Source organism: Pedobacter soli (genome assembly GCF_900101435.1).
GTDB lineage: Bacteria > Bacteroidota > Bacteroidia > Sphingobacteriales > Sphingobacteriaceae > Pedobacter > Pedobacter soli.
Genome location: NZ_FMZH01000003.1, coordinates 346,029 through 461,371 on the forward strand (window position 1 = coordinate 346,029; position 115,343 = coordinate 461,371).

The window sequence follows — 115,343 nt, forward strand, 5'->3', positions numbered from 1 at the left end:
TTTTAATGCTGTGCTTATCGTGTGTACAGGTTTGTTTATGGCAATTACATTTGGCCCAAAGGTTGATAAGCCATCGCTAAACAACAGGTATTCATCTGCCTGAAAAGCCTGTGTGTTTACTGCACTAAAATTGGTGCCTCCATCGTATATCAGGTTTTCGAGTTTATTTTTAAGCATCGCCCAGTTTCCATTCAAAATGTTGAAGGTTCCGGCCTGTTTAAAGCCGTTATTTAACAACCCAAGCTGTATAGTTAGATTTTGTTTTTGCTTAATGATCTTCTCTAAAAGTTCCAGTTCCTTTTTGGTATCGCGCTGTAAACCACTTAAAGAGGTATCCCAGATTAAACCAATCTGATTAGACCATTGGCGGGGCCGGCTTTGTGTTTTGGGGAACACATTAACCAAAAAGTAGTAGCCTGTAGAAGCTTTTTGCATCTGTACTTCGGGCAAATCGCTGCGTTTGGGCAAATTGATGGTTAAACCATGTTTAGGCCTGAAATTATTTTTATTGATTTCGCCTACATAAGTGTTGCCGTTGGCTTTTAAATTAAAGCTACCATCGGGCTGCTCGTTAAGCTCTGGTTTTAAAACACTTTCAAAAACAGTAGTTTTTAAGTTAAAGTTTTCTACTGCCTGGTTATAATCCAAAGGTAAATGGTAGCGCAGGGCGTTTCCATTATTAAAACCAAGCTCTTCTTCATAACCAACAATAATGGTTCGGCTGCCATTTGCTGGCAGGGGGTAAATTCTCGTCCTGAAATTATTGCCCTCTACTTTCTCCAAAAGTCCTGGGTCAACTCTCCGGCGCTCAATACTTTCGAAAACCTCGGTAGCCTTGGCTTTTTCAACGGGTACAGCTTCGCGCATTTTTCCGTTAATATCTAAAGCATAACGGCTAATGCTCACACCCTCAGGCATAGGGAAGGTTAGCTCCCCTTCCAATATGCGGTTGCTGTTGTTATAAAAGGTCATAGTCATTACCGTGGTGGCAATATTTCCGGTAATCTGTACATCAATATTCAATTTTTTAAGCTTTACAGCTTGTTTTTGCGCTTCATTTTCTGTTTGTTGAACTTTTAGTACCGGCATCTGGGCCTGCGCAAAAAATACAATCGAAAGGAAAAAGGAGAGGAGAAGGGGTTTGGCAAGTTTCATAATTATCAGTTTTTTATACTGATGCGAAACCGGATAAGATTACATAAATTTATTTTTCGAAATGCGGAAATCTCTTAAAGAAGGTCTTTAAAATTTTTGTAACATTTTAACGGAATGATGTTCTAATAATAAAAAACTGAAACTATGTTAGTAACCACAACGCCTACTGTTGAGGGCAGAAAAATTGTAAAATATATTGGTTTAGTTACCGGAGAAACTATTATTGGCGCAAATATTTTTAAAGATTTATTTGCAGGGATAACCGATATTGTAGGAGGCAGATCGAGCTCTTACGAACGTGTGTTAAGAGAAGGAAAAGATACGGCTGTTAACGAAATGCAACAATATGCAGCAGCACTTGGTGCGAATGCCATTGTTGGCGTAGATTTAGATTATGAAACAGTTGGTAGCGGCGGTAGTATGCTAATGGTAAGCGCCAACGGTACCGCAGTAATTTTAGAAGATTAAGATATTTGCTTATAGCGAAACTAAGCAAAAACAAGAAAGTCTTTCCGGTGCGGGAAAGACTTTTCTTTTTATGTCTTATTTGGTTAAAACGAAAGGATATCAATCATTTTTAACCATTTGGTACTTACTTTTTCGGCATCGATGTGCTTAATGGCATGCTCGAAAGGTGTAAAAACAATCTCGCGGTTTACCTGACCAATCATTACACCGTTTTCGCCTTTAATTAATGCTTCTACAGCCGCAACACCTAGCTGACTTGCTAAAACACGGTCCATACAGGTAGGCTTTCCTCCACGCTGGATATGACCTAAAATAGAAACTTTAGTATCATAATGCGGATATTTGGCCTGCAAAATTTCGCCTACCCTAAAAGCGCCTCCGGTATCATCACCTTCGGCAACAATAATAATTTTAGATGCTTTATCTCTGCGGCTATGCTCCAGTTTATGCAAAATATCATCGGCATTCATATTTGCCTCCGGAATCATGATGGCTTCGGCACCAACACCAATACCACTTCTTAAGGCAATTAAGCCCGAATCACGTCCCATCACTTCAACAATAAAAAGGCGATCGTGCGATTCTGCAGTATCCCTGATCCGGTCAACAGCATCAATAACGGTATTAATTGCCGAATCGTAACCGATCGTAAAATCAGTACCCGCAAGGTCGTTATCAATGGTACCTGGTAAGCCTACAACCGGAAAATCGAATTCTTTCGAAAAAACATTCGCTCCGGTAAAAGTACCATCACCACCAATTACAATCAGCGCATCAATTCCTTTAGCCTTTAGGTTTTCGTAAGCTGTTTTACGACCTTCAACTGTCCTGAAAGCTTCACTACGTGCGGTTTTGAGTATGGTACCACCACGTTGAATAATGTTGGCCACAGATTTCCGGTCCATGGGGATAAAATCATTGTTGATCAATCCTTCGTAACCACGGATAAATCCGGTTACTTCAATATCATAATAAATAGAAGCCCTTACTACGGCCCTGATTGCGGCGTTCATACCCGGCGAATCACCGCCCGAGGTTAAAACACCAATATTTTTAATTTTGCTCATTTGTTTATTTCTTAGCAAACTCTGATAACCCTTTATCCAGATATTGCAAATATTTGTCTATATCAAATTCAACACCAATTGGTGGAGAAACTAATTCCTTTTCATCGGTACCCAAAAGTACATAATATGGCTGCGAAATGGTATTAAATCTTTCAGCTTGCAGGTGTTTAAATTTCTTTCCAACCGTATTTACTTTGGTACCCAGTATTTTAGAATCAAATTGTTCTGCTACCGGCAAATCGGTTTTATCATCGGTATAAAGCGATACGACCACATAATCTTCTTTTAACCTTTTAAGCACCCTTGGATCAGACCAAACCCTTGCTTCCATTTCGCGGCAATTTACACAACCATGTCCGGTAAAATCTAGAAATAACGGTTTTTTTACTTCCCTCGCATAAGCAAGCGCTTCTTCATAATCAAAGAAACCATCAATGTTGTGTGGGATGTGTAAAAATTCGGCGTATTTTCTTTTGGGGTGACTTGAAGTAGCCTGACCAGCTCCCGATCCACTATCCTGACCAATAATAAAATCCTGTGTAGAGAGTGGTGGAACCAAAGCACTAACAGCTTTTAAAGGAGCTCCCCATAAGCCCGGAATAAGATAAATTGCAAATACAAAAGTAGCTGTAGCAATGAATAACCTTGGAACAGAAACATAAGCAAGATCGCTATCGTGCGAGAATTTGATTTTGCCCAACAGATACACCCCCAAAATCAAGGCCAAAACGATCCAGATGGCTAAGAAAATTTCACGGTCTAAAATACCCCAATGATAAGCCAAATCGGCTGTTGAAAGGAATTTTAATGATAGGCCCAGTTCAAGGAAACCCAGAAATACTTTAATCGAGTTTAGCCATCCGCCAGATTTTGGTAATCCCGTCATTAAGCTTGGAAAAATAGCAAACAATGTAAAAATTACGGCTAATGATAGCGAGAAGCCAAACATTACCACTACCGGAGTTAACAAATCGGTATTAATGGCAACCAACGATGTTCCAATTAGCGGACCGGTACAAGAGAAAGAAACAACAGCCAGTGTTGCTGCCATAAAAAAGATTCCGCTTAAACCTTTCGAGTCGGATTTGGCATCGAGCTTATTTACAAAAGAGCTTGGTAAGGTAATTTCGAAAGCACCCAAAAAGGAAACACCAAAAACGATCAGTATTAAAAAGATGAAAATATTAAAAAATCCATCAGTAGAAATCTCGTTTAATGCACTGGCGCCCCATATCAGGGTAATAATAACACCTAAACCAACGTAAATTACAATGATCGATAAGCCGTAAATAATGGCACTCCTGATTCCTTTTGCTCTGCTTTCTGCACGCTTGGTAAAAAAACCAACCGTAAGCGGAACCATAGGAAATATACATGGGAGGAAAAAGGCAGCAATACCGGCCAAAAGACCTAAGCCAAAAGTTACCCATAAAGATTGTTTTGGTGCTGCATCCTTTGTTACAGCAGGAGCTTTATCAGCTTTAACCGTATCCTTTTTTACTGAATCTTTTACCAGATTATTCGCAGCACTATCTTGTGCAGATCCAACTTCGGTAAAAACAATATCATCTGGTGGAGCGGTTGCAGTAGTATCTTGCGCTACAAGCGCATAACTTTTAACGGCTGGTAATGCAATAAACATTGCCGCCATTAATAACAATAATAGAACCTTTTTCATTTGTGCGCTTTGTGTGTGTTTTTTATGAAGGCGTGAAATTAAGCATAATTTTATTAACCCCTTTTTACCACACTGAGATTTTACTTTAAAAAGAAACAGTCCCGAGTTTGTCGGGACTGCTTATAATTATTTTGTTGTCAACTATTTAACCGGAACACTAAATTCAACCTCTTCTGGTGGAAGACACTGTTTATCGTTACAAACCATAAATTCTACTTTACCTTTTGCAACTGTTGTTCCTTTATTTAGCTTAATTTTTTGCTGAAAAATAACAGATTTTTCAAAATAGCTTACATTCATTTTAAAAGTACTCTCATACTTCACAACTGCTTTAGGCTCGATGGTTTTACCTACCAAACTGAAATCTTTAGAAGGAGCAAAGGTAAAGGTTGTTTTTACCGGACCTCCGTCTTTAACATTTTGAGAATAAATATGCCATCTGTCTTCGATAGTAGCCTTTAGGTATATTGTAGCTTCGTTATTTCCTGTTTTCTTTGCAGAATATGCCCAGGTAACCGGCTTTTCAATTTGCGCAAATGCGCCAGCAATGGTAAAAAGTACCATCGAAAGCACCAGTGAGATTTTTTTCATTGTGTGTTTATTTTGTGTGTGTAAATTCTATTTCCTTAAAGTTAAAGCTTTTTAAGCCTTCAATGGTATCAACCTCTAACCTGCCATTTTCTTCAACTCCACTTATCTTACCTTCAAAAATAGCTCCATTATTTTGATATAACGCGCTAATTCCGAAGTTATACAGTTTGCCAAGGTAATCATTTTGTAAAATACTGTACTTCCCGGCTCTCAAAATTAAGTAGTATTTTTCCATAAATATGAATATTTTCTCCATAATATCCATTAAAAACGTTTCAGTTTGTAAAATTTGAATGACCGAAGTGGCTCTTTGACTGATATTTTCGGCAAATTCGAGCTGATTTACATTTAAACCAATGCCAATTACAGCCGCTTTTATGGTACTACCTGTCAGTGTGTTTTCAATCAGGATTCCGCCCAGTTTTTTGTCGTGGTAATACACATCATTGGGCCATTTAATACTCAATCCCTCTGGAATAAAATGGCTTAAAGCTTCGTTAACGGCTAAACTAACGGCCATATTTAAATAAAACTGTTTATCAAGCGGTAAAAACGTGGGCTTTAGTAAAATACTGGTGCTGATATTTTTCCCGGCCTGGGTTTGCCAAACACTTTGCTGCTGCCCGCGTCCGGCAAACTGATTATCTGCCATAATTACAGTACCTTCGGCTAATGGCTCGGATTTTGACACCAATTCTTTTAAAAAGTTATTGGTAGAATCAACTTCTTTTAATTTGATTAAATTTTGACCAACAAATAGTGTCGAAAAAGTGTTATTTTGCAAGTGTTGAATTTATAATATTGTAATTCCAAAATTAAAGCATTTTAATGGTAAAAAAGAAAATAGTAGCCCTTTCTACATACCTTTCTGAGTTGGCTGTTCACGGCATACAAGAGAAAAAGGGGGAAGATATAGTGCGGTTAGATCTTAGAAATATCCATACATCGGTAGCTGATTATTTCATTATTGCCAGTGCCAACTCCGGCACGCAGGTAAAAGCTATTGCCGATAGTGTAGAAAAAGAAATATATAAAGCCACTCAGGTAGATCCAAGACACAAAGAAGGTTTCGAATCTGCCGATTGGATAATTCTGGATTATTTTGATGTGGTTGTGCACATTTTTAAGACGGAAAAACGCCATTTTTATGGCATTGAAGAACTTTGGGGGGATGCAGAAAGCACAAATTATCAAAGCGCATAACCTTATAGAACCATTTTGACAAAGACAAATGAACGATAATCAAAATACCAACGAAAACAACAAACAGGGAAAAAGATTACCTAATATCCCGAAGAAACCACAAAAAGGATCAAAATTTAATATTTTTTGGGTGTATGCAGCAATTATTATTGCCATTATTGCCGCTCAGTTCTTATTTACTACCGATAGTGGTAAAGAAGTAAAATACGATACTTTTGAAAGCCAGATGCTCTTAACCGGCGACGTTGACCGGATTGTGGCTTACCAAACAGAAGACCTGGTTAAGGCTGAAGTTTACATTAAAAAAGACAGTTTAGATAAAAAACCTCAATACAAAGCTTACAGAAGTACAAACTCTTTAGGCATGTCGAGCGGACCAACCGTATATTTTACTTACGGCGGAAAATTTGCCGATTTAAGAGCTGCTTTAGCCGAATCGCAAAAAGCATTACCTGCAGGCAGAAAAGCAATTACTTTCAGTTCTGAGAACAGAAGCAATCCTTTAGCGAGCTGGTTTTTAAGCATTATTTTACCTGTATTGCTTTTAATCGGTTTCTGGATTTTCATGATGCGCAGAATGGGTGGCGGTGCCGGCGGTGGCGGTCAGATTTTCAGCATCGGAAAATCAAAAGCAACCCTTTTTGATAAAGAAAGTCAGGTAAATATCACCTTTAACGATGTTGCAGGTTTAGAAGAAGCTAAAACCGAGGTGATGGAGATTGTAGATTTCCTTAAAAACCCTAAAAAATATACCGATCTGGGTGGAAAAATCCCGAAAGGAGCATTATTGGTAGGCTCACCAGGTACAGGTAAAACTTTATTGGCTAAAGCTGTTGCCGGCGAGGCGCAGGTGCCATTCTTTTCTTTATCGGGATCTGATTTTGTCGAAATGTTTGTAGGGGTAGGTGCATCACGTGTGCGCGACCTGTTTAAACAAGCTAAAGATAAATCACCATGTATCATTTTTATCGATGAGATTGATGCTATTGGCCGTGCCCGTGGTAAAAACGGTGTAATGGGCGGTAACGATGAGCGCGAGAACACCCTAAACCAGCTTTTGGTTGAAATGGATGGTTTTGGCACCAATACCCACGTTATTATTTTGGCTGCTACCAACCGTGCTGATGTTTTAGATAAAGCCCTATTAAGAGCTGGTCGTTTTGACAGACAGATTTATGTTGATTTACCAGATGTTATTGAGCGTAAACAGATTTTCGAGGTACACATTACACCTTTGAAAAAATCGGAAGAGTTAGATACCGAATTTTTAGCTAAACAAACACCTGGTTTCTCGGGTGCTGATATTGCCAATGTTTGTAACGAAGCCGCATTAATCGCAGCACGTAAAAATAAATCGGCAGTTGATAAACAGGATTTCTTAGATGCGGTTGACCGTATCGTGGGTGGTTTAGAAAAGAAAAACAAAATTATTACCCCAAGTGAAAAACGCGCTATTGCCATCCACGAAGCAGGTCACGCAACTGTGAGCTGGTTATTGGAGCACGCTGCGCCTTTGGTTAAAGTTACCATTGTTCCACGTGGACAAAGCTTAGGTGCTGCCTGGTACCTGCCAGAAGAACGCTTAATTGTTCGTCCGCACCAAATGCTTGATGAAATGTGTGCCACAATGGGAGGTAGAGCAGCCGAAAAGGTAATGTTCGATACCATTTCTACAGGTGCATTGAGCGATTTAGAGAAGGTAAATAAACAGGCCAGAGCCATGGTTACCATTTACGGTTTGAATGAGAAATTAGGAAACATTACCTATTACGATTCGTCAGGCCAGAACGAATATAACTTCTCTAAGCCTTATTCAGAAGACACCGCTTTAACCATCGATAAAGAAATTTCAGTGCTGATTGAAGGCCAATATCAAAGAGCAATCAACTTACTTGAAGAAAATAAAGACAAGCTGATCCAGCTGGCTGATATCTTAATCGAAAAAGAAGTTTTATTCAAAGACGATTTAGAAGAGATTTTTGGAAAACGTTTATTCGAAAATCAAGGAGAAAGCGGAAACCCGGGACATATTACTCCGGTAGAAGCATAAATAAATAATTTCAATGATTACATTTGCTACCCTGGTGCACTACACCAGGGTAGCTTTTTTTTATAATGAAGGATAATACAACAGCGAAGGAACAAATACTAAAAAAGATAAGGAAAGCACTTTTAGAGAAACGTGAAAACCCATATCCCAATTTAGAAGAAAGTCAACTGTACAAAAAAAATACAGAGGAGCTGGAGGTTTTGTTTGCCGAACAGCTTACAGCCATTTCTGGTAATTTTATCTTCTGCGAAGATGGAATTGATTTTTTTGAAAACATGCTCCAACTGGCAGATAAATTTAAATGGCGCAAAATTTATTGCTGGGAGCCCGAATTACAACAGTTTTTAAGCAAATACGAATTTCCTTTTTACCAAACCGATAAAGATTTTGAACAGGCAGAAGTGGGGATTACCCTTTGCGAAGCCCTTATTGCACGTAACGGAAGCGTAATGGTAACCAATCAAGGCGCGGCTGGCAGAAGGCTGAGCATTTTTCCGCACCACCACATTGTAATTGCCAAAACGAGTCAATTGGTATTGGATTTGAAAGATGCATTTCAGCTACTGAAAAATAAATACGGGAACCAGATTCCTTCCATGATCAGCAACATTACAGGCCCAAGCCGCACAGCCGACATTGAGAAAACGCTGGTTTTAGGCGCCCATGGCCCTAAAGAACTTTTTGTGTTTTTAATTGATGACTTTACCTAAATCACTGATATCATATCGGTTACGCTCAACAAAATAACTAGCAAATGGTGAGAATAATCGAATGATCATTCCCACCAAAAGCATTTTTGTTTGCTATTTTTTATGTTTTTAAACAAACTTGCTGTTTAAACTACCTGCCACTAGCAAATCTCTTAACAATCATTTCTCCTGCATCGTTTAAGCAATACACGTCTTCATCATAATTTGAATATCTACGCATAAGCATCGGCTTTAATCCCTGATCCTCTAATTTGCGATGATCAAAGGCTACATAAATTTCAACATTTCTCCGGTCCTTATCCAGCGTGATGGTTTTCTTCGTTTTAGTATTGTAAATGTCAACTTCCTGGATTCTTCTGTAATTATAGCCCCAACTAGAGTCCTCTCCAAAATCTTTACTTCTACCGATTACGAAATAATCATCTTTTAGGTGAAAAATTGTACTGATGCTATTATCATTAAAAAGCCGTTTTCCTTTAGCATCAACAAAATCAACTATTTTTCTTGTTTTCCCATTGGTCAGGGTATTTTCTTCATTGAAAACCACAATCCCAACATTTTTAGGGAAATTATATTTATTATCACTAAAAGCCCCGAATGTGCTGTAATAATCCTTGCTTTTCAAAACCGTGTCACCATTTTCATTCAGAAAGTAATTTAAACGATTGCCGCTCATCGACATTGAACCTGGGTAATTAGCAAAAAACAATACATCTTTTGTTGGTTTAGCTGGTGCTTTCTTTACAGGTGTTTCTGCTTTTTTTTCAGGCGCTACTCCTTTGGTTTTTCCCATGGTAACATACACCTCTGTTACTTTGTTCCTTTCCGCAATTTCAGCCTGCTTCTTTTTAAATGCAACCGCATTTTCAGCTTTGAGTTTTTCATTTTTGATCCTATTTGCATCATCCTGGGCCTTATCATCGGCTATTTTCTTCTTTCTGGTGTCTTCCCTTTCTTTTGCACAAGCAGGGCACATTAATTTTCCTTCGGCATTGTTTGATCCTTTAGGCGCAAACTTGCAGTTATATCTGGCATACTCGCTTTTAGAAATATGCGATTGGGCATTGGCTGTATAGACACAAAACAGCAATACCAGTAGGGACAATATTTTTTTCATTTTAGTTTCGTTTATCACCGTAAAAATACAGCGGGAATCACCTAAAGCTAAATACCCAGTATGTGGTATATTAGCTTACGTGAAGAAGCGATGTGGTTAACCATACTTCAATCTGTTTTTGCAAAAGTCTGCCCGTGAAAATAAAGCAGCTAAAAAATTAATTTATTTTAGATTATCGAATTTAATTGATAGTTTTATACTACATACCGTTTTAGTATGCGGTATTATAATTATGAGCAAAGTAATAAATACGGTAATTGCCGGCACTGGAAGTTATATTCCACAGAATATCATTTCCGGTAACGAATTCTTAAATTGTACGTTCTTTGAGAACGGGAACCGGTTAGAGAAGGAAACCTCAGAGATCATCGATAAATTCTCCGAGATTACGGAAATTGTAGAAAGACGCTATGCCTGTCCGGAACAATTGAGCAATCATATTGGCGCAAAGGCTGCAGAAAAAGCCATTGAAAATGCTGGTATTGATAAAGAAACCTTAGACTATATTATTTTTTGCCATAATTTCGGCGATATTCCTTTAGGGAGCAATCGAAGCGATATTTTACCTTCACTTGCTTCAAAAGTTAAGCAGCAACTGGGTATACAGAACCCTGACTGTGTAGCTTACGATATTATTTTTGGCTGCCCGGGTTGGGTACAAGGCTCGATACAAGCCGATTATTATATTAAAAGCGGCGATGCCAAACGTGTATTAGTCATTGGAGCGGAAACACTGAGCCGTATTATCGACCCACATGATCGTGATAGCATGATCTTTTCTGATGGTGCAGGAGCTGTAATCTTTGAAGCAGAAGAAGGCGAGGAGAAGAAAGGAATATTAGCCCACAAAACCGAAACCCATGCGGTAAATTATGCCAACCTCTTAACGATGGGTAAGGGCTCGCACCCTGATGAAACCAGCGGTAATTACTACCTTAAAATGAACGGCAGGAAACTTTATGAGTTTGCCGTAGTTCAAGTACCCCAGGTGATCAAAAAGGCAATAGATAAAGCCGGATTGAGCGTAGAGGACATTAATATTGTATTTGTACACCAGGCTAATGGTAAAATGGATACTGCTATTATGAAACGCCTGTTTAAATTATATGGTAAAGATACCGTGCCCGAAAATCTGGTACCGATGACTATTTCCTGGCTAGGAAATAGCTCTGTCGCTACCGTACCCACACTGTTAGACCTCGTTTTAAAAGGACAGGTTGAAGGTTATAAAGTAAAAGCGGGCGATGTTGCGGTTTTTGCTTCTGTTGGAGCAGGTATGCACATCAACGCATTTATACACCGTTTTTAATTCGATAACCGTTTTAATCCGGCTTTTGCCTGGCTTTCAATACTGTTCTCAAATTCGTGGTTTTTCATGGAAATGGCTGTATTGAAAGCCTCTTTTGCTTTTGCAGCATTCTTTTTCTTCTCGTATACCTTACCCATCTGCAGGGCAGCATTTGCCGCAAAATAGTATTTTAAGTTTTTACCCTGGTTAATGGTAGCCTGGTAAGCTGTTAATGCCTGATCGTCGCGACCTAAATCATCATAAATCCGGCCCAAACGGTAGTTAAATTCTGTCTTGTCCCTATCACTGGTGTAATCGGCTGTTTTTTTATCGTCCAATACCTGCAGCGCCTTAGTTAAATAACCACCATCATATAATAACCGGGCTTTAAGCAAATCAATAGCAGGTGCTACACCAGCCGCTTCATTCTTGGCCTGCTTATCTTTATCATGATACAAATAACCTGAATTAAGTGCTTTGTTTGCATAGGATGTATAACCCGTTTTATCGCCTTTTAAGAGCGCAATCCAACCCAGATGGATGTTGGTGTCGCGGATATAATTTACGCCCTTATTCGTTTGCAAAAAGCGGTTAAAATAAGTTGCAGCATTCAGGTCTAATTTATTCAGGTGAGCAACACCTTCCAGATAATCTAAATAAGGAAAAGGTTGGTAAACTCCTCCCTCAGGTTTTTTGGCTAAAATCTGAATGGCCTCTTCATTATGGCCGGTTTTAATGCTTACATAACTCTGCAAATAACTTTTTAATAAGCTCGTATCAGCAATACGTTCGGTATACTTCATCATTTTGGCATAAGCGGAGGGGCTATGCGCCACATCGGTGAGCACGTAAGTGTAATAAAAAACCACTTCTTCGTAAAAAGGCTCGTACGATGAACTCGACAAACTTTCGGCAAGCTTATCAAACATATTTAAACCATTCTGAAGGTTTCCTTTTATCCCAAATGTGGCCAGTGTGCTTTTCAACGCACCATCAGGCAAATTACCCAACACAGCATTAACCAAACCTAAACCTTTTGCGTTAAGCGGAAAATTCGGAAACTTTTTGCTGTTCTCCTGTAAAAGGCTGTTGGCCCTTTTAATTTCCATTGCAGCATTAAAGAACTCTCCAAAACGGCCATGAATTAAAGCCCATTGCAAATTAATTTCAGCCTGGGCATAAAGATAGTAGGGTGAGCTCTTGTCATCATCAGAGATCTGGTCTAAACGACTCGATTTATTTCCTTTTAAACGGTCGAAATCTGCTTTACTCTCTGAGGTAATGATGGTAAAATAATCAATATAGTTTTCCAGCAATGGAATGATGGCATTATTGGGTCTTTGTTTCTTTTCTGTAGCAATATAAGCCCGGGCATTACCCAGTTTTAGCTCGAAAATACTTTTGTAGGCCTTTAAACAATTGGCGTTATAATCAAAGTTTGCAAATAATATAGTTGGGAAAATCAGAAGAGGGGTAAGGAAGGCGAAACGTAAGCTTTTAATCATGCTGAAAATGGGATTTTCTTTTAAGTTAAGCTCGCCAGGGCAACAGCTTTCACATTTAAACAAATATCTACAATTAACGTTAAAATGCGCATGTTGTTTTGCCAGTAAACAAAAAACGTCCCGGTTTATTTACCGAGACGTTTTAAATATTTCACAATGCTGATTAAGCTTCTGCTACTTCGTGGGTTAATGCTTCGTCAACCAAAATACGTCCGCAGTGCTCACAAACGATGATTTTTTTACGTTGACGGATATCCAGCTGACGTTGAGGCGGAATCTGGTTGAAACAACCTGAACATGAATCACGATCAATAGTTACCACAGCTAAACCGTTAACCGCATTTTTGCGTAGACGTTTGTAAGCAACCAATAAACGGTCTTCAATTTGAGTTTCAGCTTTATCTGCTTTTTTCTGTAAATCCTGCTCTTCTTTTTCAGTTTCTGCAGTAATTACATCAAGTTCAGTTTTCTTAGCTTCTAAATCTTTCTTTCTGCCATCTAAATCAGCTTTAGCCGAATCGTAGATTTCAGTTTTTGAATTGATTTCGAAACCGTGCTCTTTAATTTTCTTTTCAGATACCTGAATATCTAAACCCTGAATCTCAATTTCTTTGGTTAAAGCATCGTATTCACGGTTGTTTTTAACTTCTTTTAATTGAGAATCATATCTTTTGATTGCAGCTTGTGCATCTTTGATGGTATTTTTACGGGTTACGATCGAATCCTCAAGATCATCAAGTTCGCCTTTGATTTTTGAAATTCTGGTTTCTAATCCTAAAACGTCATCCTCAAGATCTGCAACTTCCATTGGTAATTCGCCACGTACCTGACGGATCTTATCAATTTTTGTGTGGATATTTTGTAATTCGTATAAAGCCTTTAGCTTTTGTTCTACGGTTTGTTCCATTAAAACAAGTAATTTATGGGGTTTGTATTTTGCTCCGTTAAACGGATTGCAAAGTTAGTAAATTTTTTTTGAATAATTTCAAGCAATAAATTTGAGGTAAATTGTTCAGTTTCAAAGTGTCCGATGTCGGCAATGATCAGTTTTTCCTCTGCATCAAAAAACTCGTGATATTTAAAATCTGCAGTAATAAAGGCATCGGCACCTGCCGCAATTGCTTCTCTTAAAAGGAAGCTGCCAGAACCACCGCAAACCGCTACTTTTTTAATCCTTTTGTTAATTACCTCGGTATGCCTAACCACCCGCGCCTGCATCCTGTCTTTAACCAGGTGAAGAAAATCGTAGCCATCCATATCATACTCCAGCCAACCCACCATACCCGATCCTACCAGCTGGTGTTTGTTCTCCAGTTTATAAATATCGTAGGCTACTTCTTCGTAAGGGTGGTTTTCGAATAAGGCGACCAGTATTTTTCGCTCTGCCTGCGTTGGGTAAACCATTTCAATGCGCACTTCGGCTTCGCGGTGGCGAATACCTTTTTCGCCAACGAATGGATCAGACTCCTCATTGCCTTTAAAAGTACCAAAGCCCTCGGCATTAAAACTGCATTCGCTGTAATTGCCAATATTTCCTGCCCCCGCATAAAATAAAGCCGAACGTAATTGTTCTGCCTGTGCCTGTGGGCAATAGGTAACCAGTTTTTTTAACAAACCAGCTTTTGGCGAAAGCACTTTGGTGCCGGTTAAGCCCAAACGGTCGCAAATACGTGCATTTACACCTGTATGGATGCTATCTAAATTGGTATGAATAGCATAAAGTGCGATGTTATTTTTGATAGCTTTAAGCACAACCCGCTCTACATAGTTTTTGCCATTCAGCTTTTTTAAGCCTTTAAAAACGATGGGATGATGTGTAATGATCAGGTTGCAACCAGTAGAGATGGCCTCATCCACAATCTTTTCCACGCAATCCAACGCCACTAAAGCAGCCCTGACTTCCATATTCGGATCGCCTACAATTAAGCCCGAATTATCGTAATCTTCCTGATAATTGAGAGGAGCAATGGTTTCTAAATAATTGGTTATTTCGGCTAATTTCATGTGTTAAAGATATAAAAAAATTATAGCCCGGAATCGAAATCCCGGGCTATAATGTAGAAACTAATTTCAGTTTTCTATTAAACCTTTGGCGCGAATCCGCCACCCATCCTTACCATTTGTAAACTTTCGAATACCATTTTCTGGTTGTGTTCAAAGGCTAGGGTTTTGTGGTTTACCACATCGATAATTGAACCGATAAAACAAAGTCCGGCAGTTAAAAGATACAGGATTCCCATACCAATCTGACCGATGATGAACCTTTGCAATCCCGGAACAGCGAACAATCCGATCAAACAGAAGATCAACATATCCGAAGGATTTTTTCTTTTGCTGCTGTAAATCATTAAGAAGTTGCGTAACTGCTGCTCATCTAAGCCTGTAGTTGCCTGTTGTAAGTATGAGTATTCATCTGGTGTTATACCTGGTAACGACATCAGAGGTGATTGAAATATATCCATGGTGTTTATCTGTTTGAGGTTAAAATTTTAAATGTTTTTATCTTTTTTGTTAGTTTATAAATTCTGTAAAGTATAATCAAAAGTGCCGGAAACCCGAACCAATGTTCGGTAAAGCTCTCGGTAAACTCGCCATGAAAAATATGACTGATCGACCTGCCAATCCCACATCCCGGACACCAGCCCCCGTAGCCTAAATTAGCCAGCGGACAAAGTGTGAAGTGATGCTCATGGCTGTTTGCTGTTGCCAATAACACTAATGCTGTTACCCAGAAAACAAGTTCTAACGGAAAGCGCTTAATGTTGCTCATTGTTTCACTTTTTATATAAATTAGAGGCTATACCACTACCTTTGTTACATCAATTTGCCCTTAATCGACGAATGGGGGATATATTTCGACCAAACTTGCAATACAATCTAAGAATGAGTGGTTATTTATTTTCCAAAATTGTTTTTGTAGGCAAACCCGTCAAAAATAGTTAAAAAAACCTTTACACAAATTGCGGGTTAATATTAAAAGATAAGCTTATTTTTGTGACTTGAACATTCGCGATTTAATAAACAGATACAAAAACGACGATAGGGTAACTCAATTTACCAAAGCGTTGAACAGCACTAAAAACCCGAAGGTACAACTAAAGGGACTAGTGGGTTCGGCCGATGCTATTGTAGCCCTTTCTTCTTATTTTTTATTACACAAACCGCTGCTTTTCGTTTTACCCGATAGGGAAGAAGCCGCTTATTTTCAGTCTGATCTGGAAAGTGCGCTCGAAAAGCAGGTTTTGTTGTTCCCTTCGTCGTACCGCAAATCTTTCGATTTTACCCAGGTTGATACAGCAAATGTATTAGCCCGTGCAGAAGTTTTAAACGAACTGAACCACGATTCGGAATATGGGAAAATCGTGGTTTCTTACCCCGAAGCCATTGCCGAAAAGGTTATAGACCGCTCTGCACTCGAAAAAAACACACTCGAAATCAGCATTGGGGCTAAACTGGGGATTGATTTTATCAACGAGTTTTTAATTGATTACGATTTCGACCGAGCAGATTTTGTGTATGAACCCGGCCAGTTTTCTATCCGCGGTGGTATTGTAGATATTTTTTCTTTCTCATCTGATCTGCCTTACCGGATCGAGTTTTTTGGCGATGAGGTTGAAAGTATCCGCAGTTTTGAAATAGAAAGTCAGCTTTCGGTTGCTGATGTTAAATCGCTTACGATTGTACCTAATGTTCAGGCTAAATTTTTAACCGAAAGCAACATCAGTATTCTCGATTACATTGATCAGGATACCCAGCTTTGGTTTAAAGATGTAGAATTTACGCTCGATATTGTAAAAGCCGGTTTTAAGAAAGCTGTTGAGCTTTGGAAAGCCCTGCCTGCAGCGGATAAAAGTCAAAACCCCGAATGGATTGACCCGAAATTTGCCTTTACCGACGAAAAGCTACTCGGCGACCACCTGCACGATTTTCCATTTGTTGAATTTGGGAAGCAGTTTTTCTACAAAACCGATGAAAGGTTTGAATTTGAAACCAAACCACAGCCCTCGTTCAATAAAGACTTCAATCTGCTAATTCATAACCTTAAAGAAAACGAAAAAGCGGGCATTGTTAACTTCATTTTTACCGATTCGCCTAAGCAGGTAGAGCGTTTGTATGCCATTTTAGAAGATATTGATAAAACGGCCAAATTTACACCAATCAACAGCATGCTGCGCGAGGGTTTTGTCGATCCGCAAATCCAGACGGCATTTTATACTGATCACCAGATTTTTGATCGTTACTATAAATACAAGCTTAAAAAAGGCTATCAAAAAAGCCAGGCCATTACCCTGAAAGATTTGAGGGAACTTAAATCAGGCGATTATGTTACCCATATCGACCACGGAATAGGAAAATATGCCGGGCTGGAAAAGGTAGAAGTTAATGGCAAAACCCAGGAGATGATCCGTTTAATTTATGCCGATAACGATCTGCTTTATGTGAACATCAACTCCCTGAACCGCATTGCCAAGTATAGCGGTAAAGATAGTGGCGTACCCAAAATGAATAAACTGGGTACCGATGCCTGGGATAAGCTTAAAAAAACTACTAAAAAAAAAGTTAAAGATATTGCCCGAGACCTGATTAAGCTTTATGCAATGCGTAAAACACAGGCTGGAACAGCATTTTCTCCGGATAGTTACCTGCAAACCGAACTCGAAGCTTCCTTTATTTATGAAGATACCCCCGATCAGTTAAAGGCTACACAGGACGTGAAAAAAGATATGGAGGCTCCGCACCCGATGGACCGTTTGGTTTGTGGCGATGTGGGCTTTGGCAAGACCGAAATTGCTGTGCGTGCCGCATTCAAAGCTGTGGCCGAAGGCAAGCAGGCCGCAATTCTGGTACCTACCACTATTTTGGCCTTACAACATTACAAAACCTTCTCTTCGCGTTTAAAAGATTTTCCGGTTACGGTTGATTACATTAACCGTTTTAAAACCAATAAACAGATCAAAGACACACTGGCCGAAGCTGCAGCCGGTAAAGTTGATATTTTAATCGGCACACACCGTTTGCTTTCGAAGGATGTCAAATTCAAAGATCTGGGCATCATGATTATTGATGAAGAGCAAAAATTTGGGGTAAGTGCAAAAGAACGTTTAAAAGCAGTGCGTGTAAATGTTGATACGCTGACTTTAACGGCAACACCTATCCCCAGAACCCTGCATTTTTCGTTAATGGGCGCACGCGATTTATCGATTATCAGCACACCACCACCTAACCGCCAACCGGTAAGCACCGAATTGCATGTTTTTAACGATAAGTTGATTCAGGAAGCTGTCCAGTTTGAACTGGATCGCGGAGGACAGGTTTTCTTTATCCATAACCGGGTAAACGATTTGATGCAATTGGGTGGACTGATTCAAAAACTGGTGCCAAAGGCACGTATTGGTATAGCCCATGGTCAGTTAGATGGCGATGCGCTCGAAGATGTGATGCTCGATTTCATTAACGGCGAAAAAGATGTTTTAGTGGCTACGACTATTATCGAAGCTGGTTTGGACATCCCCAATGCCAATACCATTATCATTAACCACGCCCACATGTTTGGGTTGAGCGATCTGCACCAAATGCGCGGCAGGGTAGGCCGGAGCAATAAAAAAGCTTTTTGTTATTTATTATCGCCACCATTATCTACGCTAACTTCCGAGGCGCGGAAACGTTTAAGTGCTATTGAAGAGTTTTCTGATCTGGGTAGTGGCTTTAACGTGGCCATGCGCGATCTGGATATCAGGGGTAGCGGAAACTTACTGGGTGCAGAGCAAAGCGGTTTCATTGCCGAAATTGGTTTTGAAATGTACCATAAAATTTTAGACGAAGCCATTCAGGAACTAAAAGAAGCCGAGTTTAAAGGTTTATTTGAAAATGAACCAGAGCGGCCTTTTGTTGGTTTTACACAGGTTGATACTGATTTAGAGCTCTACATTCCGGATGCTTACATCACCAATATTACTGAGCGCTACAATTTATACACGGAGCTTTCGAAGCTTGATAATGAAAATGACCTGGCTACTTTTGAAAAACACCTGGCTGATCGTTTTGGTCCGGTTCCCCCTCAGGTAAAAACCATGCTCAGCGTGGTCCGTTTACAGTGGTTTGGCAAAAAACTGGGTTTCGAAAAAATCAGTTTCAAGAAAAACAGTTTGCGCGGTTATTTTTTAAGCGATAAGCAATCGAAATACTTCGATTCGAATACTTTCACTAAAATTTTAACCTTCGCCCAAAACCATCCCCGGATGTGCAATTTAAAGGAGGTTAAAAATACCTTGCGCATTGCTTTTGATAACATCAGCAATGTGGAAGAAGCCATACAGGTTTTAGAACTAATCGATTAAAAACGTTAATGTTAGACCCAACCCTTTTGCTTGATTTAGTGAAAATGCAGATGCCTTATGGAAAATATAAGGGATCCCTGATCTGTAACCTGCCAGAAAGTTATCTACTTTGGTATAAAGATAAAGGCTTTCCAAAAGGAAAACTGGGCGATTTAATGGCTACGATGTTCGAGATACGGGTTAACGGACTGGAATTTCTCTTAACTCCATTGAAAAACCAGCGGTAAATCTTTCGAATACTACTCTAAAATCGTCATTGCGAGAAGGCTTTTTCAGCCGACGAAGCAATCTTTCCAGAAAAAGTAATGACATAAAAGATTGCTTCGTCGTTCCTCCTCGCAATGACGAGAATTTTAATAGGTTTTTGTTAAGGGTGGCTGATCTGCTGACAACAACCTCATAGCTCACAACCATTCTCATCACAAACCGCATCATCATTTTTATTTAATGAGGTAAGTGTTGTTTTGGGCTGAGCTGCTTTCCACTCCTTAAAGCTTTGTGTTAAGGCATCGGTAAATGCCTGCACCGGCTGAGCTCCCGAAACTCCATATTTTCTATCCATTACGAAATACGGCACACCACGTATCCCGAGGTTTTGGCTTTCATAAATATCATAACGCACCGCTTCTGCAAACTCATCGCTGGCCAAAACGGCTTCCGCTTCTGTTTTAGCTAAACCGATTTCTACAGCAACATCAACCAAAACACTGGTTTCGCCAATATTTTTAGCTTTTACAAAATGAGCTTCGAATAGCTTTTCTTCTGCTAAATCCTGCAGGCCATGCTTAGCCGCCAAATGAATTAAACGGTGTGCATTAAAGGTATTTGCAGGGATGTTGGTATCAAAATTAATGCTTAAACCAGCATTTGCAGCCATATCAATCACTTGTTTCGTCATTTGTTTGGCTTGCTCAACTGCCATTCCCTTGCTACGCGACAAATAATCGTATACGGTTTCGTTGTTGGTATTATGATATTCGGGATTGAGCTGATAGCTCTTCCAGTCTATTTCAATTTCGTTTTTAAAGGGCAGTTTTTCAATGGCTTGCTCAAAATGCCTTTTTCCTATATAGCAAAACGGACACATTACATCCGACCAGATTTCTACTTTCATGACACAAAATTAGGGCGATTATACCTGACTAGCGTAAGCTGAAAGTAAAAACCCACTATCTTTTAGGATAGTGGGTTTTTTAAGCGGCTCAAACAAAAGATTATTGGTATAACTGATTAAAAATCAGTTTAAATGTACCATGTGTTTGTGCCCTGAATGCAATCTCCGGACCAAAGGCCAGTAGCTTACCTTTACCTACTTTTGCTTCGAAGGCTGTTACACCATCCTGAAGGTATGCTTGCCCCCAGGCCCAGCCGCTTCGTAAAGGCGTAGCATTTTCAAACCACATTAAAGGTTTAATTTTTCCGGTTGCAATAGCATCTCCAGTTAATTTAAAAACCGGACTGTTATCGAAATAAACATCAGCTTCCTTTTCCATGCCCCAGGCAGCTGGTAAACGCGTATCGACCCCTACATTCAAAACACTGCCCGGAACATAATATTTTTCGGCCGGCAGCCTTTTCTCTTCGCCGTTAACAATTTCTACCATCGCATTACGTACCGGTAATTTTAAATGATAAGCCAGATTGGTGCTGCTGCCAATGGTTACGATATTTCCACCGGCCTCTAAAAACTTTTTCAACTCTGGAATAGATTTTTCGGCGCTAATACGCCCTAAACGGTTTCTGTATTCCTGCGGAACTTCTTCTGTTTTTGGTGCGAAAGACCGTCCACCTGCCTGTAGCGAAGGAATAGCGCCACCAACAAAAATAATCACATCATACTTTGATTTTAAATTGCCTGCATCAATATCCTGCGGGTAAATAACGGTGGCATTATAATGATACTGTTCCATCATCCACCTCACCCAACCCGATGCCATAGAACCGCCATAGGTATCCCAAAGCCCAATGCGTGTCGCCGATACTTTAATTTTATCTTTAGGGGCTGCCGCTGTTTTTAGTTTTATATTGGCATTTTCCAAAACAGATTTACCCGCTGATGAGACATAGAAATCGCCATTTTCGGTAGAACGATAAACTTCTACCTTACGTTTTAATAAATCGTTTACTGCAGTGTAAGAGTCGTTTTGGGCAGCACTTAACACGTAGCTTGCTCCACTAGGAAGCTTATTTTCCGCTTTTAGTAATGCACCATATGGATTTTTCTCAAATGGTCCTGAAAAATCATCCAGAATGCGGTCAAACTTTACGTCCATCAAATAAGCCAAAGTCCATCCGGCTGCGTCATACGGCGGAATGGGTGCACCACCTTCATATTTAAAATCGTTAGGATGGTCTTGTGGTTCAAACATATCCAAAACGTGCGGACGGAAAGCCTGATCGGTTTTAACCACATAACTGCCTGCGGGATAATTTTTACCCGCTACTGTAAATGCTGCTGTTGCCTTTTGCACCACAATGCCGGTTCTGATCAAAGCATTTAAAAACTTAATTGCCGAGTTAAAATCAGGCTGATCGGCAGACAGGATATATCCTCTCGGATCGCGGTTTGCAGGAGCTTTCATTACCGTATCGAAAGCTTTTATGCTCAGCAATCTCGAGCCAAATTCGGCATCGCCGGCAGCAGCGCTTCCCTTATCTTTTTTAGCCGCATTATTTATAGCTTCAATTTTCTTTGGCGAAAACGACCAGGTATCTTTTTTACCCCGCTCAATGGAGTTTCTGCCCATTTGGTAAATATTGAATAGCAACTCATCACGATAACGTTGTGCGTAATTTAAAACGGCGTAATTTAAAGATACTGAATAATCGATCGAGTTTTTAAAGTACCATTTACGCGGAGTAACCGGATTTGGCGAATCGCTGTTTGGCAATAAACGCGATGGAACCAAAGGAATTTCTGAAGGGGTAGGGTTACCCACAATCTCAGTTAAAAGCCCGATCATATTATGAAAATAAGTCGTTGTTCTTAAACCGCCATTATACCAGGTAGAAAAAACTGAACCACCGCGCTGAGTATAGCCGGGCTTATTTTCTACATTCATCCGGGTGTGCATGGCCGCGCCAACAGCATCCAAACTGGTGAGTAAAGTAGGGTCGAATACGTAGTTGAAAGGATCGCGATAGGGAGGTCCGGCTACAACCGTTCCCGCCGGTCCGGCCTGGTGGTGGTTATACATAATCTGTGGCAGCCACTCTACAAAAAGCTGCCGGCCAATATTTTGGGTTTCTTTTAGGTTTAACATAAAAAAATCGCGGTTATTATCATGCCCGGCATACTTTTCATATAAAACCGGCAAACCAGAAGTTGTTCTTTTGGTCTGATCTTTCTCGCGCATGTACCAGTTACTAATTAGTTCCTGCCCATCGGGATTGGCATGTGTAAACAGAATGATCACATTATCAAGAATGCGTAGGGTTTCTGGATCAGTTTTCGAGGCAAATTCGTAGGCCGTTTGAATTAACTGATGTGCCCCAACCACCTCGTTGGCATGCAAGCCACCATCAATCCAAACCACAGCTTTTCCTTCAGCTGCCAATGCTTTAGCCTGTTCGGTAGTTATTTCGGCATGAGCCAGTTGTTGCGAAATTTCTTTATAGCGGTCTAATTTCTTCAGATTTTCGGGTGAAGAAACAATCAGCATATATTGGCTTCTGCCTTCCTCAGTCTGGCCAATATCAACCAGTTTAACCCGCTTAGAGGTTTCGGCCAGTTTTTTAAAATAGGCTGCTGTTTGGGTATAATTGGCCAGCTGATAATTATCGCCGATATCAAAACCAAAATGCGATTTCGGCGTTGGTACTTCCTGAGCCTGGGCAGCACAGTATGCAGTAATTAAAAAAGCTAAAGAAATCTTTTTCAGGTAGTTTTTTATCATAATCGGGTTAGTTTGATGGATAATCAAATATAATATAGAAAGCGGAGCGATTTTACATGCGCTAAATTTGTTACAGTGAGAAGTTTAGACAAATTTCTAATGCACTTTAAGGGTAATTGCTGTTCCTGGTGCCGAAACATTACCATTCTTCGGCAGTAATCTATACATTTGACCATCAATATACCTAAAAAATGACCTTAGCAGAAAGAATAGAAAACTCTAAAACCAGTATTTTCAAAGCCGTTTTCCCGAATACTACTAATCACTACGATACCCTGTTTGGCGGTACCGCCATGCACCTGATGGACGAGGTTGCTTTTATAACCGCTACCCGGTTTAGCCGGCAGATTATGGTTACCGTGAGCAGCGACAGGATTGATTTTAAAAAACCAATCCCGGCCGGCACCATTATAGAGCTTATTGGTAAAGTAAACCATGTGGGCAATACCAGTTTAAAAGTGAATGTCGAAATTTATATTGAACAAATGTATGCCGAAGGCCGCGAGTTAGCTGTACATGGCGATTTTACCTTTGTAGCGATTGATGAAAACAAAAAACCGGTTCAGGTGATTAAATAATCTTATAAGTTTTGTCCAAAAAGATATAAAAATCATCGATCCTAAATTTTTAAATTTGAGTATGGAACATCAACATACTGAAAAAGATTTAAAAGATATTGCCAGACAACTGGCTTGCCCCGAAGGCGAGCACGGCATTAAAACAGGCGAGATGATGCATGCCAGTAATATTGGCATGACCAGTGCTGCTATTGATGCGCTAAATCTCCAAAATGATGCAATTATTTTAGAAATCGGCCATGGTAATGGTGCACACATTGAAAATTTGCTTAAACAGGCCAATGATATCCAATATTTCGGCGCAGATATTTCTGAAACCATGATTGCAGCGGCAAAGAGAATCAATTCAGCATATATTGAATCCGGACAAGTTAGTTTCCAACATACCAATGGCCAGACTTTACCTTACGCCGATGCATCTTTTGATGGCACATTTACAGTAAATACGATTTATTTCTGGCAAAATCCGAATGCCTATCTTTTAGAAATTAAGCGTGTATTGAAACCAGGAGGTAAACTGGTGTTGTGCTTCGCAGATAAAACCTTTATGGAAAAGCTGCCCTTTACCCCTTACGGATTTACACTTTACGGACTAGAAAAGGTACAGCAACTATTGGCAGAAAGTGGCTTCACTATAAAAAATACGACTAAAAATTTAGAACAGGTACTAAGCAAAACAGGTGAGCAGGTAGAAAGAGAATACTATGTGGTAGTTGCTTCTGTTTAATAAATTTATTAGGATTTTAGTCCTCGTTTGTAACTAGGATTAGCGAGAATAGCGATTGCATTGCTAATAATACAAACCAGGATGATAGATCAGTTTAAACACAGTGATCAAATCCGTGTTTATCTGTGTAAATCTGTGGCTAAATTTTTCTTTAGTCTTAATACAAAATCAAATACAAATACGCATAAACTACTGGAGCCGCCAGTAACAAACCATCAAAACGGTCTAGCAAGCCTCCGTGGCCCGGCAATAAGCCTCCACTGTCTTTCGTATCCAAACTCCGTTTAAGCATCGATTCTACCAGATCACCCAATGTTCCGAAATTTGCAATCAATAAAGCCATACCAGCCCAAACCCATGCCGGACTTTCGGTAAACCAAAACGACAAACCAAAGGCAACCAACACACTGGTAAACATGCCGCCAAAAAAGCCTTCCCAGCTCTTTTTAGGTGAGTGGCGTTCAAATAATTTACGTTTACCAAATTTTACACCAAAAAGGTAGGCGCCTGTATCATTTGCCCACAACATTAGCAAAAAGGCCAGCGGGAAATGAAAATTATACTCATTCCAGCTTTTTAAAAAGCCAAGTGCATGAAAAAAACAAAAAGGAATGGTTACATAAACAAAGCCAACAAAAGTGTAGGAAATATTGGCAAATGGAATTTTATTTTTCTTGTACAGTTCGGTAATAAAAACCGAAAAGATTAATGGTATACAAAGCAACAGATATTTAACATCATATTTAAGGTAATGTAAGCCTGCAGCCATTAAAAAGATCAGTGCACCTGCAGCTAAACCAATATTCCGGTGCGGCCTGATTCCTGAATTTTTAATCAGTTTATAAAATTCAAACAACGATAAAACACTTAAAACGAGATAAAACGCGGTAAACGTATAAGTACCCAGCAAAATAGAGCCAAGCATTACAATGGTAAAAAAGAAAGCGGTTATTGCCCTGGTTTTCATTTAAGGTAGGAGGTAAAGGGTTTAAGGTTTAAGGTCATCATCATTACTCTATTTCGTTTTCGACGATATATTCGATGGCCTTATCGAAATCTACTTTATTAACGAGCACATTTATTTCGCCGATATAATAAGCGGAGAGCTGTTTATTCATCGTTACAGCCGGAATACCGGCTTCTGTTAAGCCCTGTTTTAATACCTCGGCGGCAAAAGCATCGCCGGTGGTATATACTTTAACCCAATTTTCGCTCACGTGTTGCGCTATCTTTAAAAAATTTAAACAAAGCTATGGTAATTATTGCACTAATTAAATAGCCATACCACGCAAATCCGATTGGCTCATCGGCTTTATCGAGCGGCATGTGGTGTTTTTGCATGTAAAAAGCTGCACAAACAGCATAAGCATTATTTAAAAAGTGTGCAAACATGGCGTACCAGATACTACCGCTAAAATAATACAGGTAGCCAAAGCCAGCTCCCAGCAGCATCCGCGGCACAAAGCCATAAAACTGAACGTGTATGGTGCTAAAAATAATGGCCGAAAGCCAGATTGCGAGATGGGGGTTGCCAAAGGCGCGCTCCAATGATCTCTGCACACCACCCCGGAACATCAGTTCTTCGCCAATGGCAGGTAAAACCGCAATCATCACCAGGTTTACCAGAAAATCGAAATTACTCCGAACTGTAATCAGCTGAATGGTCATTTTAGCAGCCAGTTCTTCTTTTTCTTTCATCCAGGCTTCAATTCCTTTTAAAAAGCCTGGCAAAGCCATTTTTTGGTTCCAGATTACGGTCCACTCCATAAAAGGCATGCTTACAATCATAATAACTACAACCAATACCAGCAACAAAACCCTGGGTTGTTTAAAACTATAAAAACGGGTAATTTTTGTTCTTTCGGTTAAAGCCAGGGCAAGCGGAGGTAAAACAAATGTACCTATCGAACTTAAAATCTGTATCACCTTAAAACCCGAAATATACCTGGCATCGCCCGATAAAAGCAGGTCGAAATTACTGATTAAACCCATCCCGTACATGGCAATGCAGATTACAACTGCAATGATGCCAAAAACAAAGGCCCCGGCAACTGCGTAAAATAAAAGTAAAAGTAATTGCAAGAAAGGATTGATTTCCTCGTGTTTAGGTGTTACAAAATTCATTATTTGTACCTTTGTATGTTTTATTAATCGTTGAAGATAGAAAATGTCTGTAAAGATAGGAAATATTGATTTAGGAGAATTCCCGTTATTGCTTGCCCCGATGGAAGATGTAAGCGATCCGCCATTCCGTTATGTATGCAAACAAAACGGAGCTGATATGATGTATACCGAGTTTATATCTTCGGAAGGATTGATCCGCGATGCAGCAAAAAGCAGACAGAAACTGGATATTTTTGAATATGAACGACCTATCGGCATCCAGATTTTTGGTGGCGATATCGATCACATGCGAGAAGCTTCTGAAATTGCCTCTGCCGCAGGGCCAGATCTGGTTGACATTAACTATGGCTGCCCAGTAAAAAATGTGGTATGCAAAGGTGCGGGTTCCAGCCTGCTTCAGGATATTGATAAAATGGTAAAAATGACAGATGCGGTTGTTAAGGCTTCGCACCTGCCTGTTACTGTTAAAACCCGCCTCGGCTGGGATGATAACACCAAAAATGTTCGTGAAGTAGCTGAGCGTCTGCAGGATGTGGGCATACAGGCCTTAACCATTCATGGCCGTACACGGGCACAACTATACAAAGGAGAAGCCGATTGGACGCTAATCAGGGAAATTAAACGTAACCCGAGAATCAAAATTCCAATTTTTGGCAATGGTGATGTGGACAGTCCGGAAAAAGCAGCCAACTGGCGCATGGAATATGAAGTAGATGGCATTATGATTGGCCGTGCGGCTATCGGCTATCCCTGGATTTTCCGCGAAGTAAAACATTTCTTCAAAACAGGAGAACACCTTCCGGGACCAACTATAGAAGAAAGAATTAACGTATGCCGTACACATTTAGATAAATCGCTGGAATGGAAAGGTCCTAAAACCGGAATTTTTGAAATGCGTCGTCATTATGCCAATTATTTTAAAGGACTGCCCGACTTTAAACCTTACCGTATGCGGTTGGTAGCTGAGCCGGATATCAATAACATTTACAGTATTTTAGCAGAAGTGGCAGAAAAATTTGCACATTACGATGCCACGAAAGTACTGGCTTGATTTTTGAACAGTTTTTTGTACATTCACAATCACCATGGTTACAGCTATTACAGATGGAGTTAAAGTTTCGGTAGAAACGGTTTACCAGCCCGAATATTCTAATCCGGCCAACGAGCATTATATGTTTGCTTACCGCGTAGAAATATCTAATCTTTCTGATTATGCTATACAGCTGATGCGTCGCCAGTGGTTTATTTTCGATTCGAACAGTAGCCGCCGCGAGGTGGAAGGAGAGGGAGTTGTGGGTTTACAACCCATTATCCAGCCAGGTGAAACTCATGTTTATGTATCTGGATGCAATTTAAAGACCGATATGGGCAGCATGAAAGGCACCTACCTGATGAGACGCGATATTGACGGTTCGGAATTTGATGTAGATATTCCCGAATTTCAGTTAATAGCACCTTATAAACTGAATTAATTTTTTTCTTATTGTCAATTGCCAAAGCTTAGTTGAAAAGCAATTCTAGCGTTTCATTTTAAGCATAGCGCTGCTTTCCGCTGTAATCCCTCTTTTCATCCGATAGCTATCGGATCAGGTTTAAAAAGCAATGCCACTCCACTTATTACCGTTTTTAATCATGTGTCGCAGATTTTATGCGTCTAGCAACCAAAAATAGTACAACCAGCCCTGCCGCCTAAACCTGATCGAAACGGGCACGAGTGCAATGAGTAAAGTGTAGAGCAGGATTGCTTTAACCGATAACAAATAAAACCTGCTTTCCTAAAAAAGAATTAATTATTTTAAAAATCATAAACAAAAATGGCAGGAAAATATCCCGGCAAGCCTCTGTTTTTAATAGGTTATTGCTTAATCTCTGCTTCTTCCAAAAAGCATTGAAGCATAGTACAATAAATTAGCTAAAGCACCAACTGCTGCTACAACGTAGGTCATTGCAGCCCACCACAAAGCATCTTTTGCCTGTGTATTTTCTTCCTGCGTTTGCATTACGCCGTAGTTATTTTTTAACCAGGCTAGCGCCCTATTACTGGCGTCAAACTCAACCGGAAGCGTGATAATGCTAAATATGGTTATTAAAGCCAAACCAACCACACCAATTGCTAATACAATTGGGTTACCGGTAAAACTGATTAAAAGTACGCCAACTAACAAAACCCATTGTAAAAGGTTAGATGAAATGCTCACTACTGGTACCATGCTGCTCCTTAAGTGCAACCAGTTATAAGATTTAGCTTGTTGTAAAGCGTGTCCACATTCGTGTGCAGCCACTGCCGCCGCCGCAACACTACGGCTATAGTAAACATCTGTACTTAAATTTACAGTCTTATCTGTAGGGTTATAATGATCCGTTAATTGTCCTTCGGTACTCATCACCTTCACATCGTATATCCCGTTATCATGCAGCATTCGCTCTGCCACCTCTTTGCCCGATAAACCTGAGCTCAATTGCATTTCGGCATATTTGGAAAACTTATTTCTAAAACGCCATTGTACAAACATGCTCAACAATAATACCGGGATGATTAATATTAAATAAACTCCCATTTTCTCATGTATGTTTTTCATTTCCCGTATATCAAAAAGCGTTCCCATATTATTTCGCTGTTAAAAAACAGTACATTTATAGTATGCCAAATACACTTTCATATTGGGAAAGAGAATCGTTTTTTAATTACGATGTAATTATTATTGGGAGTGGCATTGTGGGTTTAAATGCAGCTATCCACCTTAAGAAATCGGCTCCATCTTTAAAAATTGCCTTGCTCGAAAGCGGTTTTCTACCGGCAGGTGCGAGCACTAAAAATGCCGGTTTTGCATGCTTTGGGAGCATTTCTGAACTCATTGAACAAGAAGAAAAGGCTGGAGTAAATGGTTTGGCGGCACTTATAGAAAAACGATGGAAGGGCTTGCTTAAACTCCGAAATTTACTTGGCGATAACACTATTGATTACCAATGTTTGGGCGGATATGAATTATTTAAAAAAGGCGACTATGCATTGGCTACAAAATGTGTAGCCAAAATTGAACATTACAACCAGCTAACGCGCAATATCGTTGGTATCAATGCTTTTAGCATCAGCTCAAAAAAAGCAAGTGCTTTTGGTTTTGGCCCAATTGAAGCATTGATCGAAAATAAATACGAAGCGCAAATTGATACGGGTAAAATGATGTTTGCCCTAATTGGCTACGCACAAACATTGGGTGTAAGCATATTTAACAATTGCAGGGTTGATAATATTACGGAAGAGGAGCGAGGTTTACGCTTAATGACCAAAAACGGCATCTTTGCCTGCAAAAAAACGATTGTAGCTACCAATGCATTTATTAAAAATTTAATTCCTGGAGTAGATATCCTTCCCGGGAGAGGGCAGGTTTTAATTACCAAACCCATTAAAGACTTGAAAATTAAGGGTACTTTTCATTACGATAAGGGCTATTATTATTTCCGGAACATCAACAACCGGGTTTTACTGGGCGGAGGCAGGAACATAGATTTCAAAGCAGAAGAAACAACTGCTTTTGGGCAGACAGCTATTGTTCAGGATGCATTACAGGATTTATTAGATACGTTGATTTTACCCCAAATCCCTTACGAAATAGACCTTCAATGGAGTGGTATCATGGCATTTGGCCAAATGCTCGAACCGCTTATTGAAGAAGTTAAGCCCCGTGTATTTTGTGCTACACGCTGTAACGGCATGGGTATAGCTATTGGCTCGCAAACAGGAGCAGATGTTGCTGACCTGCTCCTGCAAAGTATGTAATTTATTTAAAGGCAGAAATAAAACTATTTGCTTAACATGGTCCTCATCTTATCTAATTTATCCGCATAACCATTATCCTTAACAATCCATCTTTTCACTTCATTACACCAGATGTCAAAATTTCTTATATCTGCTTTAATATAATACTGATAAGCAATGTTATAGGCCATATCAGCTTTTGCAGACTCATCCCCGCAAATTCGTATCGCTTCGATATAAGTAAGCTGGGCAGCTCTCATTTTATCGGCTTTTGCCAGCCTAAAAATTTCCTGCTGGTAGCTATCTGTATAATTTCCGTTCAAAACCTTTATTCTTGATTCTTCTTGAGGTTTTGGGATTGTTTCACTAATAAAATTTGTACCATCAAAACTGAAATAAGTATATGTACTTACAGCTAATGCCTTGTACCGTTCGGCCTGCTTAAACCTCCTCCATTTTTTGCATATCATAGCCAGTTTAAGGTACCGGTCTTGTTTATTGTTTTTCCCGATATAATCAAATTGGACAGGCTTTTTTTCAACCTGAAGATCTGCAAGTCTTTTGGATGGGATTACTGCAACTTTACGCTCGCTTGGTTCAATTCTGTTTTTAACTTCTGGGGTATGCTTAGGCAGGTAAATACCATTTTCGATTGTAAAAGATCCTTTGAGATTGAAGGTAAGTCCTGCAGAATTATCCAGATAAACATAACCGAAAGCATAACTGGCACCATCATCGAGCGATAGCGCAATCCATTTGTCTTCACAATCAATTAATAACTTGTCGAATTTTAGCCCGTCCTGGGCCCTGGCGCCGAAGGCGCATAGGAATAGTAAGATGAATACGCGTTTCATTTAAAATCATTTTGTGTGTACCTAAATATAAGGATTTATTTACATCAAAAAACGACAGGAAATTACTTCTGCTTACTTAAATACAATTGTTTTATTTCCGCTTACAAAAACGCGATCCTCAAAAATAAGCTCAAGTGCTTCTAACAATACCTTTTTCTCTATTTCTTTTCCGGCACGTACCATTTCCTTAACGCCAAAATTATGGTCAACATGATTGGTATGCTGGGTAATAATTGGTCCTTCGTCCAGGTTATCGGTTACAAAATGAGCTGTTGCACCAATAATTTTTACACCCCGCTCAAAAGCCTGACGGTAAGGATTAGCGCCAATAAAGGCGGGCAAAAATGAATGGTGGATATTGATGATTTTACCGGCATAATCCTTCACAAAATCGGCCGATAAAATGCGCATGAATTTGGCAAGCACCAGATAATCTACATCAAATTGATTTACAATTTCTTTTATCTCTGCCTCAAAAACATCTTTTTCCTTATTGTTATGATCGACATAAAAAAACGGAATGCCCAGTTTTTCGGTAAAATCACGCAAAGATTCATAGTTACCAATTACGCACTTTACATTAGCCCCCAAAGTTTTAAAGTGGTTTTTTATCAATATTTCGGCCAGGCAATGGTATTCTTTGGTTACCAAAACAGCAACCTGTTTTTCCTGCTGTGTAATTAAATTAACTTCAGCATTTTCAGGAAGATTTTCGAGCAGTTTTTCTTTTAGTGCTTTAGCATTTTCGAGTATTCCGGTACAGGCTATGCGGGTAAAAAAAGCCTTGTTGGCTTCGTCAACAAATTCGCGCATGGCAATTATGTTAAGCTGGTGTGCCGCCAACACACGCGTAATGTGGGTTACTAAACCAACCTGATCGGGGCAGGATATGAGTACTGTTAATTCGTTCATATGGATACGGAAAACCAATGATAAAAATTTTTCGCCTATTTTCCGGCTTTTTAATGCAATAGCTTTCTTTTAAATACACTATATGATTTAATATACACTATTTAGCCATTTGTTCAGCGGCAAAACAGTAAGCGAATTATTTTGGTAAATACACTTATTTTTTTGAATTTTACTAAAATTTTTATCATTATGGAAACTGTTGCCGTTGCATTATTAATTGTTGTTTTAATTGTTTTGGTCATTTTGTTGGTTAGAAAGCCTCAAACTCCAGTCGCACAATTTTCAATTGAAGATTTCGAAAGGATGAGGACTGAAAACGAATCGTTAAAAATTAACCTGGCCAAAGCTGATGAACGGGTAGCTAATCTATCGACAGAGAAAGAACACGTTACCATTTTGCTTAAACAGGAGCAGCAACGCCTGATTGATGAATTGCAATCGGAGCGTGATCGCCTGGCCGATGCCAACCGGGAGCTGGAAAGTACCCGCTCTTTTTACCTGGCTGAAAAAGAAAAACTCACTGAGCAAAAAATCAGTTTTGAGCAATCGCAACAAAAACTCAATAAGGATTTCGAATTGATCGCCAATAAAATACTGGAAGAAAAATCGACCAAATTTATTGAGCAGAACCGTACCAATCTGGATATCATCTTAAATCCGCTGAAAGAGAATATCAAGGCTTTCGAGGATAAAGTTGAAAAGGTTTACAAAGCTGAATCAGACGAAAGGAATACACTGAAAGGCGTAATTTCGTTATTGATGGATCAAAGCAAACAAATACAGGAAGATGCGAATAATTTAACCAAAGCCCTGAAAGGCGATAGCAAAAAGCAGGGAAACTGGGGTGAAGTAATTTTAGAAAAGGTTTTAGAACGCTCTGGTTTGGTACGCGACCAGGAATACCGTATACAAGCTACGCACACGTCTGCGGATGGCAGTCGTTTTCAACCTGATGTGGTGATCGATTTGCCCGATGATAAACATTTAATTGTAGACGCTAAGGTGAGTTTGGTGGCATACGAGCGTTCTGTGTCTGCCGAAACAGATGAGGAGCGTGACGGCTATGTAAAACAACATTTAGCCTCAATTAAAAATCACATACAGGAGCTGTCATCAAAAAATTATCAGGATTTGTATAAAATCAACTCGCCTGATTTTGTGTTGCTTTTCGTGCCCATTGAATCATCATTTAGTATTGCGGTACAGAAAGATGCCGAACTATTCAATTTTGCCTGGGACAGACGGGTGGTAATTGTAAGCCCATCTACTTTATTGGCTACTTTACGCACCATAGCCAGCATGTGGAAACAGGAACGTCAAAACCGCAATGTCATGGAAATTGCCCGTTTGAGCGGTAATATGTACGATAAGTTTGTCGGATTTATAGGTGATATGGAAAATATCGGCCGCTATGTTAAGCAGAGTCAGGATGCTTATGATAAAGCGCTGAACAAACTATCTGAAGGATCCGGCAATTTGGTTAATGCTTCAGAAAAAATTAAAAAACTGGGTGCAAAAGCCACGAAACAAATCGACTCGAAATATTTAGATATTACCGAATAAATTAAGGCGTTTTGCAACAAAAGGGGCGAAGCCCCTCGATTTTTTTTGGCTATTTTTCATAAAAACGAAAGCGAAAAACCTACTAAGTTAGTGATTTTTATTTAAAGCCCTATAGACGATTTTTTTTTATATTTTTTTGTTCTTCGGTATATAGTGTAATTATTTGGCTATCAGAACAGATTACAAGATTTTCCAAAACAAAAAAACGTCATTGCGAGAAGGAACGACGAAGCAATCTTTCATGCAGGTAATTCTTGCTACAAAGATTGCTTCGTCGGCTGAAAAAGCCTTCTCGCAATGACGAAATTCTTAGGTGTATGTCAATTTTATTTAAAAGCGTTCCAACCCTGGGCTTTTAACTCATGTACATTGTTAGATTTGGAAACCATTTTGCAACCCGAATTTTTATCAGTAACATGGCCAATTACGGTGATATCTACATCATGTTTCAGTTTTTTGTAATCATCCTGACTAATGGTAAATAATAACTCATAATCTTCGCCACCACTTAAAGCACAAACAGTTGGGTCGATTCCCAATTCACGTGCGGTTTCGTATGTCATCGGATCTAAAGGAATTTTTTCTTCGTAAATGGTAATGCCTTTATCGCTTTCAGTGGCCAGGTGCAAAATTTCTGAAGCCAAACCGTCCGAAATATCAATCATCGAAGTAGGTTTAATGTCCATTTCTTCCAAAAGTGCCACAATATCCATGCGTGCCTCAGGTTTTAACTGGCGCTCAATAATATAATCTTTACCTTCCAGATCGGGTTGGATTTGAGGGTTTTCCAAATAAATTAACTTTTCGCGCTCCAGTATCTGCAGCCCCATATAGGCACCACCCAAATCGCCAGAAACACAAAGCAAATCATTTTCTTGTGCACCATTCCGGTATACCACTTTATCGGCATCGGCATAGCCAATACTGGTAATGCTAATTACCAGACCTTGTTTACTCGATGAAGTATCGCCGCCAATTAAATCGATATTGTATTTATTGCAGGCCAGTTCAATACCTTTATAAATTTCTTCTACAGCTTCTAATGGAAACTTACTCGAAACACCGATAGAAACTGTAATCTGGCTGGCCTTTCCATTCATCGCATAAATATCGCTCAGGTTTACCTGTACTGCTTTGTAACCCAAGTGGATTAAAGGCACATAAGCCAGATCGAAATGTATGCCTTCCAGCAAAAGATCTGTAGATACCAGTGTTTGTTTTCCTTTCGAATCCAAAACGGCTGCGTCATCTCCAATACCCTTTACCGAATAATCATTTCTGATTTTAAAATTTGTGGTTAAGTGTTTGATTAAACCAAACTCTCCCAATTGATTAATATCTGTACGTTCTTTATTTTCAAACATATACTTGTTCTTTCTTTTTATAAAAACTCTATCTACCGTCATGCTGAACTTGTTTCAGCATCTCTCAATTAGGCTCTGAAACAAATCCGATAGCTATCGGAATCAGCTTGACGAATCACCTTTTTCAATCCAATTCTTTCCTTCTGTAAACCTGGCAATTAACATGGCGGCGACATTATCGCCGGTTGCATTGAGCAAAGTTGCCATCGGATCAACCAAAGTACCGATAATCATAGCGGGTGGCAAAGCTTCAGGTGGTAGTTGGTAAGCCGAAATCATCAATAACTCGCCAATATAACCACCATTTGGTATTCCCCCCTCAACAATACTGACCAAAACCGTAATGCCCAGTGCCAGAATTATGGTATCAACATGTGCCAAATCTTTTCCAAAAATGGCAAAAACCACAACAATTTTAACAATCGAACTGATACTCGATCCGTCTTTGTGCAGGGTAGAACCGAGCGGAATGGTTACATTGGTAATGTAAGCAGGTACGCCCATTTTCGTAGTTCCATCTAAATTTGCCGGAATAGTTGCAATGCTGCTACAGGTTCCAATTGCAGTTAAAGCGGGTACAATATTGTTTTTCCAAAATATTTTAATGGCTTTAAATCCCCCAGCTATAAAAGCATAAAGGGTAAAAAACACCACAAAATAAAATGCGCCAACTCCATAATACAAACCAAGGGCTTTGGCATAAGTACCAAAAAGTTGCGGACCAAAAACACCCACCTGATAGGCAAAATAGGCTCCCAAACCAATAGGCCCCAGTTTCATGATCAGGATGATTAATTTTTTCATCACCTCATTGCCCGATACCAGGAATTTTTTAAATCCCTCGCCAGATTCTTCGGCATATAAGGTTGAAAAGCCAACCAGAACCGAAAAAATAATCAGCGCAAGCATATTTTTCCGACTGCCAATTTCATAAAATTCGCCAACCGTAAAAAGCTGGGTCATTTGTTCGCCAACCGACTGTATTTTAGTGGTTTCTTCTGGTAAATTACCGGCAGCAAGTTGCTGATGAATAGGAAAAACCCAGCTGGCCACTAATGTTAAAATGGCAGAAATTAAAATGGTGCCCAGAAAAACCAAAACCATAATGGTTAATAGCTTTCCTAATTTTTTTGATCGGTCTATATTGGCAATGGCCGATGAAACCGCAAAAAATACCAACGGAATTACTGCAGTAAACAACAGGTTTAAAAATATATCGCCAAGGGGTTTTATACTTTCAACACTTTTCCCAAAAATTAAACCGACAATGCTCCCCACTGTAATACCAGCCAAAAGCCACAATAAACCCGAATAATTTTTAAGGATGTTGTTCTTTTCCATATTGCTTAAATAAACCTATCAGGTTTTAAAAACCTGATAGGTTTTTTATCTATTATAACCCCAGCTCTGCCGAAATATCCAGCATTCTTTGAATTGGTTTACGGGCCTGCTCAATAATATGCTCAGGTACTGTAACTTCCGGATAACCATTTTTAATACATAAATATAGTTTTTCCAGCGTATTTCTTTTCATATACGGACAATCGTTACAGGCACAACTGTTATTGGGTGGCGCCGGAATAAAAGTTTTATCCGGATTTGCCTTTTCCATCTGGTGAATAATACCACTTTCGGTAGCCACAATAAACTCAGTTGCCGGGTTGCTAATAGTATATTTTAACAAACCGGTAGTTGAACCTACATAATCAGCCATTTTTAAAATCACTTCTTCACATTCCGGATGCGCTATAAATTTAGCATTCGGATGGCGTTCTTTCAGTTTGGTAATTTTTTCCTGCGAAAAAATTTCGTGTACCATACAGGCACCATTCCACAGAACTAAATCCCTTCCGGTTTTTTTAGCTACATAAGCGCCCAGATTCCGATCAGGCCCGAAAATAATTTTCTGATCTTTAGGTAAACTTTGCACAATCTGCACCGCATTGGTACTGGTACATACAATATCACTTAAAGCTTTTAATTCGGCCGTACAGTTTACATAGGTGATTACCAGGTGATCGGGATATTTTTCCTTAAATTTCTTAAAGAGATGAGGTGGACAACTATCTGCTAAAGAGCAACCTGCCTTTACATCGGGTAATAAAACCTTTTTATCAGGCGATAAAATCTTTGCCGTTTCGGCCATAAAATGCACACCGGCAAATACAATTACATCAGCATCTGTTTTAGCAGCCTCTTGAGACAAACCTAAACTATCGCCAATATAATCAGCAATATCCTGAATATCAGGTTCTTGATAGTAGTGTGCCAGAATAATTGCATTCTTTTCTCTTTTTAAACGCTCAATCTCGGCGAAAAGATCGAGTGTAGGATCAATTTCTTCTTCTGCGAAACCTTTTTTATTGATTTCTTCTAAGACATCTATGTTCATTATTAAATTTTCCTTTTTTGAATTTTGACGTTGGTCAAAGATAAAGCTTTCCACGTCTCAATAATTAATAAGTATTTTTAAATAAATAATTCTTGTTTGTTTATTAGTGTGTTGATAATGTTGGCAAGTTCAGAAAATTCTTTCTTTAAGATAAGTTATTAATCGTTTACTAACATTTAGATTACATTTTTCTAATATCATAAGTTTGATTTTCAGGCTTATCGAAAATCGCTTCAATTTTTATCAATATCGGAATGTTAATTGTTTATAAGTGGGGAAAAAGTTAATTACTTGTAGAAAGCTGCTTAAAAATTGCGCAAAAGATTGTGGCAAATTGTGTTTTTAGAGTAGCTTTAAACATTCAAATTTATTTGTTAGGATAATTTAGACACAGAGTTAACAGTTATTCAATAGTTATTAACATCGTGGATAAAGTAAATGTTTTTATTAATGAGAAAAGTAGATTTTCTGGTAATTGGCTCTGGTATAGCAGGTTTGAGTTTTGCACTTAAAGCAGCAAAATATGGTAAGGTTTTAATCGTCACCAAATCAAATGAAGACGAATCGAACACAAAATACGCTCAGGGAGGCGTAGCCGTGGTTGTGGATAAAGATGATTCTTTTGAAAAACATATTGATGATACACTGATTGCCGGAGATGGATTATGCGATCCAAAAATTGTGGAAATCGTTGTAAAAGAGGGGCCTCAGCGGATTCAGGAGATTATAGATTATGGTATAAACTTCGATAAAGATAATGCTGGTTTTTACGATCTGGCGAAGGAGGGGGGCCATTCTGAGCACCGTGTTTTGCACTATAAAGACATTACCGGTTATGAGATTGAACGTGTTTTATTGAAGGAGATTCATGCCAATCCGAACATAGAGATATTAACACATTACTTCGCACTGGAGCTAATAACCCAACATCACCTGGGTGAGTTTGTGGATAAACGTACAGAAGATATTAACTGTTACGGGATATATGCCTTTAACACAGAGCTTAACGATGTGGAAAAGATTGTGGCAAATGTGACTGTAATGGCTTCGGGTGGTGCCGGACATGTTTATTCTGCAACAACAAATCCGGTTATTGCCACAGGTGATGGAATGGCGATGGTGTATCGTGCAAAGGGAAAAGTGAGAAATATGGAATTTATTCAGTTCCATCCAACCGCTTTATATCATCCTGGTGAATATCCTTCTTTCTTAATTTCAGAAGCTGTACGGGGTTTTGGTGGCGTTTTAAGGCGAAAGAATGGCGAAGAGTTTATGCATGAGTACGACGAGCGTAAATCACTTGCACCGCGTGATATAGTGGCCAGGGCTGTGGATAATGAAATGAAGAAATCGGGTGACGATTTTGTGTACCTGGATATCACCATGCGCAAAAAGGCCGATATTTTGAAGCATTTCCCTAATATTTATGCCAAGTGCTTATCTATAGGTATAGATATGACTAAAGATTATATCCCGGTAACACCAGCTTCGCACTACATGTGTGGTGGTATTTTGGTTGATGAGTATGGCCGTTCTTCTATTAAAAATTTATATGCCTGTGGAGAATGTTCTTCAACAGGTTTGCATGGTGCTAACCGTCTGGCTTCCAATTCGTTACTTGAAGCTACAGTTTTTGCACACCGCATTTATCAGGATGCAATAGAGAACTTTAAAAATAATGTTATACCGGATCACATACCGGATTGGGATTCGAAAGGTGTAACGCAGAGCAACGAAGATGTTTTAGTTACCCACAATTTAAGGGAATTACAAAAAGTAATGGGCGATTATGTGGGTATTGTGCGTTCCGATTTTCGTTTAGAAAGGGCACATCGCCGTTTATTTTTAATTTATCAGGAAACGGAAGAATTTTATAAAAAGAATAAAGTATCGGTTAAGCTTTGTGAGCTGCGTAATGTAATACAAACGGCTTACCTGGTTATAAAATCGGCCATGCAACGTAAAGAGAGCAGGGGATTGCATTTTACGACCGATTATCCTAGTCATGCTAAGGAACTAACAGATACTATTTTTTAATTTATTCGCTATGTTGATCCGATAGTTATCGGATTTGTTCAGCATCTCATAAACACAATATTTAAAAGACTCTGAAATAATTTCAGGGTAACATACAATAAAATTATGCCTTTAATACTACCCGTAAAAGATAAATACCCGCAAATTGGAACTGACAATTTTATTGCTGAAAATGCCACAGTTGTTGGTGATGTTGTGATGGGCGATAAATGCTCGGTATGGTTTAATGCTGTGATCAGAGGTGATGTAAACGCAATTACGATAGGTAATGAAAGTAATATCCAGGATGGAGCTGTTATTCATGCTACTTATTTAAAAGCTTCTACACATATCGGAAACCGCGTATCAGTAGGGCATAATGCCATTGTACATGGTTGTACGGTACAAGATCATGTTTTAATTGGCATGGGTGCAATTGTGATGGATCATGCTGTAGTTGAAGAGTATTGCATCATTGCTGCCGGTGCTGTGGTGTTGGAGAATACAATATGTGAAAGCGGACATTTATATGCTGGTACACCTGCGAAAAAAATAAAGCCCATTACTGAAGAGCAAAGGGCTTTATTAAATAAGTTACCTGATAATTATATTATGTATTCGGGGTGGTTTACCTCCTGATATACGTCATTTCGAGCGGAGTGTAACGGAGTCGAGAAATCTATTAGTTGGTTAATAGATTTCTCCGCTACGGTCGAAATGACGGGTTCTTCTGTAATGAACAATACTTTTAAGGTCCTTTGGGTGGTGCTGGTATCACCAAAGGATCTTCGCGTTCCCAGTTGGGTTTTAAATCCATTAAAGCCTTTAAATACCATACTTTTTCGGGCTGGAAACCTTCTTTTACATTTCCGGTATCCCAGATGCCATTCTTATTATCATCATAAATCACCCTAATCATATACTTTCCTGCCGGGTACTTCGAGAAGGTAATTTTTGAGTTTTTTGCTACCGGAAAGGATTTGATAATATCTTTTTTCTCGTTTAGAAACTGTACTACGTAACGTTTACTGGTATCGGGAACGGTTACATTTAATAATAAAGTGGTATAAGCATCAGCACTTTCGAGTGTAAAACGCTTATTTATTTCTTTATTTTTAGCATTAAAAATGGCTGTAAAAGCGCCTGCACCTAACTTTAAATCGTAAGTCTTTTTGTTTTTCCATGGGTATTTAATGTAGTATTTAAGAAAGTCTACGCTATCTTTTACAAGCTCAAAAGCTGTACGTTTTACTGAATCTTCGAGCAAGATTATTTTAGAGGCATCGGCTGCAGTTACCGGAAACGGAAAGGTGAGGGTAAGTTGTTGATAGGGATTTAACTTACCGCCCTGCAGGTTATCGTTAATGGTCACATCGCGCGTATAGGTATCTTTCTTACCCCGTGTAAAATTTAGCATCTGTAATAGCTTCCCTTGATCGTTAACAGCTACTTTTACCGAGTCGAAACTCATGTCATTGAGCCATATTTTAGTGGTATCGTTGGTTTTATTAAAGAAAACCTGTTTACCTGCATCCAGTGCAGCTGGCTCTGTAATGGTAATTTTAGGGCTTTTAAGCTGCTGATTGAAGGTAATGAGTATACTACCATCATTATTGAGTTTTCGCTCTAAAACACGAAATTCTGGTGCTAATTCTTTGAAAGTCTGTAAATCTATATTTTCCAGATTTTTATCAATTACAATGGGTTCTTTTACAAAACCAATTTCATCCGAAATTTGCTGGTATATTTTATCGCCACCACCACTACTTTCCTTAAGGGCATAGATTTTATAAGTGCCTTTTCTCAGGTTATTTAATTTATACGTTCCGGCACTATCGGTAGTGGTATAAATAGAAGGGCGCTTCTTTCCAAAAATGGTATCACGTTCAATAGGTAAGATGAAAACAGTTACATCTTTTTCAGCTTCATCGCTGAGAGAATTAATTACTTTACCACTTACCGAAAGTGAATCGATTTCAGGACCGGTAGAGAATACGTAAGATAAATTTTTAACCACATTACCTTCGTTTACATCGGCTACCGATTTTCCAAAATTTAAAGTGTAAGTTGTATTTTTTTCTAAAGAATCCTGGAGATTAATTTCTAACTTTTTTCCGCGCTTTTTTAGTTCCGGAGCTTTTTCCTGATCGGGAGAAATTGAAAATTCTTTAAACTCATCTTTCAGATTAAAATATTCGTCGAACTCGATTACGATTTTTTTAGCATTGAAATTTCTCGTCTGATTTTTTGGAGTCATACTTAAAACTTTCGGTGGTGTAGTATCTTTCGGTCCACCTTGAGGTGTTTGCATACTTGCACAACCAAAAAGTAGGAGCAAGGCGAAAAGTACCACTAAATTTTTAAGCTTAAAATGCTGGTTTTTTAAATTTGGCATATTTTAATCGTTCTGACGGATTTTTGTACTTTTTGGAACTCTGATATTAAAAAATGTTTTTAATCGCTTATATCGCTTTATTTGATGTTGCTTTTATTTTAGTTAAGTTGCTGGTTATCAGTTACTTATTTATATAAACCATTAAAACAGAAATATCTGATGGTGAAACCCCAGAAATTCTCGATGCCTGACCTAAAGTTCGTGGTTTTATTTTAAATAATTTTTCGCGTGCTTCTTTTGAAATGGAAACAATTTTATTGTAGTCGAAATCTGGTTTAATTTCTTTGTCTTCCATTTTTAGCATTTTGGCTACAATCTCATTTTCTTTTTCAAAATAGCTTTCATACTTAATTTTAATTTCGGCTTGCTCAATAGTTTCATTATCCAGTGCTTTGGTAGCTTCGGCCAAAGGTTTGCTTACCTGAATAATATCTTGTAAACCAACATGCGGTCTGCCTACTAAACTGTGAATTTTTACATTCTGGTTTAAAGCACTTGAGCCTAAACTTTCGAGCATCGGGTTTGCATCTGCCATTTCAATACCCTGGCTTCTTGTAAATTTTACTAAAGCTTCGGCATCGGCTACTTTTTGATTTACCTTAGCTAAGCGTTCATCCGAAATTAAACCAAGCTCATGACCGATAGGAGACAAGCGAATATCTGCATTATCTTGTCTCAATAATAAACGATGTTCGGCTCTTGAAGTGAACATGCGATATGGCTCTTCTGTTCCTTTTGTAACTAAATCATCTATTAAAACACCAATGTAACTTTCCGATCTTTTCATAATCAGCTCGTGTTTGTCGGTGATTTTTTGGTGTGCATTAATACCAGCCATGAAGCCTTGACATGCCGCTTCTTCGTATCCGGTTGTTCCGTTTATCTGTCCGGCTAAAAATAAATTACTGATTAATTTAGTTTCTAAGGTTAAAGATAACTGAGTAGGTGGGAAGAAATCGTACTCTATGGCGTAACCTGGTCTGAACATTTTGGCTTGCTCAAAACCTGGAATTAATCTCAATGCTTTAAATTGTACATCCTCGGGAAGTGAGGTTGAAAAACCATTTACATAAATTTCGCAAGTGTTCCATCCCTCAGGTTCAACAAAAATCTGATGTCTGTCGCGCTCTGCAAAACGGTTAATTTTATCTTCAATTGAAGGGCAATATCTCGGACCTAAACCTTTGATACGACCAGTAAACATGGGCGATTTTTCGAAGCCTTCTTTTAAAGTTTCGTGTACGTCTCCATTTGTATAGGTAATCCAGCAACAGCGTTGATCGGTAGAAACAACTGTATCTGTGTAAGAAAATTTACCAGGGTTTTCATCTCCCCATTGCTCTTCCATTTTAGAATAATCTAAGCTACGTCCATCAACGCGGGGTGGGGTACCGGTTTTCATACGTCCGGCTTCCATACCTAATTCTACCAATTGTTCAGTAATACCGGTTGATGATTTCTCTGCTGTTCTACCTCCACCAAATTTTTTCTCACCAATATGGATGGTTCCATTTAAGAATGTACCATTGGTTAATACCACAGCAGTGCTTTCTATTTCTATACCTAAAGATGTTTTAACGCCATATACTGTATTGTCTTTTACCAATAAGCCTACAACGCTATCTTGCCAGATATCGAGGTTTTTCGTGCCTTCTAAAGCTAATCGCCACTCTTCTGCAAATCTCATTCTATCTATTTGGGCTCTCGGACTCCACATGGCAGGGCCTTTAGATTTATTGAGCATACGGAATTGAATGGTTGATTTGTCAGATATTATACCTGAATAACCGCCCATAGCATCTACCTCACGAACGATTTGCCCTTTGGCAACACCGCCCATTGCAGGGTTACAACTCATTTGGGCAATGGTACCCATATTCATTGTGATTAATAGAACAGATGATCCTAAATTGGCAGCAGCAGCAGCAGCTTCACATCCTGCATGACCGGCACCAACAACAATCAAATCGTATTTTGAAAACATTTTATTTTGTATTTTATTAATTGTTCCACGTGAAACAATCTTGTTTTTTATTTAAAAGGATAGGAGTAAATTTTATTTTTCTCCTTTTTTATTTCAACGTTCCACGTGAAACATAACGCGGAAACCAGCATAGAATTGCTTTGATTTTATTCTGAAAGCTCAAGCCAGCGCATGGTATAATCATCTAGCTTTGCTTGCAGTTTTTCAATCTCTGCTGATACTTCTTGTATTTTAATGTAATCGGAAGCATTAATGCTATTTAAGGTTTGGGTAAGCTCTGCTATTTTGTTCTCCATTTCTTCCATTCCCTTTTCGCTATCTTCTAATTCTTTCTGCTCTTTGAAACTTAATTTTTTTGTTGCTTTAACTGGTGTTTGTTCTACAACAGGCTCCGGTGCTTTTTTAGTTTCAGCTTTTGCTTTAGGTTGTTCTAAGCTTAACCTGTACTCTGAGTAGTTACCATTGTAAATTTTTACAACACCTTCGCCTTCCATAATGAAGAGCTGGTCACTCATCTTGTCGAGCAGGTACCTGTCGTGAGAAACCAACATCAGGATGCCTGGGAAGTTTTCTAAAAATTCTTCCAATACATTTAAGGTATCAATGTCTAAGTCGTTTGTCGGCTCATCCAAAATCAGAAAATTTGGATTTTGCATTAATACCTTCATCAGGTTTAAACGTTTCTTTTCTCCACCGCTTAATTTCTCAACCATGCCATGTTGTTTCTTTGGTGGGAAGAGAAAAAGTGTTAATAGGGCAGAAGCGGTGATCACAGAACCATCAGCCATCTTAATATATTCGGCATCTGATTTTACAATATCAATTACACGTTCTTTTGGATCGAAAGTTAAACCACCTTGTTTATAATAGCCAAACACGGTTGTCTCTCCAGTATCTACCTTGCCACCTTCTGGTTTTAAATTGCTGGTGATGATATTTAGAAGTGTCGATTTACCTGTTCCATTTTTGCCGGCTAAACCAATACGATCGCCTTTTTTGAAAGTATAGCTGAAATCGTTGATGATCGGCCGGCCATCAAAGCTTTGTTTAATGTGTTCTAACTCGATTATCTTGCCACCCTGGCGTGACATCTTCATTTTTAGGGTAACATTCTGATTGTCAGTCTTTTTCTTAGTTTTTTCTTCTAATTCGTAAAAAGCATCGATCCTGGCCTGAGATTTCGTTGCACGCGCCTGTGGCATGCGTCTCATCCACTCCAATTCTTTCTTTAATAGCTGTTGGTTCTTATGTAAAACCGTTGCGTCCAGCGCTTCTCTTTCGGCTTTCTTTTCTAAGAAGTAGGCGTAATTTCCGTTATAGTTGAAAATTTTACCACGGTCTAATTCTACAATGGTATTGCAAACATTATCTAAAAAGTACCTGTCATGCGTAACCAGAAGAATGGTTTTCTGCCCGGTAGTTAAAAGTTTTTCTAACCATTCAATGGTATCTATATCCAAATGGTTGGTAGGCTCATCCAATACTAAAATTTCCGGATCTTCAATTAACAGTTTAGCCAAAGCCAAACGCTTCTTTTGTCCACCCGATAGGGTAGAAATTTTTTGCTGAAGATGAGTAATCCCCATCCGGTTAAGGATAGTTTTAATCTCATGCTCATATTCCCAGGCATTGTGTTCACTTAATTCCTCGTATAAACGGTTGAGTGTTTTTTCGTCGGGATTCGGATTTTCAATTAATTCCTCGTACTCTTTAATGAGCTGTTGCTGCTTATTCTCCAGCGAAAAGATGTGATCGCTAATCGAAAAGCCCTCGGTAAACTGAGGTTCCTGGTCTAGGAATCCAATTTTAACGGATTTATTTTTTACAATTTTACCTTCAAGCGGAGGGAACCTTTCGGCAAGTAATTTCAATAATGTACTCTTACCTGCGCCATTAATACCAACCAACGCCACGCGCTGCCCGGAGTTAATACCCAAGGTTAAATTTTTAAATAACCATTCGTCATGATAACCATGCCCTAAGCCTTCTGCCGCAATTAATGTGCTCAATTTTTTTGTATTTCGGATTTATAAAGAAAAATTAGTGCAAAGGTAAGTATAAATTATTTGGAACGTTGAACTGATTGTTTCAAAGCTGTTCTGTATCAGCTAAAAATGGCAGAAGATTGATGTATTGCTCTTGTGCCATAGGAGCGATTTAAACCTGAATAATACGTTTGTAAAAGAAAACAGCGGTCGGACTCGCTCCACCGCTGCTTCAATCATTAACTAAAACTAAACTTTATCTTGTGTGGTGCCTCGAAAATAATCCGTGCATCAACTTTAAATCATCATGTGGAAAGCATGAATAGATATGGATACTTTTCTTGCTATTTCTATGTATAAGACTGTTGTAAACAAGAAAAGTTGCAGCAGAATAAGCTGTATTATACCAGCAGAGATTAATTATCGACGAACGGTCGTAACTTTTAGACGAACGCTGATGAAAGGTGGGAAAGTATTGCGAAGGATCTAGGAAGAAAGGTAAATATGAAACCGACCGTTATCTTCGATGGAAAACAAGGGTGGATAAATAAGAGGTTCTTCGTTGCACTCAGAATGACAGGTTTAAATAAGACCTGCCTCGGCTCTGTAACCTAAGTGTTCATCTTCTTTTTGGGTCATAAGGGCTTTGGCTGCCTTTCCTTTGTCTTTATAACCCAATAAATGGAGGGTTCCGTGCATCATAATGCGGCAAACTTCATCAAATGCATCGGTTTTGAAAGTAATGGCATTCTCTTTAACCCGTTCAATGCTGATGAAAATATCACTTACAATTAACTTTTCTTCTTCAGAATTATCAAAAGTAATGATATCTGTATAAGTATCATGATTCAGGTATTGCTGGTTAATGCCTAGCAAGTACTCGTCACTACAGAAAATAAAATTAAGTTCGCCCAATTTGAAACCTTCTTTTTCGATACTGGTTTTAAGCCACTTCTTGATTTTAAGTTTTTGAGGGAGATTGTAGGTTACTGATTCTGTAAAAAACGATATTGCAGCCATGTTTGTGTTTTATGGTTGCAAATTTAGTAAATATTCCAATACCCGTTTGAAGGTGGGGCATATAAACAAATTGTCTTATAGGAGGTCCGTTTTAGGAAGAACAAAGGTTTTGGAATCCCCTAAAGGTATCGTCATTCCCAGCTTGACTGGCAATCTTAGTGCGAGATTAGTTGTAACTAAGATTTTAAAATTTTCTGTCTGCAGCAGGCAGGCTTTCCCGAAAAGCGGGGGCAGGCTATTGTTTCTCCTTGCAATAACGTGTTTTAGAGACCCTGAAATAAATCCGATAGCTATCGAATCATGGTGACGTATTCGTTGCTATTGTACCAAATTCAACGATTTTAAATACTCGGCTATTTTATTTTTATAATAGTAATTTAAAGCAGGAGGTAGTTTCTGCAGCATATCATTACCATTCTGTTGTTGTTTCTGGTAATCCTTAAGCATTTTCTGGTAAGAAGGCGGAAATTCTTTAGCGGCTTTACTTTCACGTTTCGAATCTTCTTCCTGATCGCGTTCAGCTTTTTCGGCTTCCAATAGCTTGGTAAGCAGTTCTTTCTGGCGGTTTAAAGTTTCCTGTTGTAAACGTTTATTAACCAGATCACTTTCAGTTTGTTTCATTTCCTGTATGGCTTCATTTAGGTTGCCCATTTTACCTTTGCCATCTTTGTTTTCCTCCCGGTTAATTTTTTCCAATGCCTGGCGGATCATTTGCTGTTGCTGGGCCATTTTACCAAACTCCTGACTCATTTGGCCTTTACCTACTGTGCCCTGATTACCTCCTGATTTCTGCATTTGCTCCCTTGCTTTCTGCATATTTTTATTCAGTTGATCCTGCATTTGCGAAAGCTGTTTCATGCCCTGTTTTTGTTTTTTGCCGCTACCACCACCTTTGCTGTTTTTCTGCATGTTTTGCAACTGGTTAAGGGCTTCACTCAGCATTAAGCTAAGATTATTGATAGAAGTCATGGTAAACTGCTGAAAACGGTTGGCTTCGGCTGTTCTTCTGTCGCCCAGGCTTTCCAAGCTCTTATCCAGGTTAAAGTTAATCTTATTCATCTCCTCATTAACAGTCGATTCGATTTGTGGAACGCGTTTACTTAAGCTGTAAAGGCTATCTGCAATGGTTTTGAGGTTATCTTTAATGCTGCGTTGCTTCTGCACATTACTGGTATAACTGGGATCTGCAGCTGTCATTTTTTTAAGTGCCAGCATTACTTTTTCCTGATCGAAAGAGTTATTGAGGAGATTTTCAAGCAATCTGCGCAGTTCTTTGGCATTCAGGTTGTTTTCCATCTCTTCTCCCTGTTGCTGCATATCGCTCATTTTTTTCGATAGCTTTTCCATCTGCTCAGCTGCTTTTTGTTGTTTTTGGCTGGCATTTTTCGAATCTTTTTGATCTAAAGCATCTTTACTGTCTTGTTGCTCTTTCTGGATTTCCTGTACATCTTTCTCCGGATTTTCAAAAGGATTAGGTCTTTCCAGTGACTTATTTTTTTCTTCGAGCTTTTTCAGATCGTCTTTCAGGTCTTTCATTTCCTTGTTCAGCGCATCCTGTTTCTGCTTCAAGCTCTCGTTATCCTGTTTTTTATCTTTTGTTTGATCAGCAAGCTCTTTTTGGTCTTTTGCCAGTTCGTTTAAGCGGTTAATATCGTTTTGGAGCTGCTGCTCAAATTCAAGCTGTTTATAGAGTTCTAAAATCCTATCGAGTTCATTTTTAAGCGTTTTATTATCCAGCTGCATTTTTGAAAGCTCATTTTGGGTCTGATCTTTATTTTTTTCGTTAATCAGATTCTGCAGCTTCTGCAAAAGCTCTTTTGTTTTTTCGTCTAAAACATTATCAAACAGGTCTTTAATTTGTTTTTGCTTTTCAAGCAGTTCTTCTGTTTGTTTCTGGTCTTCCTGCTGCTGAATGTTTTTCTCGTTTTGTTCTTTAATCTCTTTTACGGCCGCATCAAGCTGCTTTTGTTTATCCAAAAGGGCTTCAATCTGTTTTTTGTCTTCAAACGAAATCTGTTTTTTATCGATCAGACTTTCGGCAACCTTTTTACTTTCCTTTTCGATGGTATTGGCCAAACGGATAGCCGATTGCATTTTTTGTTTAAGGGCCTGGCTATTGGCACTTACCTGTTCTGCAGTTTCTTTTTTGGTAGGCTGTTTAAATGTTTTGATCTCCGAACGGGTAATTTTAACACCATTAACACCATCGTTATCAGCTACTTCAAAGTAATATTCAATTTCTTGCCCGGGTTTGGCTGCTGCAGCTTTAATATCCCAGAAATAAAAGAAACTATTTTCGGTAGCATTACTTTTTATTGGGATATTTTTAGTTACTGTGCTTACAATCCGGTTGTTTTCTTTAATGTTGTATTTGAAACTGAGCCGGCTAAAACCATAATCGTCGCTTACCTGACCATTAAAGTACAGTGCTTTGTTACTTACCGAGTCAGGTTTCTCTTCTACGCGAATACCCGGAGCCTGATCTTTAATTACCGTAATCTGGTGTGAAAGTGAATCGCGGAGGGTTACAAAATCATTTTTAGGCGTAATGCTGTATTTCGAATTATTTCTTATAGTAGCACTAAAAGCAGCAGCATCGTCTTCAATTTTCAATGTGTTTTCTGCTCCGTTCAGCATAAACAGGAGCACACTACTTTTTTCTGTCTTGAAATTCCAGTTTACTTTTGTTCCCTCAGGTAGGAGCATATCGCCCACATTTGAAATTACTTCAGCTTTTTTACCCAGATAGGCTGGGAAGGTAAGTGTAGCTGTGGCGTTTAACAATTCTGGACGTGGCTTAACCGAAATGGTAAATACAGCAGAATTAAATCCACCGCCTTTGAAAATCAGTTTTTTATCGGTTTGTATATTTTTAATAGGATAATTAAACCGGGTAGTGCCTTCTTTTTCGGCTTTGTAGGTGTTTTTGCCATCTTCTACATAAACTTCGGCAGGCAATTGGTCGCCGGTTAGCTTAATATTTAGCATTACATCATCACCCTGTGTAACTGTGAGGTTCTTATTTAGGACTGTAAATGCAAAAGGTGCTTTGGGTGCAATGTATTCATCGTACTTAAAAAAACTGTTGGTGCCATCGCGTAAAATAGCCGGAGCAATAATACCGATCAAAAGAATAATAGAAAGTGGAACGAACAGATATTTTAAATATTTACGGTTATCATTTATGCTTACCGCAGTATAAAAAGGAACAGGTTTAAGCTCCAGTATTTTTTGATCAATACTGGCCAGGATCAGTTGGTTATTTTCGGACGATTTTTCTGAAAGATGATGAAGTTGAAGGGTATTAAGCAGTTTATCTTTAATATCGGCAAAATGATCGCCTATAATTACTGAAGCTTCATCAAAAGAAAGATGTTTACCTAGTTTTAGCATCGCCAGGAGCGGTTTTAAGATTAGAAAACCGATCAGCAACAAACCCGTGAGTAGGTAGGCAAAGAAAACGAAGGTTTTAAAACCAGCGCCTGGATTTAAATAATAAAGGCTTAAAAATACGAGCAGGTAAAGCCCTAAAAGAATGGCTGCAACGTAGATACTACCCCGTAAAATCTTATTCAAATAAAATTTGCGGATAAATTCGTCGATTTTTCTTAATAAGTCGTTGTAGTTTTTGCTCACCATATCACCGTAAATGTAAAAATTGTTAGCATCAATTAAAAGAAATCTGCTCATAGCATAACGTGTTTATTACAAATTGGTTATGTGCGGCGTATTTTTCAATTTAATGCCAAAACGGACTAAAACCGATTATGTAGCTTAAAATCAGACAAACGTTTGTTTAACGTCGCAGAGTTAATTTTTTTAAGAAAATGTGTTAAAAATTTTACTATAAGTTGATATTTACTTAATGAAAAAATATCTTTGGTTTATCAACCTCTCGAAAGAACTATTAAATCATCCCTTTTTAATATTTGTTAGGATAGCAAACTAATGAACCATGTTGCTGATTTAGCGTCGGGTTGCTTACAAACTTTTCAAACCGTTTATAGTTTGTTCAACCAAAAACTTTATGCTTATATTCTGAAGAAAACCAATTCAGCATATATGGCAGAAGAGGTGGTGCAGCTTACTTTTATCCGTTTATGGGAAAAACGCGAGACTTTATCGGCAGAGTACAATCTTTCTACCCAGATTTTCAGAATAGCGGGAACAATTTTAATCGATCAGTTAAGAAAAGAAGCGGTGAGTAAAAAACACCTGAGTGTTGTTGAAGACGATTTTGCCTTAAAAACAGATACCGAACAACCTGAAATGCTTCATGCCCTTGAACAAGCTATTGAACAGATGGCTCCCGTGCGTAAAAAGGTATTCAAAATGAGTAAAGTTGATGGTTATTCGTACAAAGAGATAGCAGAAATGCTTTCTATTTCGCCAAAAACTGTAGAAAATCACATTTCGCAGGCATTAAAACAGCTTAGGGCTGCTTTTTCTTCTATTATTTCGCTGGCTGTTATTATGGAGGCCATAATCAAGAAATAATTCACCTGATTTTTAATCCTCAGCACATTATTTTTAAAAATTATCTAAAATATTTTTACTCCACTAGGGGTAAAGCGCTTTCAAAAACGTAATGTAGTTATGCAAATCAACCAAAAACTTGTGGAGAAGTTTTTTTCTGGCCAATGTACTGCCGCGGAAGCCCGTATGGTAAGTGAGTACCTGGCTGATGAAAACAACCGCGAAATTTATTTAAACAGCGAGGAATGGGAACATTTTGAGCCTGTAGAAAAGGTTGATGCAACAATTTCGGACCGGATTTATGTCAATGTAATCGATCATATTCACGATAAACGGGAAACCAGACGTATCCGTTTCAGATACCTGGCTTATGCGGCATCAATTGCATTAATTGCGACGGTAGGATTGGTAGCTTACAAACTGGGGAGTAACCGTATTACAAATACGAGCCATTCGGCTATCAACCGGATAAAACCCGTTACCAGGATTGAAAAGTTTATTACCAATACTTCAGCAGTAAAACAAACCTATACTTTACCTGATGGAACCATAGTTGAACTGGATCCGAAAAGTGAAGTCAGTTATTTTCCTTTTGATCAGGGAAAAAGGGATGTTAATTTAATTGGCCAGGCTTTATTCAGGGTGCATAAAGATAAAGCGAAACCTTTTACTGTTTTTGCCAATAACCTGGCAACCACAGCTTTGGGTACTGTTTTTGAAATTACCGCATTTAAAAAAGATTTATATACTAAAGTGCGGTTAATTGAAGGAAAGGTAGTGGTTAAGCCTCAAAACAAGCTCTTATCGGCCGGGGTAGAAACCGTGTATTTATTACCGGGAAAGGTATTTACGGTAAATATGCAGACTTACGCAGCCAGCGTTAAGCCGTTTAATGTTGTGGCGCCTAAAAAACTGGAGACATTGGATTCTGGAAAGGCAATTGTAACCGAAGCAGCCATTGTTTTTGACAATGAACCGCTATCAGAGGTTTTTAATACACTCGAAACTAAACTGAACATAAAAATAAATTATACTACAAATCAGCTTAATAAAAAGGTATTTACAGGGCAATATGAATTCGGACGCGATGACATTGATGCTTTCTTAGATATGCTTTGTTCATTAAATAATCTGACTGTAGATAAAACAGATGTGGGATATACGATAAAGAAGATTAAATAGAAACCAGCGTACAACTAAACCAAACAAACTAACTTCATGATTAAAATTTTTACTAAAAGGAGCGTTCCAAAACGCGCCCTGCTGCTACTGCTTTGTCTTTACCTTGGGGTAAAGGCTTATGCACAAACACCTGCAGTTAAGGGAGTTGTGAAAGATGCCAAAGAAACTATTGTAGGAGCCACCATTATTGCGCAAAACGTGCAAACAGGGGTAAGAACTACAACCTCATCTGATAAAAACGGGGTATTTACTTTCGTCAGATTAGCGTCCGGACCATACAAATTCACCATTAATTTTATTGGCTACGAATCAAAAATCGTAACAGGGTTTGTAAAAGAGGGGGGCACCTTTTCACTATCGGTTGAGCTAAAACAAAGTAATATATCTCTTGATAAAGAGGTTGTTGTTACGGGTACAGGTATTAATAGAAATAAAAATACTTTTACCGGAAGTACAGCAACGTTCTCCGGTGATGCCCTTAAAATGGTTGGAAATAATAACATTATCCAAAGCTTAAGAACTTTAGATCCTTCTTTCTTATTGATAGAAAATAATCTGGCGGGTTCTAATCCAAATGTTTTACCTGTTATTGAGGTAAGGGGTAAAAGTAGTGTACCGAGTGCCAGTTTAAGAGATCAGTTTGGAGGAGATCCGAATCAACCCTTATTTATTTTAGATGGTTTTGAATCAAGTTTACAAACCATTGTGGATTTGGATATGAACAGGGTGGGATCGGTTACAATACTAAAAGATGCGGCATCAACCGCTTTGTATGGCGCCCGAGCATCGAATGGGGTAGTTGTTATTGAAACCATACGACCAAAACCCGGTGAACTTCAATTTACCTATTCGAATGATTTCAGGGTAGAAAACCCGGATTTGTCTGGATACAATATGATGAATGCGTCAGAAAAACTTGAGTTTGAGCGATTATCTGGCAGGTATTCCACCTCTGATGGTAACCCGACTCAGCAAGTTTTTTTAGATCAGCTTTATAACTCGCATCTGGCAGCAGTTAGAAAAGGAGTTGACAGCTATTGGTTAAGCGAGCCGATACAGACCGGCTATAGTAATAACTCATCGGTATTTGTACAAGGTGGTGATAATACCTTTACTTACGGTGTGGGTATGAATTATAAAACTCAAACAGGTGCAATGAAAGGTTCGGGAAGAGATAGCTACAGCGGAAGCATTAACCTTACTTACAGAAAAAACAAATTGAACGTAAATAATGTGACTTACATTCGGGGTTACTCAGCATTTAATTCTCCATATGGTTCATTTGCTGATTACGTAAATGCCAACCCATATTACGAAAAGAATTACACAAACCGATATTTGGAAGTTACGCGACAAACTAACGGCACAGAAATAAAAGTTAGAAATCCCTTATATGACGCTACGCTTCCTCAGTATGATAATACCAAAAATTTAGAGGTTCAGAATAATTTGAATATCAACTACGATTTAACCAAAGATTTAAGGTTAAACGGAGCCCTTCAAATTACAAAGGGGAATACAAATGCAAAAAAATTTCGGGCACCTGAAAGCAGCGAATTCGAAGATGTTACTTTATTAAGAAAAGGAACTTACAGGGATAGCAGCGGTACTAATTTGTCTTATCAGGCAAATGTATTGCTTACCTATTATAAAGTAATTGCTGAAAAGCATACGCTGAATGCGAATTTCAGGGCAACAGTTAACGAAAGCCAAAACAGCGACTATTACACGATTTTAGAGGGGTTTCCACAGGGAAGCAATGGTAATCCACGTTTCGCCTATGGTTATTCGATAAGTAACCCTCCTGGTGCTTCATCCAGAGTTTACAGGACCCTGAACGGGACTATTTCTGCAAATTATGCTTATGATAATCGATTTTTGGTCGATGGATCGTACAGATTGGATGGTTCTACTGCTTTTGGAAGAAACAAACAGTTTTCGCCATACTACTCTGTTGGTTTAGGTTGGAATATTCATAACGAAGACTTTTTTAAAGGAAAGACATGGATAAACAGATTAAAGATTTTTGGAAACATTGGTGTAACGGGTAACCAAAATTATGGTAATGTAACTTCCGTTTCTGTTTACAATTACAATAGTAACAGCAACTACAATCAATTTGGGCAGGGCATTGGCTTAACTACATTGGGTAATCCTGATTTGGCTCCACAAAAAACTACGCAGATTAGTGGAGGAATAGATTTTATGCTTTTTAGCAGCAGATTTACGGGTTATATTAATGCTTACAATAAAAAAACGGATCCACTGGTTGTTGCTGTTGATCTTCCATCTTCAACAGGAGTATTCAGTTACCCTTTAAATGCAGGCACTTTAACCTATAAAGGAGTAGAAGCAAAGTTAAATTACTCTCCGATTTACAACCCGGCCAAAAGGGTTGTATTAATGATTGGTCTTACTGGATCAATGTTTAAAAGTAAGTATGCAGACTTCGGAAATACTTTAAACTCATTAAATAAGCAACAAGAGTTAAATAAATCAACGTTAAGATTTACGGATGGTTATAGTGCTGAAACCATTTGGGCAGCTAAATCTTTAGGTATTGATCCTGCAACCGGCAGAGAAATATTTTTAACGCCAAGTGGTCAGTATTCTTTTGATTATAATGCTGCAAATATATTACCGGTAGGCAATACAACGCCTACAGTTGAAGGAGTATTTACTACCAATTTAATGTATAAAGGTTTTAATTTGGGTATTAACCTGAGGTATAAGCTCGGGGGAGATATATTTAATAGGGCTTTGTTCGAAAAGGTAGAAAATATTAGTTTTTCTAGCATTACACTTAATCAGGATAGAAGAGCACTTTATGACAGGTGGCAAAATCCTGGTGATATAGCTCAGTTTAAATCTATTTCTCAAACCGCTACAACACCAATTTCTTCGCGATTTGTACAAAAGGAAAATGTAATAACCGGGGAATCTTTCAATCTGGGTTACACTTTCGATAATAATGTATGGGTGCGAAAACTGGGCATGCGTTCATTTAATATCAATGCATTAGCCAGCGATATTTTCACTGCATCGACAGTTAGGCGCGAACGGGGAATAAACTATCCTTATGCCAGAACAGTAGCGTTTAGTTTCAGGGCTTCATTTTAAACATAGAGAGATGAAAAAGAATAACATAAAATTATTTGTAACAGCAGTTGCATTGTCTCTGTTGTTTGGTGGATGTAAAAAATTCCTTGATGTTCAACCCGAAGACAAGGTTTTAGAAACGCAGGTTTTTTCTAGCAAAAGTGGTATTAATACCGCTTTAAATGGATTATACATTAATTTATCTAAGGGAGATTTATATGGCGAAAACCTTACGCTTTCTACTTTAGATATTTTAGCGCAGAGATATAATATCGCATCAACTCACGATTTATACAAAATTGCATCTTATGCCTATGCAGATAAGCCGGCAATTACAAAGTTTGATGCTATCTGGACTCAGGCATATTCCAATATTTTAAATATTAATAGCTTTTTAGAAAATTTAGAAAAATATAGTGGTGTATTGGACGCCAAAACGGAGTCGCTTTATAAAGGTGAAGCCATTGCGATGAGAGCGCTTTTGCATTTCGATATGTTACGTATTTACGGACCAAGATATAGCACAGCCGATTCTACTAAACAATCTATTCCATATTATGAAAATAGTCAGTCAAAAATTAATCCGCTTCTGCCTGCTAACCAGGCTATGCAGAAAGTCTTAACTGACCTTCTGAAAGCTGAAACATTACTTAAAGACGATATAATAACTACAACTGTTGGTGTTAACCCACCTGTAGCAAATGGCGATGTTGACTTTGCAAATAACGCCAGAAACTATCGCTTAAATTATTATGCGGTAAAGGGCTTACAGGCACGTGCTTATTTGTATAGGGGAGATAAAGTTTCTGCTTTGGCAGCAGCTAAAGTAGTTATTCAACAAGCAGATAAATTTAAATGGACTACAACTACAAATGCACTGAGCGAAAAAGTAAATCCTGACCGGGTATTCACTACAGAAATGATTTTAGGCATTATGAATACACAGCTATATAATAACTACCTAAACTTATTTGATCCGGCAGTATCTGACCCTAAAATTTTAGCTCCGGCAGCTGCCAGGTTAAGTGCTGTTTTCGAATCAAACGAAAGTGACTATAGATATAATTTAAACTGGCAAATACCATCAACGGGCATAAAGAGTTTCCGTACTTTTTACAAATATGCCGATGTAGTAGATAAAACTAAGGCATTCAGGTTTACTATTCCGCTTTTGAAAATCAGCGAAATATATTACATCGCAGCCGAGTGCGAGCCGGTAGCTGCAGATGGGATTAACCAGCTTAACATTGTTCGTTTTAACCGTGGCTTAACTAATCTTGCTGCTACTGTTAACGTTAATACAGAATTGCAAAAAGAATATCAAAAGGAATTTTTTGGAGAAGGCCAGTTATTTTATTACTACAAGCGTAGAAATGTAACCTCAGTTGGAAACGGAACAGGAAGCGGCAATATTACGATTGTTCCTGTAGTTCCTTTACCATTATCAGAAAGTCAATATCGCTAACCTCAAAAATAATTCCATGAACAAAATTAAATTTTATGTAGCAGGTTTATTCCTATTGATATTGGCAAACGCCTGTAAAAAGAACCTGGAAACTTACAGTGGCAAAAACAACATCTATTTTAACGAGGCAGGGAGATTACCTGCTTTTACAGGTGAGGTAATCAAAGATTCGACAGTAATGTCTTTTTCGTTGGCTAAAAGTACGGATTCGGTTGTAAATATGATTATTAAAACAACGGGAGCGTTAAGCAGCGAAGACCGTACTTATAAATTAATTATCGACCCGGTTTCGACCGCAATAGCTGGAAAGCATTTTGATGCACTACCTCAAACATTTAGTATTAAAAAGAACAAACTTCAGGATACAGTTAAGATAAAATTTCACAGAACGGCTGATTTGCAGACTCAAAACTTTACACTGTTTTTTAAGCTTGAGGCGAATGAAAACTTTGTTACCGATATGGTTGATAAGGTAATTAATACCACAACCGGACAAAGATTAAGTTTTATCAGATACAGATGGTTTTTAAATGATATCATAAAAAAACCAGGAAGATGGTTAGATGGATATTTAGGCACTTTTACCCGGAAAAAGCTAAGCCTGTTGGTTCAGGTATTAAATGTCGATCCATCATATTTGGATACATCAGTGTCAATAGCAGAAATGACAGCCTACGGCAAATTTATGCAACGGTATTTAAACGAGCAAAAAGCGGCAGGAAATACCATTTACGAAGAAGATGGTTCGGAAATGATTATGGGTGTATCCGTTCAATAATACTAACCTTAAAAGAATTAATCATGACTTTCAATAAATATATATTATTAATTGCGATTTGCATTTTAGGAGGATTTAGCGCCTGCAAAAAAGACCTCGGTAATTATAATTACGATGAAATAAACCAGCTTTCATCCGTTAATGGAATTGCATCCGATATAACAGCCATATATGGTAAACAGTTTGTTTTAAAACCAGAACTAAAATTTACACAGGATGCTGGAACAGATGAATCGAAATACAGCTACGAGTGGTCTTACATCGGGCCAAATGGTTTAGGCGGATCTAAACTTTTTACCCTGGCTACAACAAGAAACCTCGATCTTAAAATGACCATTGTTGCAGGGAGTTACTCATTTTATTATGCTGTAACGGATAAAAATACTGGTGTAAAATTCAGATATCCTTTTACCTTAAAGGTTGTAAATGAAATAAACGAAGGATGGATGCTGATGTGCGATGTATCCGGCAAAGCAAGGGTTGATATGCTATCGCTCAATACCAGCGGTGACTTCGATTTAGTTACAGATCTATTGGCCACAACAGGTTCGGACCTGAAACTGGATGGAAAGCCTGTTATGACCTATACTTACAGTACTGGTCTTTTAATTGGCCCTGATGCCATTAGTTACGGCGTTTATTTTGGAACGGATAAAAGTACTCAAAAAGTAGATCCAAATACATTTAAATGGACCAAAACAATGGGGTTGACTTACGAGATGTTTGGGAATATTCCTGAGGGTTTTTATGCTGATGTAATAAAACAACGGGGAGGCGGGGCTTCGTATATGATTGGAAAAGGTGATGCTTACTATTATGAACGGGTACAGAATATTTATTATTCGGCTCCGATAAACTATATTGCTATAGAGCAAAAAGGATTTAAAGTTGCTCCTTTTATAGCCGGAAATCCGCAAGTTGTTTCCAATGCCCACGCAATCTTTTATGATATTACCAATCGCAGGTTTGTAAAACATGCGGGTACATCTGCAACCTGTACTACATTACCCGATCCGCCAGATGCGCAAAAGCTTTTCAGCTTTACAACCGGCATGGATTTAACTTATATGCAGTGGGTAGCATTTAACGGAGGAGAAGTATTTAGCATACTTAAAGATCCTAATTCAACAAAAAGATATTTAGCCAGATTTAACAGCGCCAATAATGCCCAATCCTACTACAGCGAAATTTTAGCGACCGATTTTGCTAATGCAGAACAATATGCGATAAGTCCTGATTTAGGCTACATATTTTATAACGTTGGTGCTAAGGTTTATGAATACGATATGTCTTTAAAAACCACAAAACTGATGTTGGATATGGGGGCTAAGAAAATTTCTCTCCTTCAGTTTTATGAGTTTAAGAGTACCACAAAATATAAAGATTCGAATAAGTTAATGGTTGGATCTTACGATGCTGCGTTAACCGAAGGCCAGAATGGAAGCCTTGGCATTTATACAGTTCCACCTGTAAATGGAGACCTGGTTCTTTATAAAAATTATAGTGGTTTCGGAAAGGTAAAAAGCATAACCTACAGAGAACGTTAATCAAAAATCTTGCAAAAACATACAAATAAACCCAATGAAAATGAAAAAATTATTAAGTGCCGGTCTTTTATGCCTGGCCTCATTAACTACTATGGCGCAATTGCCTGTAGAAGTAAAAGGATTGTTAAAGAAAAAACGCCTTTCTGCCGTTAAGCTTTTTAAAGTGAAAGATGGCAAGGCAGTAGAAATTGCCAATACTACACCAGCAGAGAAAGGACAGTTTGGTTTTCTTTTTTATCCCGAATACGAAGGCTTGTACGTAATTGGTACAGGTAATGAAGGTAGCCCGAATGATAACTATAAATTTTATTTTAAAGGTGGCGAAGAATTATCAGTAAGCCTTTTAGATTCGAGCTATGTATTAACAGGTAAAAATAATTCGAAAGAAAATACGGTACTTACCCAATGGCACGATTTGACCCATCCTTTAGAACAAAAGGCCGTGAATTTTATGAAAGTTCAAAGCACTTTTGTTGATTATTTCCCTGAGCAGGAAGAGATTGTGGCTAAGAGCAAAACTTTTTTAAATGGAAAAACTACTGGAAATGCGAAATTCGATAAAGAAGTTAAAAACATTATGGCTTGGGATTTAGCATCTTATGCTACTAACTTTCTAAATACACCAAGAAGTGCACACCCTTCTGTTGAAGAATACAGTAATTTTTACAGTACACTTAAAACCGGCGATTTTGCGAAAACAACAGCAAATGTTTACCGCTATCCCTATGGCTTTAGAACTTTAAGCGGGCTGATCAGCCTCAATATGCGTCAGGAAGCTAAGGCTTATAAACGAGGTCCGGAAGGAGTAGATTTAATGACTTCTTTTGTGCCAAACGATACCTTAAAGGGTGATATGATTTTAGATAATGCAGCAGGTTATAAAACAATTACCGAATACGAAGCACTAATAAAAGGTAGGGAAAAATACATCCTTACCAAAAGACAGGCCGATAGAAGTGCAGCAATTATGAACCCTTTATTGACTTATAAGCCCGGTACTGATGCTTTTAAATTTGCATACGAAGATAAGAATGGAAAGCAGGTTACGATGGAGAGCTTAAAGGGGAAAGTGGTATTGGTAGATGTTTGGGCTACCTGGTGCGGACCTTGCAGAGCTGAAATTCCTTATCTGAAAAAACTGGAAGAAGAAATGAAAGGAACCGATGTTCAGATTATCAGCCTATCAACTGATGCGGTTAAGGATAAAGAAAAATGGCAAAAAATGATCAAAGATGAAAATCTGGGTGGTTTACAACTTTTTGCCGGAGGACCTGAAAACGAATTTTCAAAATATTATAAAGTAAATACCATACCGCGTTTCCTGGTTTTCGATAAGCAGGGAAAAATTGTGACCGTTGATTCTCCGCGTCCATCTAACCCTGAATTAAAAGCATTATTGCAAAAAACACTTGCCAACTAATCATCCCTGATACTCCGGCTATAAATCAATAGCCGGAGTCATTATTGCCTTAAAATATCTGATATGAAAACAATGAAAACATTGTTAATAGCTACGCTTTTGCATTTTTTTTTACCTAAAGCTTATAGCCAGAATGATAGCATTCAGATTTCTGGACGCTTAAAAGGGCTGGGCAATAAGTCGGTATGGATTTCTTTTGCAGATGATGCCGGGTTATCAAGGAGCTATAAAGCCAATGCCAATAACGATGCTTTTACCTTAAAAGTACCGCGTTTACAAAATCCGGCCATTGCCCGCTTCGATGTCTCAATATCAAGAACCAGCACCAGGAATTCAAATCCTGCACCCAAACTAGATCTGTTCGTTTTTGATCGGGATATCAGCATAAAGGGCGATGCGCTATTGGTTCAGTTTGCCGATGTAAATGGCGATGAAGAAAATAATGCATTGGCGGTATATAAGCAACTGGTAAAAAAGGGCGAAATGCGTAATTACGAGATTATGCAACAGCTTTTTAATGAAGAAAAAATCACCAGTTCTGCAAATAAAGAAGCCTTAATGGCAGAGGCTACAGCCATCAACAGAAAACTCGTTAACGTAAAAAGAGATTTTGTTAAAACGCACCCCAATGCTTTTGCCTCAGTGTTTTTATTAACGCGAATGGAAAACCTGTATACGGCTGGCGATTTTATTTCCACGTGGAACAGTCTATCGCCCAAATACAAAAATCATCCCGTTGCCGAAAAAATTAAAGCTTATATCAAAAAAATAAGCACCACGCCAGAAGGCGCTGATGCCATTGGTTTTCAGAAAACCGATAACCATGGAAATACCATTAGTCTGGGCAATTATAAGGGAAAAACTGTACTGCTCGATTTTTGGGGCAGCTGGTGTGGCCCATGCCGGGCAAGTAATCCGCATTTAAAAGCATTATATGCGAAGTATCAGTCAAAAGGTTTCGAAATTATCGCCATTGCACAGGAACAGAAGAAGGATCTTGAAGAGGCACGCAGCCTTTGGCTTAAGGCCATTGAAGAAGATGCACTTCCTTATATCAACGTACTTAATAACGAAGATATAGATAAGCAAAACCTGGTAAAAGATTATAACATCATGGCTTTTCCGACCAAAATATTGGTGAGCAACGAAGGCAAAATATTAATGCGCATTACTTCAAGCGCCACTGATGACATTGATCGTGCCCTCGAAAAAATTTATGGATTTTAAATCTACCTATTCAGCTAAAAATGAAAATTAAAGCAATACTATTTCTTGGGTTTTTGGTTTGTTCGCTCCAGCTTCGGGCGCAGCAGGCCAGCACACTCATTGAAAGCATGAATCAGATGTTTGCCCAAAAGGCCATTGATCCGGTTAAAACCATGTTAAGCGGCAGTTTTTCAATTGCGGCCTATACAAGACCTTCGGCCGACAGGATGTTAAAGACAATACTGGAGCGCTATCCGTGTGATTCGATTCAGCTTAAAAGTGAAACTAAAGCAGGCGAAATGACCCGCTTAACCATAGTACCTTTTAGTAAAGGAAAAGCAGGTAAAGAAAGCAGCATTTACACTGATGGAAGCTATAAGCTGCTGTACACCGATATTTTCGACCAGCTTTACGGCATGAACCGCTATAAAAAGTCGGTACTGGTCGCCAAAATCCCTTTCGAGGTCGAGAATGGCTCGATTATTTTAACCGTGAAAGTTAATACCAGCGAAAGGCCGCTAAAGCTCCTTTTTGATACGGGTGCCGATGGCATGGCCATTACCAAAGCCCTGGCCGATTCGGTAGGCATTAAAGCCAGTCGCCAGCAAAATACCTCGGTAGTAGGGGGTAATATGAATATTTCTGTTTCAGAAGGGAATACCATCAGGCTCGATACCTTTGTGCTTAAAAACCAGAGTTTTGCTATTTTTCCTGAAATGCACAAGGGAAGCGATGGCATTATCGGCAACAGCATCGCTAAAAACTATATCACCAAAGTAGATTTCGATAAAAAAGAGCTTTCGCTTTATACTTTTGGCGATTATACCTATCAAGATCAGGGCATATCGGTGCCGGTAACCGTCCCGGCAGGTTTGTTTATTATTCCAGGCGAGGTTAGCGTTGTACCCGGACAGGCCAATACAGGCGAATTTGTTTTCGATACCGGTGCGTCTTATAATCTCATTTGCTTCAGACCCTTTGTAAAAAAATATAAACTATTGGTAAGTGGTTTTAAACCCGAATATAACGGTACAACCACCAGTATGGGCATGAGCACACCAACCTATAGCGGCCGTGCAGCGTCGTTTTCTTTTGCAAGTATGCCTAAGCTAACCGATTTTCCGGTTACCCTGATGGCGGGAGGTGGTCAAAGTGAGAACTGGAACCCGGGTTTTGACGGATCTATCGGTATCAGAACGATTGGACGTTACAATTTCACCATTAACATGCAGCAGAAAGAAATTCATTTCGTACCCAATCATACCTTTAATTTTCCGCATGATTTTGTTTTGGGCGCTTACCTTTTTGGTTTCGACGCTGACGGGAAATTAAAGTTGCTCAGTGTAGTAAGTCCTGTAGAAGGCGAAACCCTGAAAGCCGGACAAATTATCGAGAGTATTGATGGTGTTGCAGCAGCAACGCTGCTTAAAGACAACAAAAAAATGCTTGCCGTTTTAGGTGCACCGGCGGGTAAAATCTTCAAAATTGCCTACACCGCCAATGGAGCGAAACAAAATATTTCAATAACCAAAAAATAGATTTATGAAGAAACTAATTCATACCCTTTGCCTTTTGTTAACCGCAATAGGTTGCCTGGCACAAAACCAATCCTTAAACAGTGTATTGAAACAGGCTAAAAAAGAAAACAAGCTCATTTTTGTCGATTGTTATTTCACCGGCTGCATTCCTTGCGCCCAAATGGACGAAAATGTTTTTCCCAATGCGTTGGTTAAGGCAGAAATGGATAAAAATTTTCTAATGCTTAAAGTTGATATTTTTAAAGATAAACTGGGCGATACTTTAAAAGTGCAACATATTTTAAATGGTTTTCCAACCTTTTTAGTCTTAAACGGCGACGGAAAATTAATCAGTTCCTCATCAGGATATAAAGATCCGGGTAATCTGATTGCTTTGTTTGCTGATGCCCGCCAAAAGGCTACACAGCATAAATTTTTGTCGGGATTTTCTACCAGCTATAACGAAGCAAAATATCCGGCATTTTACGTAGAATTCTGCAAAACGCGTAAAGGAGTAACTGGCGAGACCATTGCTGCCTATACCGATACTTTAAAAAACTTTAAAGCCGAAAATGCCTTATTGCCTTATTTGGTTACCAGATCGGCTGATGAAAAAGCTATTGAAACCATTTTTGCCGATTATAATGGATTTGTGGCACTTTATGGTGAAGAGGTTTTGCAACCAGTAGTGGATAATGGATTAAATCAGAAACTCGCTAAAGCAATGAAAACAAATTCAGATCAGGCCGCTTTTGATGGATTTTTGGCCAACCAGAAGAAAAATTTTTCTGATAAAACCTGGAAAATATGCCTGCAAACATTGGGCAGCCGGTACTATCTGGCGATGAAAAAAGATACCGTAGGTTTCCTGAAGTTTTCGATCAAAAATCCGGTTTTATATCAGTATCATTTCAATGCACTTTACAGCACTTTGCTAGCTAAAAAGGGCTTCAACCCTGAAGTAAACAGGCTTTTCTGCCAGTGGGCCGATGCTATTGTTACCGAAAACAGCGGACTCGAATACATGAAAACCGCGGCGGCTGTACATCGGCTGGCCAAAGACGAAGCAGGCTATAGCAAATTTGTAAAAATGGCAGCGGCTTATACGGCCAGGTATCAAATGAAAGCAGAGCCTGTTGAGATTTCATCTTCAAAATAAATAAGAAATTACATCATGTAGCAGTGGTGGAATGTTTAATAGTTAATGATCGGAAGGCTTACCTGGATGGGTAAGCTTTTTGCTTTTGTTTATATAATGGTTACATTAACTTTAATTTGTTTTCGGCCAAAAAATCTACTTTTGAATTTTTACCAAAAATAAATAATATGAAACGCGCATTAATTTCGGCCTGTATGGTTTTCATGTTTAGCTCTGCTTTTGCCCAAAAATTTAACTGGAACAAAAATCAGGTAATTGCACACCGCGGTGCCTGGAAAAAGAATAATTTCCCTCAAAATTCAATCGCATCGTTAAATGAGGCGGTAAAACTGGGCTGTTATGGATCAGAGTTCGATGTGTGGATGACAGCCGATCAGGTTTTGGTTGTCAATCACGATCCTGAATTTCAGGGATTGACGATTGAAAAGGTAAATTATGCCGATCTGCTCACCAAAACCATGAGCAACGGCGAAAAAATTCCCACTTTAGAAGCTTATTTGCTAGCCGGCAAAAAACAAAAAACAACCAAGCTTATTCTGGAGATTAAACCATCCTTAATTAGCAAGGAGCGTGGCATTGAAGTAACGAATAAGTGTGTGGAAATGGTACAGAAACTCAAAGTAGTTGAGTGGACTGAGTACATCAGCTTCGATTATGATTATTGCAAACGCATTTTAGCCCTGATGCCTAAAGCCAAGGTAGCTTACCTGAAGGGCGATATCAGTGCCGAACAAATGAAAGCTGATAAGCTGACTGGTGTAGATTACCATTACAGTGTTTACCAAAAAGATAACTGGATAGAAAATGCACAAAAACTGGGTCTTACAGTAAATGCATGGACGGTTAATACGGTACCTGAAATGCAATGGCTTCTGGCACACCAGGTAGAATATATTACCACCAACGAACCGGAAATACTTTTCGAAGAAATTAAAAAAACACCTTTGGTGAGTGGCTGGAAATTAAAATGGAGCGATGAGTTTAACGATACTGGTTTGCCATTAAGCAAAAACTGGAGTTATGATGTAGGTGGTAATGGCTGGGGCAATAAAGAATTACAGTACTACACCGATGCCGACAGCACCAATGTAGTTGTTAAAAAAGGAAACCTGAACATTACAGCAGTAAAAGCCGATAAAGAAAACAATCATTATACCTCGGCCAGGCTGGTAACTAAAAATAAATTCGATTTTAAATACGGTCGGGTAGAGGTAAGGGCTATGTTGCCGAAAGGCAGAGGTTTGTGGCCGGCAATATGGGCACTACCTACTGACTGGAAATATGGTAACTGGCCAAAAAGCGGCGAAATTGATATCATGGAACATGTAGGTTATGATCCCGACAGTGTGCATGGTACCGTGCATACCGAAAAGTTTAACCATGTAATTAAAACCCAGGTAGGTAAAGCCTTAAAAGTAGCAAACCCATATACCGAATACCACGTTTATGCGGTTGAATGGTTTGCGGATAGAATTGACTTCTTTATTGATGATCAGAAATACCTCACCTTTAACAATACTAAAAAAGGATCGGGCGACTGGCCCTTCGATCAGAATTTCCATATTATCTTAAATGTAGCCGTTGGCGGCGGCTGGGGCGGGAAAAAAGGAGTAGATGATACCATTTTCCCTGCCACCATGAAGGTCGATTATGTAAGGGTTTTTCAAAAGTAATGAGGGATAGCGGTTAACTGGTTAATTGAATTACCAACTGAGAATTGCATTATTGTTGGAACGAATAGCTTACCCAACTTCGGGCCAGAAAATTGGTAAACTCAAAATTACAAACTGCTAACTGGAAATTGCCAGCTGAAAACGATAACTTGCGGTATCTAAGCTATATTGTATAATTTATGGACTCACGTAGAGAATTTCTAAAAAAAGCGGCCTTGTTTGCCGGAGCCACTGGCATGGCCAACACTTTGCCCAGTTCGGTACTAAAAGCCATGGCCATTAACCCAGAGCCTGGTACTACATTTTACGATGCCGAGCACATTGTTTTCCTCATGCAGGAAAACCGGTCTTTCGATCACATGTTTGGTAAAATGAAGGGTGTACGCGGATTTAACGATCCACACCCTCACATCCAGCCCGATGGAAATAAAGTTTGGCTGCAAAAAGATGGGCAAGGTTACACCTATGCGCCTTTTCATGTCGACATTAACAAAACGAAAATTACCTGGCAGGGTGGTTTACCGCACTCCTGGAACGACCAGGTAGCAGCACGCAATGGTGGCCGTTACGATAAATGGCTGCCGGTTAAAACCCCTATGACTTTGGCTTACTATGATCGGAATGATATTCCTTTCTACTATGCCATGGCCGATGCCTTTACCATTTGCGACCAGCATTTTTGTTCTTCGTTAACCGGAACAACGCCTAACCGGTTATTCTTTTTTACGGGCACTGTTCGAGGCGAAAAGAGTGCCAACCGTGTTGCCGTAGTTAATAACGATCAGGCCGAATCGCAAAATAATGTGTTTGTAGATTGGCCAACTTTTCAGGAAACCTTAGAAGACAACGGTATCGATTGGCGCATTTACCAAAACGAACTCTGGACTTCTAAACTGCCTGAAGGCGAGATAGATGATTGGTTGGGGAATTATGGCGATAATCCTGTCGAATATATCAGCAGACACAATGTAAAATTGTCGGCCTATTTTAGAAAAAATGGCGATAATACCGTTAAACCGGCCTTAACAGCCAAAGAAGTCCAAGAGAAATACGATAAACTTTCTCAAAAGGAAAAAAATCTGGTCGATAAAGCCTTTACTACCAATATTTCTCAAAAAGATTATCTTGATCTGGAACCATTTACCTTTAAAAACGATCAGGGAGAATCTGAAACCATTAACATTCCGAAAGGCGATATTTTTCACCAGTTCAGAAAAGACGTAGATAGCGGTAAATTGCCTGCTGTTTCATGGTTGGTGGCACCACAACGCTTTTCTGATCATACCAGTTCACCTTTGTATGGTACCTGGTATGTAAGCGAGGCTTTAGATATTTTAACCAAAAACCCGGAGGTTTGGAAAAAAACGATCTTTATTTTAACCTATGATGAAAATGATGGTTATTTTGATCATCAGCCACCATTTGTTGTCCCAACTCCAAATGACCCTTCGACTGGAAAAGTATCAGAAGGGATCAACTTTGCTACTGATTTTGAAGGCAGAAAAGGAAGCCCTATCGGTTTAGGGTACCGCGTTCCGCTTGTGGTGGCCTCGCCGTGGAGTAAAGGTGGTTTTGTAAATTCGCAGGTTTTCGATCATACCTCGTCAATTATGTTTATGGAAAAATGGCTGGCGAAAAAAACAGGCAAAGCCGTAAAAAGCAATAACATAAGCGATTGGCGCAGGAATATCTGTGGCGATTTAACTTCGGTATTCAGGCCATACAATGGAGAAGCCATCCACTCGCCCGATCCATTAAAAAGAGAGGCCGTAGTGACCAATATTGGTAATGCCAAAAACAAACCTGCACAGGTTGGACCAACAGCTTTGAACAAGGCGGAAGTGGCTAAAATCAATAAATTCGAATCGTTTTCAGCTGAAACATCAAGCCATGCCCCGCGGCAGGAAAAAGGTGCTAAACCTGCTTGTGCATTGCCTTATCATTTAATGGTCGATGCAGTTTTGATTAACAATAGCCTTGAACTAACCTTTCAATCGGCAAAAACTTTATTTGGCAATGCTATCGAAACCGTTGGCGCGCCATTTAACATGAATACCATTGCTAAATTTAAAGGGGTTGCAGGTAAAACCTGGGCTTATGCTGTGAAAGCTGGCGATGTTTTAAAAGATAACATTGATATAGCCGATTTCGATAACGAAGTTTACGATTTGGCCATAAGCGGTCCGAATGGTTTTTACAGGAGTTTCACCGGAAGCAAGAAAAATCCTGCTCTTGCAGTAAAGGTATATCCCGAGCAAAGTGGTCTGGTTACTAAAAAGCTCAGTGGCAACCTCGTATTTGCGATTGAAAACAAAGGTACGGCCGCCATTACGGTTCAAATAATCGATAATAAATATAAATCGGCTACCAAAACGGTAACTATTAAGCCAAAATCAGACGCCAATGTGGTTTTAAATCAATCAAAAAGCGCAAATTGGTACGATTACAGCATTGTACAGTCAGGTAATACGGTATTTAAACATCGTTATGCCGGAAAAATAGAAACCGGCGAAATTACCCAAACCGACCCTTACATGGGCAACGTATAAATATCCCCCAAAACGGGGGATGGCTTTTGAAAGAAATTATGCTTATTTTGTATTATATGTGCAGTAAACTGTCTATAATTAAGGTAAGTTTCATAATTTCTTTCATTTTGCTTTTTAGCTTAAAGCTATCTGCCCAAAGCTATAACTTTACAAATTACAGTCTTAAAGATGGCCTGCCGCAATCGCAGGTAATGGTAATTTATCAGGCAAAAGACAGAACGCTTTGGCTTGGAACTTTTGGTGGTGTAAGTAATTTTGATGGCAAAGTATTTACCTCTTACAGCAAGGCAGAGGGGCTGAGCTCTAATTCTGTAAACAGTATTGTTGAGGATAATGAAGGGCGAATGCTTTTTGGTACCGAAAGAGGTATCAATATCTTAAAAAAGGGAAAAATAAGCACCTTATACCTGGGCCAGGTAGTTACGCATTTGCTTAAAGATAAAAAGGGGGTAGTTTGGGGATTAACGGAACGTCAGCTTTTTAAGGTTGTAAAGGGAAAACTCATATTTTATCCTTTTAAAAACAAAAAAATAAGCACCATTAAAGCAGACAGGCATGGTGATTTATTTGCTTTGATTTCAGGAGAAGGTATTTATAAGCTTAATGGCGATAAATGGCAACTTAATCAGGCTTTGCCACATGAAATGCAGGCCTTTGCTATCAGAGAAATCCTCTTTGATAAAAAAAACGATAACAAGATCTATTTATTAACCTATCAAAGGGGTGTTTATATACTCGAAAATGGTGCGACCCAACTCTTTTTTCAAAGTCAGGATATTGATACTTACTATTCTTTAGAACAAGATAGTAAGGGAAATATGTGGGTGGGCAGCGAAAGGGGGGCTTACCTTATTAGTAGAGATGGTACAATCATCAAATTTAACGGAGAAAATGGCCTTAGCGATAATCAGGTTGATAAGATTTTCAGTGATGCAGAAAATAACATATGGATATCGTGCTTTAGTGATGGGATTTACAAATATGAAGGCGATGCTTTTATTCGCTACAATACATTTAACGGGCAGAATGTTGCCTATCCGATAAGTGGCATCGCGGCCGATAAAAACGACGGTTTATGGATTGGAACTTATAACCGCGGGCTTTTTAAATACGACGGTAACCAGCTGGAAAACATCAACCTGCCCGATTTTATGGGCAAAAAAATATATTTTGTTTATGCCGATAAAGCTAAAAATATTTGGATTTCGGTATACAATAACGGCGTCTGGAAATACAATGGAAAACAGTTCATTCAGATATTAAAACCCGATCGTTTCGATAACAGCTCTATCGTTGAGGATTTAGAAGGGGGCATCTGGATCAATGGCCCGATGGCGTCAACATACCTGAAAGATGGTAAAACACAGAAAATAACTGGTTTTGATGGTTATTCTTCGTGCATTTATCCTTTGAGTAAGGATAGTATATTACTGGGTACATCGAAAGGGCTTACGCTAATCAGAAATAAGAAAGCGGATCCTTCATTTAAAATTAAGCAGCTTGATAATGTCTATATTTTAAGCATAATTAAGCATGGAGATAATTTGGTATTTGCCACGCTTGGCGATGGCATTGTAACCTGGAACGTGAAAACAAAAGCCATTAAGCGCTATGTGGTGGCCAATGGCTTAAATTCTAACGACATTTATAGCCTGGCAATTGATTATAGGGATCAGCTTTGGGTAGGTACTGGTAGGGGAATTAACAAACTTACTTTCAACAAGGCCGAAAATGGTTATACTGTTTTCAGAGATCATCCCCTTATTGTAGAGTGTAATCAAAATGCCATTCTACCTTATAAGAATAGCATTTTGGTTGGTACCATTACAGGTCTGGTACGGTGCAAGGTACTTACAGCCTTAGAAGCGAAAAAAAATCCCTTTATTCATATTCAGGAGGTTGGCATATATCATAAAAATGATCGCTCTAAAGATCTCTCTCTTGATCTGAACGGTCGTGGCGATAAATTTTATAAACTCAACTATAGTCAAAACCACATTTCAATTAGTTTTAAAGGGGTTTACCTTACCAGTCCGGAAAGTGTACTTTACCGCTATAAACTGGTTGGGGCCGATAACGATTTTAGTAAACCAGTACCCAATACCGAAATCGAATATTCGGCCATTAGGCCCGGAAGTTATACTTTTCAGGTATACGCCATTGCAAATGGTCAGCAATCCAACATCGAACAATTCAGTTTTACCATTGTGCCTCCATTTTACGATACCATTTGGTTTAAGGTAATGGCATTTTTGGTGATGATTTTTTTAATCTGGCTAATTTTCTACCTGATTTTTAAAACCCGGGAGCGGAAGAAATTTCAGATGGAAAAACTGAAGCTAAAAGAGCAGGAAAAAATAAGGAAACAAACTGCTGAAGATTTTCACGATGATATAGGCAATAAGCTTACGCGGATTAATGTCTTATCCGAAATTTTAGATAAAAAAGTAGATGGTTCCGAAAAAGAGCAGAAAGAGCTGATTAAAATGATCAGGGAAAATGCCAGCCTGCTTTATACAGGTACAAAAGACATTCTCTGGGCACTGGATCCGCATAGCGATAACCTCTTCGAAATATTGGTACACATTAAAAATTTTGGGATCGATCTTTTTCAGAATACCGGAGTAGAATTTAAAATGGAAGGGGTATTAAGCGAATACCAGAAACTACATTTATCGATGGAGTTTAACCGTAACCTGACGCTTATTTTTAAAGAAATGCTCAATAATGTATTAAAACACGCCAATGCGAGTCAGGTGCTGATTATGGTGATAGAAACAGACCACAACACCATCAATATCTTAACTACTGATGATGGTGACGGTTTTGATCTCGGATCGGTAGAGCGGGGAAGAGGTTTAAATAATATTCAAACACGCTGTAAACGCATTAAGTCTACCTTCGAAATTTCGTCAATTAAAGGGAAAGGCACTACCACAACAATTTCTACCCGAATTCCTGTTACAAAATGAGCTAAAAAGCATCTAAATAAAAATACCACCACAAAATGAGCCAAAACTTACGAATCGTATTAATTGAAGATGATGACATTATAAGAATGGGTTACCAATCATTATTAACCGATGTACCTGAGTTTTCAGTTATAAATGCTTATGGCTCCTACGATTTAGCCAAAAAACAACTGGAAGCCGATCAGCCTGATGTCATTTTACTCGATATCCAAATGCCGGGCACTAGCGGTTTACAGGCCTTACCCTTTATTAAGAAGGCCCTCCCAAACGCCCATATCATTATTTTAACGGTTTTCGATTCGCCTGAGCTTGTTTTCGAAGCTTTAACAATGGGGGCAGGGGGCTACCTGACTAAAAATTCGAGTGCAGCAAAAATTATCGATGCTGTTAGGGAAGTAAGTACCGGCGGTGGCGCAATGAGTACCAATGTGGCCAGGATCGTAATGCATTCTTTTCAAAAAAATCTCGATTCGCCGTTAACTAAACGCGAAACAGAAATATTGGAGCGCATTGCGAACGGATTAACCAAGTCGCAAATTGCAAACGATTTGTTTATAGACCAGGAAACGGTAAGGAGCCACGTTAAAAATATTTACATCAAACTGGATGTAAATTCAAAATCTGATGCCATTAAAACAGCTAAAGAAAGACGGTTTATTTAGCCGATAACACATTTTAAATAAAAAATAATGCTAAAATCACCCTTTTTGGGTGATTCTTCGGGTTCAATTTCGGTTTAATTTTACATCATACAATTAAACAAGGAAATGAGCCAATCTGCCAAATCTTTTTATGTGCAAGTTAAGCAACTAAATGATGCAGAGCGCTACTATGCCAATTGTTTAGGTATGCCTACCGAAGCCACTATGATTTCTGCAAAGGAAAAAGGGCTGCTGGTAAGAGTCGATCAGGATACCCATATTTTTCTTTCGGAAGAAAAACATCAGAACCAAACCCGTAAAATAGTATTAACCAGCGATGATTGCTTAGAAGATTATTGCAGGCTGAAAGCGCGTGGCGTGGTTTTTAAAAATGCACCGGCTTACCTGAGCGAAGGTTTAAGTGTCGAATTTTCTGATCCTTATGGTAACGATTTTACCATTTTGGAGCAACGTAACTATAATGAAGACTAAGCCATGAGATACGTAAAGGAATTAAGCAACAGAAATAAGATTGTAAGTGAAAGCACTTGCGAAGCCTTATACGAGCAGCAGAACGATGCTTATACCATTAAATTTGTTTTTAATGGTGCAGAAACCTGCGAAATCAATAAACGCAAATTAAATATTTACCCCGATACTTTTGCGGTGGTAAATGCAGGGAGTAATTTTAGCAGTAAAATAGATTCGATTAACCCCGTAAATACATTTGCCGTTTCGTTTGGACAGAATTTTATCAGTGATTTTCACCATAGCTTTTCACATAGTGAGGAAAGCCTGCTTGATGGTAAAAAGACTGACGAAATGCCGGGTTTTATGGAGTCTTTATATCCTTTTGCCGGCGATATGCGGTTTAATGTATTACATCTTAAAAGCCAGTTGGATAAAGGTTTAAAGGATGAAATGCTCATTAATGAGTATTTATATCACTGCCTGCTTAACTATTATAAAATTTACGATAAAGAGGTTGTTCAGAAACTGGATAAATTAAGCTTTATCAAAACAAAAACGCGTCAGGAAGTTTTAAAAAGGTTAACGCTGGCCAAAGAATACATTAGCAGTAACTACAACCAGAATATTACGCTCGAGCAGATTGCAGAGCAAGCCTGTTTATCGGTTAACCATTTGCTGCGCACTTTTAAAGAAGCTTACGAGATTAGCCCTTACCAGTTTTTAATGCAGCTGAGGCTAAACCGCGCTAAAAAACTATTACAAACCACCTCTTATTCTCTAAATGAAATTGTAGGCTTGGTTGGGTTTGAATGCCCAAGTTCATTTATCAGGTTATTTAAACATACATTCAATATTACCCCTTTAAAGTATAAAAAGAGTAGGTTGAATTAAAATACAAATAGTGATTTCTGCATATTTTGTGTATACAGATGAAACTATTTTTGAAGCTCTTGCAGGACAATTTGTAGAAGTTTTTTCCTGTTTAGGTTAATAATGATTAAAAAAGCAAACTGCCAGGATTGGAGTTTGCTTTTTTGCGTTTAAAACTTCTGCATAAGCTAAAATGGTGATTCTCACACATTTTAGGATTTGCCTAGTGCCTACATTGTTTATTGATTTGGTTTCGTGCATTTCTGCTGTAAAAACTAAAGAACTAATTAATTACTAACTATTTATTTCCTAACATGAAACAAAAATTACTATTGATTTTTATGGTTACGGTTATGTCTTATTTTAATGCCATTGCGCAAAATAAGACCATAACCGGCAAGGTGGTTGATGCAGACGATGGTTTGCCATTACCGGGTGTATCGATAAAAGTAAAAGGAACCACGCAGGTAACCCAAACCACAGGTCAGGGTACCTTCTCCATGTCTGTGCCCCAAAACGCACAAATCTTAATTCTAAGCTATGTTGGTTACACAGAGCAAGAGGTAAAAATAACCGGGCAAACGTTAACTGTTCGGCTGGCCTCATCAAGTAAGAACCTTCAGGATGTAATTGTAGTAGCTTATGGTACAAGTAAAAAGGAAGCGATTACAGGTTCTGTTGCCACAATGAGTGCTAAACAGCTCGACAATAGGATTATTACCAACGTTACCAATGTACTTGCTGGTGTAGCGCCTGGTGTAGTAACCACTTCAGGAAACGGACAGCCAGGTAGCAGCTCAGCTATCCGGATTCGTGGTTTTGGTTCTATATCTGCTTCCAATAGCCCACTCTTTGTATTGGATGGTTCAGTTTATGATGGAGAACTAGGCGATATTAATGCTAACGATATAGAAAGTATTTCCTTGTTGAAAGATGCGTCTTCATCTGCACTTTATGGTTCGCGTGCAGCAAATGGCGTGTTAATCATAACTACAAAAAAAGGTAAATCGGGTACCCCAACATTAAATGCTACCTATAATCAGGGTTTTTCTAAAAGAGGAATTCCTGAGTATGACAGGGTAGGTGCTTTAGATTATTATCCTTTAATGTGGCAGGCGCTAAAAAACAGCCTGGTATATCCGGCGAGCGGAACCGGAATAAGTGAATCGGCGGCAGCGACACAGGCAACCAATTCTATACAAGGACAATTGGTTTACAATCCTTTTAATGTGCCCAACAATCAGATTGTGGGCGTAGATGGGAAGTTAAATCCCAATGCACAATTGCTTTATAACGATTTCGATTGGTATAAACAGGCATCACGGGTTGGTAAAAGAACAGAATTCAATGTTAACTCGAGCGCTAAAGGAGATAAAACCGATTATTATTTCTCAATGAATTATTTGAAAGATAATGGTTATTTGATTAAAACAGATTTTGAACGATTTAATGCACGGATTAACGCAAACACTCAGTTAAGGCCCTGGTTAAAAACAGGAATAAATCTTGCCGGAAGTTTATCGAATGGAAACCTGGCGCAAGATGCATCGACAGGTAGCGCAACAGCATTTGTCAACGTTTTCAACTTTGCCCGGGGTATTGGACCTATTTATCCGGTACATGCTTATGATGCAAGCGGAAACCCTGTTTTGACGACTACTGGTGAGCAATGGTACGACTATGGCGGACACCCGGGTGCGATTAACAGACCGATAGGCGCCTCACCCGGACGTAACGTAATTTACGAGACAATGCTTAATGATGTGTTAAGCCGCAGGCTTGCGTTAAACGGCAGGGCATACGCAGAAATTAAATTTCTGAAAGATTTTACTTTTAAACCTACTATCAGCATCGATTTTATTAATGCTTATAGTAGCGAATATAGAAATCGGATTGTCGGAGATGGAAGTACTGTGGGAGGTTCATCTACCAAACGGAGCACACCAACACAAAGTTATACTTTCAACCAGGTCCTATCCTATAATAAAACGTTTGGCAGCCATACGGTAAGTGCTTTAGCCGGACATGAGAATTATGATTACGATTGGCGTAGGCTCAGCGCAACTAAACAAAGCCAAATTTTAGATGGCAATACCGAATTTCCAAATTTTGTAACTCCAAGCGATGCCGGTGGCTACAAGGATACTTATCGGGTAGAATCATATTTTGGTAAAGCAGGCTACAGCTATCAGGATAAATACTTTGTTGATGCCTCAATCCGTCGCGACGGAACCTCTCGATTGTCAAAACAATCAAGATGGGGAACATTCTTCTCTGCAGGAGCATCATGGGCAATTAACAAAGAAGATTTCATGAAAAGCATAGACTGGATAAACGATTTACGGTTAAAAGCTTCGTATGGTGAAGTAGGTAACGATAACCTGATTGATGCCACGCTTGTTGAACACAATAGTCTGTATTACAATTATCAGGCTTTTTACGAGCTGGGATGGAATAACGGAAGTGAGCCAGGATTGTTATTGGCAACGGCCGCAACACCAGATTTGAAATGGGAATCGGTAAATACATTTAATACCGGTGTAGCTTTTAGCTTATTCAATAACAGATTAAAAGGAGAAATAGAATATTTTAAACGGGGTTCGTCAAACTTATTGTTCGCAGTTCCACAGCCATTATCTGACCCAATTACCTCTATTCGCCGTAATATTGGCTCAATGTACAATACCGGGATTGATTTACAATTGAGTGGGGATATCTTAAGATCAGAAAACTTCAACTGGAATTTATTAAGTAACTGGTCGTGGTTAAAAAACAAAATAACCAAAATGCCGGCTGAAACGCCTACAGTAACCAGTGGTACGAAAAGACTTGAAGTTGGAAGGGATATTTATGCTTACTACCTGCGCCAATGGGCAGGTGTAGATCCGGCTGACGGGTCTGCATTATTTGAACCGAACGCAGGGGTTACAACTGATCTCCGTACCGTAAACGGACGTGTTTTAACAACGAATATCAATAATGCGCGTTCTGATTACTCGGGGTCAGCAATTCCGGATTTATATGGATCCGTAACGAACACTTTAAGCTATAAAAACTTTGGGCTATCGTTCTTAATCAGTTACCAGATAGGAGGCAAATTTTATGATCAGAACTACCAGGGGCTAATGGCTACTACTTATGGTTCGGCCCTGCATGCTGATGTATTGAACTCCTGGATGGCACCAGGCCAGGTTACCGATATCCCCCGTCTGGATATTGGCCGTTCAAGCCAGTTTAATGGTACCTCAAGCCGTTGGTTAATAGATGCATCTTATATTGCATTTCGTAATGTAAACCTATCATATACTTTACCACAACGTTGGATAAAGGGAGCAACATTAAGCAACGTTAGGGTGTTTGCTGCTGGCGAAAATCTTGGGTTAATATCTAAACGAAAAGGAATGGATCCAACCGAATCATTTACAGGGTTAAATACTACTAATTATGTGCCTTCGAGGATGATTAGCTTCGGAATCAATGTTTCACTTTAATTGTTACTATCATGAAATATAAAAAATATTTACTTTTTGCAGGGCTTAGCCTATTAAGTATTTCCGCCTGCAAAAAAGATTATCTCGATACAAAACCAACCGATCAGGTTGACAATTCGGCACTGTTTACTTCTGCCTCTAATGCAAAAAACGCTTTAAATGGTGTTTACCGGTACATGTACGAACGTACTACCACGGTAGTATCTACCTCAGCGCAAAATAAGCCAGGTGTAGGAGGTATTATGCTTTACATGGATTTTATGGGTGAAGATATTGGTATTTCTTCATCAAACTGGTATACATCTGATGGCGGCTCATGGATCAGTCCGCGTACCGATAACAGTACCATGCTGGAGTATATGTATCGCACTTATTATCGCATAATAGGTAATGTAAATTATATTATTGACAATATAGACCAGGCTTCTGGTGCCGCAACAGATAAGAATACCGTTAAAGCCGAAGCACTAACATTAAGAGCTTATGCTTATTTTGGTTTGGTACAATTGTTTGGTAAGCGATACGATGCCACGGCGAAACCCAATAGTCAAATGGGAGTGCCTCTTTTATTGGCTTCTACAGATACGAATAAACCGCGCGAAAGTGTTGAAGCCGTGTATGCCACTATTGTTAAGGATTTGGAAACAGCCATTTCGCTTAATGCTGTGGCTTCTAATAAAAGCCATGCGGGTGCTGCCGTAGCAAAGGGCATTAGGGCCAGGGTTGCTTTGGTGATGCAAGATTACCCTAATGCCATTAAATATGCCAAAGATATTGTGGATGCCAATCAATATCCGCTATTGTCCGTAACCGATTATCAGGCAGGCTTTAATAATGCTGCATTGGGCGAGTTTATCTGGGCTTCTATGCCAACCCTGGATCAGGGAGATACATTCGGATCATATTTTGCGCAAATTGCCTACAATGCAAACACAAGTTTTATGCGTGGAAATCCTAAAAGGATAAATTCTGCACTTTACAATCTAATATCAGCTACTGATGTGCGCAAAAAAATGTGGGAACCGGCCCCAACCACTGCAAACTTCCCGCTTCCGGCTACAAACTTTGCCCGCCAACCCTACATGAGCCGCAAATTTTCGGTTAAAGAAGTAGGAGGACCGTCATTAGGAGATGTTCCATTAATGCGCACCTCAGAAATGTACTTAATTTTAGCAGAAGCTTATGCCAAAACAGCAGGAAGTGAAGCTTTAGCCAGAACTACATTGTTTAATCTGGTTAAGCAACGCGATCCATCTGCAGTAATTTCGACAAATACCGGACAAGCACTTATTGACGAGATCCTCTTTAACAGAAGGATAGAACTTTGGGGTGAAGGTCACCGATGGTTAGATTTAAAACGTTTAAACCTTCCTTTAGACCGTACAGTTGTTCCTAACTATGTGTCAGCTTCTGTAGCAGGTACAATGTCTATACCAGCTGGCGATGTGAAATGGCAGTTTTTAATACCAAGGGCCGAAATGGAAGCCAATTCTGGTATAGCGGGACAACAAAATCCGTAATCAATTTTTGAAAAGGCGATGTTATATTTTGAAATAATCCCTTCAAGATACAACATCGCCTTTTTCGCGTTTATCACATTTTAGTTACCTGATAATTATGGTGTTATCGGCATATTATTATTATCACTCATAGCCGATCTTTAATAAAAAAACACAGATAGTTATGAGACTAAAAGCTTTGGTGATTCTATTACTAGGTATTACAATCACAAATAATGTTTTAGCGGTAGAAAAACCTACTGCAAGCCATAAATCGGTTATTAATTACTTTATGGATAGCTATATGAATTCTGATTACAAGAAGTTAAAAGCTGTTTTAAGTGATGATGCCGTTTTTACATCGAACAGGGATGTGAGGGTGATAAAGCACAAAGCAAGTGAGGTTCTGGCTCAAATGAAAAAAGATGAAGGTGTAGTACAAAAAGACTGTAACATCAGTTCAACCATCGTTTCTGAAACTGATGCATTGGTTATTGCCCGTGTAGATGTAAATTATGAGTTGTTTGATGGTGCTCAGCAAAACTTCGTAATTATGGAGAAAAATAAAGAAGGAGAGTGGAAAATTACCCAGGTATATAAAGTCTTCGTCACCAGCGAAAGCCAGGCTAAAAAACTGGTTTAAATTTTAGTTTTATGTTAAATGCAAAAGACCTGATTTTTACGCCAGGTCTTTCGTATTTTAACTATACTGATCTTAAAAGTTTATAGGCAATTCTACCTGGGTTTTATCCCAACCGGCAATCAGGTTCGCACCTTCGGTAGCAGGGCTAAAAGTTAAAGAAAAATATTCTATTGGTTTAGCCAATGTTTTAACCGGAACATTTACCCGTACAACATCTTTAGCCTGATTGTAACTAAATGCGCCCCATTTATCTGTCTCACTATTAATAATAATGGTCCAGGTATCTTTATTCGGGATGGCAAACAGGCTATACGTGCCTGCTTTGATTTTCTTTCCGCCAATTTTAACCTTTTTAAAGAAACGGATCTCAGTATTTTCGTTGGCTCCAAAACGCCAAACCGTTCCATACTGCTCCAAAACACCAAAAATATCGCGTCCTTTTTTCTGTGGACGCGAATAAACCACCTTAATTACCGGTTTTGTTAAATCGCCGGCCTTTGCCTTTGGTGCATTTAATGGGAAATATACAATATCTGCCGGACTAGAATCTGCAGCCGGGAATTTTACTTCTGTAGCCTGCTGAGCCTTTGCGCTAAAGCATATAAGAGCGAAAACAACAATGAATATATGTTTCATCTGCTGTGAATTAAGGCGTAACCCATAAAATGCATCAGCAATTTATGGCGTGTACGTAAATAAAAATAAATTAGTATTTTCTTCCTTTAACGATAGCGTTTAAAAATAAGCCTGCTGTTAACAAACCTAAAACACCACCTAATAAAGCGAAAATGTAGTTTTGTGTAATGATTGCTCCAGTTAAAATTCCGAAGAATAAGCCTAAAGCATAATATAACCAGTTAAAATTATTGCTGCTGTTCTCTTGTACACTCATGTTTTTTATTATTTGGAGGCAAAGTTAATATTTATTTTAAATTTTAATTTGTGATTGGCACCAATATTCCAATTAATTATCAATTCGATCTAATTTATAACCTTTGTGCTTTAAATAACTGATGAGCTCAGGCAAACGATCGTAAAATTTGTCTGTTCTTCGCGCATCCGTACCAATATGCAGCAACAAAATAAAACCATTTAAACCATTGGGTTTGGTCTCGTTATAGGTGGTTATAGATTGGTAAATCTCTGCACTGGTTTTATAACTTTTTCCCAATTGCGGGTAGGTATAATCGGCATTTGATCGCGTTCCAGGGGTAAAATTAATCAGCTGCAAACCTTCTGCACTGGTCCAGTTGGCAATGCTTTGGTTATACCACTCGTAGGGAGGTAAAAAATACCTTGCAGCCTGCCTGGTTATACCGAAGGTTGCCATTGCAGTATAATTCGCACTTAAATCGTTTACGAATGCCGTTTCTGTAACCAGTAAGCTATCACGTTTGTTCCAATCGCAGTATAGCAGGTGTTTATCAGAATGTGGTCCCAGGTAATGGCCATCTTTTTTAAGCTTTTTTATCAGTGTATTAAATTTAGGGTTTCTGTAAAAATTCCCGGTTAAAAAGAAAGATGCTTTAACGTCTTCCTGCGCAAGCACAGTCCTGATTTTTTCGCCACCATCAGCAAATTCATCACCCGTAAAAACCAAATGGATTTTCTTTTGTGTAGAATCATCGCGAATAATGGCGCCCAGGCTTTTGGTTTTGTGGTCGGTTAAATTTGCTTGCGCTGCTTTGGCTGCCAGTAAATAAATGAGCGAAGCCGTGCCATCCATGGTTGGTTCATTGGTGCTGTAATCGCCATAATCATCATGGTAAACTGCCAAATCGCTTTGAAAATCTGCATATTCGTCAGCTTCGTTTAATTTAATGCCAATAAGGTTCTTGTAAATGTTGGTGTAAACAGGGCCATCTACCAAACCTCCATCTATCGGATAGTTTTTCAAATGGGTAAAGGCCGAATGCGGATCTCTTGGTGTATCGCCCCATTGTGGCAAGCCGTAAACCATACTCGTTCCCCAGGGGTTGCAGCCAAAAATCCAATCAAAGTTGGCTTGCGTCAGTGCTGCAAAAGTGTCATCACCGCTTAACTCCGCATACCAGTTACATTGCATGGCAAAGGCAACTGTTAAATTGTTGCTGCACCAGATAAATGGGATGCCACGATAAAAAGCATTGTTTTTTGCCCGGCCCCATACCTGTTCTATCCCCGTTTTATAATATGCTGTGGTTGTAGCATCGCCCTGTTTAGCTACTTCGTAATGGCCGAGATTAATAAAAGGATAATATTGGTAATGAGCGGCTGTATCTTTCTTCAGCCATGGGGTGACGGTTTCATGCCTGGCATATTTTAAAGCAAGTTTAGCCTTTCCTCTGTCTGGTTTTTCTTTGCCAAAGTTAAACGATGCTTCGGCGAGTTCCATATCGTCAATCCAATTGTCCTCGGCATAAATGTAGGGCGATTTTACCGAAACGGTTTGGGTTACACCAGGTTTCAGCAAAGCATAATGATAGGCGCTTTGGGCTTTTTCTGTAAGTATTCGGGCATATGGATTATCCTTATCTTTAAACAATACAGCGCCCAGGTTAAACGCGCTGGTAAATTTAGCCGCGGTAGAGCTTGTGCCAGTGGTATTGTTCATGAATTTACCCCTCTGCTGCGGTTCTCCGGTGATCAAATACAACGGGCGTTCGAAACCTCTTCCATATTGGTTATCTTCTTTAGGAATACGCATGCTGATGTGGTCGCGGTCATCGGCCAGCTGATTAAACATGATATTCTTTTTGGGGTGCATTTTTAACAGCCAGTTCAGCCCCCATCTGGCTTCATCTAAAACGTCTGCAATACCGTTTTTCCCATCCAGGCCATTGGCTTGTTGTGTATCGGTAAAAACCTGCGGATAATCGCGATAAGCCATTAACAGGTGATAGGTAGCATTTGCCGAGGTAGTGGCATATTGCAGGTAGTCGCTGGCATCGTGCCAGCCACCTGTAGCGTCAAAATGCGTGCTGTCTTTAATGCCGGCTTTGGCTCCATACAAAACAAAACCGTCATGGGTATGGCAGCTGTCTTTTAAATAGGGATTAAAGCCGCTACGCTGTTGCCGCATGTAGCGTAGACAGAAATCGGCAGCGCCTTTATAAACGTTATTATTAATTAGAACCAATGGTGATATCGTTTCGCCGGCACGAATATAAAATTTACCTTTTTGCTTAAAATCGCTAAAATCCAGCCTCGCCGTTTGACTAAAAGGCCCATAGGCACCAAAACTTTTAATATCGGTAGAGCTATAAACTACAGCTTTGGTTTCCTGGTCTACAATTTCAAAACGCTTGGGAATCGAATTACTCTTACTTGCCCATATCGCTACTTTAATACTTTCGGTAGGGTAGCCCAATAAATTTATCCTGATCCAGCTGGACTCATTCTGCGAATGTCTGGTACCAAATGCATATAAAATAAAGCAGATGCCCAGCATCAGTATAGTGGCGTAGAATTTATTTTTCATGCTTTAAGGATTGATTATTGCACTTAAAATTAGGGTTTTATCAAGAGAATGTAAAAGAAGTGATTAAACACTTGCAAATTAATCAATCGTTTGATTAATTTTGTGTCGTCAAAAAGAAAATGAAAACAGAAAAAGTAGATAAAAGACAGGCCATTTTGGAAGCAGCAGAAAAGCTGTTTTGCGAAACAGGGTATGAGGGTACTTCTACCCGCCAGATTTCGAAAGAATCTGGTGCGAATATGGCCATGATAAATTATTATTTCGGTTCGAAAGAAGGGGTTTTTGTGGAGATCATGAACGAGCGCATTGCAAGTTTCGCATCCCAGCTAAAAATCATCAATGAAGACAAGATTTCGGCATTAGAAAAATTGCACAAAGTGATAGAAGGTTATGTAAACAGAATTCTGAACAATACCGCCTTTCACAAAATGATGCACCGCGAATTGTCTTTAACGCAACGGCCAGAAATGTACGATAAAATTAAAGATGCCATGGGCCAGAACATGCAGATGATTGATCGCATTATTACCGGTGGAATTGAAGATGGTTCTTTTAAAAAGGACGTTGATGTACGGATGATCATTGCAACCATTATGGGAACAATTTCTAATGTGGTCATCGCGCCAAACAAAATCTTATCCTGCTCTAACTTCGATCTGAATAACCCTAAAGATAAAAAAATGATTAAGGAGCGGGCCATAACCCACTTGCAAGACCTAACAACAGTTTATTTAACAACGAAAAGATGATACCCAAATCAATAAAATTAATGCTTGTGGCATCATTAGTTCCGGCGGCTTTATTTGCACAAAGCAGTAAGGAACTAGATATCAATCAGGCAATAGCACTTGGCATAGCCAACAGTAAGAATTTAAAACTTTCGCAGAACAAAATTGATGAGGCTGTTGCAAAACTGGCCGTGGTAAAAGATAATGCTTTACCTACCGCCAATGCCAGCTTTATGTACAATCATGCTGAAATTCCAACCACCACTTTTACACTGCCGGGCAGCGAATCGTCTCTCCATTTGCCAAAAAGGGCCGATGCATTTGTCGGAACTGCTGCGGTACAGGAACTGGTTTATGGTGGAGGCAAATTAAAATACGCCAAAGAGTCGACCAAATTACTGGCCGATGTGGCGCGTTTAGATGCCGATAAAAACAAAGAAGAAATAACCTATGCAGTAATTAATACCTATTACGCTTTGTATAAAGTTTTGCAGAGCAGAAAAGTGGTTGACCAGAATTTGGAAGCCATTGCAGCACAAATTAAACAGGCACAACGTTTCTTTGAGCAAGGCATTGTAACCAAAAATGATGTATTGCGTTTCCAATTACAGCAGGCAAATGTTACGCTTACGCAAATGGATATCGAAAGCAACCGCAAGGTAATTAACTACAACCTCGATATTCTTTTGGGTTTACCTGAAGATACTGAAGTTAAAATTACCGACCCGACTGCTGGTTTAAAAGCAACTGGTTCGCTTAACGAATATATAGGCTTAGCCATGGCCAACCGCCAGGAGCTAAAACAACTTGAAGTACAAAATAAGGTTGCCGGTTTTAACATCAAAAGCATCAGAGCCAATACTTTACCTACAGTGGGTGTAGGGGCTAACCTTTATTACATTAACCCAAGCGGTAATTTTATTCCGCCAGCAAACCAGTATTTAATGCCGGTTACCTTAGGTGCTACCATTTCGTGGAACATTGGCAACCTTTGGACCAACAAGAATAAGGTAAATGAGGCTAAAATCCAGCAAAACGCTATTAGCATTCAGAAAGACATTTTATCTGATCAGGTAAAAACTGATATCAATAAGAATTTTCAAAGCTACCAGGTGGCTGTAAACAAAATTCAGGTTTTAGAAACCTCAATTTCGCAAGCTACTGAGAACGATAAATTACTGGCTTCAAAATACAAAAACAACGTAGCATCTGTTACCGATCGTATCGACGCCGAAACTTTACTATACCAGGCAAAAATAAACTTAGAAATAGCAAAAGCCGACGCTGGTTTGGCTTACTACACGCTATTAAAATCAACAGGAAAAATAACGCAATAAATACAGCAATGACAACTGAAAAGAAAAAAAAGAACTTAGTAGTACCCATCATTTTAGGTGTTTTACTAGTAATAGGTGCCATTTTTGGTATCACTGAGTGGAATTATTATAGCAAACACGTAGATACAGACGATGCACAGATTGATGGCGATATCAGTCCGGTTGTTGCCCGTGTTGGTGGTTATGTTAAGGACATTAATTTTGAAGAAAATACCCATGTAACCGAAGGTCAGGTTTTGGTTAAGCTTGATGATAACGATTACAAGGTAAAATTAGAACAGGCACAATCGGGCCAAAAAGGTGCCAGTGCGGGCGTTGGTGTAGCACAATCTCAAATTGCTGCTACGCAAGCCAATACCAGTACTGCTAAGGCTAACGTAGAAACCGCAAGAGCTAATGTTCAGTCGGCAAACGTTAAACTTACCCTGGCTCAGAAAGATTTTGCACGTTATGCAAATCTAGTAAAAGATGGTTCGATAACCCAACAGGCTTTCGATCAGTCAAAAGCTAACAAAGAAGCAGCCGAAGCGGCTAAGCAAGCGGCACAGGCAGCCTATCAGGCAGCACAAGACCAGTACAATGCTGCGGTTAAACAGGTAGGTACAACTCAATCTCAATTAGCCGTAAGCAGCAATGTAATCAGTCAGCGTCAGAGCGATATCGATTTTGCAACCTTGCAGTTGTCTTATACTGATATCAAAGCACCGGCTTCGGGTATTGTTTCTAAAAAGAATGTACAAAAAGGTCAGTTGGTACAGGCTGGTCAATCTTTATTCTCGGTTGTAAACGACGGAAGTATCTATGTTACTGCCAACTTTAAAGAAACCCAGTTAGAGAAAATCAAATCAGGTTCGAAAGTAGAAATCGAGGTTGATGCTTATCCTGACGAAAAAATTGAAGGTGAAGTATATAATTTCGCGCCAATAACTGGTGCAAAAGGATCTTTATTGCCTCCAGATAATGCTACAGGTAACTTCGTTAAAGTTGTACAACGTGTTCCTGTAAAAATCAAAATCCATCCATCAAAAGAATTGCTGGCTAAATTACGCCCGGGTATGAGCGTTAAAGCTTCAGTTTCTGTTAATTAATATTTAAAATGGCCGAAGTAGGTTTAAAAAAGTGGATCATTACCTTTACGGTGATCACAGCTTCTTTGCTGGAGCTGATTGATACGACCATCGTAAACGTAGCGATTCCACAAATACAGGGAAACCTGGGCGCCACACTGGAGGATGTGGCCTGGCTTTCCACCGGCTATGCGGTAGCCAACGTTATCGTATTGCCAATGTCGGGCTGGTTAGGTAACCGGTTTGGCAGAAAAAACTATTTTCTTACCTCCATTATTGTTTTTACACTGGTATCCTTTTTATGTGGTAATGCTACCTCATTAGGCGAACTGGTTTTATTCAGAATTATACAGGGTCTGGCTGGCGGTGGTTTAATATCAACTGCACAGGCCATCCTGATCGAAACCTGGCCACGTGAAGATGTGGGTATTGCAACAGCCTTATTTGGTTTGGGTGCAGTAGTGGGGCCAACTGTTGGACCAACCATTGGTGGTTATATTCTGGATATCAGTTCGTGGCCGTGGATTTTTTACGTAAACATTCCGGTCGGAATACTCGCGGCCTACTGTACCTATACCTTTGTGCGGGCCACCCCTAAAGAGGGGAAAGGCCAGCCTGTTGATTGGTGGGGAATTGCTTTGCTGGCAATTGCAGTAGGCAGTTTACAAACCGTGCTCGAAAAAGGAGAGAGCGAAGACTGGTTTGCTACGCCATACATTACAGCTTTGGCAGCGGCATCAGTTTTCGGTTTACTGCTTTTCATCTGGCGCGAAATGAGTACCGACCACCCGATCGTAAACTTTAAAATTATGCGCCACCGCAGTTTTGCAGTGGGTATGTTTACCTCGTTTGTATTGGGTTTCGGTTTATATGGATCAGTATTCGTGTTTCCGGTTTTCTGTCAGAACCTGTTGGGCTTCTCAGCATTGCAAACCGGAGAATTGCTCTTCCCGGGTGGTTTATGTACCATTATCATGATGCCTTTTATCGGTATTATGCTTAAGAAAGGTATTCCTGCCCAGTTTATGGCTACCATAGGGATGTTCTTATTCTTCGTTTTCTGCTGGATGCTAAGCAATTCGACCCTGCAATCGGGTACAGGCGATTTCTTCCTGCCATTGGTTATCCGAGGTATAGGAATGGCGCTTTTATTCGTGCCGCTAACCACTTTGGCTATACAGGATTTAAAAGGCCCTGAAATTGGTCAGGGTTCAGGTTTAAACAACATGATGCGTCAGTTGGGTGGTTCGTTTGGTATTGCTGCACTAACCACTTTAATCCACATTCGCTCAGGCCTTCACAGAAGTAATTTGTTGACCAATGTGAATGAATATAACCCGGCATTTGTAGAGCGTTTTAATGGTTTAATTAAAGGCTTTATGGCTAAGGGCCAAAGTTTGTTTGAGGCCAAAATTATGGCTGCAAAGGCGATGGAAGGAATCGTTACGAGACAAACAATGTTACTTACTTATGACGATGCCTATTGGGTTGCGGGCTTGATTATGCTGTTCTCAATTCCGTTGCTTTATCTTCAAAAGTTTAAGAAAAATGCAAACATTCCTGCCGATGTGCACTAAAATTGGCAACGAAATAGCCTAAATAATGGCAAAAAACAAAAACAGCCGGTGTATTTTATTACATCGGCTGTTTTAACCCAAAAAATTAACAATCAATGCAATGCCCTTAAACATTGCAAATGTTCTTACTTAACCACATGGTGGCCAAATAAGATTCTAAAATTAAAATTTATTCTACAATTTTCCAAATTGTAAGCCTTAGAATTTTAATACCTTACGCATTTTTTGTAGTATTACGGAATACAAAACTACTGCATAAGCCATGCCTAAACTTCGTTTAACTACACAACGAGAATCTATTTTTAACAATGAGGTAATCTCAAAATTTGAACTCTTTAACAGTTTGTTTCTCACCTTGCCTTTTTACAAAATTAAAGACACCGGAACTTTGCTTCCGCTGTTTTTTAAGAGCTGTGAAGAGGGCATTGCCAACGGAGCAAAACCAGCACAGGTTATCGAAGAGTTTTTTGCCAAATACACCAGTTATACCGACCGAAAGGATATCATTGATTTGCTTTTCAGGTTTATTCAATACATCGAGCGTCAGGTAGTACTCTTTGATGCCGTAGAAGATGCTTCTTTTACCAAGTTAAATACCACCGATGAGCAGAGCACCCTGGCTTTTATTTTAAAAAAGAATGCTGATAATAAACCGGTATTGGCTAAAATAGAGAAACTGATTGACGAGCTTTCGCTACGTTTGGTGTTAACCGCGCATCCTACACAGTTTTATCCGGGTACCGTACTGGCCATCATTACCGATTTAACACAAGCCATCAGAGATAACGACCTTACCTCAATGAACTCGCTGTTACAGCAGTTAGGTAAAACGCCGTTTTTCAATAAAAAATCGCCTACACCTGTTGATGAGGCTTTAAACCTGGCCTGGTTTTTAGAAAATACCTTTTATTTCGCTGCGGCAAATATTCAGGAAGAAATAGATCAGAACCTGGACGAATATAACCTAGAAACCAAGAAAATTTTAGAACTCGGTTTCTGGCCGGGTGGCGATAGGGATGGTAACCCAAATATCCATGCCGATACCACTTTAGAAGTTTCTAAAATGCTCCGTCAGATCTTGTTCCGTTGCTATTACCGCGATTTCAGGGTAATTAAACGCCGCATTACCTTTAGAGGGGTAGAAGAAAACATTACCAAGCTGCACGATGTGTTGTATAAAAATGCTTTCGATCAAACCTGCGAACTTCAGGATATTTCAATTGAGCTGAAAGAAAACCTGAATAAGATTAAAGATACGCTTTTAGAAGAGCACGAGGGGCTATTCGTTGATTTGGTTAATGATTTGATTCGTAAGGTAGATTTATATGGCAACTATTTTGCTTCGTTAGATATCCGTCAGGATAGCCGTGTATTACGTAATGTACACGCTTACTGCCGCGCAAATAAGCCTATTTCGTCTTTATACCCTGCCGATTATGATAAACTTTCAGAAGCAGAGAAACTGGATTTGATTTCGTTTAAAGAAGCAACCATTGCTTATGCAAGCGAGCCCGATGCTTTAACCAAAGATACCATCGAGGTAATCAAAGAAATTAAAGGCATTCAGCAACGCAACGGCGAAAAGGCTTGTCACAGGTTCATTATCAGTAATTGCCAGCAGGCGAGCGATATTCTTCAGCTGATCGAGCTTTTCCTTTGGAATGGCTGGAGCAAGGATTCGTTAACCATCGATTTCGTACCGCTTTTCGAAACCGTAAACGATTTAAAAGGTGCAGCAGCCATTATGGATATTTTGTATAGCAATCCGTTCTACAAAGCACACCTGGCTAAACGTGGCAATAAACAGCACATTATGCTGGGTTATTCTGATAGTACCAAAGATGGCGGCTATTTAATGGCCAACTGGTCTATCTTTAATGGTAAAACATCGCTATCAGCTGTTTCGGCTAAACACAACATTCAGCTGGCCTTTTTTGATGGTCGCGGTGGCCCACCGGCACGTGGCGGTGGTAAAACACACCGTTTCTACGCCTCAATGGGTAAAGAAATTGCCAACAAAAATATGCAGTTAACAGTGCAGGGGCAAACCATTAGCTCGCAGTACGGATCGGTAGAAAGTGCAGAGTTTAACATCGAACAACTCATCAATGCTGGACTTACCTCGGGTTTAAAAGAAAAACACAATGTGCTTCTGGATCCTGAAAATAAGGCCTTGCTTGATGAAATGGCTGAAGATGCTTATACCGCATTTGTTGATTTGCGCGAACATAAGCTGTTTGTAAGCTATCTGGAAAAACTTTCGCCATTAAAACTATTGTCGCAGGCCAATATCAGTAGCCGTCCGGTAAAAAGAAATGGTGGGGGCGAAATGAAACTGGAAGATTTAAGGGCAATTAGCTTTGTTACCGCATGGAGCATGTTAAAACAAAATGTTCCCGGTTTCTACGGTATGGGTACTGCGCTTAAAAACCAGGAGAAAGCCGGTAACTGGGATAAAGTGCTTAAGGTTTACGAAGAATCTGATTACCTGAAAACAATTGTAGATAACTGTATGATGAGTATGAGCAAATCAGACTTCACCATTACAGCGCATATGGCTGCAGATAAAGAATTCGGTGCTTTTTGGACTCAATTGCACAACGAATTTGAATTAGCGAAGCAGATGCTTTTAAAATTGTCAGGACAGGCAACTTTAATGGCTAATTATCCTATCGACAAAAAATCAATTGCCACGCGCGAGAAAATTATCTTGCCTTTGGTATTGATTCAGCATTTTGCTTTAGAAAAACTGCAACATGATCAGAACGAGAAAGACCAGCATGCTTTAGAAAAGCTTGCGGTTAGAACGGTGTTTGGTATTGTAAATGCCGGAAGGAATTTGGCTTAACTTTCTGCCAAACCTCGCAGGTTTGATAAACCTGCGAGGTTTCAAAATATATTAAAGGTCTGTGGTCTAGTCATCACAGGCCTTTTTTCATGAATTGGATTATAAATCCTATAACTCAGAGGACGGGATTAAAAATCGCGACCAACACAAGTTGGGAATTGTAAGCCTGATCACCATTGTTCTTTGGTTGCGGATGCTTCACTGCGTTCAGGATGATAAAGCTTTGCCTCCTAAACCTGATTGGACGGATGCCGATTTTTCTATCGGCAGGAGGGAAAGCAGGGCTGTAGCAACCGATGAAAAACGGAACCCTGCTTTTCAAAAAAAATAAACACTTTTCATGAATGGGATTATAAATCCATAGCTCAGAGGACGGAATTAAAAATCCCGACCAACACGAATAATAATGTGTTTTAACACAAAAAACGATAAAATCGTTAAGCTATTTACGCACTCGTTGAAAACGAGCACGAGCTTATAATGACGAAAAGGAGCTAAAACAAAAATCCCCTGCAGATTTTTCATCTACAGGGGATCTTATATTTCGAAAAAGCCCGATTAAAGTTTAAGACGCTTATCTGTCAATCGAACCCATTACTTTTTGGCCGAAAGCATTTAGTGCGTCTTTTTCAGCTGCGCCTTCGCTTACCATCTGGTGCACTTCTAACGCGCCACAAATATTGGTAATCATTTCGCCTGCCACATCAATCTCATGCTCGCTAACACCTCTAAATTCGCAAAATGCCTCTAATACCTCTAAAGTAGTCTCCAGTTGAGCCGGAGTGGTGTTTTGAAATAATTGTCTTATAACTGGAATCTTCATTACTTTATCTTGTTAAATAGTTCAATCAAGCCCTCTGCTTTGTTGGTTTGTACCTGATCTACCAAAGCGCCGCCTTCAAAAGCTGCAAAAGTTGGTAAATTGTCAACGTTTGCAAATTTGCGTGAGTTCGGAAGTTTTTCGGCATCAACAATTAAGAAAGCTACATCTTCATTCTCTGAAGCCAGTTTTTTAAACTTAGGTTTCATGATCCTGCAGTTACCGCACCATGATGCTGCGTACTGAACCATCACCTTTGAGTTGTCGGCCAGATATTGTTGAAGATTATCTTCTGTTAATTCTAAAAACATAACGTTTTATTTAATTAGTTAGCGGCTAAGTATTCAGCAACGCCAGTTCTGTTTGCGTTCATGGCTTCTTTACCTTCTTCCCAGTTTGCAGGACAAACTTCACCGTGTTTCTGAACGTGTGCGTAAGCATCAATTAAACGTAAATATTCTTTAACGTTTCTGCCTAGTGGCATATCGTTTACACTTTCGTGGAAAACTTTACCAGTTTCATCAATTAAATAAGTAGCTCTGAAAGTTACGTTAGAACCAGAGAAAGATTCGTTTCCTTCTTCGTCATAGTTAACTTCTTGATCTAAAATATCTAAGATACCAGATAATTGTCTGTGTGTATCAGCTAAGATTGGGTAAGTAACACCTTCAATACCACCGTTATCTTTTGGTGTGTTTAACCAGGCGAAGTGAACTTCGTTGGTATCGCATGATGCACCAATAACGATTGTGTTTCTCTTTTCGAATTCAGGTAAAGCAGCCTGGAAAGCGTGTAATTCTGTAGGACAAACAAAAGTAAAATCTTTTGGATACCAGAATAATAACACTTTACTATTTTTATTTACAGCCTCTTCAAATACATTGATTTTCAAGTCATCGCCCATGTCTGACATTGCATCAATACTAACACTCGGGAATTTTTTACCTACTATTGCCATAATTTTTTGTCTTTTATTTTTGTGCCACAAAGGTACGGCGAAATCATTTGCCAGCCAACCCCGTTTCACTAATTGTTTATTGTATTTATTGATGATGGTATAGATGAAAACTATAATTATTTTGAGTTTTATAGCGATGATCTATTTGTGTTGTTGTCGTCATTTCGAGCGGACCCGATAGCTATCGGGTGCAACTAAGTCGAGAAATCTACCAGGAGATAGATCTCTCCGCTCCACTGCGTTCCGGTCGAGATGACGAAATTTTATAAAAAACTATTTCTTCAACGTATTCTCATACAATTTAAAAATCCGTTTATATTCATCAGTCCAGCTGCTGGGCTCAACAAAACCATGATCTTCTACGGGGTAAACGGCAAGTTCCCAGTTGTTTTTACCCAGTTCGATAAAACGCTGGGTAATGCGCACAATATCCTGAAAATGAACATTTACATCAACCATTCCGTGGGCCATTAACAAATTGCCTTTGAGTTTATCGGCAAAGTAAATTGGTGAGCTTCTCTTATAAGCAATAGGATCGTTAAACGGCTCGTTCAAAATGTTTGAAGTATAGCCGTGGTTGTAATGGGCCCAATCGGTTACCGAGCGTAAGGCGGCGCCACTCGTAAAAACATCCGATTCGTTAAACATGGCCATCAAGGTAATAAAGCCTCCGTACGAACCGCCATATAAACCAACATGTTTGGGGTTTACACCATATTTCTCTACCAAAAATTTAACACCATCTACCTGATCGGTTAAATCTTTCCCACCCATGTGGCGGTATATGCCCGTGCGGTGGTCGCGGCCATAGCCCGAACTTGCGGTGTAATCAATATCAATTACTGTATAGCCATTATCTGCCAGTAAGTTATTGAACATAAACTCGCGGAAATAAGTACTCCAGCCATAATGGACATTTTGCAAATAACCTGCACCATGAACAAAAACCACAGCCGGATGGTTAGGGTGAGGGTTGTCTGATTTATAAACCCTGGCATAAACATCGGCACCATAGCGGTTTTTAAAGGTGACCATATCCGGTTCGCGCCATTTGTAGCTATCAAACTCTGCCGAAGTAGATTGCGTAATTTTTACGGCTTTAGCGCCAGCTTTATTGGCCTGTAGGTATAATTCGCCTGGTTTATTGAGGTAAGAATAATTTATTGCCAGGTATTTCTCATCGGGCGAAAGTGTAATGTCACTTAAACCCTTCATACTGGTAAGTTGCACAAGCTCGCCTCCGTTTGAAGCAATTTTAAAGAAATTGGTAATTCCCGGATGCTCTTTGTTGGCTTTAAGATAAAAGGTGCTTCTATCTTTCGATAACTGCAGCGTTTGTACTTCCCATTTGCCCGATGTTAACTGTTTCTTATCACCTGTAGCTACATTTACCACATATAAATGCGAGTAACCTGTTGCCTCGCTTTGGTAATAAAAGTGGTTGTTATCTATCCAGCCTGTATTGCCCTGGTAGTAACCGCTAATTCCCGGGCCACCGATCCAGGCTTCATCGCGCTGACGATCCAGTAAAGAAAGTTTACCTGTTGTGGCATCCAGCTTTAAAATCCAGCGGTCTTTGTTATCGGTAGAGGCTGCAACCACTACGCCCATGCTTCCATTATCGTTCCACAATGGGCCAAATAAATTCACCGGACGATCGGCATTTTTCTTTTTTAAGGTATCCAGTTCTTTCGGATAATCTTTCAGATAATCGGGCAGGTCTTTGATTCCAGGAATGGTCGAGGTGAGGATGCTGTAGATCGTATCGCGCTGCGTATCATAAATAAAAGCCTGAGAGCTGCTCTCATTTTCGCCCACTTTTGCTCTGCCAGGGATATCTTCGGTATAGCCAGAAGCCGTTATATAATTTGGAACAACGGTATTGTGATTATTCTGTGCAGGGGTGGTTAGCTTGTAGGTAACAAAACGTCCATCGGGACTAATTACTACGCTATTTAAAAAGCGGTCGTCGGTGTAGAGCTCTTTTAGTGGCTTGTTCTCTCCATTGGCAGCGCCAAAACGGCCTCTTCCTCCACGGTTGGTGCTACGCGATTCGGCATTCCGTTTCTTAATAATATCGAATAGCTCGGTTTGCTGTGCCTTTAACCATTTATCTTGTTCAGTTGCCGCTTTGGCTTCCGGTCTTCCAGGCTTTTTACCTTTAACAAAATTGGTAATTTGGCTGGTTTCGGCCGATTTTAAATTCACTTCAAATAAATTATCGCCCGCCTGGTAAACAATATTATCATTATTTAAAAAAACAGGGCTGTTTTCCCGCTCGAGGGTATTGGTTAAGCGCGTTTCTTTGCCCGTTTTAAAGTTCTGAAGATAAATGTCGCCACTTTTTTCTACAAGCCCCATGGAACGGTCGGCATTGTAGGCATAATTTAAGCCTAGTAATTTCTCATCTTCTTTTTCTGCCGCTTTAACAGGTTTGTTCCCTGTTGCCGAAATTTTAAAAAGCTCTTCTTTTGCTTTATTTTCAGGGTTCCAGTTAAAATAAAGGGTTTTGCTGTCTGCTGTCCAGCGGAAATCGGTAGGTGCAACGCCCATCCATTTTGGGTCGCGCATTATTTTTTCTACTGTTAGGGGAGCGATTTGTTGCGCAAAGGTGTATTCTCCTGTGCAGAGCAAAAGAAAGAGGAAATATTTCTTCATGAATATTAGGTTTGGTGCAATTTAGATAATGGGGAGATTAAATCAAGAAGGAAATGGAAATGTTACACCATCCCAAGCACATCAGTTGCCACGGAGGCATGGAAGTCACAGAAAAAATTTAATTGTATTCCGTGCAAATCAGTGTTTCCGTGGCCAGGAAATTATCGGATTACTCTTCCGGTTTTATCTACATTCACATCATCAAACGGCTTCAGATAGTCGTTAATGATAACGGCAAACTCTCTGCGGGTTAGCACTTTTTTAAGATCGTACATCGACGAAAATTTATAACTCTTGTTCCATTTTTTCTGCAACTCGTTTTTGGTAGCATCGGCCGATTTGTTGCCTACGTAGCTTACCATGGCCACAGTATTCTCTAAATTGATGGGCACATTCTGATGATCGTCGAACCAGATCTGCGCCTTGTAATAATAATCTTTAATGGGTTGCTTGATTTCATCGTAGCTAACTTCCTTTTCGGGATTAAAGAAGGCTTTCCCTTGTTTTAGTTCCGCTTTGATGATGCCGGTAATACCCACTTTCTGGATAGCCAGCCAATTAGAATCAACAGGGCTTATATCTTCAAAAGGCATAAGTGCGTGTTTGTAGCTTAACAATTCGCCCTGAATCCTTTTCAGATTCGCTAAACTGGTTTTGGTATCAAAAAAAGCGGCATAAGCTGCGGTTGCTCCGGCTGCAGGCCCAGTTTCGAATGAGTTGGCAGAAATATAGATCAGGTTTTCCTGATCAGGGATAAGCAGGTTGTAGAGGGATAAAAAATCAGCTCCTGTTGCAGTATTACTGGCTATGCTTGTCCGGTAAATATTTTCGGCATAGTTTAAATGGCCTAATTTAGCTGGGTTTAAGGCACTAATTTTTAATGCCGCGATAAGCTTATCAGGAGCATCGGCCATAACCAGCACTTTTGCCCTGATGCTTACATCTTTGTTTAATTTGGCTTCCCAACCGTTACCTGATCTTTTAATTTCGCTGTAAACACTATTGTTTATTACGTTTAAAAGCAAAGTACTATCGACCGCTATTTTTGGCGGATTTTTTTTGTCCTTTTTAGGCTTGGGAAGATTCAGGCTTTTTGCATTTTCCGTCTCTCTTTTTAGAAAACTTTGATAAAAAGGAAGCAGCCTTTGTGGTTTGTTTTCTAGGGTTAACTGTTCTTTTTGAGTAAGCAGAATTGTTTTAACACCCGATTTGAAGGATTGAAATGCAGCGGAATAGGCCCCGTCGCCGTTTCCAATTACCAATACATCTGTTTTTAGGGTTTGGGCTTGCATAACGAGCGGAATTAAGCAGGCGAAAACAAAAAACAATCTTTTCATCTTTAAAATTAAAATTTGCTGCAATATGCTTTAAATGAATGAATTTTTAATGAAATGAGTTGATTTTAACTAAATTTAACCAGCAAACCAGTTAAATCGCCTTCGGTTTTCAATTATGGAACAACAGATCAAACCAGTTTTCGACTTACAGCAACAGCATAAATTTGAATTGCGGAAAACCGATGCCAAAACGCGGATTGCAAAACTGAAAAAGCTTAAACAGGCATTAACAGATGCAGAAGCAGAGATTTTTGCAGCACTTGAACAAGATTTACGCAAAAACCCTTTTGAGAGTGCCGTTACTGAATTGTATTTTACTTATGCCGAAATAGATCATGCGATTAAAAAACTGAGGAGCTGGATGAGGCCTAAAGCAGCAGGCAGAACCTTGAGTAATTTTTTTGTCCGCAACAGAATTTATTACGAACCTAAAGGTGTTTGTCTCATTATTGCCCCCTGGAATTATCCGCTGCAGTTGATGATGAGTCCGCTGGTTTCGGCAATAGCTGCCGGAAACTGCGCCATTCTTAAACCTTCTGAAATTAGTGCGGCAACGGCCAGTGTGATTGCTAAGCTCATTGCCGCCACTTTTGAGCCAAAAGAAATAGCCTGTTTTGAGGGCGATGCAGCCGTTTCTACGACATTGCTGGGATTGCCTTTTGATCATATTTTCTTTACTGGCAGTACCGCTATTGGTAAAGTAGTAATGGAGGCTGCGGCGAAGAACCTGACTTCAGTTACCCTTGAGCTTGGTGGAAAATCGCCTGCCATAGTAGATGACACCTGCGATTTAAAAAAAGCTGCTGAAAAAATTGCCTGGGGAAAGCTGGTAAATGCAGGGCAAACCTGTATTGCGCCTGATTATGTGCTGATTGAACAAAACCTGGAGGCCGATTTTGTAAAACACTACCATGCTGCGGTAGAGAAAATGTTTTATGGGCATTCAGAAATTAATAAAGGCGATTACGCTAAAATCGTAAACCAAAAGCAGTTCAACCGGTTACAAAAACTTGTTGAAGCGGCTGTAGCAGAAGGCGCTATTGTGGCCGTCGGCGGCAAGTTTGATGAAAAAGATTTTACAATAACGCCTACACTTTTAACGGCTGTAACCGAAAACAATGTGATTATGGAGGATGAAATTTTTGGTCCTGTACTGCCTGTTGTTAGTTATAGCCGGTTGGGGGAGGCTATTGATTTGGTAAACCGGAAGCAAAAACCTTTAGCACTTTATATTTTTTCCGATAGTACTGTGAACCAAAATAAAATCATTGCAGAAACCAGTGCTGGGGGAACTTGTGTAAACGATGTATTGGTACACATTGGCAACCCTAATTTGCCTTTTGGAGGTGTGAACAGCAGTGGTATGGGGAGTTGCCATGGTATTTTTGGCTTTAAAACTTTCTCGCACGAAAGGGCAGTAGTGTTTCAATCGAAACTGGGCGTTACGAAAATGATTTATCCGCCTTATGCGTCAAAAATGGGTTTGCTCAAGTGGTTGAAGAAATTGATGTGATAGTTGTTTTAATGTCGAAAAGTTGTAATGTTTGAAGGTTCAATTGCAGCTTTTCAACCTTCCAACTTATTCTAATAATTCTCCCTTAAAAAGCTTATTTTAGGTTCATGGATATAGAACAGCTTAAATACCCTATTGGTCAGTTTTCAATGCCTGCCATTTTCGATCAAAAGCAGATTGATGAGTGGATAGCTGAAATAGAAGCCTTACCCAGCCAGCTTAAAAAGGCTACAGAAAACTTAACGGAAGAAGATTTAAACCAAACCTATCGTCCGGGGGGCTGGACTTTGCGCCAGGTTGTTCACCATATTCCCGATAGCCACATTAATGCCTATATCCGGTTTAAACAGGCTATCACAGAAGATGTGCCTGTAATCAGACCTTATTACGAAGAGCGCTGGGCAGAAACAGGGGAGGCAAAGGCTGGAGATATCCAACTTTCTCTTGCCTTAATAGCTGCATTGCATCAACGTTGGGTTGCTTTTTTAAAAACATTGCAACCGGCCGATTACCAGCGGAAATATATCCATCCGGAGCATGGAAAGGAACTTTCTTTAGCGAATATGCTAGGCATGTATGCCTGGCACGGCAAACACCATTTAGCGCACATTACCAATACCCTAACAAAATGAAAAATACCCGTTTAACTTTACTGACCTTATTGGTTATTGGTTTTTCGACCTTCGCGAATGCTCAAAAAGCGCCATCCAAAACCTTAGCTTTTGTTTTAGGCTCATGGGAAATGCAAACACCCAAAGGAAAGCTGGTTGAGCAATGGGTAAAAAATCCTGATCAAACACTTAGCGGCAAAAGCTTCCGGATTAATGCAAAAGGGGATAGTACGCTTACCGAAACACTTCAAATCAGAAAGATTGGTAAAGATATTTTTTATTGCTCAACAGTAAACGGGCAAAATGAAGGCAAAGAAGTGTGTTTTAAGTTAATTTCTACTAAAGATCTAACATACGTCTTCGAAAATCAAACGCACGATTTTCCACAGCGGATAGTTTATCAGGATAAGGGCAAAAAAGAAATGCTCGCCTGGATTGAAGGCGAGCTGAATGGTAAAAGCCGGAAATCGGAGTTTAAATATAGAAGGCAATAGACGATTCGTCATGCTGATCCGATAGCTATCGGATTTATTTCAGCATCTTTTTAGCATGAAAGACCCTGAAATAAATTCAGGGTGACGATCAAGGTAAAAAAGAGAATCTAACTACATCAGTACCAGCATGGCAGCGCTCATGGCAATCATGATAGCGTCTTCTACTATGGTTACAGTGCTCATGGGCAGGTTGAAAACTGCACCCAGACAGGCACATTGAATTTTTTTCTTGTTCAGTACGCTTTCTAAAACACCCAGAATACTCACTGTCATTACAATTAAAGTAACCCAGTTAACCACAACAGGCGATAGGTTTAGTGCGAAAGATAAACCCAATCCCAGTTCAATAAACGCGTAGATGTAACCCCAGGCACTAAATTTTTTGGCTACAATATCGTACATCGCATAGCTTTCGGCAAAAGCTTTCAAATTCAGCATTTTGAAGAAGGAGAAAGTAAGGAAAAAACCTGCCATAAAAATGCGCATGAAAACCATAAAATCTATCGTTCCATTTTGCAAAGAAACCATTAATGAAACTGCGGTAACATAGCCAAAAATGAGGAGAATGGGTTTATAGGTTGCTGCCCAGGATTTAGTTTCTTCGACCATTTCGCTATGTGCAATTGCCGAGATCTGGTATTTGCTGTCTTTACCACCTAATGCATCTTGTAAGGCGCTAAGGCCTATGTGTTTATCCATGCTAATAGTGGCCGAGTTTGTATCTTTCGAAACTTCAACCGAAGTAATATCAGGCAAAACCAAAAGATTACTTTTTACTTTATTTTCGCAACCGCCACAAGTCATGCCGGTAAGTTGATAGGTATGTGTCATGTTATAAATTTTAAACAAATTTACCTCTTCAAACACCCTGATTTGTTATACAATAACCATAAAGTTTTATAGGATTTTGGATGCTGTCATTCTAAACGCTGTGAAAAATCGTTTACTGTTTAGTGGAAATTTTCTTTGCAAATTTTGCACCCAACTAGGCCATAGTACAGTATCTCCGTTCTACTTAAATCCGGCCTAACAAATTTTTCGGGCTGCAGTATCCCAGCCACACTACCGGCTTTGAAAGAAAAATTTTCAGCCGGCATTTTTTGTTTCTTTTTGATGCCAAAAAGAAAGAGCCCTTCGGCGGCGGCGAGCCGAGGCAAGGACGAGCTGTAGGGCAAAAAAGCAATTATAAGTCGTGCATGTTGATTTTTATACCATAAATTGCTCCCAGCGCAGACGTATTACCCTACCAAAACCGAGGTCATCGTTAGCGAACCGCCAACAGCTTTATCGTTAAAGAAAGTAATTTCTTCCTGATCATTTTTCAATCCCAGGGTATAAATTAAGGGTAAATAATGCTCTGGTGTTGGGATGGCGAGCATGGCATCCGAGCCTAAACTCCGGTAATTCATTAGAGGTTTGTGGTCGCCGTTAGCAATCAGATTTTTAAATTTATCATTCATTTCGTTGGCCCAGTCGTAACCACCACCGTGAATCATTTCCCAGCTTAACATCCGCAGGTTATGTACCATGTTGCCGCTACCAATTACCAGTACACCTTTTTTACGCAGGGCATAAATTTCTTTGGCAATTTCGTAATGCTCTTCTGGTGCTTTGGTGTAATCGATACTTAACTGCAGCACGGGAATATTGGCCTCGGGATACATGTGCCTTACAATGGTCCAGGTTCCGTGATCTAAGCCCCAGTCGTGATCTAAACCAACAGTAGTACTGTGAATTAACGATGGGATTTCAGCTGCAAGTTTAGCATCACCAGGGGCAGGGTATTGCACATCGAATAATGCTTGCGGAAAGCCGCCAAAATCATGAATGGTAGATGGAAAATCCATTGCGGTAACAAAGGTACCGCGGGTATACCAATGTGCCGAAACTACCAGTACTGCTTTCGGAACTGGAATATATTTGGCCAGATCGGCCCAGCTCTGGCTAAACTCATTGTGCTCAATACCGTTCATGGGCGAGCCATGGCCGATAAATAGGGTTGGCATCAAATCGGTTTGTGGCAAACGCTGAGTAAAGTTTCTGAATTGAGATAATGCTGACATGGTATTGTTGTTTGTCTAATCAAAATTTAAATAATCGTCCTACTGAACTTTTTTCAGGATCCGATGAGAGAGATTCCGGGCCAGGCCCGGAATGACGATGTTTTTCAGTTATTTAGCCTGAACAAACTCCAGGTTTAATTTAATCGCAACATCTTTAGCTACACCTGCCCCTGTTGGATCGTATTTAATGTTATAATCTAAACGGTTAATGGTGGTTGTGGCACCGAAACCAGCTTTAGTATTGCCTTGTTGGTCTTTAGCTGTTCCGCCGTAAACCACAGCAAATTTTACATCCTTGGTTACATCGCGGATAGTTAATTTACCACTTAATTCGTAATTGTTACCGCTTAATTTTTTAAAACCGGTACTTTCGAATTTCATGGCCGGGAATTTTTCTGCATTGAAAAAATCGTCGGTTTTTAAGTGACCATCCCGCATATCAACACCAGTGGTAATGCTGTTCACATCAACAGTAAAGTTAATTTTGGCATCTGTTAAATCGGGTTTTGCCGCAGTAACAGCGCCATCAAATTTTTTAAATGAGCCATCAACAAAAGAAATACCCATGTGTTTAACTGAAAAGTTAACAAATGAATGCATGGGATCAATTTTCCATGTTGTTTGTGCAAAAGAAGCCACGCTGATTGAGGTAGCTATCAGGAATAAAAATAATTTTTTCATGTCTTGTTCTTTTTTTTAACAAAAGTACGCTGACATTCAAAAGGATAGTATTGATGTATGTTAAGAAAAAGCTGGGTTATATTTCGTCGAGCGTTTTGCGCTGATTCAATGTTTTGGCTTTATACGCCGATGGTGTAAAGCCTGTTACCTTCTTAAATTGTGTTGAAAGATGAGCTACACTGCTGTAATTGAGCTGATAGGCAATTTCGCTGAGAGTAAGTTCACCATAGGTTAGCATTTCTTTGGCCTTCTCTATTTTCTGAGCGATAAGATACTTTTCGATGGTTTGTTTTTCAACTTCAGAGAAAATAAGGCTAAGCTGAGGATATTCGAGTTTAAGCTGTCCGCTTAAATAAGTGGAGAGATTAATTTTTAACGGTTCTTTTGAATAATGAACAAGGTTGATGATCGATGTTTTGATTTGCTCGGCAATTTGCGTTTTCCGGTCTGCCAGGAGCTCAAAGCCAAAGGGGTGTAAGGCTTCACTTATTTTCAGTTTATCATCTGCACTGATGGTTCCGGGAAGTACAACTTCACCTAGGTCAACCGAAACAGGGTTAAAGCCAAGCTTTTCCAACTCGGCTTTAACCACCATTTTACAGCGGTTGCATACCATATTTTTGATATGCAGATTCATTATTTCGATTTAAGGGTTTCTGAAACATCACCACAATCAAACATCATACTGCCATAGTAAGGGTTTTCGATGTTTTCTTTTTCGTTTAACCAGCTGGCTTTAGCCATCGGGCAATGCTGAACATAAACAGTTGCATTATTGAATTTAATGTTTTTCACTGTTTTAATCATGGCATATGAAATACCTTCGAAAGATTTACGCTGGGCTTTGATATCTTTTCCGGCAGCAAGCTCGGCAGCTTTAGCTTTAATTACTTTTGCCTGTTCCATCCAAAGCATGTGTTGCGTAGCAGGTAAATCTTTATGCGGAATAGCCTCCACTTTAGCTGATAGAACTTTTACTTTCTCTGTGGCCAGATCTTTTTTATCGGTAGCCAATGCATTTTTAACATCGTAGTAAGCGGTGAGTAGCTGATTAAAAGCCCCATCTGTTTTACTTTGTGCAAAAGTGATTTTAGTAGTAGCGATAGCGATGAAAGCTACCATTATCATTATTTTTTTCATCTGTTGATTTTATTTTAATACGTTAAAAAAATTAAATTCTGCCCTTAGGAGGTACATGTTTTTGGTGTAGCGATCAGTCATATTTCCAGCAGCCTGAAAGCGGTAACCTAAATCAATCCGCGTGGTGCTGTTCAAAATAACCTGTAACGCAGGTGCCAAATCGAGGTAAGATTGCCCCGTAGCAGGATCTGTTTTACCCAGCATTTCAAAATAAACATTAAAGTTGGGCTCCTTGTAGTTTTTGTATACAAATGGTAAAACCAGGTAGCCCGACGATAAACTGTAAGAAAGCATATTATTAGGTCTGGGCATGCCCGCAATTTGCCTGTCGCTGTTTTCAAAAGCATGCGCATAACCTAATGTTGCCGACAAAGCTAATTTATGCAAAAGCTGGGTAAATATTACACCACCCTGTACGCCACTGTTATCGCCTTCCAAATTGATGTCGCGGGTATAAGTGGGGCGTTTACTCGTGCTGATGCGCCCAAAAGCTGCGGCCCTGAAATGGCTTTGCGCATCATCTATCGATAAAAAACGGTATTTGGCATATAAACTTCCACCTTCTAAACGATATTTCCCATCCATATCAGAAAGGAAAGCCTGTGCATGTGCCATCAGGTTTTTATTGAACCCGATCATCACTTCAGGGATTGTACGGCTTACGAAACCGGGATTGTTGAACATACCCTCATTGGTGATGCGCACGCCAATAGATTTGGTGGGCATGTTGCTTGCCGGTTCGGTAAAGACATACAACTCCTGACTAAAAGCATGATTGAAAGCGCCGGCCAAAACCAGCGCTAGAATGAATATCCTTTTCATGGCTTAAGAAAGCACTAAATGATAAACACGTGTTTTCTTGCCATTAACCACGCCGGTACCACTTGCGTAGGCATCAGAATTAATCGAAGCGGCCTGCTTCTTAAATGCTGCACCAGAAATAAAGTTTTTATCAATAACCGATGCCTTTACGGTGCCGTTTAGGGTTTTGTTTTTTGCGTTTACAAAACGATAAACGTTTCCATTCACTATGGCCTGGCCTTTATCGTCAACCTTAACCTGGTCGAAATTGAAATCTGCAGTTAATCCACCTACTGAGAAACCAGCATCCTGAACTTTTTTGCGTACCAGGTCGAGGTTAATGTCGGCACCTTTTTTAAAGGTAAGTACAAAAATGTTTTTGTTTAGATCGGGTTTAACCGAGTTAATAAAGCCTAAAGTCTCCAAAGATTTTTGTGTGGCATTAGAGCACATCGAGCAGGTTAATCCGGTAACCTGTAAATCGGCAGTTGATATTTGTTGCGCCGAAGCAGTTACGGCGAAGAAAAGCATAATAATGCTGAATAATTTTATCGTTTTCATGATTTTTTTGAATTAGAATAAAAGAATAATCCGTCTTTTCGACGGAATTTTTCATGACAGAGAAATCTCAAAAGATAGATTTCTCATTCCGTTACACTTCATTCGAAATGACGGAAACGAAAAAATCCTAATTCCTGAAAATACAATTGAAAACATGCAAGGCAACCCGCGTGGAAAGGGGTGGAGCCCTGTTCGAAATTTTGTTAAAAAACTCCGGATTGATGTTCGAAAGAAACTCAATCACTGGTGGGTGGATAAACAGCTGGATAGAAAAAAGCTTCGGCATTTGTATTTGTGCCTCTGCCTGATGGCTATCCTTAACTTTTACCGTTACCTGGGTGTTTTTGCAGCAGCCGTCATCTTTCTTTTCGGCAGGTATTTCTTTACAGAATTTGCAGGAAACCTCGTTGCTGAACATTTTTACATTTGCAAGCTTTCCTCCGCAAAAGTGTAAACTTAAAGCCAAACCCATCACACTAACTGCATAGAATACAGCCAAAGAAAGTGCTATTTTTTGTTTGAGCTTCATAATTACAAAGGTAAGGCAAAAAATATCGAATTATAGGTGCATTTATTTATTGAATTTCATTTTTTAGCTTAATTTAGCCTCAAACACCTTTTTGATGAAGAAAATTTTACTATTCCTCTGCGCTTTTTCGGTGCTTACAGCCTTTGCTGCCAAGCCTAAAAATCAATATGTACGCATTAAAACCGAATACGGCGAATGCATTGTAAAACTTTACAATCAAACACCTTTACACCGCGATAATTTTCTGAAACTGGCAAAAGAAGGCTACTACAACGGTGTGCTTTTTCATCGTGTGATTAAAGATTTTATGATTCAGGGGGGCGACCCTGATTCGAGAAACGCCAAGCCAGATTCGTTATTGGGCAATGGAGGACCAAAATATACCATACCGGCTGAGTTTAATGATAGCTTATTCCACAAAAAAGGCGTTTTGGCTGCTGCGAGGGAAGGGGATGATGTTAATCCGCTAAAAGCATCGAGCGGAAGCCAGTTCTATCTGGTACAGGGCAAGGTTTTTACCGATGAACAATTGAATAACGTGGAGCAAAAGCGCTTAAAGTTTAAAATCCCAGAGTGGCAGAGACAAGTATATAAAACTATTGGTGGTACACCTCATTTAGACCGGAACTATACCGTTTATGGTGAAATTATTTCCGGATTGGAAATGGTCGATAAAATTGCAGTACTGTCTACAGATGGTAATAACCGCCCTAAACAGGATGTGAAAATGGAAGTTACGGTTTTGAAGAAAAGGGAAGCTAAAAAATTGGAGAAACAGCTTTTACAAGCTTCTTTGAAGGATAAGCTGGTTATGTAAGTAAAGGATCTTGTCTGTTGTCGAAAAAGAATACGATACTAATTTGGTTTTCTCCAACTAAGTAGTAAAAAGAAGTATGATTTGATACAGCGGCCTTCCTTAAGCCGTCTATTGCGCTTTGCTCATAAATGAACGGGTGGTGCGAAATCAGATTGATTTTTTGATATATGGTTGCTAAGAGTTTTTCTGTATAAGGCTTTCCCCAATTTTCTTCTAAAAAGTCAAGAATAGCATATAGGGTTAGGTAAGCTTCTTCAGAAAAGGTTATGCTTATGCCCATCTTTCGGATAACCTTCTTTTTACTTCATCAAAAGAGATCGTTTTTCCTTCTTCAGCCTGCTTTAATCCCCTCATAATCCCCTCCTGGACATGTTTAGGTAACTCTTCCAAAACAACTCTTTCATTAGCATTTAAAAGCATTTCGACCTCTGACAAAAGACCTTCATCATTTGTTTCAAAAACTTTTTTAGCAATTTCTATTTTTAATTCCTCAATGCTCATAAACAAATTTAACGAAATGGAGCCTCAATTACTAAGCAATTGTGTAATTAATTTCTAAATTTACCGCCCACAACAATTGAAATTACTGAATGAATTCATCATGATTTATCCCTCAACAGGGCATACAATCAGGATGCTTCATCGTCATGAAAAAAAATAACGGATGAAAATCATTTCCTATAATGTAAATGGGATCAGGGCTGCCAGCACTAAAAACTTTTTTGGCTGGCTACAGGCTGCCAATGCCGATATGGTATGTTTACAGGAAGTAAAAGCGCTGCCCGCACAGATACCTGAAATTATTGCACTAATTGAACAACTAGGTTATCATCATTACTGGTTTCCAGCCGAAAAGAAAGGATATAGTGGGGTAGCTATTTTATCAAAAATTAAACCTAATCATGTTGAATATGGTTGTGGTGAAGCCTGGATCGATCAGGAGGGACGTATTTTGCGCGCTGATTTTGATGGCTTTTCTTTAATGAGCCTATATATGCCATCGGGCTCGAGTGGCGATGAGCGGCAGGTTAAAAAGTATGCCTTTATGCGCTTTTTTGATATGTATATCGGTAATCTGCGTAAGGAATATCCGAACCTTATTGTTAGTGGTGATTATAACATCTGCCATACCGCGATTGATATTCATAATCCTAAGTCGAATGCCAACTCTTCAGGCTTTTTGCCCGAAGAACGCGAGTGGATGCAATTGTTTTTAGATAATGGCTTTATCGATACTTTCAGGCATTTTAATAAAGATCCGCATCATTATACGTGGTGGAGCTATCGGGCAGGTTCGCGAGGCAAAAATATGGGATGGCGAATCGACTACCATTTGGCTACCCGACCAATGGAACATCGGTTAAAACACGTTCGGATTTTGCCCGATGCTGTACATTCTGATCATTGTCCTGTACTTTTAGAACTAGATTAAGTATTTGGTTAACTGGTTAGTTGTTTGAACCGGTTAACTGTAAACAACACTCAATTAACCAATTTATACCGTTTCAACAATTAACCATAACCTAGCCAAATGCTAATTACCAATATAAAAGGCCTTGTGGGCTTGCATCCAAAAAGTAAATTGATGCTTCGTGGCAACGAAATGGACAATTTACATGTACTGGAAAATGCCTGGCTTTTGATTGAAAACGATCTGATTAAAGATTTTGGTGATATGGAATCAATCCCTGCTCATATCTTAAATCTCCCATCCCAAATCTCTGCAGAAGGCAGGTACGTTTTCCCTTCCTGGTGCGATAGCCATACCCATATTGTTTTTGCCGCTACGCGTGAAGAAGAGTTCGCCATGAAAATACAAGGCAAAACCTACGAGGAAATAGCTGCGGCAGGTGGTGGCATTTTAAATTCGGCCAATAAGCTTCAAAAAGCTACTGAAGATGAACTGTTCGAGAGCGCTTCGGTAAGGCTTCAACAAATGATTCGTCAGGGAACAGGAGCTGTAGAAATTAAAAGTGGTTATGGTTTAACGGTAGAGAGCGAAATTAAAATGCTGCGCGTAATTAAACGCCTGAAAGCAAGTTTCCCGGTTCCGGTAAAAGCTACCTTTCTGGCCGCGCACGCTTTCCCGGCTTTATATAAAGACGACCATGAAGGTTATATCAATCTCATTATTAACGAAATGTTGCCAATTATTGCTCAAGAACAGTTGGCCGATTACATTGATGTTTTTTGTGAAAAAGGTTTTTTCTCTGTAGCAGAAACTGACCGGATTTTAAAAGCTGGTGCGGAATATGGATTAAAACCTAAAGTTCATGCTAATCAACTTTCTGTTTCAGGCGCGGTAGAGGTGGCGGTATTAAACCATGCTGTTTCTGTCGACCATTTAGAAGAAAGCGACGAAGCGACCATTGTTGCCTTACAAAATGCCAATACCATGGCAACATTACTGCCTTCCTGCTCGTTTTATTTAGGTATTCCGTTTGCCGATGCTAAAAGCTTTATCAAGGCCGGTTTACCGGTAACACTGGCAACAGATTACAACCCGGGTTCTACACCATCCGGAAATATGAATTTTGTTGTTTCTTTGGGTTGTATTAAGCTCAAAATGTTTCCGGAGCAGGCTATTAATGCGGCTACCTTAAATGGAGCCGCTGCAATGGAGATTAGCGAAAATTACGGTAGTATAGCCATTGGTAAAAAGGCCAATTTGTTTATCACCAAACCGATGCCATCGATCGCCTATTTACCTTATAGTTTTGGCGAAACGCAAGTAGATACTGTTATTTTAAACGGAGAAATTTACAATGGATAGCTTTATAATATACACGCAGCAGGATATCGACCAACTGGTGATTAACCGTGATGGTGAAACCAAACTGGGCGAAAGGGTTGTATCATACCCTTCCGCTGATGGTTCTGTTTCGACGGCTGTTTTAGCCAGTAGCGAAGCTAAGTTTGTGCTTTTAGGCATTCCTGAAGATGTTGGTGTCCGCGCCAATTCCGGGATAGCAGGTGCGGCATCTGCCTGGCGTACAAGTTTGGTTACGTTTTTGAATATTCAAAGCAACCGCTTTTTAAGGGGGAATGAAATTTTGGTCCTTGGTCATTTTGAGATTGATGAACCAGTGGATTCTTCGGTTGCAGGACTGAGAAAAAAGGTTGAAGAGATTGATGACCTGGTTTATCCGATAATTGAAAAAATTGTTGCAGCAGGGAAAATACCGGTTGTTATTGGTGGTGGGCATAATAATGCGTTTCCTATCATTAAGGGGGTAGCTTTAGCCCAAAATGCGCCAATTGATGTCGTGAATATTGATGCACACGCGGATTTGAGGGCTTTGGAAGGGCGGCACAGTGGAAATGGATTTTCTTATGCTTTAAAAGAAAATTACCTTGACCACTATTTGATGTATGGTTTGCATCAAAACTACAATAATGAGGCCATCTTAAACCAGATTGAAACCAACCCTAAGCTCGACACCATATTTTTTGACGATATTTTAAACGCCGGGATTGATTTTAACGGATTCATAAGTAAGTTAGAAGGAATGCCCGGTTTAGAGATAGATGTAGACTGCATTCAGCATGTGCTTTCGAGTGCCGAAACACCCTCTGGTTTTGCTGCAAACGAAATCAGGAGAATGATTTTGGGTTGCAATAAGCAGTTCGCTTATTTACATATCTGCGAAGGCGCTACCCGGATGCTGGATGGGCGCGTGAGTAGATTAACCGCTAAGTTGATTGCTTATTTGGTGAGTGATTTTGTAAAAGCACATGCTACTAAGGTTTAGCCACGGATTCACGGAAAACACGGAGGATAGTCGTCATTGGGAGAAGGTTTTTTCAGCCGAAGAAGCAATCTTTTTTGCAAGAATTGATGACAAGAAAAATTGCTTCCCCGAAAACCTGGCTGCTCAGCGAAGCTAAATCTATCTTGCAGCAGATCTCTCTTCCGATATTTGGGACTTTGCTTCAGTCAAGAGACGACATTTGTAGGGCACCTGGCCTAATGAACCAATGGCCAGTGAACTAATGAACAAGAGACCATAAACTATAAATGTTCCGCTTCGTATTTTTCGCCGGCTTTTAGCATTAGTTCAATCTGCTTTAAATCGTCGGCAGTAGGGTCTTCCTTCTCCTGCAATTCGAACACGGCAATCATATTGTCTTCGTATTGCTTTTCGGTTTTAATAACGATTTCCTGTGCCATTTTGACTTAAAATTTTATAATTGCTGTTGGTGTAATGCAATAATCCAAACGGATGTCATGTTCGTTCACATCATCTATTTTTTCAATTGCAGGGTACAAAGATAAGCCTATTTTCTGAGCATTTATATTTTGCAGAAAGCGATCGTAAAAACCCTTGCCATAACCAGCGCGGTAGCCTTGTAAATCAAATGCCAGAAGCGGAACGATCACCAGATCAATTTCACCTTCATGGAGCTTCCCTTTTTGTGGCTCGAGGATCTGATAGGTGTTTTTCTTTAAATCCTGCAGGCCAATATATTCGTGATGGGTCATCAATGCCGTTTCGAAATCGGCTTTAGGCACCAGGATTTTAATTTCAGGATGGTTTGTTGTCAACCAGTCGATCAACAGAAAAGTATCAGGCTCTTTCTTTTCTATTATTGGTAAGAAGATGTGAATGCACTTAATTTTGCTAAAATCGAGCGTTTTAAACTGGTTTAAGAGCGATTTGTTCAACTCCTGATAGGTAACCTCGTTTAAGGATAATCTATCTTTTAACGCTTGCTTTCTGATTTCGGCTTTTAGCATGAGTGCAATTTAAGTTTTTTTGCCACGGAAGCACAAATTTACACGGAAAGACGTGGAGTTTTTAATGGATTTAAAAGGCTTAATAAACAGAAAAGCCCTTGAAAACTAATACAAGGGCTTTCAAATCTTATGTGTTCAATTACTTTACACGCTCAACGTAGTCGCCGGTGCGGGTGTCGATTTTAATTTTATCTCCCTGGTTAACGAACATCGGTACTTTAACTTCAACGCCATTTTCAAGCGTTGCTGCTTTTAATGCGTTTGTAGAAGTATCGCCTTTAACTGCAGGCTCCGAATAAGTAATTTCAAATTCGGCAAAGTTTGGTAATTGCGCCATAATTGCTTCGTCGCTTTCCATCGAAACAATAATGTTCATACCTTCTTTTAAAAATTTAATTGCCGAACCGAATAAAGCTTTCTCGATGTTAAATTGCTCGTACGATTCGTTATCCATTACTACCAGGTAGTTACCATCTTCGTATAGGTATTGATAGTCGTTGGTCTCTACACGGCAAATTTCAACAGCCTCGTCGGTATTCATACGGGCTTCTACAATTCTACCTGTTTTAATGTTACGGAATTTACCGGTGTAAAATGCACCACCTTTACCAGGTGTACGGTGATTCCATTCGTCAACAGTAACCAGTTCGTTGTTTACGCGAAGAATGTTACCTGTTTTAATTTCTGATGCTTTAGCCATATGTTGTGATCCTGAATTGGATTTATATTTCTGTTTTTTTGCGTTGGCAAAGGTAAAATTATTTTAACAAAAACCTATAAAGGTTTAAGGTGTAGCGTTTAAGGAAAACCTAGCTGCAGAATATATTATTTTACCCGCTCCATGTACTCGCCGGTTTTGGTGTCAACCTTAACCTTATCGCCCTGGTTGATGAATAAAGGCACCCTTATTTCTGCACCGGTTTCAACAGTTGCATATTTTTGTGCACTGGTAGAGGTATCGCCTTTAACAGCGGGTTCGGTGTAGGTAATCTCGAGCTCAACGCTGTTGGGTAACTGGGCCACAATGGGCTCGTCGCTTTCGAAAGCAACGGTAACATTCATGCCTTCTTTTAAAAATTTGATTGCGTTGCCGAACAACAGTTTAGGGATGTTGTGCTGATCGAAGGTATTGTTGTCCATCACTACGAGGTAATCACCATCTTCGTAAAGGTATTGGTAATCGTTGGTTTCAACGCGGCAAATGGTAACCTCTTCGTCGGTACGAAAACGGTACTCTACAATTTTACCTGTTTTTACGTTCCGCATACGTGCCTGATAGAAAGCCCTTAAATTTCCGGGTGTACGGTGGATATATTCTTCAACACTTACCAACTCTCCGTTAAAACGAAGCACGTTTCCGCTTTTTACTTCTGATGCCTTTGCCATTTGAGTATGAAATATTGTTTTGTCAATTTTTGAATGCCAAAGTTAAAAAAAATGGTTCATTGGTTCAATAGTCGTTGGGCTAAGCGCATAAACTAGATCTGGCAGGTTTGATTGGGTGTTTAGAAATTTAAAATCCGTGATTTTTTCGCCCGAAAAACAGCGTATAAAAGAAATGCCTTTGGGAACCACTCCAAAGGCATAATCAACCTAAACCTCAAACTAAACTATGAAAAACTCTTTGCCTTTTCAGGCTATATTTTTGATTCTGCCAAAGCAGAAGTTTAATTCATTCCTTGAAGAGATAATTTTAATATTTGTTTCTCTTTTTTGTGGTGCAAAGGTAAGAACTATTTTTCAATTACAAAATATTTTTTCAAAAAAATATTTATAATACAAATGTATGACAAAACAGGCTTCTTGTAAGCGGTTTTTGGGGTGATTAATTTACTTGTAATCAGCGATTTGAATTTGGTGATTGCAAAATTCATATTCCTGAATTTGGTTCGATCCAATTATCGTTAAACGGTCTTTTCCAAAATTTTCGATCAGTTCGCGGTACCAATTCATTCCCTGAACGTCTAAATTACTGGTTGGCTCGTCTAAAAATAAAATTGGCGTATCGGTGCAACAGGCCAAAGCTAGTTTGGTTCTTTGTTTCATTCCCGACGAAAAGTACTTAATTTCTTTGTTTGTCGCTTTTTCCAGTCCAAGGATACTAATCAGGTTTTTGGCGTCAACGCCAGGAGCAAAGTTTTTAAACTTAAAATGAAAATTGATGATCTCTTTTAAACTGAAAGTTTCTACCAGTTCGAGGTAGGGGGCAGCCAAACTAATGTATCTGTAAATATTTTCGACAGGTATTTCTGTGTTTTGCGTAAATGAAATTTCTCCTTCTGAAGGGGATAAGCTACCGGTTAATACGCTCAGTAAGGTAGATTTGCCCGATCCGTTTGGGCCAAGTATAGCGTAGCTGTTGCCTGTGCTAAACTCGGTACTCAGGTTTCTGAAAATCCATTCTTTGTTAAACCTCCTGCCAACATTGTTTAGGGATATTTTCATTTTTTAGTTCAAGTATCAAGTATAGGGTATCAGGTATCAAGTATCGGGTATCGAGTATCAAGGTGCTTTTGCATGCAGACACTATTATCAACACCAATGTATTGTCCGTAGTTGGTAATGATCTGGTAACCTGCTTTTTGATAAAGGGCTATAGCTTCGGGTTGTTTTTTGCCGGTTTCTAAAATGCAGGCGCTAAAACCAATTTCGGCGGCCCAGTTTTCGAGTTCGTTTAATATTTGCGCTGCAATGCCCTGTTTCCTGTTGTCTGGGTGAACAAACATCCGTTTTACTTCGGCCTGGGTGGCAGAAAATGGCTTAATTGCACCACAGCCTACAGGAGTATTGTTTTGATAAGCTACAACTACTTCTTTAATGGCGTCAACTTTATTAAACTGCGCATAAAAAGCATGTTCATCGCCATCTCTAACCGCTAAATCCTGATCCAGCAAGGCAACCAATTTTCTAAAATCGGTATGGTCTGAATTGGTTCTGGTTAGCGTTAGATCACTCATTAATGTTTATTTTGGGTTTAAGGCAAGGTTTTTACCCACCGCCTTAAACCTTCCAGCCTTCTGCCTTTATTAGCTTCCCATGCCGAAACCCTTCATTACCCCACGGTTAGAGTTGCGGATAAAATCTACAATTTCATCGCGGATCTCAGTAGGTTTGAATTCGGCCTCGATCATATCCAAAGCTTTGGTTACGTTATTGTGTTTAACGAAAAGCACGCGGTAAATTTCCTGTATCTCGTCAATCTGCTCATTGGTAAAACCTCTTCTGCGCAGGCCTACCGAGTTGATACCTGCGTAAGAAAGCGGCTCACGTGCAGCTTTAACATAAGGTGGCACATCTTTACGTACCAACGAACCGCCGGTAACGAATGCGTGTGAGCCTACTTTTACAAACTGGTGAATGGCTACTAAGCCAGCAAGTACAACGTTATTGCCGATGGTAATGTGGCCGGCTAAAGTGGTGCTGTTCGAAAAAATACAGTAGTTACCCACTTCACAATCGTGTGCAATGTGCGAATAAGCCTGTATTAAGCAGTTGCTGCCTATAACGGTTTTCCATTTATCTTTAGTACCACGGTTAATGGTAACGCACTCTCTGATAGTGGTATTGTCGCCAATTTCTGCGGTAGTAATTTCTCCTGCAAATTTTAAATCCTGTGGTTCACCAGAAATAACGGCGCCAGGAAAAATGCGGCAATTTTTACCAATCCGCGCGCCATCCATAATGGTTACGTTCGATCCGATCCAGGTTCCCTCTCCAATCACAACGTCTTTATGTATTACTACAAAAGGTTCGATTACCACGTTTTCGGCAATTTTTGCCTGAGGATGTATATATGCTAAAGGTTGTATCATTATTGAGCGGGTTCTGCTTGTTTAACTTTTGAAATTTGGGCCATCATTTCGGCTTCGACAACGATTTTTTCGCCGACCATACCAACGCCTTTCATTTGGGCAATTCCCCTTCTGATTGGTTCCAGTAAGTCGCAACGGAAAACGATGCTGTCGCCAGGTAATACCTGCGCTCTGAAACGCACGTTATCTATCTTTAAGAAATAGGTTAAGTAATTTTCAGGATCGGGAACGGTACACAATACCAGAATTCCACCCACCTGGGCCATGGCCTCAATCTGTAATACACCCGGAAATACCGGAGCACCCGGAAAGTGACCTTTAAAGAACTCTTCGTTCATGGTTACGTTTTTAACGCCCACCACGTGATTTTTTGAAAGTTCTAAAATTTTATCTACAAATAGGAAGGGCTGACGGTGAGGCAATATCTCCATGATTTTAACCACATCAAATAAGGCTTTTGCACCGGGGTCGTAAACCTTCTGCACTTTTTTGTTTTTCTCTTTTTTAATGGCTGCCTTAATTTTTTTGGCAAATGCAACGTTAGCTGCATGGCCAGGACGAGCTGCCATAATGTGTCCTTTTAAGTGCATACCAACCAAAGCCAGATCACCAATCATATCCAGTAGTTTATGACGGGCAGGTTCGTTTTGGTAGCGCAATTCCATGTTGTTTAAAATTCCCTGTGGGGCAACATCAATGTCTTCGCGGTTAAATAACTTGGCCAGATGATTTAATTCATCTTTGGTAACTTCTTTATCAACAATTACAATGGCATTATTTAAGTCACCTCCTTTAATCAGGTTGTGCGATAACTGGTATTCTAATTCGTGTAAGAAGCAGAAAGTACGGCAAGAGGCAATTTCTTTTTTAAACTCGGCAATGGTATTAATGCCGGCATGTTGACTGCCCAAAACAGGCGAGTTATAATCAATCATACAGGTAAAGCGGTAGTCGTCAAGCGGCATGGCCACAATTTCTACTTTCCTGTCTTCTTCTGTATAGGTAATGTTATGAGGAATGGTGAAGTATTCGCGATCTGCATTTTGCTCAACTGTACCTACTTCTTCCAATAAATCGACAAACTGGATCGAGCTGCCATCCATAATCGGAGTTTCAGGTCCGTCTAATTTGATCAGCACATTATCAAGGTCCATACCAATTAATGAAGCCATTACGTGCTCTACAGTGCTTACGCTTGCGCCGTTTTGGGTAATGGTAGTTCCGCGCGAAGTATCGGTTACGTTATCGGCATCAGCTTCGATAATTGGGTGCCCGTCTAAATCGATGCGTTGAAATTTAAAACCATGATTTTCGGGGGCAGGGCAAAATGTTAAAGTAACATTAGCGCCTGTATGTAAACCAACACCAGATGCTGATATTTCTTGCTTAATCGTTTTT

General features: G+C 39.4%; 100 protein-coding genes (2 of these 100 cut by a window edge). 47 read left to right on the forward strand and 53 right to left on the reverse strand.

The features are described from left to right. Window positions 1–1,155, reverse strand: partial view of a VIT domain-containing protein gene (locus BLR37_RS08830; protein WP_090767317.1) — the 5' end (the start) only. Its footprint begins 1,905 nt before the window's first position; only the first 1,155 of its 3,060 coding nucleotides appear in the window; its start codon is at window positions 1,153–1,155; the stop codon falls past the left edge of the window. A 144-nt stretch (window positions 1,156–1,299) separates the two neighbouring features. On the opposite strand from BLR37_RS08830, the gene BLR37_RS08835 reads away from it, so the two are divergent. Next, complete coding sequence (locus tag BLR37_RS08835) at window positions 1,300–1,623, forward strand: heavy metal-binding domain-containing protein (RefSeq protein ID WP_025141635.1); 324 nt, start codon at window positions 1,300–1,302, stop codon at window positions 1,621–1,623. An 83-nt stretch (window positions 1,624–1,706) separates the two neighbouring features. Here BLR37_RS08835 and pfkA read toward each other — a convergent pair whose 3' ends face one another. The 4 genes from pfkA to BLR37_RS08855 form a co-directional block, all read right to left on the reverse strand. Beyond that, complete coding sequence (gene pfkA / locus BLR37_RS08840; RefSeq protein ID WP_090767320.1) at window positions 1,707–2,690, reverse strand: 6-phosphofructokinase; 984 nt, start codon at window positions 2,688–2,690, stop codon at window positions 1,707–1,709. Window positions 2,691–2,694: 4 nt separating this feature from the next. Then, window positions 2,695–4,368 (reverse strand): protein-disulfide reductase DsbD family protein, encoded by a 1,674-nt coding sequence (locus tag BLR37_RS08845; RefSeq protein WP_090767323.1) that lies wholly within the window; start codon window positions 4,366–4,368, stop codon window positions 2,695–2,697. Between the two features lie 141 nt (window positions 4,369–4,509). Beyond that, window positions 4,510–4,959, reverse strand: a complete 450-nt coding sequence (locus tag BLR37_RS08850) for a protein-disulfide reductase DsbD domain-containing protein (RefSeq protein ID WP_090767325.1) — start codon at window positions 4,957–4,959, stop codon at window positions 4,510–4,512. A 7-nt stretch (window positions 4,960–4,966) separates the two neighbouring features. Next, window positions 4,967–5,743 carry a biotin--[acetyl-CoA-carboxylase] ligase gene (locus BLR37_RS08855; protein ID WP_090767328.1) on the reverse strand — a complete coding sequence of 259 codons (777 nt, stop codon included), beginning with the start codon at window positions 5,741–5,743 and terminating at the stop codon, window positions 4,967–4,969. 44 nt (window positions 5,744–5,787) lie between these two features. Here BLR37_RS08855 and rsfS point away from each other — a divergent pair, with 44 nt between their 5' ends. The 3 genes from rsfS to BLR37_RS08870 all read left to right on the forward strand — a co-directional run bounded on the left by rsfS (window position 5,788) and on the right by BLR37_RS08870 (window position 8,922). Then, the gene (gene rsfS / locus BLR37_RS08860) at window positions 5,788–6,162 is read left to right on the forward strand and encodes a ribosome silencing factor (protein WP_039474075.1); all 375 of its coding nucleotides are present in this window, start codon (window positions 5,788–5,790) and stop codon (window positions 6,160–6,162) included. A 28-nt stretch (window positions 6,163–6,190) separates the two neighbouring features. After that, complete coding sequence (gene ftsH / locus BLR37_RS08865) at window positions 6,191–8,212, forward strand: ATP-dependent zinc metalloprotease FtsH (protein ID WP_090767331.1); 2,022 nt, start codon at window positions 6,191–6,193, stop codon at window positions 8,210–8,212. Window positions 8,213–8,277: 65 nt separating this feature from the next. Beyond that, a complete protein-coding gene (locus BLR37_RS08870; RefSeq protein ID WP_090767334.1) occupies window positions 8,278–8,922 on the forward strand; it encodes a LutC/YkgG family protein in 645 nt (214 codons plus the stop codon). A gap of 130 nt (window positions 8,923–9,052) precedes the next feature. On the opposite strand, the gene BLR37_RS08875 is transcribed toward BLR37_RS08870, so the two are convergent. Next, a complete protein-coding gene (locus BLR37_RS08875) occupies window positions 9,053–9,898 on the reverse strand; it encodes a hypothetical protein (protein ID WP_167356570.1) in 846 nt (281 codons plus the stop codon). A gap of 373 nt (window positions 9,899–10,271) precedes the next feature. Here BLR37_RS08875 and BLR37_RS08880 point away from each other — a divergent pair, with 373 nt between their 5' ends. Continuing rightward, window positions 10,272–11,348, forward strand: coding sequence for a 3-oxoacyl-ACP synthase III family protein (locus tag BLR37_RS08880; RefSeq protein ID WP_090767340.1), 1,077 nt, complete (start codon window positions 10,272–10,274; stop codon window positions 11,346–11,348). On the opposite strand, the gene BLR37_RS08885 is transcribed toward BLR37_RS08880, so the two are convergent. The 5 genes from BLR37_RS08885 to BLR37_RS08905 form a co-directional block, all read right to left on the reverse strand. Continuing rightward, entirely contained in the window at window positions 11,345–12,832 is a 1,488-nt protein-coding gene (locus BLR37_RS08885) for a tetratricopeptide repeat protein (protein ID WP_090767885.1), read from the reverse strand. The genes BLR37_RS08880 and BLR37_RS08885 overlap by 4 nt on opposite strands. 163 nt (window positions 12,833–12,995) lie before the next feature. Continuing rightward, window positions 12,996–13,739, reverse strand: coding sequence for a zinc ribbon domain-containing protein (locus BLR37_RS08890; protein WP_039474065.1), 744 nt, complete (start codon window positions 13,737–13,739; stop codon window positions 12,996–12,998). Further along, window positions 13,739–14,836 carry a Nif3-like dinuclear metal center hexameric protein gene (locus tag BLR37_RS08895; protein WP_090767343.1) on the reverse strand — a complete coding sequence of 366 codons (1,098 nt, stop codon included), beginning with the start codon at window positions 14,834–14,836 and terminating at the stop codon, window positions 13,739–13,741. The genes BLR37_RS08890 and BLR37_RS08895 overlap by 1 nt, the downstream gene beginning before the upstream one ends. Before the next feature lie 77 nt (window positions 14,837–14,913). Next, on the reverse strand, window positions 14,914–15,294 hold the full coding sequence (locus BLR37_RS08900; protein ID WP_039474059.1) for a TM2 domain-containing protein: 381 nt from the start codon (window positions 15,292–15,294) through the stop codon (window positions 14,914–14,916). 5 nt (window positions 15,295–15,299) lie between these two features. Further along, a complete protein-coding gene (locus tag BLR37_RS08905; RefSeq protein WP_090767345.1) occupies window positions 15,300–15,602 on the reverse strand; it encodes a DUF2752 domain-containing protein in 303 nt (100 codons plus the stop codon). A 229-nt stretch (window positions 15,603–15,831) separates the two neighbouring features. On the opposite strand from BLR37_RS08905, the gene mfd reads away from it, so the two are divergent. Beyond that, window positions 15,832–19,170 (forward strand): transcription-repair coupling factor, encoded by a 3,339-nt coding sequence (gene mfd, locus BLR37_RS08910; protein ID WP_090767349.1) that lies wholly within the window; start codon window positions 15,832–15,834, stop codon window positions 19,168–19,170. 8 nt (window positions 19,171–19,178) lie between these two features. Further along, window positions 19,179–19,397 (forward strand): DUF3820 family protein, encoded by a 219-nt coding sequence (locus BLR37_RS08915; protein WP_090767352.1) that lies wholly within the window; start codon window positions 19,179–19,181, stop codon window positions 19,395–19,397. A 170-nt stretch (window positions 19,398–19,567) separates the two neighbouring features. Here BLR37_RS08915 and BLR37_RS08920 read toward each other — a convergent pair whose 3' ends face one another. After that, window positions 19,568–20,284: a DsbA family oxidoreductase gene (locus BLR37_RS08920; protein ID WP_090767355.1), complete on the reverse strand. Its 717-nt coding sequence runs from the start codon at window positions 20,282–20,284 to the stop codon at window positions 19,568–19,570. A 100-nt stretch (window positions 20,285–20,384) separates the two neighbouring features. Next, on the reverse strand, window positions 20,385–23,066 hold the full coding sequence (locus BLR37_RS08925) for a M14 family metallopeptidase (RefSeq protein ID WP_090767358.1): 2,682 nt from the start codon (window positions 23,064–23,066) through the stop codon (window positions 20,385–20,387). A gap of 191 nt (window positions 23,067–23,257) precedes the next feature. Between BLR37_RS08925 and BLR37_RS08930 the strand changes: the two genes are divergently transcribed. Together BLR37_RS08930 and BLR37_RS08935 are read left to right on the forward strand one after the other, a co-directional pair. Then, entirely contained in the window at window positions 23,258–23,644 is a 387-nt protein-coding gene (locus BLR37_RS08930) for an acyl-CoA thioesterase (protein ID WP_090767360.1), read from the forward strand. A 61-nt stretch (window positions 23,645–23,705) separates the two neighbouring features. Then, window positions 23,706–24,371 carry a class I SAM-dependent methyltransferase gene (locus BLR37_RS08935; RefSeq protein ID WP_090767364.1) on the forward strand — a complete coding sequence of 222 codons (666 nt, stop codon included), beginning with the start codon at window positions 23,706–23,708 and terminating at the stop codon, window positions 24,369–24,371. A 157-nt stretch (window positions 24,372–24,528) separates the two neighbouring features. Here BLR37_RS08935 and BLR37_RS08940 read toward each other — a convergent pair whose 3' ends face one another. Genes BLR37_RS08940 through BLR37_RS08950 form a run of 3 tightly spaced genes read right to left on the reverse strand, consistent with a single transcriptional unit; the run spans window position 24,529 to window position 26,495 of the window. Beyond that, on the reverse strand, window positions 24,529–25,338 hold the full coding sequence (locus BLR37_RS08940) for a phosphatidate cytidylyltransferase (RefSeq protein ID WP_090767367.1): 810 nt from the start codon (window positions 25,336–25,338) through the stop codon (window positions 24,529–24,531). 43 nt (window positions 25,339–25,381) lie between these two features. Next, window positions 25,382–25,588: a putative signal transducing protein gene (locus tag BLR37_RS08945; protein ID WP_039474032.1), complete on the reverse strand. Its 207-nt coding sequence runs from the start codon at window positions 25,586–25,588 to the stop codon at window positions 25,382–25,384. Then, a complete protein-coding gene (locus tag BLR37_RS08950; protein WP_090767370.1) occupies window positions 25,569–26,495 on the reverse strand; it encodes a CPBP family intramembrane glutamic endopeptidase in 927 nt (308 codons plus the stop codon). The genes BLR37_RS08945 and BLR37_RS08950 overlap by 20 nt, the downstream gene beginning before the upstream one ends. 43 nt (window positions 26,496–26,538) lie before the next feature. Between BLR37_RS08950 and dusB the strand changes: the two genes are divergently transcribed. Together dusB and apaG are read left to right on the forward strand one after the other, a co-directional pair. Then, window positions 26,539–27,546 carry a tRNA dihydrouridine synthase DusB gene (gene dusB, locus BLR37_RS08955; protein ID WP_039474026.1) on the forward strand — a complete coding sequence of 336 codons (1,008 nt, stop codon included), beginning with the start codon at window positions 26,539–26,541 and terminating at the stop codon, window positions 27,544–27,546. A 34-nt stretch (window positions 27,547–27,580) separates the two neighbouring features. Then, entirely contained in the window at window positions 27,581–27,967 is a 387-nt protein-coding gene (gene apaG, locus BLR37_RS08960) for a Co2+/Mg2+ efflux protein ApaG (protein WP_090767373.1), read from the forward strand. Between the two features lie 390 nt (window positions 27,968–28,357). On the opposite strand, the gene BLR37_RS08965 is transcribed toward apaG, so the two are convergent. Then, window positions 28,358–29,053, reverse strand: a complete 696-nt coding sequence (locus BLR37_RS08965; RefSeq protein WP_090767376.1) for a zinc metallopeptidase — start codon at window positions 29,051–29,053, stop codon at window positions 28,358–28,360. 83 nt (window positions 29,054–29,136) lie between these two features. Here BLR37_RS08965 and BLR37_RS08970 point away from each other — a divergent pair, with 83 nt between their 5' ends. Further along, on the forward strand, window positions 29,137–30,273 hold the full coding sequence (locus BLR37_RS08970) for an NAD(P)/FAD-dependent oxidoreductase (protein ID WP_090767380.1): 1,137 nt from the start codon (window positions 29,137–29,139) through the stop codon (window positions 30,271–30,273). A 23-nt stretch (window positions 30,274–30,296) separates the two neighbouring features. On the opposite strand, the gene BLR37_RS08975 is transcribed toward BLR37_RS08970, so the two are convergent. Both BLR37_RS08975 and purU read right to left on the reverse strand, forming a co-directional pair. Further along, window positions 30,297–31,106, reverse strand: coding sequence for a hypothetical protein (locus BLR37_RS08975; protein WP_090767381.1), 810 nt, complete (start codon window positions 31,104–31,106; stop codon window positions 30,297–30,299). Between the two features lie 72 nt (window positions 31,107–31,178). Beyond that, window positions 31,179–32,018, reverse strand: coding sequence for a formyltetrahydrofolate deformylase (gene purU, locus BLR37_RS08980; protein ID WP_090767384.1), 840 nt, complete (start codon window positions 32,016–32,018; stop codon window positions 31,179–31,181). A 189-nt stretch (window positions 32,019–32,207) separates the two neighbouring features. Between purU and BLR37_RS08985 the strand changes: the two genes are divergently transcribed. After that, window positions 32,208–33,581, forward strand: a complete 1,374-nt coding sequence (locus tag BLR37_RS08985; RefSeq protein WP_090767888.1) for a DNA recombination protein RmuC — start codon at window positions 32,208–32,210, stop codon at window positions 33,579–33,581. Between the two features lie 326 nt (window positions 33,582–33,907). Here the strand turns inward: BLR37_RS08985 and thiL are convergent, their stop codons facing one another. The 3 genes from thiL to nadA form a co-directional block, all read right to left on the reverse strand. Next, on the reverse strand, window positions 33,908–34,945 hold the full coding sequence (thiL, locus tag BLR37_RS08990) for a thiamine-phosphate kinase (protein WP_090767386.1): 1,038 nt from the start codon (window positions 34,943–34,945) through the stop codon (window positions 33,908–33,910). 102 nt (window positions 34,946–35,047) lie between these two features. Next, entirely contained in the window at window positions 35,048–36,286 is a 1,239-nt protein-coding gene (locus BLR37_RS08995; RefSeq protein ID WP_090767389.1) for a dicarboxylate/amino acid:cation symporter, read from the reverse strand. A gap of 52 nt (window positions 36,287–36,338) precedes the next feature. Continuing rightward, on the reverse strand, window positions 36,339–37,337 hold the full coding sequence (gene nadA, locus BLR37_RS09000) for a quinolinate synthase NadA (RefSeq protein WP_090767392.1): 999 nt from the start codon (window positions 37,335–37,337) through the stop codon (window positions 36,339–36,341). Window positions 37,338–37,787: 450 nt separating this feature from the next. Between nadA and nadB the strand changes: the two genes are divergently transcribed. Together nadB and BLR37_RS09010 are read left to right on the forward strand one after the other, a co-directional pair. Further along, on the forward strand, window positions 37,788–39,374 hold the full coding sequence (nadB, locus tag BLR37_RS09005) for an L-aspartate oxidase (protein ID WP_090767395.1): 1,587 nt from the start codon (window positions 37,788–37,790) through the stop codon (window positions 39,372–39,374). A gap of 105 nt (window positions 39,375–39,479) precedes the next feature. Beyond that, the gene (locus BLR37_RS09010) at window positions 39,480–39,992 is read left to right on the forward strand and encodes a gamma carbonic anhydrase family protein (RefSeq protein ID WP_090767398.1); all 513 of its coding nucleotides are present in this window, start codon (window positions 39,480–39,482) and stop codon (window positions 39,990–39,992) included. 109 nt (window positions 39,993–40,101) lie between these two features. Here the strand turns inward: BLR37_RS09010 and BLR37_RS09015 are convergent, their stop codons facing one another. From BLR37_RS09015 to BLR37_RS09040, 5 genes are all read right to left on the reverse strand, one after another. Beyond that, entirely contained in the window at window positions 40,102–41,748 is a 1,647-nt protein-coding gene (locus BLR37_RS09015) for an Ig-like domain-containing protein (RefSeq protein ID WP_090767401.1), read from the reverse strand. Window positions 41,749–41,869: 121 nt separating this feature from the next. Then, window positions 41,870–43,732 carry a tRNA uridine-5-carboxymethylaminomethyl(34) synthesis enzyme MnmG gene (gene mnmG, locus BLR37_RS09020; RefSeq protein ID WP_090767404.1) on the reverse strand — a complete coding sequence of 621 codons (1,863 nt, stop codon included), beginning with the start codon at window positions 43,730–43,732 and terminating at the stop codon, window positions 41,870–41,872. Between the two features lie 146 nt (window positions 43,733–43,878). Then, a complete protein-coding gene (locus BLR37_RS09025; protein WP_090767406.1) occupies window positions 43,879–45,741 on the reverse strand; it encodes an ABC-F family ATP-binding cassette domain-containing protein in 1,863 nt (620 codons plus the stop codon). A gap of 558 nt (window positions 45,742–46,299) precedes the next feature. After that, window positions 46,300–46,737 (reverse strand): rRNA maturation RNase YbeY, encoded by a 438-nt coding sequence (gene ybeY / locus BLR37_RS09030; RefSeq protein WP_090767411.1) that lies wholly within the window; start codon window positions 46,735–46,737, stop codon window positions 46,300–46,302. Window positions 46,738–47,055: 318 nt separating this feature from the next. Continuing rightward, on the reverse strand, window positions 47,056–50,427 hold the full coding sequence (locus BLR37_RS09040; protein WP_244154627.1) for a DUF4175 family protein: 3,372 nt from the start codon (window positions 50,425–50,427) through the stop codon (window positions 47,056–47,058). 258 nt (window positions 50,428–50,685) lie between these two features. On the opposite strand from BLR37_RS09040, the gene BLR37_RS09045 reads away from it, so the two are divergent. From BLR37_RS09045 to BLR37_RS09135, 19 genes are all read left to right on the forward strand, one after another. Next, window positions 50,686–51,234, forward strand: coding sequence for an RNA polymerase sigma factor (locus BLR37_RS09045; RefSeq protein ID WP_090767417.1), 549 nt, complete (start codon window positions 50,686–50,688; stop codon window positions 51,232–51,234). A gap of 99 nt (window positions 51,235–51,333) precedes the next feature. Beyond that, window positions 51,334–52,395: a FecR family protein gene (locus BLR37_RS09050; protein ID WP_090767420.1), complete on the forward strand. Its 1,062-nt coding sequence runs from the start codon at window positions 51,334–51,336 to the stop codon at window positions 52,393–52,395. Window positions 52,396–52,431: 36 nt separating this feature from the next. Beyond that, a complete protein-coding gene (locus tag BLR37_RS09055; RefSeq protein WP_090767422.1) occupies window positions 52,432–55,515 on the forward strand; it encodes a SusC/RagA family TonB-linked outer membrane protein in 3,084 nt (1,027 codons plus the stop codon). 10 nt (window positions 55,516–55,525) lie between these two features. After that, window positions 55,526–56,959, forward strand: a complete 1,434-nt coding sequence (locus tag BLR37_RS09060) for a RagB/SusD family nutrient uptake outer membrane protein (RefSeq protein ID WP_090767425.1) — start codon at window positions 55,526–55,528, stop codon at window positions 56,957–56,959. 16 nt (window positions 56,960–56,975) lie between these two features. Then, a complete protein-coding gene (locus tag BLR37_RS09065; RefSeq protein WP_090767428.1) occupies window positions 56,976–57,737 on the forward strand; it encodes a DUF4843 domain-containing protein in 762 nt (253 codons plus the stop codon). Between the two features lie 23 nt (window positions 57,738–57,760). After that, window positions 57,761–59,284, forward strand: a complete 1,524-nt coding sequence (locus BLR37_RS09070) for a PKD-like family lipoprotein (RefSeq protein ID WP_167356571.1) — start codon at window positions 57,761–57,763, stop codon at window positions 59,282–59,284. 40 nt (window positions 59,285–59,324) lie between these two features. Next, complete coding sequence (locus BLR37_RS09075; protein ID WP_052266334.1) at window positions 59,325–60,704, forward strand: TlpA family protein disulfide reductase; 1,380 nt, start codon at window positions 59,325–59,327, stop codon at window positions 60,702–60,704. A gap of 63 nt (window positions 60,705–60,767) precedes the next feature. Beyond that, complete coding sequence (locus tag BLR37_RS09080) at window positions 60,768–61,931, forward strand: redoxin family protein (RefSeq protein ID WP_090767434.1); 1,164 nt, start codon at window positions 60,768–60,770, stop codon at window positions 61,929–61,931. Between the two features lie 20 nt (window positions 61,932–61,951). Continuing rightward, window positions 61,952–63,448 (forward strand): retropepsin-like aspartic protease, encoded by a 1,497-nt coding sequence (locus BLR37_RS09085; RefSeq protein ID WP_090767437.1) that lies wholly within the window; start codon window positions 61,952–61,954, stop codon window positions 63,446–63,448. Window positions 63,449–63,452: 4 nt separating this feature from the next. Next, complete coding sequence (locus BLR37_RS09090; RefSeq protein WP_090767440.1) at window positions 63,453–64,586, forward strand: thioredoxin family protein; 1,134 nt, start codon at window positions 63,453–63,455, stop codon at window positions 64,584–64,586. A gap of 167 nt (window positions 64,587–64,753) precedes the next feature. After that, complete coding sequence (locus tag BLR37_RS09095; protein ID WP_090767896.1) at window positions 64,754–66,259, forward strand: family 16 glycosylhydrolase; 1,506 nt, start codon at window positions 64,754–64,756, stop codon at window positions 66,257–66,259. Window positions 66,260–66,438: 179 nt separating this feature from the next. Then, window positions 66,439–68,808, forward strand: a complete 2,370-nt coding sequence (locus BLR37_RS09100) for a phosphocholine-specific phospholipase C (RefSeq protein WP_090767443.1) — start codon at window positions 66,439–66,441, stop codon at window positions 68,806–68,808. Window positions 68,809–68,915: 107 nt separating this feature from the next. Continuing rightward, the gene (locus tag BLR37_RS09105) at window positions 68,916–71,780 is read left to right on the forward strand and encodes a ligand-binding sensor domain-containing protein (protein WP_167356572.1); all 2,865 of its coding nucleotides are present in this window, start codon (window positions 68,916–68,918) and stop codon (window positions 71,778–71,780) included. Between the two features lie 35 nt (window positions 71,781–71,815). After that, window positions 71,816–72,442, forward strand: coding sequence for a response regulator transcription factor (locus BLR37_RS09110; protein ID WP_090767453.1), 627 nt, complete (start codon window positions 71,816–71,818; stop codon window positions 72,440–72,442). Window positions 72,443–72,547: 105 nt separating this feature from the next. Next, a complete protein-coding gene (locus BLR37_RS09115) occupies window positions 72,548–72,913 on the forward strand; it encodes a VOC family protein (RefSeq protein ID WP_090767456.1) in 366 nt (121 codons plus the stop codon). Window positions 72,914–72,916: 3 nt separating this feature from the next. After that, the gene (locus BLR37_RS09120; protein ID WP_090767459.1) at window positions 72,917–73,783 is read left to right on the forward strand and encodes a helix-turn-helix transcriptional regulator; all 867 of its coding nucleotides are present in this window, start codon (window positions 72,917–72,919) and stop codon (window positions 73,781–73,783) included. Window positions 73,784–74,076: 293 nt separating this feature from the next. Beyond that, window positions 74,077–77,253 carry a SusC/RagA family TonB-linked outer membrane protein gene (locus BLR37_RS09125; RefSeq protein ID WP_090767461.1) on the forward strand — a complete coding sequence of 1,059 codons (3,177 nt, stop codon included), beginning with the start codon at window positions 74,077–74,079 and terminating at the stop codon, window positions 77,251–77,253. 11 nt (window positions 77,254–77,264) lie between these two features. Further along, window positions 77,265–78,773 (forward strand): RagB/SusD family nutrient uptake outer membrane protein, encoded by a 1,509-nt coding sequence (locus BLR37_RS09130; protein WP_090767464.1) that lies wholly within the window; start codon window positions 77,265–77,267, stop codon window positions 78,771–78,773. A gap of 163 nt (window positions 78,774–78,936) precedes the next feature. Then, complete coding sequence (locus BLR37_RS09135; protein ID WP_090767467.1) at window positions 78,937–79,395, forward strand: Cif family virulence factor; 459 nt, start codon at window positions 78,937–78,939, stop codon at window positions 79,393–79,395. A 72-nt stretch (window positions 79,396–79,467) separates the two neighbouring features. On the opposite strand, the gene BLR37_RS09140 is transcribed toward BLR37_RS09135, so the two are convergent. The 3 genes from BLR37_RS09140 to BLR37_RS09150 all read right to left on the reverse strand — a co-directional run bounded on the left by BLR37_RS09140 (window position 79,468) and on the right by BLR37_RS09150 (window position 82,855). Further along, entirely contained in the window at window positions 79,468–80,031 is a 564-nt protein-coding gene (locus BLR37_RS09140; RefSeq protein WP_090767470.1) for a DUF2911 domain-containing protein, read from the reverse strand. Between the two features lie 70 nt (window positions 80,032–80,101). Beyond that, window positions 80,102–80,287, reverse strand: a complete 186-nt coding sequence (locus BLR37_RS09145) for a hypothetical protein (RefSeq protein ID WP_039479661.1) — start codon at window positions 80,285–80,287, stop codon at window positions 80,102–80,104. Window positions 80,288–80,359: 72 nt separating this feature from the next. Beyond that, window positions 80,360–82,855, reverse strand: a complete 2,496-nt coding sequence (locus BLR37_RS09150) for a bifunctional glycoside hydrolase family 9 protein/polysaccharide deacetylase (protein ID WP_090767473.1) — start codon at window positions 82,853–82,855, stop codon at window positions 80,360–80,362. Window positions 82,856–82,974: 119 nt separating this feature from the next. On the opposite strand from BLR37_RS09150, the gene BLR37_RS09155 reads away from it, so the two are divergent. From BLR37_RS09155 to BLR37_RS25310, 6 genes are all read left to right on the forward strand, one after another. Beyond that, window positions 82,975–83,604 carry a TetR/AcrR family transcriptional regulator gene (locus BLR37_RS09155; RefSeq protein WP_090767476.1) on the forward strand — a complete coding sequence of 210 codons (630 nt, stop codon included), beginning with the start codon at window positions 82,975–82,977 and terminating at the stop codon, window positions 83,602–83,604. A gap of 20 nt (window positions 83,605–83,624) precedes the next feature. After that, on the forward strand, window positions 83,625–84,920 hold the full coding sequence (locus BLR37_RS09160; RefSeq protein WP_244154631.1) for a TolC family protein: 1,296 nt from the start codon (window positions 83,625–83,627) through the stop codon (window positions 84,918–84,920). 8 nt (window positions 84,921–84,928) lie between these two features. Beyond that, window positions 84,929–86,008: an HlyD family secretion protein gene (locus BLR37_RS09165; protein ID WP_090767482.1), complete on the forward strand. Its 1,080-nt coding sequence runs from the start codon at window positions 84,929–84,931 to the stop codon at window positions 86,006–86,008. Between the two features lie 8 nt (window positions 86,009–86,016). After that, a complete protein-coding gene (locus tag BLR37_RS09170) occupies window positions 86,017–87,564 on the forward strand; it encodes a DHA2 family efflux MFS transporter permease subunit (protein ID WP_090767485.1) in 1,548 nt (515 codons plus the stop codon). Window positions 87,565–87,826: 262 nt separating this feature from the next. Then, a complete protein-coding gene (locus BLR37_RS09175; RefSeq protein WP_090767487.1) occupies window positions 87,827–90,412 on the forward strand; it encodes a phosphoenolpyruvate carboxylase in 2,586 nt (861 codons plus the stop codon). Between the two features lie 151 nt (window positions 90,413–90,563). Further along, complete coding sequence (locus tag BLR37_RS25310) at window positions 90,564–90,743, forward strand: hypothetical protein (protein ID WP_167356573.1); 180 nt, start codon at window positions 90,564–90,566, stop codon at window positions 90,741–90,743. A gap of 243 nt (window positions 90,744–90,986) precedes the next feature. On the opposite strand, the gene BLR37_RS09185 is transcribed toward BLR37_RS25310, so the two are convergent. The 5 genes from BLR37_RS09185 to BLR37_RS09205 form a co-directional block, all read right to left on the reverse strand. Further along, the gene (locus tag BLR37_RS09185) at window positions 90,987–91,235 is read right to left on the reverse strand and encodes a DUF6952 family protein (protein ID WP_090767493.1); all 249 of its coding nucleotides are present in this window, start codon (window positions 91,233–91,235) and stop codon (window positions 90,987–90,989) included. After that, the gene (locus tag BLR37_RS09190; RefSeq protein ID WP_039479645.1) at window positions 91,235–91,543 is read right to left on the reverse strand and encodes a thioredoxin family protein; all 309 of its coding nucleotides are present in this window, start codon (window positions 91,541–91,543) and stop codon (window positions 91,235–91,237) included. The genes BLR37_RS09185 and BLR37_RS09190 overlap by 1 nt, the downstream gene beginning before the upstream one ends. 14 nt (window positions 91,544–91,557) lie before the next feature. Further along, window positions 91,558–92,259 (reverse strand): peroxiredoxin, encoded by a 702-nt coding sequence (locus BLR37_RS09195; protein ID WP_244154628.1) that lies wholly within the window; start codon window positions 92,257–92,259, stop codon window positions 91,558–91,560. 204 nt (window positions 92,260–92,463) lie between these two features. Further along, window positions 92,464–94,848 carry a S9 family peptidase gene (locus BLR37_RS09200; protein WP_167356574.1) on the reverse strand — a complete coding sequence of 795 codons (2,385 nt, stop codon included), beginning with the start codon at window positions 94,846–94,848 and terminating at the stop codon, window positions 92,464–92,466. A gap of 161 nt (window positions 94,849–95,009) precedes the next feature. Continuing rightward, window positions 95,010–96,185 (reverse strand): hypothetical protein, encoded by a 1,176-nt coding sequence (locus BLR37_RS09205; protein ID WP_090767497.1) that lies wholly within the window; start codon window positions 96,183–96,185, stop codon window positions 95,010–95,012. Between the two features lie 115 nt (window positions 96,186–96,300). Between BLR37_RS09205 and BLR37_RS09210 the strand changes: the two genes are divergently transcribed. The 3 genes from BLR37_RS09210 (at window position 96,301) to BLR37_RS09220 (ending at window position 98,803) form a co-directional block, all read left to right on the forward strand. Further along, complete coding sequence (locus BLR37_RS09210) at window positions 96,301–97,698, forward strand: aldehyde dehydrogenase family protein (protein ID WP_090767500.1); 1,398 nt, start codon at window positions 96,301–96,303, stop codon at window positions 97,696–97,698. A 107-nt stretch (window positions 97,699–97,805) separates the two neighbouring features. Further along, entirely contained in the window at window positions 97,806–98,330 is a 525-nt protein-coding gene (locus tag BLR37_RS09215; RefSeq protein WP_090767503.1) for a YfiT family bacillithiol transferase, read from the forward strand. Next, window positions 98,327–98,803: a DUF6265 family protein gene (locus BLR37_RS09220; RefSeq protein ID WP_090767506.1), complete on the forward strand. Its 477-nt coding sequence runs from the start codon at window positions 98,327–98,329 to the stop codon at window positions 98,801–98,803. Before BLR37_RS09215 ends, BLR37_RS09220 begins: the two co-directional genes overlap by 4 nt. A 111-nt stretch (window positions 98,804–98,914) precedes the next feature. Here the strand turns inward: BLR37_RS09220 and BLR37_RS09225 are convergent, their stop codons facing one another. The 8 genes from BLR37_RS09225 to BLR37_RS09265 form a co-directional block, all read right to left on the reverse strand. After that, on the reverse strand, window positions 98,915–99,634 hold the full coding sequence (locus BLR37_RS09225) for a heavy-metal-associated domain-containing protein (protein ID WP_090767902.1): 720 nt from the start codon (window positions 99,632–99,634) through the stop codon (window positions 98,915–98,917). A 407-nt stretch (window positions 99,635–100,041) separates the two neighbouring features. Continuing rightward, the gene (ygiD, locus tag BLR37_RS09235) at window positions 100,042–100,866 is read right to left on the reverse strand and encodes a 4,5-DOPA-extradiol-dioxygenase (RefSeq protein ID WP_090767513.1); all 825 of its coding nucleotides are present in this window, start codon (window positions 100,864–100,866) and stop codon (window positions 100,042–100,044) included. A gap of 108 nt (window positions 100,867–100,974) precedes the next feature. Next, window positions 100,975–101,547, reverse strand: coding sequence for a YceI family protein (locus tag BLR37_RS09240; RefSeq protein WP_090767516.1), 573 nt, complete (start codon window positions 101,545–101,547; stop codon window positions 100,975–100,977). 76 nt (window positions 101,548–101,623) lie between these two features. Next, window positions 101,624–102,184, reverse strand: coding sequence for a helix-turn-helix domain-containing protein (locus tag BLR37_RS09245; protein ID WP_090767519.1), 561 nt, complete (start codon window positions 102,182–102,184; stop codon window positions 101,624–101,626). After that, window positions 102,184–102,669: a DUF3347 domain-containing protein gene (locus BLR37_RS09250; protein WP_167356575.1), complete on the reverse strand. Its 486-nt coding sequence runs from the start codon at window positions 102,667–102,669 to the stop codon at window positions 102,184–102,186. The genes BLR37_RS09245 and BLR37_RS09250 overlap by 1 nt, the downstream gene beginning before the upstream one ends. A gap of 27 nt (window positions 102,670–102,696) precedes the next feature. Continuing rightward, window positions 102,697–103,509 carry a transporter family protein gene (locus BLR37_RS09255; protein WP_090767525.1) on the reverse strand — a complete coding sequence of 271 codons (813 nt, stop codon included), beginning with the start codon at window positions 103,507–103,509 and terminating at the stop codon, window positions 102,697–102,699. Between the two features lie 3 nt (window positions 103,510–103,512). Then, complete coding sequence (locus tag BLR37_RS09260) at window positions 103,513–104,049, reverse strand: heavy-metal-associated domain-containing protein (protein ID WP_090767528.1); 537 nt, start codon at window positions 104,047–104,049, stop codon at window positions 103,513–103,515. Window positions 104,050–104,176: 127 nt separating this feature from the next. Continuing rightward, window positions 104,177–104,578 carry an HYC_CC_PP family protein gene (locus BLR37_RS09265; protein ID WP_090767531.1) on the reverse strand — a complete coding sequence of 134 codons (402 nt, stop codon included), beginning with the start codon at window positions 104,576–104,578 and terminating at the stop codon, window positions 104,177–104,179. Window positions 104,579–104,672: 94 nt separating this feature from the next. Here BLR37_RS09265 and BLR37_RS09270 point away from each other — a divergent pair, with 94 nt between their 5' ends. Continuing rightward, window positions 104,673–105,395, forward strand: coding sequence for a peptidylprolyl isomerase (locus BLR37_RS09270; protein WP_090767534.1), 723 nt, complete (start codon window positions 104,673–104,675; stop codon window positions 105,393–105,395). Here BLR37_RS09270 and BLR37_RS25740 read toward each other — a convergent pair. Next, window positions 105,388–105,675: a type II toxin-antitoxin system RelE/ParE family toxin gene (locus tag BLR37_RS25740; protein ID WP_090767537.1), complete on the reverse strand. Its 288-nt coding sequence runs from the start codon at window positions 105,673–105,675 to the stop codon at window positions 105,388–105,390. The two genes, BLR37_RS09270 and BLR37_RS25740, sit on opposite strands and share 8 nt — an antisense overlap. Further along, the gene (locus BLR37_RS09280; RefSeq protein ID WP_090767539.1) at window positions 105,666–105,896 is read right to left on the reverse strand and encodes a hypothetical protein; all 231 of its coding nucleotides are present in this window, start codon (window positions 105,894–105,896) and stop codon (window positions 105,666–105,668) included. Before BLR37_RS09280 ends, BLR37_RS25740 begins: the two co-directional genes overlap by 10 nt. A 163-nt stretch (window positions 105,897–106,059) precedes the next feature. Here BLR37_RS09280 and BLR37_RS09285 point away from each other — a divergent pair, with 163 nt between their 5' ends. From BLR37_RS09285 to BLR37_RS09295, 3 genes are all read left to right on the forward strand, one after another. Continuing rightward, window positions 106,060–106,827: an exodeoxyribonuclease III gene (locus tag BLR37_RS09285; RefSeq protein ID WP_090767541.1), complete on the forward strand. Its 768-nt coding sequence runs from the start codon at window positions 106,060–106,062 to the stop codon at window positions 106,825–106,827. A 99-nt stretch (window positions 106,828–106,926) separates the two neighbouring features. Continuing rightward, window positions 106,927–108,168, forward strand: a complete 1,242-nt coding sequence (gene hutI, locus BLR37_RS09290) for an imidazolonepropionase (protein WP_090767544.1) — start codon at window positions 106,927–106,929, stop codon at window positions 108,166–108,168. Continuing rightward, window positions 108,161–109,147 carry a formimidoylglutamase gene (locus tag BLR37_RS09295; protein WP_090767547.1) on the forward strand — a complete coding sequence of 329 codons (987 nt, stop codon included), beginning with the start codon at window positions 108,161–108,163 and terminating at the stop codon, window positions 109,145–109,147. The genes hutI and BLR37_RS09295 overlap by 8 nt, the downstream gene beginning before the upstream one ends. A 260-nt stretch (window positions 109,148–109,407) precedes the next feature. Here the strand turns inward: BLR37_RS09295 and BLR37_RS25315 are convergent, their stop codons facing one another. From BLR37_RS25315 to BLR37_RS09330, 8 genes are all read right to left on the reverse strand, one after another. After that, window positions 109,408–109,566, reverse strand: coding sequence for a hypothetical protein (locus tag BLR37_RS25315; RefSeq protein ID WP_167356576.1), 159 nt, complete (start codon window positions 109,564–109,566; stop codon window positions 109,408–109,410). A 6-nt stretch (window positions 109,567–109,572) separates the two neighbouring features. Beyond that, complete coding sequence (locus BLR37_RS09300; protein ID WP_090767550.1) at window positions 109,573–110,133, reverse strand: 5-formyltetrahydrofolate cyclo-ligase; 561 nt, start codon at window positions 110,131–110,133, stop codon at window positions 109,573–109,575. 139 nt (window positions 110,134–110,272) lie between these two features. Beyond that, complete coding sequence (gene efp, locus BLR37_RS09305) at window positions 110,273–110,833, reverse strand: elongation factor P (RefSeq protein WP_090767553.1); 561 nt, start codon at window positions 110,831–110,833, stop codon at window positions 110,273–110,275. Between the two features lie 125 nt (window positions 110,834–110,958). Continuing rightward, a complete protein-coding gene (efp, locus tag BLR37_RS09310; RefSeq protein WP_090767556.1) occupies window positions 110,959–111,519 on the reverse strand; it encodes an elongation factor P in 561 nt (186 codons plus the stop codon). A gap of 444 nt (window positions 111,520–111,963) precedes the next feature. Continuing rightward, window positions 111,964–112,578: an ABC transporter ATP-binding protein gene (locus BLR37_RS09315; protein ID WP_090767558.1), complete on the reverse strand. Its 615-nt coding sequence runs from the start codon at window positions 112,576–112,578 to the stop codon at window positions 111,964–111,966. Window positions 112,579–112,607: 29 nt separating this feature from the next. Continuing rightward, window positions 112,608–113,090 (reverse strand): GNAT family N-acetyltransferase, encoded by a 483-nt coding sequence (locus BLR37_RS09320; RefSeq protein WP_090767561.1) that lies wholly within the window; start codon window positions 113,088–113,090, stop codon window positions 112,608–112,610. 69 nt (window positions 113,091–113,159) lie between these two features. After that, a complete protein-coding gene (gene lpxA / locus BLR37_RS09325; protein ID WP_039477923.1) occupies window positions 113,160–113,945 on the reverse strand; it encodes an acyl-ACP--UDP-N-acetylglucosamine O-acyltransferase in 786 nt (261 codons plus the stop codon). Beyond that, window positions 113,945–115,343, reverse strand: partial view of a bifunctional UDP-3-O-[3-hydroxymyristoyl] N-acetylglucosamine deacetylase/3-hydroxyacyl-ACP dehydratase gene (locus BLR37_RS09330; protein WP_039477921.1) — the 3' portion only. Its footprint extends 14 nt past the window's final position; 1,399 of the gene's 1,413 nt are visible here — the last part of the coding sequence; the start codon falls outside the window, past its right edge; the stop codon is at window positions 113,945–113,947. The genes lpxA and BLR37_RS09330 overlap by 1 nt, the downstream gene beginning before the upstream one ends.

Coding starts and splice junctions, on each gene's coding strand:
- BLR37_RS09095 (WP_090767896.1), top strand. CDS start 64,754: ATGAAACGCGCATTAATTTCGGCCTGTATGGTTTTCATGTTTAGCTCT.
- BLR37_RS09120 (WP_090767459.1), top strand. CDS start 72,917: ATGAGATACGTAAAGGAATTAAGCAACAGAAATAAGATTGTAAGTGAA.
- BLR37_RS09255 (WP_090767525.1), bottom strand. CDS start 103,509: ATGAAAAGGATATTCATTCTAGCGCTGGTTTTGGCCGGCGCTTTCAAT.
- BLR37_RS09070 (WP_167356571.1), top strand. CDS start 57,761: ATGACTTTCAATAAATATATATTATTAATTGCGATTTGCATTTTAGGA.
- efp (WP_090767556.1), bottom strand. CDS start 111,519: ATGGCAAAGGCATCAGAAGTAAAAAGCGGAAACGTGCTTCGTTTTAAC.
- BLR37_RS09115 (WP_090767456.1), top strand. CDS start 72,548: ATGAGCCAATCTGCCAAATCTTTTTATGTGCAAGTTAAGCAACTAAAT.
- BLR37_RS08880 (WP_090767340.1), top strand. CDS start 10,272: ATGAGCAAAGTAATAAATACGGTAATTGCCGGCACTGGAAGTTATATT.
- efp (WP_090767553.1), bottom strand. CDS start 110,833: ATGGCTAAAGCATCAGAAATTAAAACAGGTAACATTCTTCGCGTAAAC.
- BLR37_RS08850 (WP_090767325.1), bottom strand. CDS start 4,959: ATGAAAAAAATCTCACTGGTGCTTTCGATGGTACTTTTTACCATTGCT.
- purU (WP_090767384.1), bottom strand. CDS start 32,018: ATGAACGAATTAACAGTACTCATATCCTGCCCCGATCAGGTTGGTTTA.
- BLR37_RS09285 (WP_090767541.1), top strand. CDS start 106,060: ATGAAAATCATTTCCTATAATGTAAATGGGATCAGGGCTGCCAGCACT.
- BLR37_RS09160 (WP_244154631.1), top strand. CDS start 83,625: ATGCTTGTGGCATCATTAGTTCCGGCGGCTTTATTTGCACAAAGCAGT.
- BLR37_RS09085 (WP_090767437.1), top strand. CDS start 61,952: ATGAAAATTAAAGCAATACTATTTCTTGGGTTTTTGGTTTGTTCGCTC.
- BLR37_RS09140 (WP_090767470.1), bottom strand. CDS start 80,031: ATGAAACATATATTCATTGTTGTTTTCGCTCTTATATGCTTTAGCGCA.
- BLR37_RS08985 (WP_090767888.1), top strand. CDS start 32,208: ATGGAAACTGTTGCCGTTGCATTATTAATTGTTGTTTTAATTGTTTTG.
- BLR37_RS09170 (WP_090767485.1), top strand. CDS start 86,017: ATGGCCGAAGTAGGTTTAAAAAAGTGGATCATTACCTTTACGGTGATC.
- BLR37_RS08930 (WP_090767360.1), top strand. CDS start 23,258: ATGACCTTAGCAGAAAGAATAGAAAACTCTAAAACCAGTATTTTCAAA.
- BLR37_RS08965 (WP_090767376.1), bottom strand. CDS start 29,053: ATGGGAGTTTATTTAATATTAATCATCCCGGTATTATTGTTGAGCATG.
- BLR37_RS09130 (WP_090767464.1), top strand. CDS start 77,265: ATGAAATATAAAAAATATTTACTTTTTGCAGGGCTTAGCCTATTAAGT.
- BLR37_RS09320 (WP_090767561.1), bottom strand. CDS start 113,090: ATGAGTGATCTAACGCTAACCAGAACCAATTCAGACCATACCGATTTT.
- nadB (WP_090767395.1), top strand. CDS start 37,788: ATGAGAAAAGTAGATTTTCTGGTAATTGGCTCTGGTATAGCAGGTTTG.
- BLR37_RS09190 (WP_039479645.1), bottom strand. CDS start 91,543: ATGTTTTTAGAATTAACAGAAGATAATCTTCAACAATATCTGGCCGAC.
- BLR37_RS09205 (WP_090767497.1), bottom strand. CDS start 96,185: ATGAAAAGATTGTTTTTTGTTTTCGCCTGCTTAATTCCGCTCGTTATG.
- BLR37_RS09065 (WP_090767428.1), top strand. CDS start 56,976: ATGAACAAAATTAAATTTTATGTAGCAGGTTTATTCCTATTGATATTG.
- BLR37_RS09100 (WP_090767443.1), top strand. CDS start 66,439: ATGGACTCACGTAGAGAATTTCTAAAAAAAGCGGCCTTGTTTGCCGGA.
- BLR37_RS08900 (WP_039474059.1), bottom strand. CDS start 15,294: ATGGATATATTTCAATCACCTCTGATGTCGTTACCAGGTATAACACCA.
- thiL (WP_090767386.1), bottom strand. CDS start 34,945: ATGTTTGAAAATAAAGAACGTACAGATATTAATCAATTGGGAGAGTTT.
- BLR37_RS08925 (WP_090767358.1), bottom strand. CDS start 23,066: ATGATAAAAAACTACCTGAAAAAGATTTCTTTAGCTTTTTTAATTACT.
- BLR37_RS09135 (WP_090767467.1), top strand. CDS start 78,937: ATGAGACTAAAAGCTTTGGTGATTCTATTACTAGGTATTACAATCACA.
- pfkA (WP_090767320.1), bottom strand. CDS start 2,690: ATGAGCAAAATTAAAAATATTGGTGTTTTAACCTCGGGCGGTGATTCG.
- BLR37_RS08845 (WP_090767323.1), bottom strand. CDS start 4,368: ATGAAAAAGGTTCTATTATTGTTATTAATGGCGGCAATGTTTATTGCA.
- BLR37_RS09240 (WP_090767516.1), bottom strand. CDS start 101,547: ATGAAAAAATTATTTTTATTCCTGATAGCTACCTCAATCAGCGTGGCT.
- BLR37_RS09210 (WP_090767500.1), top strand. CDS start 96,301: ATGGAACAACAGATCAAACCAGTTTTCGACTTACAGCAACAGCATAAA.
- BLR37_RS09300 (WP_090767550.1), bottom strand. CDS start 110,133: ATGCTAAAAGCCGAAATCAGAAAGCAAGCGTTAAAAGATAGATTATCC.
- BLR37_RS09015 (WP_090767401.1), bottom strand. CDS start 41,748: ATGCCAAATTTAAAAAACCAGCATTTTAAGCTTAAAAATTTAGTGGTA.
- BLR37_RS09110 (WP_090767453.1), top strand. CDS start 71,816: ATGAGCCAAAACTTACGAATCGTATTAATTGAAGATGATGACATTATA.
- BLR37_RS08935 (WP_090767364.1), top strand. CDS start 23,706: ATGGAACATCAACATACTGAAAAAGATTTAAAAGATATTGCCAGACAA.
- lpxA (WP_039477923.1), bottom strand. CDS start 113,945: ATGATACAACCTTTAGCATATATACATCCTCAGGCAAAAATTGCCGAA.
- BLR37_RS09245 (WP_090767519.1), bottom strand. CDS start 102,184: ATGAATCTGCATATCAAAAATATGGTATGCAACCGCTGTAAAATGGTG.
- BLR37_RS09315 (WP_090767558.1), bottom strand. CDS start 112,578: ATGAAAATATCCCTAAACAATGTTGGCAGGAGGTTTAACAAAGAATGG.
- BLR37_RS09260 (WP_090767528.1), bottom strand. CDS start 104,049: ATGAAAACGATAAAATTATTCAGCATTATTATGCTTTTCTTCGCCGTA.
- BLR37_RS08970 (WP_090767380.1), top strand. CDS start 29,137: ATGCCAAATACACTTTCATATTGGGAAAGAGAATCGTTTTTTAATTAC.
- BLR37_RS09045 (WP_090767417.1), top strand. CDS start 50,686: ATGAACCATGTTGCTGATTTAGCGTCGGGTTGCTTACAAACTTTTCAA.
- BLR37_RS25740 (WP_090767537.1), bottom strand. CDS start 105,675: ATGGGCATAAGCATAACCTTTTCTGAAGAAGCTTACCTAACCCTATAT.
- BLR37_RS09225 (WP_090767902.1), bottom strand. CDS start 99,634: ATGACACATACCTATCAACTTACCGGCATGACTTGTGGCGGTTGCGAA.
- nadA (WP_090767392.1), bottom strand. CDS start 37,337: ATGAACATAGATGTCTTAGAAGAAATCAATAAAAAAGGTTTCGCAGAA.
- BLR37_RS09060 (WP_090767425.1), top strand. CDS start 55,526: ATGAAAAAGAATAACATAAAATTATTTGTAACAGCAGTTGCATTGTCT.
- ybeY (WP_090767411.1), bottom strand. CDS start 46,737: ATGGCTGCAATATCGTTTTTTACAGAATCAGTAACCTACAATCTCCCT.
- BLR37_RS09185 (WP_090767493.1), bottom strand. CDS start 91,235: ATGAAGATTCCAGTTATAAGACAATTATTTCAAAACACCACTCCGGCT.
- BLR37_RS09175 (WP_090767487.1), top strand. CDS start 87,827: ATGCCTAAACTTCGTTTAACTACACAACGAGAATCTATTTTTAACAAT.
- BLR37_RS08975 (WP_090767381.1), bottom strand. CDS start 31,106: ATGAAACGCGTATTCATCTTACTATTCCTATGCGCCTTCGGCGCCAGG.
- hutI (WP_090767544.1), top strand. CDS start 106,927: ATGCTAATTACCAATATAAAAGGCCTTGTGGGCTTGCATCCAAAAAGT.
- BLR37_RS09040 (WP_244154627.1), bottom strand. CDS start 50,427: ATGAGCAGATTTCTTTTAATTGATGCTAACAATTTTTACATTTACGGT.
- BLR37_RS08875 (WP_167356570.1), bottom strand. CDS start 9,898: ATGTGCCCTGCTTGTGCAAAAGAAAGGGAAGACACCAGAAAGAAGAAA.
- BLR37_RS09155 (WP_090767476.1), top strand. CDS start 82,975: ATGAAAACAGAAAAAGTAGATAAAAGACAGGCCATTTTGGAAGCAGCA.
- BLR37_RS09280 (WP_090767539.1), bottom strand. CDS start 105,896: ATGAGCATTGAGGAATTAAAAATAGAAATTGCTAAAAAAGTTTTTGAA.
- BLR37_RS08835 (WP_025141635.1), top strand. CDS start 1,300: ATGTTAGTAACCACAACGCCTACTGTTGAGGGCAGAAAAATTGTAAAA.
- BLR37_RS08885 (WP_090767885.1), bottom strand. CDS start 12,832: ATGATTAAAAGCTTACGTTTCGCCTTCCTTACCCCTCTTCTGATTTTC.
- BLR37_RS08950 (WP_090767370.1), bottom strand. CDS start 26,495: ATGAATTTTGTAACACCTAAACACGAGGAAATCAATCCTTTCTTGCAA.
- BLR37_RS09090 (WP_090767440.1), top strand. CDS start 63,453: ATGAAGAAACTAATTCATACCCTTTGCCTTTTGTTAACCGCAATAGGT.
- BLR37_RS09050 (WP_090767420.1), top strand. CDS start 51,334: ATGCAAATCAACCAAAAACTTGTGGAGAAGTTTTTTTCTGGCCAATGT.
- BLR37_RS08905 (WP_090767345.1), bottom strand. CDS start 15,602: ATGAGCAACATTAAGCGCTTTCCGTTAGAACTTGTTTTCTGGGTAACA.
- rsfS (WP_039474075.1), top strand. CDS start 5,788: ATGGTAAAAAAGAAAATAGTAGCCCTTTCTACATACCTTTCTGAGTTG.
- BLR37_RS09220 (WP_090767506.1), top strand. CDS start 98,327: ATGAAAAATACCCGTTTAACTTTACTGACCTTATTGGTTATTGGTTTT.
- ygiD (WP_090767513.1), bottom strand. CDS start 100,866: ATGTCAGCATTATCTCAATTCAGAAACTTTACTCAGCGTTTGCCACAA.
- BLR37_RS08940 (WP_090767367.1), bottom strand. CDS start 25,338: ATGAAAACCAGGGCAATAACCGCTTTCTTTTTTACCATTGTAATGCTT.
- BLR37_RS09200 (WP_167356574.1), bottom strand. CDS start 94,848: ATGAAGAAATATTTCCTCTTTCTTTTGCTCTGCACAGGAGAATACACC.
- BLR37_RS09055 (WP_090767422.1), top strand. CDS start 52,432: ATGATTAAAATTTTTACTAAAAGGAGCGTTCCAAAACGCGCCCTGCTG.
- BLR37_RS25315 (WP_167356576.1), bottom strand. CDS start 109,566: ATGGCACAGGAAATCGTTATTAAAACCGAAAAGCAATACGAAGACAAT.
- BLR37_RS08895 (WP_090767343.1), bottom strand. CDS start 14,836: ATGAAATTAGCCGAAATAACCAATTATTTAGAAACCATTGCTCCTCTC.
- BLR37_RS09010 (WP_090767398.1), top strand. CDS start 39,480: ATGCCTTTAATACTACCCGTAAAAGATAAATACCCGCAAATTGGAACT.
- ftsH (WP_090767331.1), top strand. CDS start 6,191: ATGAACGATAATCAAAATACCAACGAAAACAACAAACAGGGAAAAAGA.
- BLR37_RS08870 (WP_090767334.1), top strand. CDS start 8,278: ATGAAGGATAATACAACAGCGAAGGAACAAATACTAAAAAAGATAAGG.
- BLR37_RS09295 (WP_090767547.1), top strand. CDS start 108,161: ATGGATAGCTTTATAATATACACGCAGCAGGATATCGACCAACTGGTG.
- BLR37_RS09270 (WP_090767534.1), top strand. CDS start 104,673: ATGAAGAAAATTTTACTATTCCTCTGCGCTTTTTCGGTGCTTACAGCC.
- BLR37_RS08920 (WP_090767355.1), bottom strand. CDS start 20,284: ATGAAAGTAGAAATCTGGTCGGATGTAATGTGTCCGTTTTGCTATATA.
- BLR37_RS09165 (WP_090767482.1), top strand. CDS start 84,929: ATGACAACTGAAAAGAAAAAAAAGAACTTAGTAGTACCCATCATTTTA.
- BLR37_RS09265 (WP_090767531.1), bottom strand. CDS start 104,578: ATGAAGCTCAAACAAAAAATAGCACTTTCTTTGGCTGTATTCTATGCA.
- BLR37_RS09080 (WP_090767434.1), top strand. CDS start 60,768: ATGAAAACAATGAAAACATTGTTAATAGCTACGCTTTTGCATTTTTTT.
- BLR37_RS09125 (WP_090767461.1), top strand. CDS start 74,077: ATGAAACAAAAATTACTATTGATTTTTATGGTTACGGTTATGTCTTAT.
- BLR37_RS08995 (WP_090767389.1), bottom strand. CDS start 36,286: ATGGAAAAGAACAACATCCTTAAAAATTATTCGGGTTTATTGTGGCTT.
- BLR37_RS09250 (WP_167356575.1), bottom strand. CDS start 102,669: ATGGTAGCTTTCATCGCTATCGCTACTACTAAAATCACTTTTGCACAA.
- BLR37_RS09075 (WP_052266334.1), top strand. CDS start 59,325: ATGAAAAAATTATTAAGTGCCGGTCTTTTATGCCTGGCCTCATTAACT.
- apaG (WP_090767373.1), top strand. CDS start 27,581: ATGGTTACAGCTATTACAGATGGAGTTAAAGTTTCGGTAGAAACGGTT.
- BLR37_RS09150 (WP_090767473.1), bottom strand. CDS start 82,855: ATGAAAAATAAATTCTACGCCACTATACTGATGCTGGGCATCTGCTTT.
- BLR37_RS08915 (WP_090767352.1), top strand. CDS start 19,179: ATGTTAGACCCAACCCTTTTGCTTGATTTAGTGAAAATGCAGATGCCT.
- BLR37_RS09215 (WP_090767503.1), top strand. CDS start 97,806: ATGGATATAGAACAGCTTAAATACCCTATTGGTCAGTTTTCAATGCCT.
- mnmG (WP_090767404.1), bottom strand. CDS start 43,732: ATGTTTTCAAAATACGATTTGATTGTTGTTGGTGCCGGTCATGCAGGA.
- dusB (WP_039474026.1), top strand. CDS start 26,539: ATGTCTGTAAAGATAGGAAATATTGATTTAGGAGAATTCCCGTTATTG.
- BLR37_RS09145 (WP_039479661.1), bottom strand. CDS start 80,287: ATGAGTGTACAAGAGAACAGCAGCAATAATTTTAACTGGTTATATTAT.
- BLR37_RS08890 (WP_039474065.1), bottom strand. CDS start 13,739: ATGGAACAAACCGTAGAACAAAAGCTAAAGGCTTTATACGAATTACAA.